The sequence below is a fragment of the Kitasatospora sp. NPDC002522 genome, from assembly GCF_053595195.1.
In genome coordinates, this window is sequence record NZ_JBSFXE010000009.1 from 112,272 (window position 1) to 222,989 (window position 110,718).

Genomic DNA, 110,718 nt, shown 5'->3' on the forward strand with positions numbered 1-110,718 from the left:
GACGGCGTTTCGGGTCGGAAAACCCGTCGCCGCAGGTGGGAGTCGGTGGCTACGCTCCCGCGCATGGACCTGGACGAAGCGCTGAAGCCGGTGCGCCGCCTGCTGATCGAGGACGGCGCGGACGGCGTGCGGGATGCCGCGGTGGCGGTGTCGGCGGCCCGGGCCGCGCTGGTCGGCGGGGCGGACGCGCCGACCCTGTGGGAGCTCGCGGTGCTGCCCGAGTGGGACCACCTGGAGGCGCGGCGCCTGCTCGCCGCGGTGGCCGAGGAGTTGGGCCCGGCCCTGCGACTGCCCGTCAGTTCGCAGGAGTGCGAGTGGGCGCAGGCCCGGTACGCGTTGGAGGACCTGCTGGCGGGTCGGCTGAGCCCCGAGGGCGCGGCGTGGCGGATCCACTGCCTGCTGATCGCCTACGACCCGGGCTCCCCGCTGTGGCCGATCGGCGCGTTCGTGCACCACGCGGAGGAGCGGCAGTACGTCTCGGACGCGCGGTACGCGGAGCTGGTGGCCGAGCTGCACGAGCTGGCGCGCGGGGTGCTGGCGGAGCCGGCCGATCCGGCCGATCTGGCTGACCGCGGCTGACGGGCCGGACGTCCGGTGTCCCGGGAGGTCCGGCCCGCCGTGCTGATCGAGGGTCAGTGGAAGTGGTGCAGGTTCTCGCCGAGGAAGGCCTCCAAGGTGCGAGGGGCGCGCCCGGTGAGGCGGAGGAAGGCGTCGTCCGGCGTCTCCGGGCGGGCCACCGCCAACTGCTGGATCTCCACCACGTGGCCCGCCAGCCAGTCCGGCATCCCGGCCTGGCCCACCAGGTGGGCGTGCAGCTCGGCCGGTCCGAGGTCCAGGTAGCGGATCGGTCGGCCGATCAACTCGCCCAGCAGCGCGGTGAGTTCCGGGTAGCTGAAGGCCCGTCCGCCGGTGAGCGCGTACGTACCGCCGGCCAGCTCCGGCAGGGTGAGGACCGCGGCCCCCGCATCCCCGATGTCGCGGACGTCCACGTAGTTGCACCGCGCCCCGCCCATCGCGCCGTGCACCAGCCCGGCGGCCGCGATGCCGGGTGCCAGGAGCAGCAGCTTCTGCATGAACGCGTACGGTCGCAGCACGGTGGCGGTGATGCCGGTCGAGCGCAGCCGTTCCTCGATCAGGTGGTGCCCGCGGGAGACCGCGACGGGCGAGTCCGGCTCGGCGGCGGGCGCCGAGACCTTGACGATGTGCTGCACGCCGCAGTCGACCGCCGCCTCGATCGCGTTCAGCTCGTACCGGACCTGGTGCGGCCCGTTGGCCATGGTGAGGAACACCTGCTGCGCCCCGTGGAAGGCCGCCCGCAGGGACTCCGGATCGGCGGCATCGGCCGGGACGGTCGCGGTCTGACGGAGCGTCTGCGAGTCGAGCGCGGCCGCCAGCCGGGCCGGCTCGCGGCTCAGGGCGCGGGTCGGCACGCCCAGGGCGGCGAGGCTGCGCAGGGTGGCACCGCCGGTGGCGCCGCCGGCGCCCATGATGACGATCACGATGTATGCCTTTCGGAACGGGGTTCGGGAACGAGTTGGGGGCGCGATGTGGGGAGGGGTTCGGGGCGGGGGCGGGATGGGATCGGCGACGGGGTTCGACGTGGGATCAGGGGCGGGAGTCGGGGCTGAACTCGCGGCGGAACTCGGGCCGGAACTCGGGTGCGGGCTCGGGTCGGAACCCGGGGTGGGATGCGGGGTGGGATGCGGGTGCGGTGGGGTGCCGGTGGTCCGGCTTGCGGCTGCCGCGCCAGCGCCAGGTGGTGATGGTGGCTGCGAGGGTCGAGGAGATCGGCAGGTCGATCGGGAGTCGGCGTGGCCACGGGCTGTGGGCGAGGTGCGGGAGGTGCGGTAGCCAGCGGGCGGCGGCGAGTCCGACGGCGAGGGCGAGTGCTGCGGCGAGCAGGCCGAGCACGGCGGCGGCGAGCGCGCGCGGAGTGCGGGGGGCCCGGGCGCGGACGGGGCGGCGCTGCAGCGTGGCGCCGAGTGCGGCGGCCACCAGGGCGGAGGTGCCGCCGATGGTGGTGAACGCCGCGATCACCAACTCCGGCTGCCGGGTGATGAATCCGCCGACACCAGCCGACACGGCGGGCATGGCGTAGGCGACCAGTACCTCGCGCCACAGGACGAAGGGCGGGGGAGCGCCGGGGGCTTTCTTGGCCATGGGTCTTCCTCTCTGGCAATGTGAATATGCTTAGGTAGCTAACTATGTGGGCGTAAGGAAGGCGGGCCGTGCAGCGGCCCGCCTGGCTGGGTCAGTCCCGGGTGAGTGCGTCGATGCCCGCCACCACGCGGGCCAGGAGGTCGAGGAAGGTGGCGCGTTCCTCCTGGGTGAGTCCGCTGACCAGGCCCTGCATCCGGTCGAAGTGCTCCGGCGCCAGGTCGCGCAGCTTGTCGGCGCCGCGTGCGGTGAGGATCACCACGTTGCCGCGCCCGTCCTCGGTGGACGGCCGCCGGGCCACCAGGCCCTCGCGTTCCAAGCCGTCGACCAGGCCGGTCACGGTCGCGCGGGAGACGCCGAGGCTCTGCGCGAGCTGCGAGGGTGACTTCTCGCCGCCGTGGTCCTCCAGGTCGGACAGCAGTCGGTAACGGCCGGTCGAGAGGCCGAAGCGACCGAAGTGCACCTCGCCGGCCTGACCGATCCGGGCGCCGGCCGCCATCAGCCGCGCCGCGACCAGCACCGCCTGCGGATCGGCCGTGAGGCCGTAGCGGGCGATCTGGCGGCGGGCCTGGTCGAGCGTGGGCGCGCCGGATCCGATCTCGGGAGGCTGGGTCACGAGAACTAATATGGCACCTAATCAGATTCCCGGTCAAGCCGGGCCGGTGGACCCGGACGCACCGGACGGTGCAGTCGGCCAGCCGCCGGAATGTCCTCAACTGGCGTTCGGGATAAGATAGTTCGTGCCCAGCGCGGCCTCGTCGGAGCTCTGCCTGCCCGCTTTCCTCGCCACCCTGAGCGGCCAGGCCGAGTTGCTGTGCCGCCCGGGGCCGAGCCATGGAGGCCGCGCAGGTCGAAGCGGAGGTCGCCCGGTGGGGCTCGCGCTGAGCCGGGTCACGGCTGCGGGGAGGTGCTCCCCGAGGCGGTGAACACCCGGACTGCGGCCGAGGCGACCGACTCGACCAGGGCGACGCCCTCGTCCTGGGTGGTCGAGCCGTCGCTGAGCACCGACACCAGCAGGTCCCGGCCGTCGTACTGGACGCGGCCGATGCTGTTGACCACCCAGAGGCCGGTGCTGGTCCGGGGCAGCCAGCCGTTCTTCAGTTCGACCGCGCCGCCCTGGTCCGCCGCCGAGACGCCCCAGCCCTGGCCGTCCACGACCCGGCCCATCAACTGCCCGAGGTAACCGCGGGAGGCCGCGTCCAGCGGCGAGTCGTCGGTGAACACCGCCCGCAGCAGCCGCACCTGGTCGGCGGCGGTGGTCGACGTCAGGCCCCAGTAGCCGTCCGTGCCGGCGACCGTCGCGGTCAGACCGAACGTGGCGTTCGCCTGGTCCAGCCCGGTCGCGCCGCCCGCCGCCTGGAACAGGGCCGTCGCGGCGTCGTTGTCGCTCTGCTCGATCATCAGCGCGGCGGCGGACCTCTGATCGTCCGTCAGCTCGCCGCCGGTCTGCAGGAGCAGCGCGGCCAGGATGTCGACCTTGACGATCGACGCGGTGACGAAGCTGTCCGTCCCGTAGGTCGCCTCCGCGCCGGACGCGGGGTCGGCGACGGTGACGGCGAAGTGGCCGCCGGGGGCGTCGACCGCGTCCGCGAGCGCCTCGGCGGTGCCAGCGGCCGTGGTGGTGGGCGGGGCTGTTTCGGCCGCGGCCGTGGCTGCACTGCTCGGTGAGGGTGAGGGTGGGGACACGGCCGCGGCGGCGGTGCTGACCGGGGTGCCGGTCGCGGGGTGGTTGAAGACCAGCCACGACCCGAGTGCCGAGAACGCCACCACCACTGCCACCGCCCGCCAGAGTCGCCTCGTCCGCCGCCGCCTGCGCGCGGCTGCCCGTGACCTCGATGGTGCCATCATGGCGACGATGCTCGGACGCGCACCTTGGTCGGCGATGAGCCGCGGCTGAGCAGGCGCTGAGAACGTCCGCCGCTGCCGGATCGCGTGGGCGAGGGTGGGTGCAAGGGCCAGGCGGGCGAATGGCGGGGTGTGGCCGTCGGGGGAGTGGGCATGTATGGCAGGTCCTCGCCAAACCGTTTGGGAAGGTTGCCATATGAAGCGCAAGTCCTGGGCACTGCTCACCGCTGCCGCGACCCTCGTGCCGCTCGCTCTGTCCGTCCCGGCCGCCGGAGCCGCGGAGCCCGCCGCCCCTCTCGCGGCCGGCTGCACCTACACGCCGGCCGTCCCGGCGGACAACTTCAAGGGCATCCCGGTGTTCGACGCGAAGAAGGCCGCTCAGCCCTACAACGCGACGCTGAAGACCAGTCAGGGCGCCATCACCTTCAAGGCGTTGACGGACAAGGCACCGTGCACCACCTTCTCCTTCCGGTTCCTGGCCGAACGCGACTTCTTCGACCGCAGCCACTGCCACCGGCTCACCACCCAGCGGATCTTCGTCCTGCAGTGCGGCGACCCGACCGGCACCGGCAGTGGCGGTCCGGGCTACTCGTTCCCGGACGAGAACCTGGACGGCGCCACCTACCCCGCCGGCACCGTCGCCATGGCCAACGCCGGCCCGAACACCAACGGCAGCCAGTTCTTCTTCGTCTGGAAGGACACCAAGCTCTCGCCCGCCTACACCCCCTTCGGCCAGGTCACCTCCGGGCTCGACGTCCTGCAGAAGATCGCAGCCGGCGGCGAGGACGACCAGAACAACCCCGGCGACGGCTTCCCCACGCTCCCCGTGAACATCCGCAACGTCCAGATCAGCAAGCACTGACCCGCCCGCCGTCCGGCCGCACCCCCTCCTCGTGCGGCCGGGCGCCGTCCTCACCCCCCAGTGCACACCCGGGCACACTCGTCATCGGCCCGCGACCTTGTCAACTGCGGAACTGACGTGGACTCAGCTCGATTACCGCCTTCGGCGCTTCAGGGTGACGATTTGGTCGACACTACTGACGATCAGTCACTTATCCTTGCTCGCCTGCGTAGCCGCGTGAATATCCGGCTGGGCGCGGTGCCCGGCTCGCGGTACGGTCGAGGTCACGGTTGTCGACAGGGGGATTGTGCATGCTGTCCGAGACGCTGACCGCACTGGCCATGTCCGGCGGGACGGCGGTGATGACCGCGGCCGGTACCCAGGCCTGGGAGGGGTTCCGAGGCCGGGTGGCCGCCTGGTTCGGGCGGGGGAACGCCCAGCGTGAGAGTGCCGAGCTGGAGCGGCTGGGCCGGACCGCCGCCGAGCTCGCGGCGGCTGAGGGCGGGCAGCTGGAGCGGCTCCGGATCCGCCAGGAGGCCTCCTGGCAGGCCCGGTTCGAGGCGTTCCTGGAGGACCTGCCGGAGGACGAGCGCGTGCGCGCCGGCGAGGCGCTGCGCGAGCTGCTGGCCGAGAGCGCGACCCAGGCCCAGGTGTCGGCCGGGGACGGCGGGATGGCGGTCGGCGGAGACGTGCACATCAGTGCCCAGGAGGGTTCGGTCGCCGCCGGTGTGATCCACGGGGGCGTGCAGATCGGCCACCCTCAGATGCCGGATCCGTCCCAGGGCTGAACGGACCGGCCACGCCAAGCCCGTCACCGACCTCGCCACCGCCGCCGCTCGCAGGGGTGCAGGCGAGCAACCACAGCTTCGCCGTCGGCCACGCCGACCAGGTGGCCTACTACGCCGGCCGGCATGCCCCGGCCGTCTGGCCGCACCGGGTCGGGGCGGTCCCGAACACCGCGCACTGCTTCCAGCGCCGGGCCGTTGTCGATACTCCCGACATCCCTGCGCGCTGCCGGATACTGGTCGGCGCCGCCGGGGCCGGCAAGACTCAGCTGGCCGCGAACGAGGCCCGCACCGCTTGGCAGGCCGGGCAACTCGACCTGCTGGTCTGGGTCACCGCCGGCAGCCGCGCGGCGATCCTGGCCGCCTACGCCCAGGCCATCGCCGAGATCACCGGTCGTGCCCCGGCCGATCCGGAGCAGGGCGCGCGGGAATTCCTGGCCTGGCTCCGGCCGGGCGGGGACGGGGAGACGGTTCGCCGGCTGATCGTCCTGGACGGTGTGGTCGACCCCGACGACCTGCGCGGACTCTGGCCGCCGGACCAGCCCGTGGGGCGGACCCTGGTCACCACCTGGCGCCGGGACGTGGCCCGCGAGGGGCCCAGCCGACAGGTGGTCACCGTGCCGTCGTTCAGCTCCGCCGAGGCTTTCGGCTACCTCACAGCGGCGCTCGCCGCCTCCGGCCGAGTCGAGCCGCCCGAGCAACTGGAGGCGCTCGCCCGCGAGCTGGGACACCTGCCGCTCGCGCTCGCGCAGGCGGCCGCCTACCTGGGCAGCACCGGTCTGAGCTGCGCCGACTACCTCCGCCTGCTCGGCGACGACGGTCGGCGGCTGGCCGACCTCGTGCCGGACCCGGGCGGGTTGCCGGACGAGCAGAGCGTGCCGCTGCCCGAGGCCTGGGACCTCGCGCTGGAGCGCGCCGACGCCATGGAGCCGGTCGGAACGGCGCGGATGCTGCTGGAACTGGCGGCGCCGCTGGCTTCCGACGGCATCCCGGCTGCGGTGCTGACCGAGGCGGTCAGGTACCTCGACCGGCAGCGGACCGACCGCCCGGCAGAGGACGCGGAGCCGGACGAGCGCACCGACAAGACGCTCGCGCTGCTGCACCGGTGGAGCCTGCTCGACTACGACCCGGCGAACCAGGACCGGTCGGTGCGGGTCCACCCGATGGTCCAGCGAGCCGTCCGCGAGGGCGTGCCCGCGAGCCGGGCCGCAGAGCTGGCCGACGTGGCCGCCAACCTGCTGTTCGTCGCGTCCCGGAAGTCGGCGGACGAGGCGAACTCGATGACGTTCTTCCTGGTTCCCCCGAGGGATCAGGCGCCGCACCTGCGTTCACGCGCCCTCGACTTCCCCCCGGACGTGCTGCGCTCCAACGTCGAGGCGCTGACCCGCAATGCCCCGGCCGTGATGCTGGGCTCCGGCGAGCCCGGACTCCGGTACGGGTGGAGTACCGGTCAGGAGCTGCACGACCTCGTGCTCCGGGTGGGCGACACGCTGGCGGACGACGGCCGGCCACAGGCCGCACTGGACTATTTCGAAGCGCTCCTGGCGACGACGGCCGACCGGCTGGGAGCCCGGCACCAGTCCGTGACGAAGCTGCGCGGCCGGATCGCGCGGCTGCGGGCGGAATCCGGCGACCTCACCGCCGCGATCACCGAGTACCGTCGGGTGATCGACGACCAACTCGCCCTGCTGGCACCGGAGTACGAGCTGTACCCCGCCCAGCGGATCCGCCTGGTCAAGGAGGTCACCGAGCTGCGCTACCGCCTGGCCTACTGGCTCGAACAGGCCGGTGACCTGCCGGGCGTCGCACGCGTCTATCGCGACCTGCTCGCCGATGACGGCTACATCGCGGCCGTCGACGGATGGACGGGCCCGCCCGACTTCACCCTGCGCCGCGACGCCGCCGAGTGGCAGGGCAAGGCGGGAGACGCGGCCGGGGCGGTAGTCATGTACCGCCAGGTCGTCAACGAGCAGTCCCGCACGTTCGGGCCGGCGAGCTGGGGCACCTTCGACGCCCGTTTCCGCTTCGGCCACTGGCTGGGCGAATCGGGGGACGCGCGGGGGGCCGTGACCGTCCTGACCGACCTGCTCAACGACCAACTCCGCATGGAGCAGCGCGAGATCGCCCAGGGTGCTCGGGGCACGTGGTCCAACCCGTACGCGGTGGCAACCGACCGGTCCGCGATCTTCCGCACCCGGGCCGCCCTCGCCCGCTGGCGCGGCCAGTCCGGCGACCCTCGCGGCGCAGTGGCCCTCCTCTCCGACCTGCTGAACGAGCAACTGCGTGTCCTCCGCCCAGACCATCCCGACCTCGCGACCACCCAGCAGGCACTCACGTACTGGCAGGAGCAGTCCCGGGGCAGGGGGTGGCTACGAGGGAGGTAGCCCTCGTCCAGCCGCTCACCCCCACCGGCGTACGGACAACGGGAAGCCGTGGACCACGCCGCCGGTCGAGCTGGCCGGCAGCTCGAAGGCGGACGCGCAGTCCTACTCCTGCCTCGTCCACAGCGACTCGGCGGACGGGTGCGAGCGCTGGTACGGCGAACTGCGTTACGGCCAGTACGTGGTGGACATCGCCGTGATCGGTCGGGAACAGGCGCCCCATGCCCTCGAGCTCCTCCAGCAGGCGGTGTGCGCCAGCGACGACCTCATGCCGGAATGACCGAGGTGTGGACCGCGTGGCGCCGACCGGCCCGCGACCACCCCATTGCGGCTCTCGTTCGATCGAAGGCTCCTAGGCAGCATCGCCGGGGTTTCGTCGGCCGTACGCGAAGCCGGCGGCGACAGCCTGTTGCGGCACACTGGCCGCCATGGCCGTCGCGCGGATTTCCAGGCGACGCGGGGAGAGGGGGCGGCAGCGTGGAGATCGGTGACGTGGTCGGTGGGCGGTACCGGATCGAGGGGCGGCTGGTGGGGGAGGTCTGGTGCGCGAGGGATGTCGTGGCGGGGCGGGCGGTCGTGGTGAAGGTGTTGGGCGGGGTGCCGGGGGCGGGGGTGTGGTTGCGGCATGTGGGGATCGTCGGGGCGCTGGAGGTGGGGGAGTGTGAGGGGCGGCCGGTGCTGGTGAGGGAGTGGGTCGACGGGTACACGTTCGAGGACCATCTGCTGGACGGGTGGTACCGGGCGGACCAGGTGGCCGAGTTCGGGGCCCAGGTGGCGGAGGCGCTGGTGGTCGCGCATCGGGCCGGGGTGACGCACGGTGGGATCGGGCTTGAGCGGCTGGTGCTCACGTCGGACGGGGTCGTGAAGATCCTCGGGTTCGGGACGGTCGCGCCGCCGCTGAGGTCCGACCTGGTGGCGCTCGGCGAGACGATGCACGAACTGCTCGGAGGCCCGGCGGCGCCCGATGGGGCGGGCGAACTGGGCGTGCTGATAGCGGAGTTGGGGGAGGAGTCGGGGGCGCAGGATCCGCAGCGGACCGAGGGGGTCGCCGTCCGGCTGCGCCGGCTGGCGGGGGAGTCGGCCCGACGGCCGGCCGTGCCGGGGCGGTTCTGGATCGACAAGGGGGAGGAGCGGCGACCGCTGGGACGGGTGCTGGTCGCGGTGATCCTGGCCGGAATGGTCGCGGTGACGGCGTACGCGATCGTGGCGGTTGTCTGACGGGGTGACAGACCGGACTCGGGGGAGACCCGCCGGTGCGGTGATGGATCACGCGGGCGGGCGTGGGCGGCACAGCAGCGGGCGTGGGCGGCGCAGCGGCCGGGCCCGGGACACGGGGGTGGTCCCTGGGGCCCGGCCGTGGGAGGCCAGCCGCGAGGTGGGGTCATGGGCGCGGCTGCTCTGCGCGACGGCCCGGAGGGGGCTGTGGTGAGGCCGCCGTGGCGGGAATGCTAGACCCGGTGACGGGGCGGTGAACAGGGGTGTGACCTGCGGATTTTCCGGCCGCGGACATGCCACGACCTGCCCCGGCCCAGGCCGCCCCCGCCGAGCGGGACCTGACAGTGCGTCATGGCATCAGACCCGTCAGCGCGAGGAGCGCGCGGGAGCGAGTTGGTCGAAGCAGTAGTAGAGGGCCATGAGCGCATGGGTGGCGAGCATGGCGACGGGGCTGACGTAGGCGATGCCTAGGGCGGCGAGGTAGCAGATGCCGCCGATGCCGAAGCGGCGGCGCGCGGCGCGCAGGGCTTCCGGGGGGACGGGGGTGTGCAGGGTGCGGGCGTCGCGGGTGAAGGAGAGGAAGAGGAGGGAGAAGGCGGCGCTCATGGCGACCATGGTGGCGGCGTAGATCGCGGCGGCGGTGTGGGCGTCGGCGTCGCGGGCGGTGAGGTAGGTGGCGAGCAGGCGGGTGGGGAAGGGGATCACGGAGACGGTCAGCAGCAGGACCAGGTTGGCGAACAGGGTTCGGCGGTCCACCCGGCGCGCGAGGGCGCACATGGCGTGGTGGTTGATCCAGATGATGCCGATGACCAGGAAGCTGGTCAGATACGCGAAGTAGGCGGGCCACTGGTGCGCCAGCGCCGAGGCGAGGGACTGACCGTCGAGCCCGTCGGGCTCGGGGACGTTGAGGTCGAGGACGAGCAGCGTGATCGCGATGGCGAAGACGCCGTCGCTGAAGGCTTCGAGGCGGCTGGTGCTGAAGTCCGCCGCTCGTGCGCTCGCGTCGATCGGGGAGGTGTCGTCGTTCACGCGGAGTCCAGGGGGGTGGTCGGGTCGACGGTGGTCTCGAACGGTTCGTCGGCGCGCAGCAGCCGCAGTGGGACGGGGCGGTCGTCGGGCGCGGCGAGGTCCGCGGTGGTGCGGACCTGCGCGGCGCCGCGGTGGGTGATCAGGTCGCCCGCCCGGATGTCGGCCCGGTCCGCGGGGCTGTCGGGGTCGACGCGGGTGACGAGGAGGCCGGTGCGGTCGGTCAGGCCGACCAGGGCGCGGGTCTGGCGGGCGATGCGGGCGGGTTCGAGGGTGGCGCCCCAGATCCGGGCGGCGTGCGGCCCGACGCGCTCGAACGAGACGAGGAGTTTGCGCAGCAGCGCGGCGAGTTGGGCCTGCTCGTCCGGGCCGAGGGCGGACAGCAGGCGGTCCTCGCTGGCCAGGTGTTCCGGTGCGATCCGGTCGAACAGCTGCAGGCCGCTGTCGGTCAGCCGGACGGTGTAGCTGCGCTTGTCGTCCGGGTCGGGCTCGCGCACCACGACACCGCGCTGTTCGAGGCGGGTCAGGCGCACGCTGACCGTTCCGGAGGTCAGGCCGAGCGAGTCCATGAGGCGGGCCTGGCCGAGCTGGTACGGGGAGCCGGCGCGGCGCAGGTGGACCAGGACCTGGAAGTCCGCCGGGGTGAGGTCGAATCCGGCGAAGACCTCGGCGAGTGCCAGGTCGAGGTGGCCGCGGACGCGCGCGAGACGGGTGACCACCCCGACCGGCGCCACCGCGAGGTCGGGGCGCTCGTGGTGCCACTGCTCAAGGATCGCGTCCACGCTGTCGCGGACGCCGCTGTTGTCCTCCATGGCTCAAGGATAGAGGAATACATCCGTTGGATCGAATGCTTGGACTCAAGCAAAGTGATTCGACCCAGTCGTCGCCAACCCGACCGTGAGCAGCAACAACCACTGGCCCGTCGGCTTCTGGGGGGCCGAACTCACCCACCCCTACTACGAGCTGACCGAGGCCGGCTTCCGGGTCACCATCGCGTCGCCGGCCGGCGGCACGGTGGAGATGGACGCGCTGTCCGATCCCCGGGACGCCTCGAGGTGGTCCGCCGAGGACCTGATCACGATGGGATTCGTGAACACCCCCGACCTCGCGGGCCTGTTGGAGGCCACGCCCGCCCTCGACGACCTGGACCTGGACCGGTACGAGGCGCTGCTGATCGCGGGCGGCCAGTCGCCGATGTTCACCTTCCGCGACAACGAGGCCCTGCACCGGGCCATCCGGACGTTCTGGGAGGCGGAGAAGATCGTCGCCGCGTACTGCCACGGCGTCGCCGCGCTGGTCGACTGCGAGCTCGCCGACGGCACCGCGCTGGTCGCCGGACGCACCGTCACCGGTTTCTCCAACACCGAGGAGGAGTACAGCGACCGGGCCGCGGGCGTGCGGATCATGCCGTGGCGCGCGGAGGACGCCCTGCGCGCGCGGGGTGCCCACTACATCAGCGCCGGGCTGTTCAAGCCCTTCGCCGTCCGCGACGGCCGCCTGATCACCGGTCAGCAGCAGTACTCCAGCCGCAAGGTCGCCCAGGCCGTCATCGCCGCCATCGGCGCCTGACCAAGGGCGCACAACAGCGTGTGGCGGCTGCCGGGGGGCAGCCGCCACACGGAGCACGCCGCGGGGTCAGTCCATGGCGTTGGCGGTGACGGTGGTCGGGTTGGTGAGGTTGGCGGTCAGCGGCAGGTTGCGGGAGCTGTCACCGACCAGGATCTGGTAACTCCCCGCCGTCGCGACCCAGTTGCCGGACGCGGTGTCCCAGTGCGCGAGGTCGTGCGCGGTCACCGTGAAGGTGACCGGGGCGGAGGCACCGGGGTTCAGGGTGATCCGCTGGAAGCCCTTCAACTGGTGCGGCGGCTCGCCGGCCGAGGCAGGGTCGCCGACGTACAGCTGGGCCACCTCGGTCCCGGCCCGGCTGCCGGTGTTGGTGACGGTGGCGGTCACCGTCGCCTGACCGTTGGTCAGCGGCCCGACCTGCAGGTTGCCGAACGCGAAGCCGGTGTACGACAGGCCGAACCCGAACGGGAACAGCGGGGTGAGGTTGTCGGCGTCGTAGTGCCGGTACCCGATGCGCAGGCCCTCGGAGTACTGCACGGTCCCGTTGACGCCCGGCCACTGCGCGGTGGTGCTCGCCGGCAGCTGGGACAGCGAGGCGGGGAAGGTGATCGGCAGGTGCCCGGACGGGTTCACGTCGCCGAACAGCAGCGCCGCGATGGCCTGGCCGAACTCCTGTCCCTGGTAGAAGCCCTCGAACACGCCCGCGACCTGGTTCAGCCACGGCATCAGGATCGCCGAGTTGTCGCTGAGCACGACGATGGTGTTCGGGTTGGCCGCGGCCACCGCCGCGATCAGCGCGTCCCGGTCGCCGGGCAGGTTGAGCGTGGGATTGTCGGCCTCCTCGTGGCCGTAGTTGTCGGACGCGAAGACGACCGCCACGTTCGAGGACCGCGCCAGCGCCACCGCGCTCGCCTGGTTCGTGCCGTCGTCGTAGGCGACCGTGGTGTTCGTCCCGGCGGTGCGCTGCTGGATGCCGTACAGCGGGGTGTACGTGCCGGTGCTGGTGGCGGTGCCGCTGCCGCCGCCGGCGGTGATCACGCCCGGGCCGGCCTGGGTGCCGATCACCGCGACGGACCGGCCGCCGTTCGGGTCGAGCGGCAGGACGCCGTTGTTCTTCAGCAGCACCGTGCCCTCCTCGGCACCCCGGAGGGCGACCTCGCGGTGCGCGGGGGTGGCGACGATGGCGGTGGTGGAGCCGCTCGGCGCCTTGTCGAACATGCCGAAGCGGAACATCTGGGTCAGCACCCGGGACACCATGGTGTCGAAGGTGGCCTGGGTGACCTGGCCCGCCGCGACGGCCTGCACCAGCGACGCGGCGAAGAAGCCGCCGAAGGGCATCTCGACCGTCTCGCCGGCGTTCGCCGACGGCACGGTGGAGTGGATGCCGCCCCAGTCGGAGGTGATGAACCCCTGGAACCCGGCCTGCTGGTACATCGGGATGTTCTCCACCGTCGGGTTCTGGCAGGAGTACTCGCCGTTCACCATGCTGTAGCCGCACATCAGCGCCGCCGCGCCGCCCTTCTCGATGGCGGTCTGGAAGGCCGGCAGGTAGATCTCCTGCAGGGTGCGGCTGTCGACGATCTCGTTGCCGGGCGCGGCGGGCTGCTCGATGTTGTACGCGGCGGCGTGCTTGACCTCCGCCATGACGCACTGGCTCTGCATGCCCTGGACGTCCGCGCTGACGATCTCGCCGGTCAGGTACGGGTCCTCGCCGAAGGTCTCGTAGGCGCGGCCCCAACGCGGGTCGCGCACCATGTTGATGGTCGGGCCGAGCGAGACGTTCACGCCCTTGCCGGCGAACTCCTGACCGATCGCCACGCCGAAGTCGTGCACGTAGCCCGGGTCGAAGGTGGCCGCGGACACCTCGCCGTCGGGGAACTGGGTGACGCCGCCGAGTCCGTCGCCGACACCGGTCGGCCCGTCCTCGAAGTTGACGTCCGGGATGCACAGCGCGGGCTGGCCGGCGATCTGACCGATGTAGACCTTGGAATCGGTGCCGTAGAGCATCCGGTCCTTCTGATCCTGCGTCATCGCGCCCATCAGCTGGGCGACCCGGGTCGCGACGGCCACGTTCGGCTCGTTGATCCAGGGGCAGTTGCCCGGCGCGGGCTGCGGCGGGGGCGGCGGGATGGTGACGGTCTGGTTGCCGATCGTGTGGACGACGATCTCCCAGAGCGAGTCCCCGTACCCCGTGCCGCGCGCGGTGCCGTACATCCGGACGTACCGGCCGGTGCCGGTGACGTTCAGGGTCTGGGTGCCGCCAGTCCCGGTGGTGGTGGAGTAGACGGTGGTCCAGTTGGTGCGGTCCGTGGAGGTCTGGATCTGGAACGCGGAGGCGTAGGCGTTCTCCCACTGGAGCACCACCTGGCAGATCGGCAGGCTCCCGCCCAGGTCGACGTCGATCCACTGCGGGTCGCCGATCGCACTCGACCAGCGGGTCAGGGTGCTGCCGTCGGTCGCGTAGAACGGGTCGTACGCGGGGTTGGCGTCCTGGGTCGACGAGCCGGTGGCCGGGTGGCCGAGCGCCGCGTTGACGGTGCCGCAGCTGCCGCCGCCGGTGGGCGACGGGGACGGCGAGGGCGTGCTGCCGCTGCCGCCGGTGAAGACCTGGACCTCCCAGAGGGAGTACCCGAACTGGGTGGCCCGGGCGGTCCCGTACATCCGGACGTAGCGGCCGGTGCCGGTGACGTTCAGGGTCTGGGTGCCGCCCGTCCCGGTGGTGGTGGAGTAGATCGACGTCCAGTTCGCGCCGTCGGTCGAGGTCTGGAGCTGGAACGCCGTGGCGTACGCGGCCTCCCAGCTGAGGGCGACCTGACAGATCGTCACAATGGAGCCCAGGTCGACCTGCAGCCACTGCGGGTCGGCGGCCGCGCTGGACCAGCGGGTGCCACCGTCACCGTCGACGGCGGCGGCCGCCGGGAAGGCGGCGTTCTCCTGCGACGACACGGTCACCGGCCGGTTCAGCGCCGCGTTCTGCGTGCCGCAGGTCGCGCCGCCCCCGCCGGTCCCCGTGGTGCCGAAGACCTGGAACTCCCACAGCGAGTAGCCGTAGCCGGTGTTCCGGGCGGTGCCGTACATCCGGACGTAGCGGCCGGTGCCGGTGACGTTGAGCGTCTCGGTGCCGCCCGGGCCGGTGGTCGTCGAGTAGATCGACGTCCAGTTCGCGCCGTCGGCCGAGACCTGGATCTGGTACGCCTTCGCGGAGGCCGTCTCCCACTGGAGCACGACCTGAGTGATCGTCGCGGTCGAGCCGAGGTCGACCTGCAGCCACTGCGGGTCGGCGGCCGCGCTGGACCAGCGGGTGTTCGCGTTGCCGTCCACCGCGCTCGTGGCGGGGGTGCCGGCGTTCTCGACAGACGATGCGGTGGCGGGCCTGCCCTGCGACAACAGGGTCGCGGCCGCGTGCGCGCTGGGCGCGCCGGAGACCAGGAGCGCGGCGAGCAGGCCCAGGACGGCGAACGCCGCCGTCCACAGCGTGCTGACGGTGTGTCGGGACCGGGAGGTCGGGGTCGAGCCCGGAGCGTGGGCCGGGCGAAGTGCACGTAGGTTCACGATGTCGCCTCGCAGACGAGTGGGTGGGGGATGCGGCAGGGGCTCAGTAGCCGACGGCGACCTCGAGCCACTGCGGGTTCGCGTGCGAGATGTACGAGGACTGGCCCGCGTAGTCGTCGTACGGGAAGCCGTAGGCCAGCCCGTCGATCGCGTGGTCGTGCCAGAACTTGGCGTAGTAGTTGGCCGGACCGGCCGAGTAGTACTTGCTCGGGTCGGACCACTGCGACTGCGGCAGCGTGGCGACGTGCCGGTTGAGCGCCGCGCACCCGCCCGCGTCGTTCGCCAGCGTCCCCGCGCAGCCGAAGATGTTCGAGGTGGTCTCGTTGATGCCGACCGAATTCGCGTACGCGGTGAAGTAGTTCGCGTTGACCCCGCCGGTCCGGAAGCTCGGGTCGCTGCCCGGCGCGATGATCCGGTACGGCGCCTCGGTCTGCGCCAGCACCTTGAACTCCTGCGGGACGGCGTTCGCGAAGTCCTGGAACAGCTGGGTGCGGCTCTCGGTGAAGACCTGCTGCGCGTCGCCGACCTGGACGTCGTACCCGTCGGCGGAGTGCAGCCGCATCGCCAGCGGCAGCGCCCAGGCGTCGACGCGGGTCGTGTTGCCGTTGAACACGGTCGGGCCGACGGTGAACTCGATGAAGTCGGCGTACCTGCTGGTCGGCGAGCCGAGGTAGAAGTACATCCGGCCGGAGGAGTTGGCGGGCATGTCCAGGTAGGGCTGCTCCGCGATGGAGTGCGTCTGCCCGTTGAAGCTCCAGTACACCTGGCTGTCCGGGTAGGCGCCGTTGGTGCGGTTCAGCACCTTGACCATCAGCACGTTCTTCGCGGCCGGGATGCTGCCGGTGTCGCCCCAGAACGGGTCGGCGGTGCCGGTGGGCGTCGGGGTCGGGCTCGGGGTGGGGGTCGGCGAGCCGGTGGAGGTGGTGAAGACCCGGAACTCCCACAGCGAGTAGCCGTAGGCGGTGGTGCGCGCGGTGCCGTACATCCGGACGTAGCGGCCGGTGCCGGTGACGTTCAGGCTCTCGGTGCCGCCCGCGCCGGTGGTCGTCGAGTAGATCGCCGTCCAGGTGGCGCCGTCGTTCGAGACCTGGATCTGGTACGCCTTCGCGGCCGCGGTCTCCCACTGGAGCTGGACCTGGCAGACGCTCTGGACGGTGCCGAGGTCGACCTGCAGCCACTGCGGGTCGCCGAACGCGCTCGACCAGCGGGTGCCGGCGTCGCCGTCCACGGCGGCGGACGCGGGCGTCCCGGCGTTCTCCGCGGACGAGGCGGTGGCGGGACGGTTCTGCGCGGCGTTCGCGGTGCCGCAGGCGGTCGGCGCGGACCCGCCGTAGACCTGGAACTCCCAGAGCGAGTAACCGAACTGGGTGGCCCGGGCGGTGCCGTACATCCGGACGTACCGGCCGGTGCCTGCGACGTTGAGCGTCTCCGTGCCGCCCGCGCCGGTGGTGGTGGAGTAGACGGTGGTCCAGGTGGCCGCGTCGTTCGAGACCTGGATCCGGTACCCGGTCGCGTACGCGGTCTCCCACTGCAGGACGACCTGGCTGACGCTCTGGCTGGAGCCGAGGTCGACCTGCAGCCACTGCGGGTCGCCGAACGCACTGGACCAGCGGGTGCCGGTGTTGCCGTCGACGGCGGCGGACGCCGGCGTCCCCGCGTTCTCGACGGAGGAAGCGGTGGTGGGCCTGCCCTGCGACAGCAGGCTCGCCGCGGCGTGGGCGCGCGGCGCCGGACTCAGCGCGAGCACCAGGCCGGCCAGCAGGGCGGCGACGGTGACGAAGGCACACAGGGGTGCCCTCCAGCGGAAGTGGATCCGGGAAACGGGCATGCGGCGGCTCCTCGGGCGCGCGTGCAATGCGGGTGGGGGAAGGTGCGGACGCGCAACGAGAGAGAGGGTGAGCGCTGAGAGCGCTCTCTCGCACCAGCAGTGTGATGACCTGGCAGAATGCATGTCAAGCGGGAGAGCGCTCTCCCATTTTTTGGGTGCGCGGGGCCGGGACCGCGCCGAAACGGGCCGTGTATTCAGGCCGTGGAGTCAGTCCGCGGCGCGGAACGCGAAGGTGCTCAGGCGCGGAACGCGAAGGTGCTCATCGGGGTGCCCCGCCCAGCAGGGCGGTGAGGCGGGCGAGGGCGTCCCGGAGGCGCTGCTCGGCCTCCGCGGGATCGCCCAGGGCGGGCTCGGGCGGCGACTCGGCGAGCAGGCGGGCCACCCCGTCGAGGAGCACCAGGGGCCGGTGCGCGCCGCGTCCCGGCTCGGCCACGGCCTGCGCGGGGAGCCCGGTGAGGCCGGCCAGGTGGAGGTCCGCGCCCGGCGGGTGCGGACCGGTCAGCAGCAGTCCGCCGACCGCGGCCTGTCGCACCACCTCCGGCGGCGCGTCGCGCAGCACCCGCGTCACGAGCTCCGCCACCCGCAGGTAAGCGGGCGTCAGGACGGCGCGGGTCTCGGCCGGTTGCAGCGTGGCCCGGCCCGGCTCCCGGGGGCCGCTGCCGTCCCAGGGCACCACACTGCCGTACACCGGCCCGGGCTCGGACACCCACGGCGAGGGCGCGAACGCGCCGCCGTGGACGACGGACGCCCACGCCATCTGCGGGCCGACGTCCAGGCGGTGCGCGGCCCGCAGATGCCCGATCAGCGCCGTGGCCAGACCCCGAGCCCCACCGACCGCCAGGCCGCCGGCGACCACCTCGCGCCCGGCGACCACGGCGACCGAGGTGCGCTCGGCGTCCTGGTGCACCACCACGCACGCGGCGGGCTCCGCCGCCAGACCCGCCCCGAGCACGGCGGCCAGCGCCTCGTCCACCACCCGCACCACGGCCGCCGGCCACAACTCCCGTACCGTGCCCACGGCCGGGCCCACCCCCGGATGCGCCTCGCCGCCGGCGGCCACCAGCACCACCGACCCGATCGGCGCCCCCAACCACGGCGCGTTCGCCATGCCGCGCGCGACCTCCTCCACCGCACCCGCCGCCGCCGGGCCCGCGCCCGGATTCCACGCCAGCTCCACCACCACCTGCGAGAACCGCGCGCTGCGCCCCGTCACCTGCAGCCGGATGTCGTCCAGCGCCCACCAGAGCATGCCGCCACTCCCACCCCGTCCGCACCGTCCGGCGGTCCAACGACCGCCGCGGCCGGGCCGTTCCGCCCTGCCGTTCCGCTCCGGCCGAACGGATTCCGTCGGCGGTGTCGATTTCGTCGGGTCCCGTTCGTGTAGGGGGTGAGAGCGAGCGGCACGGGCCGTTCGCCGGTGGAGAGGAGCGTGCGCGATGGCGGCGATCGTGGTCACCGAGAGCGTGACGCTGGACGGCGTGATGCAGGGGCTGGGCCGTCCCGACGAGGACACCCGGGGCGGGTTCGAGCACGGCGGGTGGGGAGCGCCGTACGCGGACCCGGTGATGATGGAGGTGATGGGACGGGGCATGGCCGCCACCGGGGCGATGCTCTTCGGGCGGCGGACCTAGCTGGAGTTCCACGCGCGTGGGCCGAGCGCACCGACGGCAACCCGTACACGGAGAAGCTGAACGGGACGCCGAAGTACGTCGTGTCCGGGACCCTCGAGGAACCGCTGCCCTGGCAGAATTCCGTCCTGCTGACCGGCGACGCCGCGGCCGCCGTCGCGGACCTGAAGAAGGAACTGGAACAGGACCTCGTGGTGCTCGGCAGCGGCGAACTGGTCCGCTCGCTGGCCGCGGCCGGACTGGTGGACCGGTTCGTGCTCTCCGTCCACCCGCTGGTCCTCGGGTCGGGCCGGCGGCTCTTCCCCGACCGCGGTCCGCTCAGCCGGATGCGGCTGGTGGACAGCGTGCCGACCGGAACCGGCGTGATCATCGCCACCTACGAGACGTGCTGAGCGAACGCACCGATCGAGACCTACCGCACGACACGCACGGAGAGAAGGCGCATCAGGATGAAGCTCTACCTGCTCGCGATGTACCAGCCGCAGGGCACCGTCCCGCCACCGGAGTTCCTCCGCCAGGTGATGGCCGAACTGGCGGTGCTGCGAGAGGAGTTGGAGTCCACCGGGTCGTGGGTGTTCGGGCAGGGCCTGCACGATCCGGACACCGCGACCGTGCTGCGCCCCAGCGGCGGCGAGGTGCTGGTCACCGACGGCCCGTTCGTCGAGGGGAAGGAGCACCTCGGCGGGTTCACCGTCATCAAGGCCCCCGACCTGGACGCCGCACTGGAATGGGGCCGGCGGTACGCGCTGGCCACCACGCTGCCCATCGAGGTCAGGCCGTTCCGGGGCGAGGCCGAGAACTGACGTGGCGTCGGCAGCCGAGGTCGAACGGGTCTTCCGCGCGGAGTACGGACGCGCGGTGGCCGTCCTGATCCGCCTCACCGGCGACATCGACCTCGCCGAGGAGGCGGTCCAGGAGGCGTTCGCCGTGGCCGCCGAGCGCTGGCCGGCCGCCGGGCTGCCGCCGAGCCCCGCCGGCTGGATCATCACCACGGCCCGCCGCAAGGCGATCGACCGGCAGCGCCGGGAGGCGGCGCGCGGCGCCCACCACGCCGAGGCGGTGCTGCTGCACACCCCGGGCGGGACGACGGAGGAGGGACCCGTGCAGGACGACCGGCTGCGCCTGATCTTCACCTGCTGCCACCCCGCCCTGGCCGACACCGCGCAGGTCGCCCTGACCCTGCGCCTGCTCGGCGGCCTGACCACGGCGGAGATCGCCCGGGCCTTCCTGGTCGGCGAGTCGACCACGGCCCAGCGGATCGTCCGGGCCAAGGCGAAGATCCGCGACGCGCGGATCCCGTACCGCGTCCCCGGCGACGCCGAGCTGCCGGGCCGGCTGCGCCCGGTGCTCGCCGTGGTGTACCTGGTCTTCAACGAGGGCTACCTGACCACCGGTTCGGGCCCCGAGCCGCTGCGCGAGGAGCTCTGCGCCGAGGCGATCCGGCTGGGCCGCCTGCTCGCCGAGCTGATGCCCGACGAACCGGAGGTGCTGGGCCTGCTCGCGCTGATGCTCCTCACCCACGCCCGTCGGCGCGCCCGCACCACCGCCGACGGCGCCCTGGTGCTGCTCGCCGACCAGGACCGCACGCGGTGGGACCGCGCGCTCATCGCCGAGGGCCACGCGCTGGTCCGCCGCTGCCTGCGCCTCGACCGCCCCGGCCCGTACCAACTGCAGGCCGCGATCAACGCCGTGCACTGCGACGCCGCCACCGCCGATGCCACCGACTGGCGCCAGATCGTCCGGCTCTACGACCAGCAGATGGCCCTGGCCCCGACCCCGGTCGTGGCGCTGCACCGCGCCGTCGCCGTGGCCGAGGTCGACGGACCGGGCGCGGCGCTGGCCCTGGTCGACGCCCTCGACCTCGCCGACCACCACCTGTTCCACGCCGTCCGCGCCGACCTGCTGCGCCGCCTCGGCCGCCCCGGCGAGGCGGCGCCGGCCTACCGGGCGGCGCTCGCCCGCACCGGGAACGACGCCGAACGCGAGTTCCTGGAACGGCGGTTGAGGGAGCTGTCCTGACCTGGTGTCAGAGGTGGTGCAGCGCCAACATCCGGCCGTACGTGTACAGCAGGGCCTGGATGTTGCCCTCCCAGCGGTGCGCGGCGACGGCGTTGTGGAGGGCGAGGAGCCACGCGGCGGTCCGGCCGGGGTCGCCGTTCTGGGCGGCGGCGAGCCGGACGTTGGCGTAGCGCAGGCCCTTGAGGACGTTGAGGATCTCGGTGTGGGCGTCCGGGGCCGGGCCGACGAGGTTGTGGTCGTCCTTGATGGTGTTGAGCGCAACGGCCGCGTAGAGGGTGTCGGCGATGGCGTCCCAGCGGGCCTCGGGACGGGCGACGCGCAGCGTGATCGGGTTGGCGAAGCTGCGGACGCCCGGCGTCACCGGCTGGTGGGTGGGCGCGGGGTGCGGCGGGGCGACGACCGGGACGGGCGGCGGGATGGCAGCCATCGGAACGGTCGTCCAGGCGGCGTGCCAGGTCGTACCGGCCGCGGCCGGGTCGGTCTGGTACAGCTGGAAGTAGTACCGGGAGTCGTGGCCGCCCACGCCGTCCTCGGCGTTGCGGGCGTAGTTCTCCAGCGTGACGACGTCGCTGCCGTCGGCGGCGACCACACCCGCCCAGTGGTCGCCCCAGCTCCGGCTCGCCAGCAGGACGGGGTTGGCGCCGCCGACCGGCCGGTAGTGGTCGGTGTGGGTCGGGTAGCCGCCCTGGACCAGGGCGACACCCGGGGCGACGTCGGTCAGGCCGCTGGTCAGGAAGCCCTCTCCGACGCCGGGCGCCGCGAACTGGTTCAGCCCGAAGGTCTGCAGCAGGCCGGTGAACGCGGCGGTGGGGGCGTGGGCCGCCGCGCCGTAGGCCGCCGCGATGGTGCGGCCGGTGTTGGCCGCGTTCAGCGGCGTGCTCACGTCGATCGGCGGCGGCAGCGGCGCGGTGAGCAGCGCGCGGGCGACGTTGTACTCGATCAGGTGGGCCGGGGGAACGTGCGGGTCGTTCTCGAACCGGGGGACCGGCGCGGTCTGGCCGATCACGTGCTCGATCATCAGGTTGCACTGCTGCGGCCCGGTGACGGCGAGCCCGACGGCCGGCACGGCGACGTTCTGCGGCAGGACCCGGAGCAGGGTGTTGCCGCCGATGGTGATCCGGCGCTGGTTCGGCCCGACCGGGTCGGCGACGAGCCGGTAGTCGGACCCGATCAGGGCCAGCCGGTCGTTGCTCGCGGTGACCACGGCCTGGGTGGCGTAGAAGCACTTCGGCTGACGGAGGCCCAGATCGCAGTCCTCGATGGCGATCTGACTGTTCGCCGACACTCGGAGCGTCACCGCCGCCGGGTTGGTCGAGGCCAGCCGGACCACGGGAGCCGGCCCCGCGGTCATGAACGAGCTGCCACCGCCGGCCTTGACCTGGCCGATGAACGAGTCCTGCGGCTGCACGGGCGCGTGGTGCGCCCCGCCGCCGACCACGACGAACGGCGCGGCGCCGCCGGCCGGGTGCACGGTGTAGTGCTGCGTGACGGCCGTCGCGTGCACCCGCCCACCCGCGCGGCGCGGCACGCCCGGGATGCGCACCGGCAGCCCCCGCGCGATCCGCCGACCGGCGGCCGTCGCCTCCGCCTCCAGCGCGGCGTCGGCCGCCGGGTCCTGCCCGGCCGGCCGGACCCGGCCGTAGCGCTGCTGCAGCACGTGCGCGAGCTCGTGCCCGATGACCTCCCGCCCGAGCGCTGTGCCCGGGTCGTACCAGCCGGGCGCGAAGGCCAGGTCGGTGCCGTGCGCGCAGGCGACCGGCCCGTCCGCCCCCAAGTACCCCTCGTGCAGCCGGACTTCGGCGAACCCCGCGCCGAACAACTCCTCGAACCCGCGGCGTGTCCCCGCCGCCATGGCCCTGTGCGTCCCCATCACTGCCCCCCAGCTGGTTCCGGCCCCCGTCCTGCCGGTGACGGTACGCGGATCGCCCCGCAGCCGGACGCCGCTGCGCGCCGATATCCGCCCATCGTCGTAGACCGCCCGCCCACCGCGCCCGACCCCGCCGACGGGCGCGCCGCACGCGGGGAAACGATCTCCGGCGGTGAGGATGTGGTGTCGCCTACCTGCCGGGAGGACCGGTCGTGGACGTTTCCGTGGGCCTGTGGGCCGGCACCATCGCGGTGCTGGTCGTGCTGATCGTGGCCGACTTCTTCATCGGCGGTCGCAAGCCGCACGAGGTCTCCATCAAGGAGGCCGGGGTCTGGACCGCGGTCTGGGTCGCGCTGGCCGTGCTGTTCGGCGGGTTCCTGTGGTGGTACGGCGGGTCGAAGCCGGCCGGCGAGTTCTTCGCCGGGTACGTCACGGAGAAGTCGCTCAGCGTCGACAACCTGTTCGTGTTCATCCTGATCATGGGCAAGTTCGCGGTGCCGAAGATCTACCAGCAGTGGGTGCTGATGTTCGGCGTGATCATCGCCCTGGTGCTGCGGGCGATCTTCATCGCTGGCGGCGCCGCGCTGGTCTCCACCTTCTCCTGGGTGTTCTACATCTTCGGCGCGTTCCTGGTCTGGACGGCCGTCAAGCTGCTGAAGGAGGCCGGCGCCGACAAGGAGGACAAGGAGGCCGAGGAGTTCGAGGAGGGGCGGCTGCTCAGGGCCATCAAGAAGCGCGTCCCGTCCACCGACACCTACCACGGCACCAAACTGGTCGTCCGGGAGAACGGCCGCCGGGTGATCACCCCGATGCTGACCGTGATGGTGGCCATCGGCACCACCGACATGCTGTTCGCCCTGGACTCGATCCCCGCGATCTTCGGCCTCACCCAGGACCCGTACATCGTCTTCACCGCCAACGCCTTCGCGCTGATGGGCCTGCGCCAGCTGTACTTCCTGCTCGGCGGCCTGCTGACCAGGCTCGTCTACCTCTCCTACGGGCTGTCGGTGATCCTCGCCTTCATCGGCGTGAAACTGATCCTGCACGCCCTGCACGAGAGCGGCGTGCACGTCCCCGAGATCAGCATCGCCTTCTCGCTGGCCTTCATCGTCGTGGTGCTCGCCGTCACCACCGTGGCCAGCCTGGTGGCCACCCGGACGTCGGACGACCGGGGCGGCGCGGCCACCTGAGGCCGGTGCCGGTGGACGGCGGTCGCTCCGCGAGGTGCGGTACTGCGCGGCGCGCGGGGTCCGGCACCGCGCGTTAGCGTGGCAGCGGGCCGTGGCCGGGAAACCGCCGGCCCCCGGTCGGCATCGGCGGCCGGACGGCGTCCTTTCAGGAGCTGACGTGAGCGACCACATCCGAGCAACGGACGAACTCGGCCCGATCGACTACCTGGTGATCTCCTTCCCGGGCAGCCGGATGACCGGCGAAGGCCTGCCGCTGCTCATCGACCTGGTCGACCGCGGAATCATCCGCGTGCTCGACCTGACCTTCGTCCGCAAGGGCACGGACGGCGACATCGGCGTCGTCAAGATCGCCGACCTCGACGGCGACGGCAAGCTCGACCTCGCGGTGTTCCACGGCGCCTCGTCCGGGCTGCTCGGCGAGTCCGACCTCGCCGAGGCCGGCGCGCTCCTGGAGCCCGGCGACACCGCCGTCGTCCTGCTGTACGAGAACCGGTGGGCGGCGCCGCTGGCCGCGGCCCTGCGCCGGGCCGACGCCCACATGATCGCCAGCGGCCGGGTGCCGCTGCAGGACCTCGTGGAGGTCCTCGACTCGATCGAGACGCTCGGGTCCGGAGCCTGACCGCCGGAGCCGCCCCGCCACCACCGATTGGAGAAACCCCATGCCCGGACTGCTCCGCGGGGTAGCCCGCACCGCCGTCGTCGCCGGGACCGCCACCGCGGTCTCCAACCGCGTCTCCCGCCGGCAGGCGGGTCGCTGGGCCGACCAGAACGCCCAGTACGCGGCCCCTCAGCAACCCGCCGCGCCGCCGCCGGCGCCCGCCGCCGCAGCGCCGGCCGTCGACCAGCAACTGCAGCAGCTCCAGCAGTTGGCGGCGCTCAAGGAACAGGGCGTCCTCACCGACGAGGAGTTCGCCGCGCAGAAGGCCCGGATCCTGGGCGGCTGAGCCGTCCCCCGAACAGCCCACACGGCAGGCGGAACCCGCGACCGAGGACGGTCGGGGTCGGCGCCGGCCGTCGTGGGCTGTTTCGATGCCGGGCTCGGAGCAGCGTCCCGGACCATCATGTGATCATGGTGAGATGACGTCTGGTCGGATCATCTTCCTCAACGGCACGTCCAGCTCCGGGAAGTCGAGCATCGCCCGGGAGCTGCTGGACATCCTGGACGACGGCGTGTTCTTCCACATGGCGGTCGACGGCTTCAACGCGATGCGCACCAAGCGGGAGTTCGGGGCCGAGGAGCTCGACGTCGCGCTGCGGCGGACCAGGATGGGCTTCCACCGTTCCGTCGCGGCGATGGCCGAGGTGGGCAACGACATCGTGGTCGACCACGTGCTGAGCGAACCGTGGCGGCTGCTCGACTGCCTGACGGTGCTCCGGCCCGAGGACGTCGTGTTCGTCGGCGTCCACTGCCCGCTGGACGAGCTGGTCCGCCGCGAGCTGGCCCGCGGGGATCGCCCGCCGGGACTCGCGGCGCACCAGTACGGCCTCGTGCACGCGCACGGCGACTACGACCTGGAGTGCGACACCGGTGTGGCGAGTCCGCTGGAATGTGCGCAGCGGATCAAGGAGTTCCTCCCGCACCGGGCCGGCCCGACCGCCTTCACCCGGTTGCGCGGACGCTTCCTGGCGGGCGGGGAGCGGCTGACCGCGTGAGGCGTGGTCAGCCGGCCGGGCAGGTGGTGCCGGCGCGGAGGGGGAAGCGTTCGACGGTGAGGTGCCAGTTCTGCAGGCCGAAGGTGGCGTTGGTGCTGACCTGGACCTGGACCTGGGTGGTGGCGTCGCGGTCGTCGAAGAGCGGGGCGAAGCAGGCGGTGCGGGTGTAGCCGTGGGCGCTCCACTCGGGGTTGCCGCGGGCGGTGACGAAGCGGGCGTTGGTGTCGCCGGGGGCGGCGACCTTGCCGCCGACCAGGACGCGGACGGAGCAGACCGCGTTGTTGACCGGGGACTCGCAGATCGCGTCGGCGTCGAAGTGGACGACGAAGACGCCGTCGAAGCCGGGGCCGCGGCCGGTGGAGTCGGGGACGGTCGCGCCGGGGAGGTCGATCCAGGCCTGCGAGCCGGTCTGGAAGCGGTCGGCGTTCCAGGTGGTCCGGACGGCCGGCGTGCCGACGCCGGAGACCGGGGCGGCCGGGACGGCGCGGGGTTCGGACCAGGCGGCCGGGGCGACCAGGGCCACCGCGCCGAGCGCGCCGGCGGCCAGGATCGTGATGAGGGTGCGGGGACGGGGCATCGCGGCGGACTCCTCGGAGGGGGAGCCGCCCGGGAGCGCGTACTCCCGGGCGGTGGGGGACATCAGGGAATCTGGCCGCCGGAGGGCTTGGCCTCCAGCTTGATCCACTTGGCGGCGCTGGGGACGCCCGCGGCGTCGAGCAGGAAGAGCATGTAGTACCCGGGCGGCGCGGCCGCGGCCAACGGCGGGGCCTGGAGGGTGAGTTGGCCGCCGCTGCGGGCGTTGATCCGGAGCTCCAGGTGGCGCTGGCTGGTGTCGACCGCGTGGGTGGAGGTGATCGGCGCCAGCAGCACGGCCCGGCTGACCTTCTCCGGGGTTGAGGTGGTGACCGGGAACTCGGCGTTGAAGCGGACCGGCGTGCCGGGCGCGGAGTCGAGCGCCGGGCGGCTGCCGCTCTGCAGGTACGGCGGCTCGTAGATCTCGATGGTGCCGTTCATCCCGGACTTGATGTCGGGGTTGTTGGCGATCTGCTGCAGCTCGTCGCCGGTGATCATGACGCGGCCGTCCGGCAGGATCACCGCGTTGGAGTGGTAGCCGCGCGGCAGCCGCTGGACCGGTCCGAGCTTCCAGTTGCCCTCGTTGTCGCGGAACTCGGTCTGACGGTACTTCAGGTCGGCGTTGGGGTTGTACGGCCCGTTGCCGTAGTCGCGGATGTCGAAGGCGCCGTTGACGGTGAACAGCTTGCCGTCCGGGAAGATCAGCGTGTCGTCCTGGGTGCGGCCGAAGGCGCGCGGCTTGGCCAGGCTCCACTGGCCGCCGGAGAGCTGGTAGGTGTTCGGGTCCTTGCGGTCGCCGCCGAGCACCAGCACCGAGTCCGGTCCGTTGACGCCGCCGGGCAGGGCGACCGCGGAGCCGTAGTTGCGCCAGGCCGGGTCGCCGGGCTGCATGTCGGGCTTCAGGTCGGGCCGGGCCGGGAGGTCGGCGCGGGTCTCCGCCTTGGGGTCGAACACCCACTGCTCGCTCGGGACGCGGCCGAGCCCGTAGACCTTGCCGTCGTTCAGCGAGAACAGCTGCGGGTAGTCCTGGGTGAACGGCGCGTCGGCGCCGAAGCGGTCCACCGGGGCCATCGGCACCTTGCCGGGGTCCTTCTCCGGGGTGACCGACTTGGCCGGGAAGCGCTCGACGATCGGCGTCGGGGTGCCCCAACCCAGCTCGGACTGGCCGGACATGATCAGCTGTCGGCCGTCCGCGCCGGTCACCACTGACGGGTACCAGCGGCCGACCTGCATGTCCGGGTTCTGGGTCCACTGCTCCTTCCACGGGTCGAAGACCAGCGACAGCTTGGCGCCCGCACCGCCGTTGCCGCCCAGGTTGCCGCCGAACACGCCGACCATGCCGTTGGGCAGGTACGCGTGGCCCGCGCAGAAGAACGGCGCCGGGCGCTTGGCGCCGGTGCCGTCGTCCAGCTCCACGGTCGGCGGCGCGACGTTCTTGAACGCGGCGGCGCCGGTGCCCTTCGCCGGGTCCCACAGGAAGGCCCGGCCGGCGTTGGCCATGCCGATGACGTTGGTGGGCGCGGGCTCCTTGGTCGGGTCGGTCTCGACCGCCTCGAAGGAGAAGATCAGCACCTTGCCGGTGGGCAGCAGCGCGATGTGGTCGCCGTAGTCGGGTGAGGGGAAGTAGTCGGTGAACTTCCCGAAGACCATTGGGTCGAAGGCGCTGTTGGTGGCCTTCTGGCTGTCCGTCAGCGCCTTCAGCCGGTTGATCCGCATCGGGTTCGGATACCCGTTGTCCGGGCCGCCCTCGGCGCGTCGGGCGCCCTGGGCGGCGCGGCTCTCCAGCCGGATCCAGGCGCGGTAGGCGGCCTCGTCGTGGCCGAGTTCGGCGAGTTCCGTCGGGTCGACGGCGGCGTCCACCTGCTCGGCGGTGAACGCGGCGGCGCCGTTCGGGTCCGGGGCGCCGGCGGCCGCGGGGGAGACGGCGAGCAGCGAGGCGGTCAGCGCGGAGGCGAGGACGCAGGCCGCCGCCGCGGCGGCCAGCCGGGAGCGGGAGGGTGGTGCGGTACGGGACATGGACTTCCTTCTGGAACGGAGAGTGACCGACGTCGGCGGGCGACGGCCCCCGGGAGGCGGTGCCGGGAGCCCGAAGGCAGCGCGAGGCCGACGTGACGTCGAACGTTCGTCAGCGGACGACCGCTAGTCTGACGGCAGGTCAGAGCCGTTGTCACGTCCGGCGCGCGAGAGTTGGCGACTCGGGCGCGCCTGGAGGGATCATGAAGTTCGAATACGTAGCATTCGGTTGACCGTCGCCGTCAGTTACCACCGTGGGAGGGTGCATGCCGACTGATCTGCCGCTGCGCGACAACGAGGACATCCAGGGCGACATCCTGGCCGGATTCAAGAAGGACCACACGGTCCTGCTCCTCCTGACCTTCGAGGACCCGCTCAAGGCGCGCGGCTGGCTGCGCCGGCTGACCCCGCGCATCGCCACCACCAAGCAGGTCGCCGTCTTCAACAAGGCCTACAGCGACGCCCGCAAGCGCTCGGGCGGCGAACCGACCGGACTCAAGGCGACCTGGCTGGGCGTCAGCTTCACCTACCACGGGCTGGAGAAGCTGACCGGCAAGGAGCCCTACCCGCCGATCCCCAAGGAGGACGACAACACGCTGCGCGCCTTCCAGCAGGGCCCGGTGGACCGGTACAAGATCCTCAAGGACGAGGGCGACAGCCACCCCAGCAAGTGGATCTTCGGCAACAACCGCACCGAGGAGTCCGTCCACGCGGTGCTCACCATCGCCGCCGACACCGTCGCCGACCTCCAGGCCGAGGTGACCGCGCAGCGCGAGGCCGCCGCGCAGGCCAAGGTGGCGATCGTCTTCCAGCAGAACGGCGCGACCCTGCCGGGCACCCGCCGCGGCAAGGAGCACTTCGGCTTCAAGGACGGCGTCAGCGAGCCGGGCGTGGTGGGCTTCGACGAGCCCGACCCGCTGCGTCCGGAGTGGGTCAAGGACCACCCGGGCACCCGGCTGATCCCGCCCGGCGAGTTCGTCGTCGGCCTGCCGCGGGTCGAACCCGGGGTGCTGCCCGTCACCGACGCGCCGTGGGCGTTCAACGGCTCCTTCCAGGTGGTCCGGCGCCTCGCCCAGGACGTGCCCGGCTGGTGGGCCCAACTGGCCCGGCTGCTGCCGGTCCTGATCGAGAAGAAGGCCGTCCCGCAGGAGGCCACCGTCGAGTGGCTGGCCGCCCGGGTGGTCGGCCGCTGGCGCTCCGGCACGCCCGTCGCGAAGTGCCCGCACGCCGACACGCCGTTCAACACCGTCGCCGCGAACGACAACGACATCAGCTACCTGGACGACCTGGAGGGCCACACCACCCCGCTCTTCTCGCACCTGCGCAAGACCAACCCGCGCGACGCCCTCCAGGAGATGCCCGGCGAGCAGCCGCTGCCCGAGAACCCGGTGATCGACCGCCGCCGGATCATGCGGCGCGGCACCCCGTACGGGCACCCCTTCGACCCGGCCGCCGAGGGCCCGGGCGGGCCGGACGACCCGCGCGGCCTGCTGTTCGTCTCCTACCAGGCCGACCTGGTCAGCCAGTTCGAGTTCATCCAGAACATGTGGATGGACGCCCCCGGCTTCCCGCCCAACCGGACGGTCCCGAAGGGCGAGCCCCCGAAGCCCGGCCCCGACGCCATGGTCGGCGTCGACGGCACCGTCTACTGGGAACACGACGACGGCGAGCCGGTCAAGCTGGGCTTCCAGCGCTTCGTGAAGACCGAGGGCACGGTGTACGCCTTCGCCCCGTCGATCACCGTCCTCAAGGCGCTCGGCGACGGGCGGCTCCCCGGCAGGGACCAGCCCGAACTCGGCCAGCCCGTCGACGCGTTCTGGCCCGTCCCGGACATGCAGCGCGAGAAGGGCAAGAGCTGGTACTGGGCCTTCCGCACCGTCGGCGGCAAGCAGGTCTACCGGCTGGTCTCGATCGCCGACGGCAGCGCGCACACCGACGTCAAGGAAGCCCCCGACCGGCCGGTCGCCGAATGGGACTCCTTCGACGGCGTCCGCCGCGCCGACTTCCTGCTGCCGTTCCCCGACCGGCAGCGCGTCGGCGGCAAGACCTGGTACTGGCTGTTCCACACGCCGGCCCTCACGGCGCAGGTGTACCGGGTGATCTCGATGGAGGACGGCCGCGAGCACACCGACGTGCAGGAGCGGCCCGACGCCCCGCTCACCGCCTGGAAGTCCCTGGACGGCGTGGTCAGGGTCGACTTCCTGCTGCCCGTGCCGGACCGTCAGCAGGTCGGCGGCAAGAGCCTCTACTGGCTCTTCCACACCCGCGACGGCCGGCAGCTCTTCCGGGTGATCTCGATCGCCGACGGGGACCACCACGAGGACGCGCTCGTCGTCCCCGACCGCCTGATCTCCGACTGGGACTGCTTCGCCAACATCACCCGCATCACCACGATCCTCCCCGTCCCCGACATGCAACGCCTCAACGGCGTCTCCACCTACTGGGTCTTCCACCGCGACCAGTGCCGGACCGTCAGCATCGCGGACGGCGGCGACCACGAGGACCGGATCGTGGAGGAGGACCGCAGCGTCGGCGGGTGGAAGTCGCTGACCTGACGCGTCCGTCGCCGGCTCCGGTGGCTGCGCTGGTGAGCGCGGCTGCCGGAGCCGGCACGTGACGCGGCGGACCGACGGCCCGTCATGTGGAGAGACCGCGGCGCAGTAGGCTCGGGGCATGCTCCTGTGGATCAACGGGCCCTTCGGCGGCGGGAAGACGCAGACCGCGCACGAGATCCGGCGGCGGCTGGCCGGCAGCGTCGTCTGCGACCCGGAGCACGTCGGGTTCGGTCTGCACCGGATGACGCCCCCGGCGTTGCAGGGGGACTTCCAGGACCTGCCCGCCTGGCGGCAGGGGGTCTACGAGGTGTTGGACCGGGTTCTCACCGGGCACGACGGTGTGGTGATCGTGCCGATGACGGTCGTGGAGCCGGAGTACTTCCGCGAGACCGTCGGGCGGCTGCGGGAGCGCGGCCACGATGTGCGGCACTTCGCGTTGCTGGCCGAGCGTGAGACGGTGCTGCGACGGCTGCGCGAGCGCGGCTTCGGGCACGCCCTGCGGTTCGTCGCCGGGAAGGACGCCCCGCTGCGCCGGGAGAGCTTCGCCCTCTCGAAGCTCGACCTGTGCCTGGAGCGCCTGCGCGAGCCGGACTTCGCCGAGCACCTGTGGACCGACCGCCTGACGATCCCGCAGGTCGCCGACCACATCGCCGCCTCCTCCGGGTTGACGATCGCCCCGAACACCGACGGCGCGCTGCGCGGGCGACTTCGCCGCGCCTGGACCGGGGCCAGGCACATCCGGTTCGACTGAGCCACGAGGATCGTCCGACCGCAGTCCACGCGTCGGCCTCGGGTGTCGTCCACGGGGTACGAGCCGGTAGCGTCGGGAGGTGTCCTCCACTCCGGTGCCCGTGGTTCTGGCGGGTCGTCATGTGCGGCTCGAGCCGCTGGCCCTTCGTCACGTCCCGAAGCTGTTCCGGGCCGGTGGGGGTGACCGTGAGGTGTGGAGGTGGCTGAGCACGGCGGCTCCGGGGACGGAGGCCGAGATGCGGGCGTTCGTGGGTGGGCGGGTCAGGGACGTGGCGGAGGGGCGGCGGGTGGCCTTCGCGGTGGTGGAGGCGGTGTCGGGTGGGGCGATCGGGATGACGGGCCTGCACAGCTGGGGATCGCCGGACGGGCGGATCGAGCTCGGCGGGACGTGGTTCGGGCGGAGCTGGTGGCGGACCGCGGCGAACACCGAGACCAAGCTGCTGGTCCTGGGCCATGCCTTCGACGCGCTCGGCTTCGGCACCGTGGTGTGGCGCATCGATGTGGGCAACGTCCGTTCGCAGCAGGCGATCGGCCGGATCGGCGCCCGGCTGGAGGGGTGTACCCCGGGTGGCCTGCTGCGCGCCGACGGGACCCGGCGGGACGTTCTCGTCTACACCATGGACCGGGCCGACTGGCCGGCGGCGAGGACGCGCCTCGTGGAGCGGCTGTCGGCCGGCCGACGCGGCCCGGCGGGCGGCTGAGCGTCCGTCATGCGGCGGGTCGCGGCCGGCCGACCGCAATCCCGGGTGATTCGGTCGGTGCCGAATAGGTGGCCCCGACGTGGGCGTGCTGCCTAGCTTTGCCTCCGGCACCACCCTGTCCGCAGGGCCTGCACAGGAGGAACTGACCTTGAAACTACCCGACTTCGCCGAGTGTCTGCCGGAGTTGCGCCGACGCGGCCTGCTGCCGGAGCGCTTCCGGGCGGCCTACATCGCGGGCTCGATCGCCCGCGGCTGGGGCCACGCCGCGAGCGACCTGGACGTCTACATCATCTGCGACGAGCCGTGGACCGGCGAGGTCACGACCCGGGTCCCGGTCGCGCTGACACCGGACACCGTGCCCTTCGCGGTGGCGCACGTGGACAAGATGCGCTGGACCGTGGAGTACTGGCAGGACGCGCAGATCGACCAGCTGCTGGACAAGGTGTCCTGGGCGGTCTTCGAGCACGACCCCAAGAGCGCGGAGCTGGTCACCTCGCCGATCCAGAAGGAACTCAACATCCTGGAGCGGATGAACCACGCCATCGTGCTCGCCGGCGAGGAGTGGATCGAGGAGCGCCGTCGGCAGATCGGGGAGTCGGCGATCAGGTCGCTGGCGGCCTCCGCCCAGCTGGACGTGGTCGACACCTACACCGAGGACGTCGCCGGGCTGATCGAGTCCGGGGACTTCGAGGCGGCGGTCCTCTCGGCGCACCTGGCCTTCCAGTTCGCCGTCGACGCGCTGATGGCCTTCCACGGCGAAGTGGCGCGGGACGGCAAGTGGCGGTCCCGCCGGGTCCGGATCGTCGACTCCAAGATCCTCCCCTTCGACGCCTACTGGCGGCTGGAGACCATGCAGGACCTCGACCCCGAGGATCCGCTGCCCTGGCTGCAGAGCGTGCTGGCGCTGTGCCGGGAGATCTCCTTCGAGGTCGTGCTCTGACCGCGGCCGGCCGGTCGGCCGGCCGCGGCGGAGCAGCGAGTCGGGACGGATCAGCGGGCCGGGGCGCTCGGCGTGCCGGTCTCGGCGAGCAGCGCGGCGCAGGCGTCCACCACCTCGTGCACCCAGGCCGCCGGGCGGTCGGGGTCGAGGCGGGCGGCGGTCTCCAGCGCCCAGTACCGGTCGAAGGGCAGGCACGCGGGGGGCGTCTCGGCCACCCGGCGGGCGCGCCACTTGGGGGTGAAGGTGCCGTGGTTGCCGCGGCTGTCGAGGTAGGCGTCCACCGCGTGCCCGAAAGCCTGACGGGCCGTCAGGACCGCGCCGTGCGGGTCGTCGGCCCGGAGCCGGTCGAGGGCGTCGCGGGAGCTGCGCTCCGCGGCCCGGGTCGAGCCGAGCGAGCTGAAGGCGCGGAAGGCGCTCGCCGCGGCCTGGTCGCGGCGGGCCGCCAGCCAGTCCCCGCCGACCACCGGGACCGCGCTCTCCAGGCGCTCGAGGAACAGCTCCTCGATCTCCGTGAGCGGGGAGGCGTCGCCCGTCCGTGCGGTGAACCGCTCCCAGGTCACCTTCGCCAGCATCTGCGCCACCTGGCCCTCGGACCAGTGCTTCAGCTTCCAGCGCGTCCCGTCCACCCGGGCCGTGGTGACCGGCACCGCGGAGGGCACCAGCGGTGCGGACTTGGCGGGCACGCCCGCCCGCGTCCACGGCTCGGCCGAGATCACGTAGAAATTGAGGTCGCTCGACTCGTTTCCCCAGCCGCGGGCCGTCGACCCGACGCCGAGCACGGCCACCAGGCCGTCCGGAAGCAGGTCGAGGTCTTTCAGGTGCGCCATACAGGCGTCCGCTTCGATCACCGCTGCGATTCCTCCACATATTCATTCCGGCGTCCGTCAGGGCATTCGCATCTCATCACCGGATCGGCTTTCGGTCAAGTAGGGGCGGGTATTTTCCAGTGGCCGCGAGAATTGCACCGATTGACCTCACCGGTCCCATTCATGAATGGGGCCATGGAATGCGGGAGGAATGGCGTGAGTGCCTTTCCCGGGCGATCGACGCGCCGCGCGCACGGGACACCGCGCCGCGGACCGGCGTACCCGAACTACGAGAGGCGCTGGCCGATCACCTCGACCTTCCGGTGGCCGACCTGGCCGTCACCTCGGGAATTCGCGGGCAGGTCGCCCCGCTGGTGGCGGGCGCCGCGGCGCTGGTGGTGGAGCGGCCCACGTTCCTGAGCGTGCCGCGGCTCGCCGCCCGGCACGTCCCGGTGCTCGCGCTGACCTGGGAGGAGATCCTCGCCGACGACGGGAGGTACCCGGACGGCAGCGTCGTGTGGATCACCAGCCCGGCGCGCAACCCCGACGGGCGGACGCTGACCGCAGCCGAGGCCGCCCGCCTCGACGAGCTCGCGGACCGTCATCGCGTCGTGGTGAACCAGGCCTACCACTGGTGCGCGCCCGACGCCCCGCGGCCGGTCCGGGCGCATCTGGTCGGCAGCCTGCACAAGGTCGCGGGCGGCGGCTGCGCCGTCGGCTGGCAGGTCACCCCCGGCGGACGGGGGCTCGACCGGCCCGGCGGCGGCGGCCCGCCGACCGCCTGGCAGTACGCGTGGGCCGACCTGATCACCGCGACCGGGCTGGCCGAGCCGGTGCGCACCTGCCTGCTCGAGCCGGCCGAGCGCTGCCGCCGGGTCGCCGAGCGGGTGCGCCCGCCCGCCGGTGTGGAGCTCCGCCACGGGAGCGGGCCGTCCCTGTCCCTGCTGCTCGCCGCCGGGACCAGCGAGGAGCGGGCGCACGCCGCCCTCGCCGCCGAGGGGCTGCTGACCGGCCCGGGCGAGGCGTTCGGCTGGGACCGCCCGGCCCTGCGGCTGTCCTTCACCGGGGCGTCCGACGCCGACGCCCGGCGCTGCCTGCCGGCGCTGGACCGCTCCCTCGCCGGGCTCGCCCGGTCCTGAACCCATCCGAGAAAGAGGAGACCATGAGCACCACGAGCGCCGACCCGTACGAGGCCCTGCTCGCGTTCGGCCTGCTGCAGCCCGCCCGACAGCGGACGGAGATGCTCGCCGCGCTCGCCGAGGTCGGCCCGGCCGCGGCCGCCGACCTGCTGTTCCGGCACAAGATCAGCACGATGGCCAGGGCCACCGCGCTGCGGCTGGCGGACCAGGGCGGGGAGCACCGGGAGCTGCTGGTCGAGCTGGCCGACCGGATCACCGCCCGCGCCGCCGTGATGGCCGACCGCTGGGCCAGCTCCGCCGCGGTCGGCGCGGCGGTCACCCGGTTCGCCGAGGAGGAGGGCATCACCTGGTGGACCATGAAGGGCTTCTCCTTCCGCCCGCTCTACCCGGCGGGCACGGTCCGCGACGTCGGCGACCTCGACGTCCTGGTCGGCACCGTGGACGACGCCTGGCGGCTGGCCCGCCGCCTGCGCGCGGACGGCTACATCTACCTGGACATCGAGCTCCCGTGGTTCAAGCGGGACCTGCGCACCGGCGAGCTCTACGGGCAGATCCGGCTGACCACCGCAGAGCGCAACCGGCTCTCCATCGACATCCACGCGGGCCCGTACTCGGTCCGGCACTGCGGGCTGATGCCGCTCGGCCGCACGGCCGGGGGAGGGGGCACCCCGGGCGGGCCGGTGGCCTTCGAGGACGACATCGCGGCGGTGGTCGCCAACGCCGCGGGCGACCGCTTCATCACCGCCAAGGCGGTCAACGACCTGCTGCTCAGCCTGGACCGCGCCCCCGACGCCCGGTACCTGCACGAGACGCTGGACGCGGCCGGCCTGCTGCCGTTCCTCGCCACCTGCCTGGGGCGGGTGACGGCCTGGTGCGAACTGACCGCGGACCAGGCGCAGGCGCTCGCGGCGCTGCTGCCGGACGTCGCCGCCGAGCCCGTCCCGCCGGTGGACCGGGCCGACCCGGCCGAGCGCTGCGAGATCACGGTCGCCCATGCGCGCGAGACCGCCCTGCGGGTCCTCGGCCTCCCGCCCGAGCGGGCCGACGCCGTCGCGGCGTCGGCCCGCGAGGCGTACGGCAAGGACCACCCGCTGCAGGTCGTCCCGGACGCCGAGGCGCAGCCGGTCGACTGGGCCGGGCTGAACAACTGGACCTGCGTGCGGCTCGTCCCCGTGGAACTGGCGGCCGCGCTGGTCGAGCCGGGCGCCGCGGCGGCGTCCGCGGGCCGGGGCGAGGCGTCGGCGCTGTCGGAGGAGATGGTGCGCGAGGAGACCGGGGGCGGCACGCTGATCCGGGCGATCGGCGACAGCTTCGTCCCGACCGTCGACTTCGCGCTCCCGGCCGGCCTGGTCGCCGCCGCGGCGCGGGGCTGAGCCCGTTCGGTGCAGGACCGGAGCCGCCGGCCGGGCCCGGCCGACCCGGCCGGCCGGGTCAGCCGCGGGCGGTCTCGGCCAGCAGCCGGGCGGTCTCCTCGGCCGCGGAGAGCATCAGGTCGTGACCGGCGTCCACCTCGCGGTAGTGCCAGCCCTGGTGGGTCCGCGCCCGCTCGGCCGCGGTGTCGTAGGACGCGGAGGCGCCGCGGCGGGCGGCGCGGACGTACCAACGGCCGAACGGCCGCTCCTCCGGCGGTTCGGCGAGGGAGACCGGCTGCCGGAAGGTCCGGGCCGGCTGCAGCGAGAGCCGGGCGGCGGGCAGCATCCGGGCGAGCCGCTGTGCGGGGACGTGCGGCAGGTGCGGCGGCGCGACCCAGTCCTCGGACTCCGGGATCGCCCGGCGGCGCAGGTCCTGGACGGAGCGGCCGTCGCGGACGAGCAGCGCATCGAGCAGGACGAGCTGCGCGATCCGCTCCGGCACCCGGTCCGCCGCCACCGTGGCGACCGCCCCGCCGTAGCTGTGGCCGACCAGGACGACCTCCCGGAGGTCCTCGTAGCGCAGCAGGTTGACGACGTCCAGGACGTGGGTGTCCAGGTCGAGGCCGGGATGAGCGAGGTGGACCCGCTCGCCCAGGCCGGTCAGGGTGGGGGTGAACACCTCGTGGCCGGCCCGGCGCAGCAGGGTCCGGACCGGGCGCCAGACGTAGGAGCCGGTCCACGCTCCGTGCACCAGGACGAAGACGGCGCTCACGGGAGTCCGCCGGTCAGGGCGGTCAGGTCCAGGCGGGCCAGGAAACGGTCCAGGTGGGCGAGGTCGGGCGCGGCGTCCCGGTAGGGGCGGGCCCACCAGCGCAGCTCCAGGGCCCGCCGGGCCGCGGGATCGGTGAGGTGGCGGGCCCAGAAGAGCTGGGTGGCCCCCCACCGCGCGCAGACGGCCAGGTCGAAGCAGTGCGGCACCCGGTCGCACAGGTCCGGCGGCACCCCGGCGCCGCGCAGCCCCGCCAGGTAGCCGTCGAGGACGGCGGCGCGGTACTCGTCGAGCGCGCCGCCCGGGATCAGCGTCCGGGCCGCGCTCGACGCGAAGAGCTGCGCGGCGTCCGCCCCCAGCGCCTCGAACCCGACGTAGGACCAGTCGATGGCCACGACCTGGCCGGACGGCGCGGTGAGCAGGTTCCGCCGGTGGGCGTCCAGGTGGCTGAGGGTCAGGGGAGCCCGGTCGAGCGCGTCCAGGAGCGCCGCGCGGGCCCGCCAGACGGCGGTCGCCCGCGCGACGGCGCGGTCGGGGTCGACCACCCGGGCCAGTTCGGCGCGGGCGTCCGCCGGGAGCCGGCGCAGGCCCGCCACCGTCGCGGGCACGGTCGCGCCGAACCACCAGCGCAGCCAGCCGCGGCTCAGCCAGGCCTGCGGGTCCGCGGCGGGCCGCCGCAGCGCGGCGCCGTTGAAGGCGCCGAGGTGGAGTGCCAGCCGACGGTAGTGGTCCGGTCCGTCGCCGCCGGCATCGGGGACGTACTCGAGCGCCAGCACGGCACTGCCGTCGGGCCGGTCCCGCAGGTCGAGGACCCGCGGCGGCCGGAGCGCCGTCCCGGCCGCGCCCAGCGGGTCGCCGCCCGCGGCCACGGCCCGGTAGAAGTCCCGCTCGCGGGCCCAGTAGTGGCAGTCGCCCTGGTCGAGGCCGATGCCGGGGCCGATCCCGAGCACGTTCCCGGCGGCGGGCGAGAGCACCTTGCGGACGTGTCGGGGCAGCCCGGCGGCGGCCTCGACCACGTGCAGCCCGGCGGTCGCCGCGCCGAATCCGGCCGGCGCGCTCACCGGGACGGGCCCGGTGCCGCGAGGCGCGCACGCACGGTCGGCCACTCCCGGTCGAGGATCGAGTAGACGGCGTTGTCCCGCACCGTGCCGTCGTAGCCGGCCTGGGCGCTGCGGAGCACGCCGTCCAGGTGGGCGCCGAGCGACTCGAGGGCCCGGCGGGAGTACGCGTTGCGGGCGTCCGTGCGGAACGTGATCCGGCTCAGCGCCCACCGCTCGAAGGCGACCTCCAGCAGGAGTCGCTTCGACTCCCGGTTGACACCCGTGCCCTGGGCCCGGTGGGCGAGCCAGGTGTAGCCGATCTCGGCGGCGTCGGGCCGGCCCGCCGGTCGGTGGGGCCGGTCGGCCGGGCGGCGCCAGTACTCGAAGTAGCAGAACCGGGTGGTGCCGAGCACCTGCCCGTCGTGCCGGGCGGTGACGGCGAACGGCACCGCCGCCTGCGCGCTCCGCTGGGCCAGGGCCCGCTCGACGTAGGCGCGCATCGCCTCCGGGCTCCCCGGGACGTCGGTGAACCGGTAGCGCTCGCGGTGCTCCCGGGCGGCCTCCAGCAGTGCCGGGGCGTGCTCGGCGGTGAGGGGGAGCAGGCGGACCAGCTCCCCCTCCAGCGGGCCCACCGCGGTCAGGTCGGCCGCCGTCATCGCCCCGGCCCGGCGGCGTGGCGGAACGGCGCGCCGGCCGGCGGCGTCGCCGGGTCCGCGGCCAGACCGGCCAACCGGACCTGCCGGTCGAGCAGGGCGAGCTGCCCGTTGGCGACGAGCAGCCGGTCGTTGGAGTACATCAGCGCGGCGGCCCGCAGGTCGCGGAAGGCGCGCTCCAGCGGGGTGGCCGGCGAGCGGGTGTAGCCGTACCGCAGGCCGGCGATGGTGACCAGCTCGTCCACCGCGGCGAACGCCGACTCCGAGACGTGCACCTTCAGCCCGTTGATGTGCAGCTGGAACGCGACGTCGGAGTACCGTCCGGGGCCGTCCTGGGTACGGGCGTCCAGCTCCTGGTACTCGCTCAGGCACGCCTGGAGCAGCGCCGCGGCCGTGTCCAGCCGCAGCCGCACCCGGGCCAGGTCGTGCGCGGCCAGGTCCGACCGCTGCCGGCCCGCGCGCACCTTCGGGTCGCGCAGCAGGCCGACGACGTGCGCCAGCGCCCCCTGGGCCACCCCCAGCCAGACCGAGCACCAGGCGAGGTGCCCGACCGGCACCAGCGTGGCCACGGCCAGCTCGGGGAACCCGCCGGGCCCGCCGACCAGCTGGTCCGCGGTCAGCCGGGTCCGCAGGTGCAGGCCGACGCTGGCGGTGCCGCGCATGCCCAGCGTGTCCCAGCCGGAACGGAAGTCCAGTTCGGCGCCGGAACGCGGCACGAACGCCAGGGACACGTCGTTCGCCTGGCGGTCGGCACCCGTCCGCATCGTGACGAGGTACCCGTCCGCCTCCATGCCGGCGGTCACCACCGGCGCGTCCCGTTCCAGCAGCAGGCCGTCCCGGTCGGTGCCGAGGGCCGCCTCGGCGGAGAACAGGTGGCCGCCCTTGCCCGCTTCGGTGGTGATGGACGCCAGCAGGAAGGAACCCGCCGCGACCTGCGGCAGCACCTCCTGGCGGAGCGCCGCGCTCCCGTGCCGGACCACGGTCGCCACCTGCTGGCAGTGCATCGCCCAGATCATCGCGGTCGACGTGCAGCCGTGGCCGAGCAACCGGCCGACGCCGACCAGCTCCGGCAGCCCCAGTCCCATGCCGCCGAACTCCGCCGGGACCAGCAGACCGAGCAGTCCGGTCTCGCGCAGGCGGCCGACCTGCGCCGACGGGAACTCGGCGGACTCGTCGGTCTTCGCGGCGTCCGCGGCGAACTCCTCGCCGAGGCGCCGGGCCAGCGCGAGCGCGTCCTCGGCCGAGGTGCCCGGCGCAGCGGGGCCGGTGCCGGTCATCCGGCCGGCCGCAGCAGGCAGACCGACGCCCACAGGGTGCCGGCGGTGCGGAAGGTGTCGGCGCTCAGCTGCTCCTCGGGGAAGGTCACGTCGAGGGTCTCCTCGAGTTCGAGCATCAGGGAGATCGAGCCCATCGAGTCCAGGCCGTACGCGGCCAGCTCGGTGTCCGGCGCGGGCTCCTGCTGCGGCGCCAGCCCCGGCAGGTAACGCCGGAGCACGTCGAGGAAGTCCGCCGAGGGCCGGGTCTGCGCTGCCGCCGTCGTCGCTTCGGTCACTGGTGTGCCTCTCCCGTGTGGTTGTCGATCAGCCGCCGAGCGGCCCGTACTACGTCGGCGGCGGTGAGGACCGCCTGCCGTTCCAGCTCCCGGGCGACCGGCTGCACGTCCGCGCAGGCGAGCGTGGCCAGGACCGGCCCGGGCGAGCGGGCACCGAGCTCCGCGACCAGCCGCGGGCCGATCGCCTGACCCCGCGCGGCGGGGTCGACGAACAGGCCGCGGCCGGTCCGGCGCAGCGACGCCTCCAAGGTGCTCCAGTCGATCGCGGCGAAGTCCAGCGCCCGCAGGTCGACGACCTCGGCGTCGACGCCCTCGGCGGCGAGCACCTCGGCGGCCTCCAGCGCCCAGTGCAGGGCCAGGCCGTACCCGACGAGGGTCACGTCACTGCCGGCGCGGACGGTCCGGGCGCCCTCCAGCGGCAGCCGGGCCGTGAAGTCCGCCTCGGTGAGCGCGGCGCGCTCGCCGTAGAGCGGCGAGAACTCCACGATCAGCACCGGGTCGTCGCACTCCAACGCGGAGTTCAGGACGCCCAGGTACTCGCGGGCGTCCGCCGGGGCGTGGACCCGCCAGCCGGGGAAGGCCCCGAACAGGCCGACCGGGTTGAGCCCGTGCTGGGGCCCGTAGCCCAGGCCGGTGGGAACCTTGGTGCGGACCACCACGGGTGCCTTGGCGGTGTTGCCGTACAGGGCGCGGACCACCCCGATGTGGTTGAACAGCTGGTCGGCCGCGACCAGCGCGAAACTGCCGTACATCAGCTCGACGACCGGGCGCAGCCCCGCCAGGGCCGCGCCGCCGGCCAGCCCGACGAAGCCGGCCTCCGAGATCGGGGTGTCGATGATCCGGGTCCCGACCAGCGTGCGGTCGAGCCGGCCGCACTGCGCCAGCAGCCCGCCCGGCTTCCCGACCTCCTCGCCCAGGAAGAGCACGTCCGGGTCGCGGTGCAGCGCCCGCCCGAGTCCTTCGGCGATCGCCTCCTGGAAGGTGAGCGGGACGGTCGGGCCGGAAGGGGCGGGTGCCGCGGCCGCCGCGGTCGCCGCGGGCGGGGCGCCGCGCAGCAGGCGGTACGGGTCGAGCCGCTCGACGCCGGGGGGCGCCGCCGCGGCCACGCGCTCCCACACGGCGCCGACCGCCCGCTCCGCGGCGGCCGCGACCAGCAGGTCGGCGCCGTCCGGGAGCAGTCCCTCGCGCCGCAGGGTGCGGGGCAGCGAGACGAGCGGGTCGCGCTCCAGCCAGCGCTGCTCCTCCGCCTCGTCCCGGTAGCCCGCGGCGCTGCCGCGCCGGGGGCCGACGTGGTCGAGGTGCCGGTAGGTCTCCACCTCCAGCAGGGCGGGCCGGCCGGCCCGTACGGTTTCCAGGAGCTGCCCGGCGGCCTCGGTGAGTGCGGCCGGCTCGTCGCCGGCGACCTGGACGGCGCGCAGGCCGTGCGCGGCGCCCTGGCCGGCCAGCGGCAGGACGGACGAGGCCTCGTCGGGCCGGGTGGACTCGGCGTAGCCGTTGTTCTCCACCACGATCAGCAGCGGGAGCGCGAGCAGCCGCGCCAGGTTCGCGCTCTCGTGGAAGACGCCCTGGTTGACCGCGCCGTCGCCGATGAAGCAGACCGCGACGCCCCCGCTCGCGCGCCGGCGGTGGGCCAGGGCGAGACCGGCGGCCAGCGGGATCCCGCCGCCGACGATGGCGCTGCTCCCGGCGAAGCCCACCTCGGCGTCGCGCAGGTGCATCGAGCCGCCCGCTCCGTGGTTGACCCCGCTGGTCTGCGCCGTGACTTCGGCGAACGAGGCGGCGAGGTGCTTGGCCACCGGGTCGGGGAAGGCGTCGGCCAGCGGATCCCAGTCGGCCGGCAGGAGTCGGGTCAGGCTCTGGACCAGCAGGTGATGGTGGGAGCGGTGGTTGCCGACCACGAGGTCATCGGGCCGCAGGTGGCGCAGCACGGCGGCGGCCACCACCTCCTGGCCGATCGCCGTGTGCACGGGCCCGGTCACCTCGCCGCGGGCGGCCCGCTCGAGCATCGCGGTCTCGAAGAACCGCACGAAATGCATGTCGAAGAGCGCGCGGATGAATACCGAATGCCCGATTCGCCGGTAGTCGGCACGTTCCTCCCGACATCGCAGCACCTGCTCGAAAGGCTGAATCGAATCGCTGAGCAAATCTGGTCGCCCCGTCCCCCGTGCGGCCGCCGAAATCGGCGCTCCGACCCCCGTCGGAGGTCGCACTATAACGGCGCTTTCGCGACGGAGGCGAGATGCTGTCCAAGATACGAACACGTACGACGGGGCTCGCGATTGTGCGGCGGGGCGGGGCCGGAGAAATGGTCTCGACCGCCACGGCCGCCGGTGGTACGGTCTGGTATCCGTGCACCGACGGCATGCTGCCGTCACGCGTTCTCGCCGCATCGGCTTCGCATTCGACCGCGCTCTTTTCGCGCTCCGGTCCCGCGCTCCGGTCCCGCACCTTCCGCTCGTCGCCGATACGGGCTTCCGTCTGCCAGGAGTGAAAGACGTGACTCAACCATCCGCTCTCCTCCAGCGCCTGGAGGCCCAGGACCTGCTGCCGACCGACGCCGTGGCCGTGCTGTACGGCGGCGCGGAAGCCCGCGGCTGGGCCGACCCGGTGGCCGTCGGGCGGATCCGGATCGTCACGGCGTCGCCCCACGAGGGTCCCGCCGGCGTGCCGGAGCCGGAGCCCGCGTCGGCGGCGGGCCACCGGGTCGTGATCGACGACCGGGAGGCCCGGGTGAGCTGGTGGACCGGCGCCCAACTCCGGTCCGTGATCGGGCGGGTGAGCTGGGAGCGGTTGAGGGGGGCCACCGTCGCGCCGCTGCTCGGCGAGGCCGAGGAACTCGTGGTGGAGGACCTGCTGACCGGGTCGGCGGAGCTCGGCGGGGAGCTGCTCGGCGAGCTGCGCCGGGAGGCGGAGCGCAGCGCCTTCCAGAGTTTCGTGCGCACCCGCTCGTTGGGCGACGCCGAGGGCGCGCTGGAGGACGCGGCCGGCCAGTTGCGCTCCGGCGACGTGCACAGCGCGGTGCTCTCGGCCCGCAAGGCCTTCGGGCACCTGGTCGACAACATGCTGGAAGAGCAGGGGTGTTACGGAACGTACGCACCGGAGCTGCGGGCCCGGCGCTTCGTCGAGGCCGCTCCGCCGCGCCTCGGCTTCGCCGAGTACTGGGCCGTCGAGACGATGCGGGACCTGGATCCCGCGCACGGCGGCGCCTGGGTGGAGCAGGTGCTCGCGTGGTGCGCACAGGAGTTCGCCGCCCAGCCCGCGGACCTGGTCCGCCGGGCGATGCGAGGGCCGCGCCGCGGCTGGTGACCGCCACCCGCGGCCGGACGACTACCGACAGACAAGGGGAGTGACTTCAGCGATGACATTCGATGTCCGCGTGCACGAGCAGGAACTCGTCGACCAGGGGTACACGCTGATCGACGGCATCACCTCCGATGCCGAGGCGGAGGTCGCGCTCAAGGAGTTCGGCCTGCTGATCCCGCAGTACAACGGCCAGATCCGCTACGACGTCAAGGCCTCCGACGAGTTCGAGAAGCGGGCGTTCTCCAAGAGCGTGAACGGGATCCCGTGGCACATCGACGCGCCGAGCTGGAGCCCGCCGCCGATCCGGATGGCGCTGCACTGCCGGGTGCAGGCGAAGTGCGGGGCCGGCCACACCGAGCTGGTCGACATGCTGCCCTTCGTCGCGTCCCTGGACGACGCCGACCGGCAGCGGCTGCACGAACTCCCCGTCCCGTGGATCGACCGCAACACCCGGGAGGGCGTGACCACGCCCATCATCGTCACCGAGGGCGGCCTGCAGATCATCCGCTGGCGGCAGAGCCTGCTCGCCGGGAACTCGGACGCGCGCCTGCTGGGCGAGGACGCGGAGCGGCGACCGCTGGGCGAGTTCGGCGGCCGCCTCAACGAGCTCTCGCTGGCCTGGTTCGCCGCGCACATGCTCCCGATCCTGGTCCCGGAGGACAGCATCCTGCTCTGGGACAACGTGCGGATGGTGCACCGCCGCGGCGAGTTCCGCGACCCCACCCGGCACATGTCCCGCTACTGGCTCGCGGCCCACTGACCATGACCGGTCCGGCAAGCACCCCCAGCGCCGAGCGCGGCCCGGGGAGCATCACCAAGCACGCCCTGCTGATCGCCGTCGAGGGCACCGACGGCGCCGGCAAGACCACCGCGGCGCTCAGCCTGGTCGAGGAACTGCGCGCCCGGGGCCGTTCGGTCACCTGGTTCCCGAACCGCACCCTGCGCCCGGTCCGCGAGGCGCTCAACCGGCTCGCCCGCGAGGAGGGCCTCGACGACCGGTTCGCCCTCTTCGGCCGGGACTTCGCGCAACTGCTGTCCGGCGTCAGCAAGTGGCGCGAACTGCTGGACCTGGAGCCGGCCCTCGCCCGCCCGGACCACGTCGTGGTCGTCGACCGCTACCTGCACGCGCAGTTCGCGCTCGCCCGGGCCTTCGACACCGGCAACGAACCGCTGCTGCGCCGGCTGTTCGCGGCCTTCCCGGCCCCGGACGCGGTGGTCTACCTCGACCTCGATCCGGCGGTCGCCGCCGAGCGGGTGCTGCGCCGCGGCCGGGACCGCAACGCGGTGGAGTTCCTGCGGGAATTCCGGACCGCCTTCCACGCGCTGCCGGAGTTCCCGTCCTTCCACGTGATCGACGCGGCCCGGCCCCCGGACCAGGTCGCCCGGCAGGCCCTGGACGCGGTGGCGCCGCTGCTCGCCGGCCACGACGCGAACGCCGCCGCATGACCGGCACGGCGGACGCGGTCGTCATCGGCGGGGGAGTCAACGGCGCCAGCGCCGCCTACCACCTCGCGGTGCGCGGAGCGGGGCGGGTGCTGCTGCTGGACGTGCCGTCCCCGCGCGCCGCGACGGCCAAGTCCGGAGCGATGCTGACACTCCATCACCCCTCGCTCGAACAGTCCGTGTTGGCGTACAAGGGCCTGACGAGCCTCCACGCGTTCGCCGAACTGACCGGCTCGGACGTCGGGTTCGTCCGGACCGGGATCGTCCAGCTGCTGCCCGCGCGCCACGCCGAGCAGATGCGGCGCAACCTCGCCGAGCAGCAGGCGGCGGGCCTACCGGTGGCGGAACTCCCGCTCGCGGACCTCGCCGCGATGCTCGCCGACGGAGACTTCTCCGACGTCGGCGCGGCGGTGCTGGAACCGGAGAGCGGCTACGCGGACCCGCTGCGCACCGTCTGGGCCTACCGGGACGCGGCGGTGCGGGCCGGCGCGCGGATCGAGGCGTGCCGGGCCCTGCGGATCCGGCACCGCGGCGGGCGGGTGCTCGGGGTCGAGACCGAGCAGGGCACGGTCGCCGCGCCGACCGTGGTGCTGGCCGCCGGCGCGTGGTCGGCGGGGCTGCTGGCCGGCCTGGGGATCGACCTGGGCCTGTCCACCCGCAGGGTCCAGGTGGTCGGCTTCCGCACCCGGCAGGCCGGCCGCGCCCGGCGGCCCGTCGTGCTGGACCAGGTCACCGGGGCCTGGGTCCGGCCGGACGCCGAGACATCGGTGCTGGCGGGACTGGAACTGGGACTGCCGGTGGCCGGTCCGGACGAGGGCGACGAGGGGGTCGACCAGTCCTACGTGGAGCTCTGCCGGGCCCGGCTGGCCGGACGGTTCCCCGCCCTCGCCGACGCCCCGATGCGCGGGGGCTGGGCCGGACTGATCGCCATGGGGCCGGGAGGCCGCCCGGTGGTGGACCGACTGGCGGAGGCGGCGGGCCTGTACTGCGCGGTCGGCGACTCCGGCGGGGCGTTCAAGACCGCGCCGGTCGTCGGCGAGCATCTCGCCGAGTGGATCGTGCACGGCGGCCCGCAGAGCACCGACCTCCTCCCACTCGCCCGGACCCGGGTGCACGACACCGCCCGCGCCGACGGCTACGGGCGATTCGGTTCGGCCGCCGGGCTCACCCGCGAGCTCCGGCGACTGCGCCAGACCACGAAGAGCGAATAGACGAGCAGGTACGAGGTCGATCCAGGTGACAGCAGAACCCACCGCCACCCTCGAGGTGGCCGCAACCGTAACCGACGCGCCCTGGCTGAACTGCGACAACGCCCATCTCGCGGCGCTCCAGCAGTTCTACGGGGTAGCCGACCCGTCCGCCGCCGTCGGCCTCCAGTGGGCCTTCGAACTGCGGAGCGTCGACGAGGTCCCGGTGACCCTGCGGGTCCCCGTCCTCGAGTCGATCGCCCGCGAGAGCGGCCTGGTCTTCGAACGCCGGCGGATCCCGCTGCCCGGGTACTACGACCAGCTGGCCGACACGCTGGCCGGCGGCACCCCGGTGATCGTCTACGGCGACGCCTTCCACATGCCCTGGCTGCCCTACTTCGGCAACGACAGCTCGGCGCACCCCACCATCCTGGTCGGCCTCGACGACACGCAGTGCCGCATCGTCGAGGCGTACCAGAACTCCACCCCGTGGGGCCGGGTGGTGCCCGGACCGGCCACCGTCACCCGCGCCGAGTACGAGAAGCTCGTCGAGGCGCTCGGCCCCGAGCAGCGCGGCGAGACCATCGCCCTGGCCGCCCGGCGGGAGGCCGAGCCCACCGACCCGGCAGCCGCGCTGCGCGCCAACGCCGAAGGGATCCTGGCCACCGTCGGCGACCGCGGCGACCTGGCCGCCTACACCGCGTGGGCCCGCGCCGAGGCCGGCGATCCGGTGGCGACGGCCCGCTACGACCTCGGCTGCTGGGAGGTCACCCGGGCCCGCTCCTGCCACGCGGTGTGGCTGCGCCGGCTGTCCGACCGGCGGCCCGACCTGGTGCCCGACGACATCGCCCGCCGCTTCCACGAGGAGATCGACCTCGGCTGGCGGCGCGCCTCCCAGTTCGCGTTCGTCAACGCGCAGCGCGTCGCCAAGGGCGCCCGCCCGTCCACCGCCAGCGTCGACCTGCTGGACGGCCACCTGGCCGCCGCGGAGACCGACTTCGCCGAGACCCTGCTCGCCCACCTCGACCGCACCGGGGGCCGTCCGTGCAGCGACTGACCGACCTGTTCCTGGCCGCGGCGCTCCGCGACCCCGCGGCCACCGCCCTCATCCACGCCTCCGGGACGCTCAGCTACGGCGAACTGCGCGACCGGGCCCGGGAGACCGCCGCCGCGGTGGCCGCCTCCGGCTCCGCGGCGCCCGTCGCACTGACCGCGACCAAGACGCCCGAGACCGTCATCGCGATGCTCGGCTGCCTGCTCGCCGGGGTGCCCTACATCCCGATCGACCCGGCCGCACCGCCCGCCCGCCGGGAGCTCATCCTGCGCGACAGCGGCGCCCGGCCGCTGCCCGCCCCCGGCGGGCACGGCCGGACCACGCCGTCGCACCTCGCCAACGTGCTCTACACCTCGGGCTCGACCGGCACGCCCAAGGGCGTCCTGACGACCCATCACAACGCCGTCACCTTCCTGCGCTGGGCGCAGGAGCTGATCGGCGTCACCGAGCGGGACGTGGTGGCCTGCTACGCGCCGCTCCACTTCGACATGCACGTCTTCGACCTGTTCGGCACGCTCTCCGCCGGCGCCGCGATCCTGCTCCTCGACGACCGGACGATCCTGTTCCCGCAGGCCGTCGGCACCGCCCTGCGCACGCACCGGGCCACCGTCATGTACGCGGTGCCGTCCGCCTGGACCGGCCTGCTGCGCAGCACCGTGCTCACCGACGGCGGCCTGCCGGACCTGCACACCGTCATGTACTCGGGGGAGGAGTTCCCGGTCCGGCCGCTGCGCGAACTGTCCCGGGCGCTGCCCGGGGCGCGCATCGTCAACATCTACGGACCGGTGGAGACCAACGCGGTCACCGCACTCGACGTCACGGCGGAGCACCTGCGACTCGACCGGATCCCGATCGGCCTGCCGTTCGGGCGGTCCCGGGTGTTCGTCGTCGACGACCGGGGAGCGCCGATCACCGAGCCGGGCGTGGAGGGCGAGATCACCGTCCACACCGCGACCATGTGCGAGGGCTACCTCGGCGACCCCGACCGCACCGCCGCCTCCCGGCTGACCGTCCACTCGGACGGGCAGGCCCTGGAGACCTACCGCACCGGCGACTTCGGCTGCTGGGACGCCGAGGGCCTGCTGCACTTCCGCGGCCGGCGCGACGGCCGGATCAAGACCCGCGGCTTCCGGGTCGAACTCGGCGAGGTGGAGGCCCGGCTGCGCGCCCACCCCGACACCGCGGATGCGGTGGTGACCGCCCGGCCCCACCCGGAGCGCACCAACGAGCTGGTGGCCTTCGTCGTGCCGCGCCGCGGCGCGACCCTGACCGCCCCCGAACTGACCGCGTGGTGCCGGGAGTTCCTGGCACCGTACATGGTGCCCCGGGAGCTGCGCCTGCTGGCGGACCTGCCCCGGACGGGCACCGGGAAGGCCGACCGGATGGCCCTGCGGGAGCTGGCCGCGACACCCGAGGAGGCGGCCCGATGACCCGCCCGCCCGAGCAGCTCGACGCCGTCCTCGCCGTCCTGCGCGCGACCGTCCCCGGCGCACCGGACCTCGCACCCGACACGGAGCTGCTCTCCTCCGGCCTGCTGGACTCGCTCGGCATCGTCGCCGCGGTCGGCGCACTGGAGGAGGCGTACCGGATCGAGTTCCCCCCGGAACTGCTCGTGCCGGACCACTTCGTGGACGCCTGCGCGCTGTCGGCGGCACTGTCGTACGCCCTCGCCGCGGCCGCGCGCCCCGCCGGACCCGAGGCGGCCCGGTGAGCGCCCCCGAACGGACGGCGCGCCAAGGCGCGGGACCCGTCCGGAAGTTCGGCCGCCCGCTCGCCCCCGGGGTGGTCCTGCACGACCTGCTGCTGCCGCCCGCCGTCGGCCGGGCCATGCCGTGCACGCTCAACACCGCGGTGGTCGCGGCCGGGGCGGAACTGCCCCGGCACTCGCACCCGCAGACCGAGATCTGGGTGGTCGCCGCCGGGCGCGGACGGCTGGAGCGCGGACCGGAGGTCTTCGACATCGCCGAGGGCGACGTGGTGGTCTTCGAACCGGAGGTGGAGCACCGCCTGCGCAACACCGGCGGGACCGACCTGCGGCTGGTCTCCGTGTACTGGGGGGCCGTGGCATGAGCGCCCCCACGACGCTGGACGGCCTGCTCGACGCCGCCGCCGAGCAGCATCCGGACGCCCTCGCGGTGACCGGACCGGACGGCTCCCACAGCTACGCCGAACTGCGGGCCGCGGCGCTGCGCGCGGCCGGGGCGCTGGCCGCCCGCGGGGTGGCGCCCGGCGACCGAGTGGTCGTGCTGGGACACAACCGCGCGGCGACCGTGGCCGTCCTGTTCGCGGCGGCACGGCTCGGAGCCGCCTTCGTGGTGCTCTCCCCGACGGTCCGCTCGTACCACCTGCGGCACATCCTCGCGGACTGCGAGCCCGCGCTCGTCGTGGCCGGCGACGAGTGCCGCCAGGTACTGGCCGAGACCGGGAACGCGGTGCCGGTGCTGCACCCGGACGAGGCCACCGCCGGGCCGGCCGACGGCGCGGGCGCGCCGCCCCGGGTCCCGGCCCAGGGCGACCGCACCGCCGCGCTGATCTACACCTCCGGCAGTACCGCCATGCCCAAGGCAGTGGTGTCGACGCACCGTCAGATGCTGTTCGCCGCCGGGGCGATCCAGGACCGGCTGGAGCTGCGGCGCTCCGACGTGATCGGCTGCTTCCTGCCGCTCGCGTTCGACTACGGGCTGTACCAGGTGCTGCTGGCCTGCTCGGCCGGGGCCGCGCTCGCGTTGGGCGCGATGTCCGAGGTCGGACCCGCCCTGCTGCGGCTGCTGCGCGAGCGGCGGGTGACGGTGCTTCCGGCCGTCCCCTCACTCGCCGCGGCGCTGGTCCGGCTCGCGGAGCGCACCCCCGACCGGCTGCCCCCGCTGCGCGTGGTGACCAACACCGGGGCGCACCTGACGGCGGATCACGTCGACGCGGTCCGCCGGCTCTTCCCCGGCGTGCGGCTGCACCCGATGTTCGGACTGACCGAGTGCAAGCGCGTCTCGATCCTGCTGCCGGAGGAGATCGACCGGCGCCCCGGATCGGTCGGCCGTCCGCTGGACGGCACCCGGTGCACGGTGGTGGACGAGGACGGGCGGCCCGTACCGCCCGGCACGGTCGGCGAACTGGTGGTGCAGGGCCCGAACGTGATGACCGGGTACTGGCGTGCGCCGGAGCTGTCCGCACGCCGCTTCCGCAGCTTCGACGGCGAGCGGGCGCTGTTCACCGGCGACCGTTGCTCGCTCGACGAGGACGGCTACCTCTACTTCCACGGACGGGCCGACGACATCTACAAGAGCCGGGGATTCCGGGTGAGTTCGCTGGAAGTGGAGGCAGCGGCGACCGACCTCCCCGGGGTGCCCGCGGCCGCGCTCACGGTGACCGAGCAGGCCGGCCCGGTGCTGTTCGCCACCGGGGCGCTGGAACCCGGCGAGATCGCGGCGCACCTGCGCGAGCGGCTCGACGCGTACAAGCTGCCGGCGCGGGTCGTGGTGGTGCCCGCACTGCCGCTGACCGCGAACGGCAAGATCGACAAGCGCGCGTTGCAGGAGAGCCTGGAGGGCACCCGGTGAGCAGTCCCCTACCCGCCGACCGGTGGGAGTCGCTGGTCGCCGAGTACGGCAGCCCGCTCTACGTCTACGAGTTGGAGGAGGTGCGCGCGGCCCACGCCGAGCTGGCGGCGAGCCTGCCGGACGGGGCCGGGCTGCTGTACTCGCTCAAAGCGAACCCGCACCCGGCCCTGGTCGCGGAGCTGGGCCGGCTGGGCTGCGGCGCGGAGGTGTCCTCGCACTCCGAACTGGTCACGGCCCTCGCGGCGGGCATCGACCCCGGCCTGGTCTCCTACACCGGGCCGGGCCGGTCGGAGGCCGAGACCGTCGCCGCGGTCGAGGCCGGGGCCCGTCTGTTCTCGGTGGACTCGGCCGACCAGTACGCCACCCTGGCCCGGGCCGCCGCGCGGTGCGGTGCGGCCGTCGAAGCGGTCCTGCGGGTCAACCCCGACCGGGCGCCGCAGGCCCCCGGCCTCGCCATGACCGGCGTGGCCAGCCAGTTCGGCATCGACGAACACCTGCTGACGTCCCGTCCGGAGCGGTACCGGTCGGCGCCGGGCTGCGAGATCGTCGGGCTGCACTTCTACCTGGGCAGCAACGTCCCCGACCCGGACGGACTGGCCCGGCAGTTCACCGACTCGCTGGCGTCGGCCGCGCGGATCTGCGCCGCGCTCGGCATCCGGCCGCGGATCCTCAACCTGGGCGGCGGCTTCCCCAGCGGCTACGCCCGGGCCGAGCCGGCGGTCGGCCTCGCGGCCGTCGGGCCGGCCGTGGAACGGGCGCTGCACGCCTGCTTCCCGGCCCGGGACGCCCGGCCCCGGCTGCTGTTCGAGTCCGGGCGGCGGCTGGTGGGGCGGTCGGGCGTCCTGGTCGCCCGGGTCGTCGACGTCAAGGAGTCGAAGGGACGGCGGTTCGCCGTACTGGACTCCGGGATCAACCACCTGGGCGGGATGACGGCACTGGGCCGGCTCCCGCGGATGCAGGCTGCCGTCGCCGGCGACGCGGCCGCCCGCCCGCTCGAGGGCGCGGTGCCGGTCGACGTGGTGGGGCCGCTCTGCACGCCGCTGGACTCCTGGGCGCGCGGGCAGCGGCTGGCCGTCGAGGCGGGCGACCTGGTGACCGTCCCGCAGGTCGGGGCCTACGGTCTCACCGCCAGCCTGCTGGCCTTCCTCGGCCGGGCCTGCCCGACCGAACTGGTGACGGACCGGGGCGCGGTCGTCGACGCCTCCGCGCTGGTCTACACGAGGGTCGCGGTGGGCCCGGCGGCCGGGCCGAGCAGCCCCGACGCCTCGAACGCCTCGCGGGTGGCGGGGTCGTCCAGCGCGCCGGCCTCGGCGAAGTAGCGGATCGCGGAGCGCGCGGCCTCGGCCGCGTCCGCCACCACCCGGTCGTGCGGCACCGCCTCGACCAGTACCTGCGCGATCTCCTCGCCGGTCAGCCCGACGTCGCGCAGCGCGAGGCCGATCGCCCGGAGGTCGGGCGCCAGGAAGGCCAGCACCGCACCCGGCAGCAGCGGACCGACGGCGCGCCGCTCGCGCGGGGTGAGCGCCGGCCACAACGCCCGCAGCACCTGGTGGAAGTACGAGTGGTGGCGGCCCTCGTCCTCGGCGTGGTCCCGGACCAGCTCCCGCACCGCGGGTGGCAGCCGGACGTCGTGCGGGAGCCCGCCGAGGACGGAGGAGATCAGGGTCTCGCTGACGATGCTGAACAGCAGCGCCTCGACCCCCCGCAGTTCCGGCTGCAGCCGCTCGCGGAGCTCGTCCAACCCGGCCACGAACCCCGGTACTCCGGGCAGCCGGCGCGGTACCCCGGAGGTTTGCTCCAGGCGTTCGAGCATGTTCTCGGAGAACTGGGCGTGCCACGCCTCGTCGGTGAGGATCTTGAACGCGTCCGATCGCATCGCGGCCGGCAGCGCCAGCCCCGAACGGTTGCGGCTGATCTGGGCGACCACCGGGATGACCGCCAGCAGCTCCAACTCGGTGGTGAAGTGCAGGTACTGGTAGAGCGAGTGCTGCAGGACCCGGCGGACGGCCTCCGGGCCGCGCGAGCGCACCAGCGGGTGGTCCGCGGCCGGCGCGAGTTCCGGGGGGAAGGGCAGGAACGCCTCGGCGTCCTCCAGCCCGTCGGCACGGTTGGGCTTGCGCCGGACCGCCGCCCGCAGGTCCCAGTTGCGGAACCGGCTGTCGTACTCGGCCGCGGCGCGGTGCCCGGCGCGCTCGCGCAGGAACTCGGCCTGTGCCCGGCCGCGGTGCGAGCCCTCCTCGCGGCGGCTCCTCACGCCCGGACCAGCATCTCGTACGGCAGCAGCGCGCCCACCAGCTCGACGACGTCACCCAGCGCCTCGGCCGGCTCCAGGCCGTACTCGGCCGCCAGCCGGGCCGCGATCTGCTCCAGGGTCGCCCGGCCGTCGACCGACCGGACGACCAGGGCCGCCGACTCCGACAGCTCCACCAGCGAGTCCCGGAGCATCAGCAGCAGGACGTCGTCCCGCCGGCGGATCTGGAGTTCCCACGGGAGACGGAAGACGTCGTCCTTCGTGAACAAACTGTTGCCGTGCGCGCTCATGCTAGAAGACCACCTCGAAGAAGATTTTCCGACAGGTCCGGACGACTTCCTCGACCCATCGCGACGGATTGTCCGGATCGTAGGAGCGCATCGTCTCCAGACCCCAGTACTCGTCGAACGCCAGCACGTCCTGGCGGACCTCCTGGAATCGGCGCGCGCGCCACTTCCAACTGCGACCGACCTCGCCGTGCGAGGCGAGGAGGGCGTCGACGGAGTGGCCGAACGCCATCTTGGCCGACAGCACCGAGCTGTGGAGGTCGGCGGCGTTCAGCTGGCCGATGGCGTCCTCCAGGAACGCCTCGGCCTGCTGGAGTTGGTGCGAGGCGGCGAACGAGGCCAGCGCCGAGGAGGCGACGTCCGCGCGGCGGGCCGCGAGCCAGTCCTCGCCGGTGAGCGGCACCGCGTACGGCAACCGCTCCAGGAAGTTCAGCTCGCACGGCAGCAGGGCCGCCGCCGGCTCCGCCGCCCCGAGCTGCCGGTCGAAGGAGGCCCAGGACACCTTCCGGACCAGCTGGTCGGCCTGACTCTCCGTCCAGTACTCGATCTCCCAGCGCATCCGGCCGACCCGGGTGGCAGCGACGGGCACCGCGTTCGGCTCCAGGACCACCGGTGCCGTCGACTCGGCGCCGCCGGTCCACGGATCCGCGGTGACCACGTAGATGTCCAGGTCGCTGTCCTCGTTGCCCCACCCGCGGGCGACCGAGCCGGAGACGTAGACGGCCACGCAGCACTCCGGGAGCAGCCCCCGGCTGCGCAGTTCGGGAAGGCAGGTCCGCAGGTCCGACGCCATGGGTCCACCACCTTCGTCCGGATACCCGCCGAGGCTAACCAGCCCGGTCCCGTGCTCGCCATGAATTCGGCTGCCGCCGAATCGCTCGATTCCTCCGCACCGCGGCTCCGGCAGCGGATCGGCGGAAAGCGGGGGCATTCGGAACAGCCCGAAAGGCTTGGCCGCCGCGGGCAGGTGGCGTCTATGGTCACCGACGTGACCTGGCGTCAGAGCCGGTCCATTCCAAGGCCCGAGAAATATCCGGGTCGAAAAGGAAGGTGGTGATCACCCATGAAGAAGTACACCAAGCCGGCCGTGAAGCCGGTCGACTCCAGCTCGGTTCTGGTGAACCGCGTCTGAGACGACGTGCGCTAGTGCGGCGGGTGACCGTCCGTCAGGACGGTCACCCGCTCGCCGCGCGCACACCCGAAGTGCACGAATGCTCGCCCGAAGGACACGAAACGAGGTTGCGGATGTGTGGTCTGGCCGGACTGGCCCGGATCGACGGCGCGGAGCTGACCGCCGCGGCGGATGCCCTGCTCGCCGGGATGGCGGACACCATCGCCCACCGCGGACCCGACGACCGCGAACTCCTGCGGCGCGGACCGGTGGGACTCGCCTTCACCCGCCTCTCGCTGGTCGGCCCGGCCGACGGGGCCCAGCCCCTGAGCGACCCCGACGGCACGCTGGTGCTCATCGCCAACGGCGAGGTGTACAACCACCGGCAGCTCGCCGCGGGGTTCCCGGCCGGCAGCATCCGCACCAGCTCGGACTGCGAGGTCCTCCTGCCGCTCTACCGCCGCCACGGCCTGGACTTCCTCGACCAGGTCCGCGGCATGTTCGCCGTGGTGCTCTGGGACCGCGCGGCGGGCCAGCTGATCCTGGCCAGGGACCGGTTCGGCATCAAACCCCTCTACTACCACCGCAACGCCGAACGGATCGTCTTCGGATCCGAGATCAAGGCGCTGTTCAACGACCCGGCGACACCGCGCCGGATCGACTGGGACGCCGCGCTGAGCCACCCCTCGATGCCGGCCGCGCCGCACCTGCTCGACGAGGGGACGACCAGCTGGTTCGAGGGCATCGAGGTGGTGCCCGCCGGGACGGTGCTGCGCATCGACCTCCGGGACGGCCGCACCACCGCCCACCGCTACTGGGAGTTCCCGGGCACCGGGGCGGACGTGTCCGGCAGCGACCGGGAGATCGCCGCCCGGTACGGCGAGCTCTTCGCCGAGTCGGTCGCCGAGTGCGCCACCGCGGACACCGAACTCGGCCTCTTCCTCTCCGGCGGAATCGACTCCTCCTCGGTGGCGGCGCTGGCCGCCCGGCACACCGGGACCCTGCACACCTTCACGGTGCTCAGCGGCGCGACCTACCGCAACGGCGACGCCGAACACGGCGCCCAGGTCGCCGCCCACCTCGGGCTGCCCAACCACCAGGTGCTGTTCGACGCCGACCGGGTCCCCGACCCGGAGGAGTGGCAGCGCCTGGTGTGGCTCACCGAGACGCCCGAGTGCGGGCCCGAGCAGTTCTACAAGCACGAACTGCACCGCTACGCGAAGCTGGCCAGGCCCGAACTGCGCGGCATGCTGCTCGGCGCGGCCAGCGACGAGTTCAACGGCGGCTACTCCGACGCGATGGCCGGCGGCGCGGGCTGGGCGGTCTACGAGGAACGCCTGCGCGAGATGGCGCGCCGCGGCGCCCTGCTCAAGACACCCGGCCGGGCCGGCTGGTGGGACCGCATCCCCCAGCAGCTGCTCAGCGACGCGGCGCTGCACTCCTCGCTGACCACCGACCTCTCCGACGTCTACGCCCGCTACCTGCAGCACGAGCACCGCAAGGTCCAGCAGTACAACTGCTGGCACGAGGACCGGACCGCGGCGGGCAGCGGCATCGAGGCCCGGGTGCCGTTCCTCGACCACCGGCTGGTCGAACTGTCGGCGGCCATCCCGCCCGAGCGCCGGGCGGCGCTGCTGTGGGACAAGCAGATCCTGCGCACCGCCATGGACGGGATCCTGCCCCCCGAGGTGGTCAAGCGCGAGAAGGGCCCGTTCTTCTACGGAACCGGCGCCGTGCACACCTTCCGGATGTTCGGCCGGATGCTGGCCCAGGACGGCGGGGCGCTCGTGGAACGGGCGCTCTCCACCGACGAGGCCAGGCACCACCTGCACGCCGACGGCCTGCGCTCCGCGGTCGCCGCCCTGGCCGCCCGGCCCGGCGTCGACGTCCAACTGGTCCTCCCGCTGGTCAACCTGGGCCTGCTCGCCGCCATGGTGGCCGACCTGCCCAAGCCGCTGGTCGCCACCCCGGCCGGCCCCGCGCCGCGCTCCCTCCCGGTCGCCGACTGGGACGCCGAGCGGACCGGGATCGAGGAGCGCCTCGGCGTCGCCGTCCCGCTCGACCCCGGGCTGGTGCTCGAACTCGCCCCCGAGGCCGTACTGCTCTGCCGGCCGGGCGCCACCGAGACGTGGTACCTCGCCGTCGACGGCAGCCTCGAGTACGTGGTCGACGAGGAGCCCTGGCTGTCCTTCCTGCGCGCCGTCGACGGCAGCCGGCCACTCGGGGAACTGCTCGCCGCGATCGGGACGGAACTCCCGGCCGTCCGCGAGGAGCTGGTGTCGGCCATGGAACTCGGCCTGCTGCGGACCGCCGGATGACCGGCCCCGGAACCGGGAGGCGCGCCGTCGTCGTGGTCGTCGAGGGCATCGACGGCTCGGGCAAGAGCACGCTGGGCGCCAGGATGGTCGAAGCCCTGCGGGCGGAAGGCCGGTCGGCCCGCTGGTACCCCAACCAGAACCTCGCGCCGGTCCGCGACACCCTCGACGCCATCGCACGCGAGTGGGGCCACCGCGACCGGTTCGAGCTGATCGGCCGCGACGAGGCGCAGTTCCTCGCCTCCGTGCTGAAGTGGCGCGACATGGCCGACCTCGCGGAGGACATGGCCAGGCCCGACCACGTCATGGTGCTCGACCGGTACTACTACACCCACCTGGCACTGGCGGCCGTGTCCGGGACCCGCAACGCCGACCGGCTGCGCCGGCTCTACGCGAGCCTGCCCGCCCCCGACCTGGTGCTGCTCCTCGAACTCCCCCCGGCCGCCGCCCTGGAACGGGTGCTCGCGCGCAACACCGACGCCAACTCGCCGGAGTTCCTCGAACGGTTCGCCGCCGCCTACCGGGGCCTGCCCGAGTACCGGGACTCCACGTTCACCCTGCTCGACGCGACCGGGAGCGCGGACCAGGTGTTCGACGCGGCCATGGACCACCTGCGCCGCGGGCCGCTCGCCGGGTCCTCGCCCCTCGTCCGCGAGGCGGCCCGGTGACCGCGGCCACCGCAGCCCCGGCGCCGCTGACCGCGGTCATCGGCGCCGGCCACCTGGGCGAGGCGGTGCTCGCCCGGCTGCTCGCGCAGGGCCACCCCGCCGACCGGCTGCGCGCGACCACCGGCACGCCCGCCGGGGCCAGGCTGCTGACCGAGCGTCACGCCGTCCAGGTCGACAGCGACAACGGCGCCGCGGCGGACGGCGCCGAGGTGCTGATCCTGACGGTCCGACCGGACCGGGCCGCCGAGGCCCTGGCCGCGACCGTCCCGCGGCTCGCGCCCGGTGCCGCGGTGCTCTCCTTCGTCGCCGGACTCGGCTGCGCCGAGATCGCCCGGCACGATCCGGCCCTGCCGGACGGCCGCCGGATGCACTGCGTCCGCGCCGCCACCAACACGGCCTCCGTCGAACGCGGCGGCCTGCTCGCGGTGACCGTCGAGCCCGGCACGCCCGCGGACACCGCGGCCCGGGCGGCGGCCGTCCTCGCCACCCTCGGCGCCACGGTCACCGTCGCCGAAGCCCACCAGGACACCGCCGCCGCCGCCCTGGGCAGTGGCGCCGCCTTCCTCGCGCTCGCCGCCGAGGGCATCGCCGGCGCGGCCCGCGGCCACGGCGTCGGTGGACCCGAAGCGCACGCCTTCGCGGCCGACGCCCTGGAGAGCGCCGCCGCGCTGCTGCGCGCGGCCGACCCCGGCGGACCCGCCCCGTGGACCCGGTTGGCCACCCCCGGCGGGATCACCGAGGCCGGCCTGGCCCGGCTCGTCGCGGCCGGAACCGGCGAGGCGATGGCGCAGGCCGTCCGGGACGCCGCCCGCCGCTGCATCGAACTCCGAACACCACTGACACCTCACGGAACTGACGAGACGTCAGGTTCGTGAGCCGCACCGGCCAAAGTCACCCAAACCTCACTGGACCACACGCGTCACACCGTCTCAGGACGTGAACAGTGGTTGCGGATGAGTGGTTGGCATGCCCACCATGCCGCGAGCGGGTAGCACACCCGCGGAGTCCTTTTGGGGGAATGGACTTGATTGAGATTCCGATGGCGGAAGCCGTCCACGGCTCCGTCCGAATCGCGAGCAGCTGGCTCTGGGAGACCTACGGGAGCATCGGGGTCCTGGCCGGCGCCCGGGCCGGCGCACCATGGCCCTACACCGGCTGGGGCCGGACGGTCGCCCGCGCGATCGGCGGCTCGGACATCGAGATCCCCGGCTGGCTCACCGAGCTCTACCGGACCTGCGCCGGCACCCTGCCGTCCTTCCTCGCCAACGTCCCCGGCTCCTCGAAGGAAGACCTGGAGGAAGGACTCGCCGCCCTGCGCACCACGCCCGGCACCCGGGTCCGCGGCGAGCTCGACCGCTGGTGCCCGAACGGCATCCCGGAACGCCTGAAACCGCTCTACGACGAACCCGAGGCGCGGATCGAGGAGTTCAGCCGCCTCGTGCCCCGCTACTGGCAGCTGGCACTCGCGCCCTACGCGGTCCCGCTGCGCGCCGCGATCGAGGAGGAGATCCTCCTGCGCTCCCGGGTCCTGGCCACCGAAGGCCCCGCGCGGCTCTTCGACGCACTCCACGGACGGGTCACCTGGACGAACGAGGCCCTCCGCATCGACGTCGGCTCCCGCCGGGTCGCCATGCCGTCCGCCGTGCACGTCGTCATCGTCCCCATGGTCTTCGGCCGCGGCGCCTCGCTCGTGGCGACCGGCGCCGACGGCGAGGTCGGCTTCTCCTACCAGGCCAAGGGAGCGACCGTCCTGATCGGCGACGGCGCCCCCGCCCGACGCACCGGCGAACCCGCCTACGGCGACCGGCTGGAGATCCTGCTCGGCCGCAGCCGCGCCGGAGTCGTCCGCGGACTGGTCGCCCCCACCACCACCTCCACGCTCGCCGCCGTGCTCGGACTGGCCACCAGCACCGTCTCAGAGCACCTCACCTCCCTGGTGGCCGCCGGCCTCGTCCAGCGGCGCCGGGCCGGCGTGCGGGTGCTCTACGAACTCGGCGGCTCCGGCATGGCGCTGCTCGAACACCTCGACAGCTACCAGGGCACCGTGGCAGGACGGCGATGAGGCCGCCCGGCAGGATCGGCGGCGACCGCGAACAGCGACGCCGCCCGGCAGCACCGGCGCGAACCCGAACGGGGAGCACGTGATCGACTACGACGACGAGGCCCGGACCTACGACGAGTCCCGCGGCGGAGAACAGCGGGCCAGGGCGGCCGCCGAGGCGGTGCAGCGGCTGCTGCCCGACACCCCGGGCACCGTGCTCGACCTCGGCTGCGGCACCGGGATCGTCACCCGCCACCTCCAGCACCCCGGCCGCCGACTGCTCGGCGTGGACCGCTCCGGCGGCATGCTCGCCCTCGCAGCACAGCGCCTGCCGGGAGCGGTCGTCCTCGGCGACGGAGCCCGACTGCCGTTCCGCACCGGCAGCATCGACGCCGTCGTCTCGGTCTGGCTGCTCCACCTGCTCGCCGAACCGCTCGCGGTCCTCGCCGAGGCCCGGCGCTGCCTGGCGCCGGGCGGCCGCCTGGTGACCACGGTCGACAAGGACGACGCATACTTCGTCCCCGACAGCGACCTGGCCGCCCTCACGGCACCGCTGCGCCGCGAACACGCGGACCGGGCGTCGGACAGCACCGACCGGATCACCACCTGGGCCGCCGGACACGGCCTGCAGCAGGTCGCCGAGACCTCCTTCCCCGGTCGCGGGCAGGGCCGGAGCCCCCGGGCCTGGCTCAAGACGATCAGGGCCGGCCGGATTCCCTGGTGCAACCAGGCGGAGCCCGGCCGGGTCGCCGAACTCTGCCGCCGCCTCGAGGACCTGCCCGGCCAGGACCAGGCCCGGCCGGACCCGCTCTACCGGCTGATCGCCCTGCAGGCCTGACCGGGCCCACCGCAGCGCATCGGGCCACCCTGCACGGCACGACGACGCACGGCACGACGACGCATGACACGACGACGCATGACACGACGACGCATGACACGACGACGCATGACACGACGACACACACGGGGGAACGCGCGTGGACGCGACCATGACGGGCACCGACGAGGCGACCGACGACGCCGCCGCACGACACCGCGCCGCGGTGTTCTGGCGGTACTGGACCGCCTCCACGATCAGTGGCGCGGGCGACGCCGTCACCGCCGTCGCACTGCCCCTGGTGGCGGTCGAGATGCTGCACGCGACCGCCACCGACGTCGGCTGGATCACCGCCGCCGGGTTCGCCGCGTGGCTGCTGATCGGCCTACCGGCCGGCGTCCTGGTGCACCGCATGCCGCTGCGCCGGGTACAGGTCGCCATGGACGTGGTCCGCGCACTGGCGATCGCCTCCATCCCCGTGGCCGCCTGGCTCGGCGCACTGCACCTGGTGCACCTGATCGCCGTCGCCCTGGTGGTCGGCCTGGCGACCGTGGTCTTCGACGTGGGCAACTCCTCGTTCCTGACGTCCGTCGTCGACAAGCGTGAGCTGACGGCCCGCAACAGCCTGATGTCCGGCACCTACTCGGCCAACCAGACGGGCGGACCGGCGCTCGGCGGTGTCCTGGTCCAACTGCTGGGAGCCGCCGCCACGTTGGTGGTCGACGCGGTCAGCTACCTGGCGTCCGCCGTCCTGCTCCGCACCCTGCCGCGCGGCGAGCACGAAGCCGGCGGCGGCGCCGACGGCCCGATGCTGGCCCGGATCCGCGAAGGCTGGCGGTACGTCACACGCCACCCGGTGATGGGGCCGTCGCTGGCCGCGGTCACCGCCATCAACTTCGTCTGCGGCGGCCTCCTCACCCTGATGCCGGTCTTCCTGGTCACCACGCTCGGAGCCCCGCCCGGACTGGTCGGCGTGCTGTACGCCGCCGAGGGCGCGGGCAGCCTCGTCGGCGCCGCGCTCGCCACCAAGCTGGTGAACCGGCTCGGCAACGGGCCGGCCCTGCGACTCGCGGCGACCGTCACCGCGGTCGCCGGGCTGCTCATGCCGATGGCGTGGCACGGCTGGGGCCTGATCCTGTTCGCCCTCGGCAACGCCGGCTTCTCCGCGGGCACCATCGTCACCAGCGTCATCACCCGCACCCACCGCCAGGCCGTCACCCCGCCCGAGCTGCTTCCCCGGGTCATGGCCACCGTCCGCTTCGTCTCCTGGGGCGCGATCCCGTTCGGCTCCGTCGCCGCCGGCTTCGCGGCATCGGCCTGGGGCACCCGCGGCGCGTTCTGGCTGGTCGCCGCCCTCGCATTCGCCTGCCCCGCCGTCCTGCTGGCCGGTCCGATCCGCCGCCTGCGGGACCTCGACACCGCCCCCGCAGCACCCTGACCCGACCGGGCCGCAACCCGGACCGGCAGCAGAGCACGAACCGGGCGCGCCGCTCGCCACGTGCAAGCCGCCGCGCCCGGTAGGCCGTTGACGACCTCCGGACCGATCGCCGCACGATCCCGCACGTCGCCGAGCGCCTGGGGCTCGACCGAGCCGCCAGGTCCCCACACGTGGCCAATCCGGTGCGGGAGTGGCTCCGAATGGGGTGTGTCAGGCGTGGTCGGCCGCTCGCGGTCGTGGTGGGAGAGGGTTGCTCGTGGGTGTGTCCAGTTCCGTTGGGGTTCCGGTCGTCGTGGGGTCGGTGGCGGGGCGGAGGGACGGGCCGCCACGGCGGCGGGTGGCGGTGGTGGGGGCCGGGGTGGCCGGGTTGACGGCCGCGTTCGAGTTGCAGCGGGCCGGGGTGGAGGTGGTGCTGTTCGAGGCGCAGGGGCGGTTGGGCGGGCACGCGCACACGCAGGCGGTGCCGGGGGAGGACGGGCGGGAGCTCGCGCTCGACACCGGGTTCCTGGTGCACAACGAGCGGACGTACCCCCATCTGGTGGGCCTGTTCCGGGAGTTGGGGGTGCGGACGCAGGACAGCGAGATGAGCATGTCGGTGCACTGCGAGGGCTGCGGGCTCGAGTACGCCGGGGCACGGGGGCCGGCCGGACTGCTGGCGCGGCCGTCGGCGCTGCTGCGCCGCCGGTACCTGGCGATGCTGGCCGAGGTGCCGCGGTTCCACCGGCGGGCCAGGGCGCTGCTCGCCGACCCCGAGGTGGGCGACCCGAGCCTGCGGGAGTTCCTGGCGGCGGAGGGGTTCACGCGGTACTTCGTCGGCCACTTCATGACGCCGGTGGTCTCCGCGGTGTGGTCGTGCGCGCCCGACCTGGCGGGCGACTACCCCGCCCGCTACCTGTTCACGTTCCTGGACAACCACGGCATGCTCTCCGTCACCGGTTCGCCGACCTGGAAGACGGTCGTCGGCGGGTCGCGCAGCTACGTGGAGCGGATCGCCGAACGCCTGGCCACCGTCCACCGCGGCGCCCCCGTGCGAGCCGTCCGGCGGCACGCCGACGGGGTCACCGTCGCCACCGCCGACGGACGGGACACCCGGGCCGACGCGGTGGTGATCGCCACCCACGCCGACCAGGCGCTGCGGCTGCTGGCCGACGCCACGACGGCGGAGCGCCAGGTGCTCGGGGCCTTCCGGTACTCGCGGAACCCGACCGTCCTGCACCGCGACGCCACCGTCCTGCCGGCCGCACCGTGGGCGCGCGCGTCGTGGAACTACCGGATGCCCGCCTGCGACGGCCCCGCCGACCGGGTCCGGGTCAGCTACCACCTCAACCGGCTGCTGCGGCTGGATACCGCGACGGACTACCTGGTCAGCCTCAACGAGGACCGGCGCGACCCGGTGCCCGCCGACGCGGTGATCTCCCGCACCGTCTACGAGCACCCCGTCTACACCGCCGAGACGGTGGCCGCGCAACGGCGGCTGCCCGAACTCGCCACCGGCCGCACCGCGTTCGCCGGCGCCTACCACGGCTGGGGGTTCCACGAGGACGGCTGCCGCTCCGGCGTCCAGGCCGCGCACTCGCTGCTCGCGGTGGGCGCGCCGTGAGCACCGAACCCGCCGTGAGCACCGGACCCGCCGGTGCCCGCGCCCTGCCGGGCGCGTGGGGCGCGGTGCTGTACGACACCCGCACCACGCACGTCCGCACCCGCCCGCTGCGGCACGCCTTCCACCACCGCGGCTACCTGTGGCTGGTCGATCTCGACCGGATGCCCCCGGTGCCCCGGCCGCTGCGCCCGCTGGCCGCGTTCCGCGCCCGCGACCACGCCACCGACGCCGTCGACGCGCAGCTGACGATCCGTCAGGGGCTGGCCCGGTGGCTGGCCGGGCACGGCGTGCGGCTCGGCGAGGGCCGGGTGCTGATGCTCACTCAGGCCCGCTCGCTCGGCTACGTGTTCAACCCGCTCACCGTCTACTGGTGCCACGACGAGGACGGCCGGCCGCTGTGCACCGTCGCCGAGGTGCACAACACCTACGGCGGCCGGCACCGCTACCTGCTCCCCGCGACACCCACGGGCCGGGCCGAGACCGCCAAGACGTTCCACGTCTCGCCGTTCTTCCCCGTCGACGGCCGCTACCGGATGGCGCTGCCCGAACCGGGCCACCGGCTCGACCTGACCATCCACCTGGAACGCCCCGGCGGGCGGGCCTTCACCGCCACCGTCCACGGCGAGGGAACACCCGCGAACGCCACCGCGCTGCTCGCCGCGGCCGTCCGCCACCCGTTCTCCACCGCGGCCGTCGCCCTGCACATCCGCTACCAGGGGATCCGCCTGTGGCTGCGCGGCCTCCCCGTCCACCCCCGTCCCGACCGGCCCGCCCGCACGGAAGAGGTGCCCTCCGCATGACCACCGAGGCCGCCCGGACCACCCGGTCCGCCCAGCCGACACCCGTCGTCGACCCCGAGCGCTGGCCGGACGTCGCCCGGGTGCCGAACGTCCCCCTGCGGGCCGCCGTCGCCGAACGGCTGCTGCGCCGCGTCGCCGCCCGACGGGGCGTGCGCGTCGAGCTCCCCGGCGGCCGCGTCCTGCGCGCCGCCCCGCCCGGCGCGCCCGTGCTGCGGCTGCACCACCCGCGGGCGTTCCTGCACCGCGTCGGCGAGAGCGGCCTGATCGGCTTCGGCGAGGCCTACCAGGCCGGCGACTGGGACAGCCCCGACCCGGTCGCCCTGCTCACCGCCCTCGCCACCGCCCCCGACACCCTGGTGCCCACCGGCACGCAGTGGCTGCGGCGGCTCTACGTGCAGCGCCCGCCGGAGGCGGAGCTGTCCACCGCCGCCAACGCCCGCAGCAACATCCGCCGGCACTACGACCTGTCGAACGAGCTGTTCGCGCTGTTCCTCGACCCGACCATGACGTACTCCTCGGCCGTCTTCCCGACCGATGGCGCCGGACAGCCCGTGGTGAGCCGGGACGGGCTCGCCGCGGCGCAGCACCGCAAGATCGACCTGCTGCTGGACCTCGCCCGGGTCGGCCCCGGCACCCGGCTGCTGGAGATCGGCACCGGCTGGGGCGAACTCGCCCTGCGCGCCGCCGCGCGCGGCGCCCGGGTGGTCAGCCTCACCCTCTCCGCGGAGCAACTCGCCCTCGCCCGCCGCCGGATCGCCGCCGCCGGCCTCGCCGACCGCGCCGAGGTCCGGCTGTGCGACTACCGCGCGGCCGAGGGCAGCTACGACGCCGTGGTCAGCGTCGAGATGATCGAGGCGGTCGGCCGACCGTTCTGGGCGGCGTACTTCCAGACCCTCGACCGGGTGCTGGCCCCCGGCGGACGGGCCGCGCTGCAGGCGATCACCATGCCGCACGACCGGATGCTCGCCAGCAGCCACACCTACACCTGGATCCTCAAGTACGTCTTCCCCGGCGGCCAGATCCCCTCCGTCCGGGCGATCGAGCAGACCGCCCACCGCCACACCCGCCTGCGGCTCGCCGCCACCCAGGCCTACGGCCCGCACTACGCCGAGACCCTGCGACTGTGGCGCGAGCGCTTCACCGCGCAGCACGAGCAGGTCGCCGCACTCGGCTTCGACGAGGTCTTCCGGCGGATGTGGGAGCTGTACCTCGCCTACTCGGAGGCGGGTTTCCGCACCGGCTACCTCGACGTCCAGCAGCTGCTCCTGACCCGGGAGGGGAGCGTGCGATGAGCGCGGCCGTGGACACCGGGGCGTTCGCCGTCAACCTCGCCGCCACCGCCGGCGCCACCCTGGCCGTGTTCCTCGCCGCCTTCGCGGCGGGCGTCCGCAGCGGCCGGCACCGCGGCGTCGACGTCGCCTGGGGAATCGCCTTCACCGCCGTCGCCGGCACCGGGTACGCGCTGTCCGCAGGCGACGGCGACCCGGGACGCCGACTGCTCGTCACCGTCCTGGTCGCCGTCTGGGGCCTGCGCCTGTCCGCGCACATCGGGTGGCGCGCCCGCGGCGCCGGCGAGGACCCCCGCTACGCCCGGATGCTCGCCCGCGCCCCCGAAGGGCCCGCCCGCACCCGCTACGCCCTGCGGAAGGTCTACCTGCTGCAGGCCGCCATCGTCTGGTTCGTCTCGCTGCCCGTCCAACTCGCCGCGTACCTCCCGGACGGCCTCGGACCGCTCGACCTGACCGGGACGGCGCTGTGGTGCGTCGGCCTGTTCTTCGAGAGCGTCGGCGACCGCCAGTTGGCCCGGTTCAAGGCCGACCCGGCCCACCGCGGCCGGATCATGGACCGCGGCCTGTGGCGCTACACCCGACACCCCAACTACTTCGGCGACGCCTGCGTCTGGTGGGGCCTGTACCTGATCGGCGCCCACCACCCGGCCGCGCTGCTGCTCCTGCCCTGCCCGCTGCTGATGACCTGGCTGCTGGCGTTCGGCAGCGGAAAGGCGCTGCTGGAGAAGCAGATGACGGCACAGCAGCGACCCGGCTGGGCCGAGTACGCCGCGCGCACCAGCGGCTTCCTGCCGCTGCCGCCCCGCCGGACGCCACCGCGCTGACGGCTCATGACGCGCTTCTCACGAGCCGTCAGCGGGGCGTCAGGCGAAGGACAGTGCGCTACTCACGAGCCGTCAGCGGGCCGTCAGGCGAAGGACAGCAGGACGACCGGGGCGCCCGTCGGATGCGGCGAGCCGCCGGCCGGCTCCACGGTCACCCCGACGCCGGACGCCCCGTCCAACGGGCCGCTCAGCAGCAGCGCCCCGCTCGCGGTGGGCATCAGCCCCGCGGGTCGCATGGTTCCGCGGTCGTCGAACCACAGCTGGTAGGTGGTGCCCGGTGCCAGCGGCGGCATGCCGGAGGCCAGGAACCCGGCGACGCCCTCGCTCGGCGACCACACGACGGTCGCCACGCCGGTTCCGCCGGCGACCGCGCCCGAGGTGGTGCGGGCGTCCGGGGCGGTGAGCAGATCGGCGATCCGGTCCTGCTGCCGCTGCATCGCCGTCGCCCGGGCCCGCGCCCGGTCCGCCTCCCGGTGCTGCTGCACCGCCAGGCCGCCCGCGCCCACGGCCAGCGCCAGGCAGGCCGCCAGGGCGAACCTCGGCCACGTCCGACGCAGCCGGCCCCGGCGCGTCCCGGCGGGCAACTGCGCAGTGCGGGGGGCCTCCTGACGCACCGTGTCCAGCGCGGACATCACCCGCTGCTTGAACTCGGCCGGCACCGGCACGGCCGACGCCGACCCGAGCCGCGCCAGCGTCGCCGTGAACTCGGCGACCTCCTGGGCGCAGGCCGGGCAGTGCTCCAGATGATGCTCGAACTCCGCGCACTCGGCGGGATCGAGGGCGTGTGCGGCGTACGCGCCGGTCAGCGTGTGCACGTCGGCGGCGCTCATACCCCCACCCCCAGGCAGTCGCGCAGCCGGATCAGCCCGTCGCGCATCCGAGTCTTCACGGTCCCCAGCGGGATCCCGAGCAGCTGCGCCACCTCCGGGTAGGTGAAGCCCCGGAAGTACGCCAGCGTCAGCGACTCGCGCTGCACCTCGGTGAGCCCCGTCAGACAGCGCCGCACCTGCTCGCGCTCCAGCCGCCCCTCCACCTGCTCGGCGACCTCGTCGTAGGCCGGCGCGTGGGAGGCGGCGGCGATGCGCTGCTCCCGGTCGGCGGCCGCCTGCGCGGCGCGCACCCGGTCGACCGCGCGGCGATGGGCGATGGTCAGCACCCACGCCATCACCTCGCCCCGCTCCGGGCGGTAGTGCGCCGCCTTGCGCCACACCTCCAACAGCACCTCCTGCGCCACCTCCTCCGACTGCGCCGGATCACGGAGCACGCGCCGCACCAGCCCGAGCACCGGCCCCGCCACCGCGTCGTACAGCTTGCCGAAGGCGTTCTGGTCGCCCAGCGCGACCCGCCCCAGCAGTTCCTTCAGATCGGGCCCCGGCCGGCCCGGGCCCGACAGGTGCACCACGGCGCTCACCGCGGCACCCCCTCGGTCCACGGACCGGCGAACCGGACCGACGGTGGCACGGACAGCATCAGGGGGCCTCCCGGGATCGGCGGGGACGGACCCGGCCGCGACGGACGAACGTGACGCCCCCTGTTCGGAGCCGCGGCGGATGCGGATTGGGTGCTCTCGGCGGAGCGGGGGCGGTGGCCTCGTGGAAACGATGCAGGAACGAGGCAAGTCGCGGACGAGGGTGGCCCGGCGGGACGGTGTGGAGCATGGCAGCCACACTCCAGTCGCCTCCGGCGCCGGTGCCGGTCGACGAGCTCCGCGCTGTCGACGAGCTCCGCGCTGTGATGGCGCGCGTCGCGCGCGGGGACCGGAGTGCCTTCGCCGAGCTCTACGAAGCGGTCGCGCCGCTGGTCCACGGCATCGCGTTGCGGGTGGTGCGGGATCCCGCGCAGGCCGAGGAAGTGGCGCAGGAGGTGCTGCTCGAGGTGTGGCGGTCGGCGCCGTCGTACCGGTGCGGGCGCGGGTCGGTGACCGGGTGGGTGGGCACGATCGCGCACCGGCGGGCCGTCGACCGGGTCAGGTCCGTGCGGGCCGCGGCGGAGCGCGAGCGACGGGTCGTCAGGGCGGAGCGCCCGGTGGCGGAGTCGGCGGCCGAGTGCGTGCTGCGGACGCTCGACGCGGCGCGGGTGCGGCGGGCGCTGGCCGGGCTGAGCGCGGTGCAGCGCGAATCGCTGGTGCTCGCCTACTACGGCGGGTACTCCCAGCGCGAGATCGCGGCGGCCCTCGGGGTTCCGCTGGGAACCGTCAAGACCCGGACCAGGGACGGGCTCCGGCGCCTGCGGGCGGCGATCGGTGACGGATGACGCGGGGCGGCCACCGCCCCGGGTGGGGGCGGTGGCCGCCGGGCCTGCGAGGGGCGTTACGGGTAGGAGATGACGTTCGAGGGGGTGGTGCCGGTGCCGGAGGTGGGGGCGCCGGTGTTGTTGACGACGTGCAGGAACTGGCCGTTGCCGCCGAGGGAGACCACCAGGGCGTCGTGGAGCTTGACGCCCGGGGTGTTCGGGACCTCGAAGCCGTGGTCCATCACGATGGTCGGGTCGACGTTGTAGTAGCAGTACGAGCCGAGGCCCCAGCCCTCGTGGGTGGTGACGTTGTCGTCGACCTTGTAGGCGGCGAAGCCCTTGGTGTTGCCGTTCTGGACGGCGGCCTGGTTCGGGGCGTCGTACGACTTCTCGTTCTGGAAGAAGATCGTCTTGCCGCCGTTGCCGGACCACTCGACGTCGTACTTCTTGAAGTGCTCGACGAACAGGCCGGTGGCCAGCACGTTGTTGCCCTTGACCAGCAGGCCGTAGTCGGACGGGTTGACGTTCCAGCCGACGCCCGCGCCGTGGTCGGCGCGCCAGATCCAGGTGTGGTCGATGATCGCGTTGTTGCTGTTCACGACGACCGCGGCGGTGGCGGAGCCGGGGCCCGCGCCGCCGATCCGGACGAAGACGTCCTGCATGCTGGTCGGGTCGGCGGAGTGGTCGGCCGAGGAGCCGGCGGTGCCGATCTCCAGCAGGCTGGGCGAGTTGACCGCGCCGGCGTCGATCAGGAAGCCGGCCAGCTTGACGCCGTCGACGTCGGCGACCTTCATCGCGGTGACGCCGTTGTCCGGGACGATGGTGGCCAGGCCCAGGCCGAGCACCACGGTGTCGGGGCGGGTGACGTTGATGGTCTGGTCGACGTGGTAGACGCCCGGGGTGAAGAGCAGGTTGAGGCCCTGGGCGAGCGCCTGGTTGATGGTGGCGGCGGTCGCGCCGGGCTTGACCACGTAGAACTGGTTCAGCGGCAGCGAGGAGCCCTGCGGCGCGCCGTTGCCCCAGGAGGCGCCGGTGGCGTTGGTGCGCTTGGCGGGCACGAACACCTTGTAGTCGTTGCCGTCGAGGTACAGGAACGGCTTCTCGCGGGAGACCGGGGTGCTGTCGAGCGTGGTGTACGGCGGGTTCGGGAAGCCCTGGGCGGGGGCGCCCTGCACGCCGGAGAAGACCTGGTTCCACACGCCGTTGGAGAACCCGCCGATGGAGCTGTCGCGGGTGTACCACTGCTGCTGCGAGTAGTTGCCGATCTGGCCGTCGATCTTCGAGTCGGCGATGTAGCCGCCGGACGCCCAACCGTAGCCGGACGGGGCGAGGTTGAGGCCGCCCTCGACGTGCATCCGGCGGAACGGCGCGGCCTGCGCGACGGCCCAGCGGTCGGTGCCGTTGACCGGCTTCAGGTGCAGGTTCTCGGTCGAGCGCCAGAAGTTCTGCGTGGCGTTGCCGTTGAACCAGCCCGCGTCGACGGTCACGTCGCCGTTGAAGGTGGTGTCGTCCGGGCTCAGGCCCAGGCCCGCGATCGAGGTGTAGAAGCCGATCTGGGCGTTGATGTTGCTGTACGTGCCGGGCTTGAACAGCAGCGCGTAGCGGCCGTCGCCGAACTGCGCGGACTCCTGCTTCTTGAAGACGTCGTCGACCGTGGCCTGGATGTTCGGCGTGGACGGGTCGAAGACCAGCACGTTCGGGCCGAGGTCGCCGCCGCCCTGCACCGGCGGGACGGTCGAGCCGCCGCCGGTGTGCACGCCCAGCTCCCACAGCGAGTAGCCGTACCCGGTGCCGCGCTGGGTGCCGTACATCCGGACGTAGCGGCCGGAGCCGGAGACGGTCAGCGACTCGTTGCCGCCGGCGCCCGTGGTGGTGGAGTAGACCGTGGTCCAGGTGGTGCCGTCGTTGGACGTCTGGATCTGGTACGCCTTGCCGTACGCGGCCTCCCAGCGCAGGTCCACCTGGCACACCTGCTGGACCGAGCCGAGGTCGACCTGCAGCCACTGCGGGTCCGCGGCGGCCGAGGACCAGCGGGTGCCGTTGTTGCCGTCGACCGCGGACGAGGCCGGGGTGCCCGCGTTCTCCGTCGAGGAGGCGGTGGCGGGCTTGCCCTGCGCGGCGTTGGTGGTGGCGCAGGTGGTGGGCGTGCCGCCCATGGTGCCGTAGACCTGGAACTCCCAGAGGGAGTAGCCGTATCCGGTGCCGCGGGTGACGCCGTTCATCCGGACGTAGCGGCCGGAGCCGGAGACGGTCAGCGACTCGTTGCCGCCGGCGCCGGTGGTGGTGGAGTAGATCGTGGTCCAGGTGGTGCCGTCGTTGGACGTCTGGATCTGGTACGCCTTGCCGTACGCGGTCTCCCAGTTGAGCTGCACCTTGCTGATGGTGGCCACGGCGCCCAGGTCGACCTGCAGCCACTGCTGGTCCGAGGCGGCCGAGGACCAGCGGGTGCCGAGGTTGCCGTCGACGGCGTCGGCCGCCGGGGTGCCGGCGTTCTCGGTCGAGGACGCGGTGACCGTCTTGCCCTGGGAGAGCAGCGTGTCCGCGGCGTGCGCGGTGTTCGGGAGGGTCAGGGCGGCGCCGGCGACCAGAGCCGCGGCGGCGAGGACGGCGGACGTCCGGCGGATGGGGACACCGGAAGGGGGAGCGGCGAGCCGCATGGCTCCTCCTGCTGTGAGCGGTGGGGTGGGTGGGGGTGGAACGCAGTGGAGAGCGCTCTCTGCGTGAGTCTTCCGGGAGGCGGAATCCGGCGTCAAGGCTTGTGCGCACACGGCTGCGAATGACCTTGCGTCAGGACAGGGCAAAGCCGGTCAAATCGTCCTAGATTCAGGGGAGTTTGCGTTTATGAAGTGATGCGAGGTTGGCTCGTCCGGCGGGGCATTCATCCTGATCTTGTAGGGAGAGCGCTCTCCCACTTGGGGAGCGCGGAGGTCAGGGGAGCTTCAGCTCGGCCCAGATGACCTTCCCGGTCTCCGTGTACCGCGTGCCCCAGCGCGTGGCGAGCTGCCCGACCAGGAAGAGGCCGCGGCCGCCCTCGTCGGTGGCGGAGGCCAGCCGGATCCGCGGCGAGGTGCTGCTGGCGTCGGAGACCTGGCAGATCAGCGTCCGCCCGTACAGCAGGCGCACCTCGATCGGGGCGGCGCCGTACCGGATGGCGTTGGTGACCAGCTCACTGAGGATCAGTTCGGTGCCCAGTTCCAGGTCTTCCAGGCCCCACCGGCGCAGCTGGGCCATGGCGGCGGCCCGGGCGTCGGCGACCGCCGCGGGGTCGGGCGGGACGCTCCAGGCGGCGATCCGGTCGGCGGGCAGGGCCCGGGTGCGCGCGATCAGCAGGGCGATGTCGTCGGCCGGGTTGGGCGGGACCATGGCGTCCAGGACCGCCTGGCAGGCCTGTTCCGGAGTGCGTTCGGGGTGGTGGGCGAGCGCGGCGCACAGCCGGTCCAGGCCGACATCGATGTCGCTGGTCCGCGACTCCACCAACCCGTCGGTGTAGAAGACCAGTTGACTGCCCTCGGGGATGTCGAGCCCGACCGTGGTGAACGGCAGGCCGCGCAGTCCGAGCGGCGGGCCGGCGGGCGTGTCCGGGATGTCGACGGTGCCGTCGGGGTGGACCAGGACGGCGGGCAGGTGCCCGGCGCGTGCGAGTTGGCAGCGGCGCGAGACGGGGTCGTAGACGGCGTAGAGACAGGTGGCACCGATGACGGCGCCCTCGCGGCCGCCCCTCGTCTCCTCCTCGTCGATCCGGCTGACCACCTCGTCGAGGTGGGTGAGGAGCTCGTCCGGCGGCAGGTCGAGCATGGCGAGGTTGTGCACGGCGGTGCGCAGCCGTCCCATGGTGGCCGCGGCGTGGACGCCGTGGCCGACCACGTCGCCGACCACCAGCGCGACCCGGGCGCTGGAGAGCGGGATCACGTCGAACCAGTCCCCGCCCACGCCGCCGTGCGCGGGGAGGTAGCGGTGCGCGGCCTCGACGGCGTCCTGGTCCGGCAGACCCCGGGGCAGCAGGCTCTGCTGGAGGGTCGCCGCGAGCCGCTGGCCGCCGCTGATGGCCGCCGTGATCTGCTCCTGGCTGGCGTACCTGGTCTCGAACACGCCGTTGTTGCGGCCCAGTCGGAGCACCGCGATGCGATCGGCGACGGCCTGGATGTCGTCCAGGTTGTGGCTGATCATGACCACGGCGTGGCCGCGCTCCCGCAGCCGGCCGATCAGGTCGAGCACGAGCGCGGTCTGCTCCAGGGGGAGCGAGGAGGTCGGCTCGTCCAGGACCACGAGCCGCGGCCGGCCGATCAGCGCCCGCGCGATGGCGACGGACTGGCGCTGCTCGGCGGTCAGGGCCCGCACGGGGATCCGGACGCTGGGAAGGCGGATGGACAGCTGCTCGAGCAGGGCGATGGAACGTTTCTCCATCTCGATCTCCCGCAGCACCCCGAACCGCCGTAATTCACGGCCGATGTACAGGTTGGCGACCACGTCCAACCGGTCGACCAGCGCCAGGTCCTGGTACACCGTGGCGATGCCGAGGCGCCGGGCGTCGACGGGCCGCCGCAGCTCGACCGGCAGGCCGTCCCACTCCGCCGTCCCCGCATCCGCCGGACCCGCCCCCGAGACGACGTTGACCAGCGTGCTCTTGCCCGACCCGCTGTCACCGACCAGGCCCAGCACCTCGCCGTGCTCCACCCGCAGATCCACCGAGTCGAGGACCTGCACGGTCCCGAAGCTCTTGGTGATCCCGCGCAGGGACAACAGCGGGACGCCAGGCACTCGGCACCTCCACACTGGAACGGGTTTCCCACCCTGACACCGGCCGCGCCGATGCCGGGACCGACACACGGGCACCCGCCCCGTTCGGCGGCATCCCGGAATGCCGGGTGACCCGGCCTGACGGACCGTCACCCGATGGGGTGATGGCGCGGGCACGTGAGCCCAGATCAGCGCCCCGTGCCCGGTCGGCGGGCGCTCCGGGTGATCGTCCGGTCCCTAGGCTTCCCGCCCATGTCACTCTGGCTGCTCAACCACTTCGGCACCTTCACCCTGGCCGTCCTCACCGTCGGCGGGACCGTCGTCCTCGCCGTCGTCGGGAGCGTGCTGCTGCGCCGCAGATACCCGCAACTGGCCCACGGGGAGCACAACGACATGGTCGGCGTGACGCTGGGGATGTTCGGCGCGATCTACGGGATCATCCTCGCGTTCGTCATCGTCACGCTCTGGACGCAGCTGGACACCACGAACACCATCGTCGCGACCGAGGCCACCGACGTGTCGCTGATCTCCCGCGACGCCGCCGCCTTCCCGCCCGCGGCCGGCGCCCGGGTCGACGCCGCGCTGAGCGCCTACGTCCACGCGGTGGTGGAGGACCAGTGGCCCCGGATGCGCGTCGGACAGCCCAGCTACGGGGCCACCGCCGACCGCCTGCAGGGCGCCTTCGACGCGCTCCAGGCGTACGAGCCCGCGACCGCGCGCGAGCAGGTCTTCTACCAGGAGGCCGCGGACCGGCTCAACGACGTCGCCGCCCAGCGGCGCGCCCGGCTGACCATGGCCGAGCAGGAACTCCCGCCGCTGCTGCAGATCCTGGTCTTCGGCGGGGCGTTCGTCCTGATCCCGTTCACCGCGCTCTACGGCATGCGCCGCCTGCGGATCCAGCTGGTCTTCGTCTCCTCCGTCGCCGCGCTCATCGGCTTCAGCCTGCTGCTGGTGCTCGTCCTGGACCGGCCCTTCTCCGGTGACCTCGACGTCAGGCCGACCGCGTACCAGCAGGGCGCGCTGGCCCGGTACTGGGCTCCGTGACGGCCCTGGCGGCGACGCCGGTCGGCGCGCGTGGCTGAGTCCACTTGATGTATGCCGATATCGGCATATGATGGCTGGCATGGCACGAGCAGCGACGACCTCGGACGCGTTCAACGCGATAGCCGAGCCGCAGCGCCGGGACATCCTGGCGCTGCTGCGGGCGGGTGAGTGGCCGGTGACCGAGCTGGCCGAGGAGTTGGGGATGAGCCAGCCGCGAGCCTCCAAGCACCTGCGGGTGCTGCGCGAGGTGGGGCTGGTGCGGGTCCGGGAGGCGGGCAAGCAGCGGCTCTACGGCCTGGACGCGGCCGGGCTGCGGCCGGTCCACGAGTGGGTCGGCGGGTTCGAGCGGTTCTGGAACGAGAGTTTCGACCGGCTCGACACGTACGTGCAGGACCTCAAGCAGGCACGGCGGGAGGACTGAGCGATGGCAGGGGCAGTGCAGGGAACGCGCGCGGGGGCAGAGATGGGGTCGGAGCCGGGGTCTGGGTCGGAGTCGGCGATGGTGGCGGCGGCGGATCGGGAGATCGTGGTGTCCCGGGTGATCGACGCCCCGCGGGAGCTGGTGTTCGAGGCGTTCACCGAGGTCCGGCACCTGTCGGGGTGGTGGGGTCCGAACGGGTTCACCACCACCACGCGGTCCTTCGAGTTCCGCGAGGGCGGCGAGTGGCACTTCGTCATGCACGGGCCGGACGGGACCGACTACGCCGAGTGGATCCGGTGGATGCGGATCGCACCGCCGGAGCGGATCGAGCTGCTGCACGGCGAGTTCCGCGACGACCCGAACGCCTTCGAGTCGGTGCTGACCTTCGCGCCGGAGGGCGCGGCGACCCGGCTGGAGATGCGCACGGTGTTCCCGACGAAGGAACTGCGCGCCGAGGCGGTCGAGAAGTACCACGCGATCGAGGGTGGCCGGCAGACCCTGGGCAACCTGGCCGCCTACGTCACCGAGACCATGCGGAATGGAGACGAGGACTGATGGCCGGCAAGGTGTTCTTCAGCGTGTCGATGTCGCTGGACGGGTTCATCGCGCCCGAACCCGTACCCGTGGAGGACTTCTTCACGCCCGAGAAGCAGGACGACCCGCACGTCCGGCGCTGGATGGCGCAGTGGACCGAGCTGCAGCAGTGGATCTTCCCGCTGCGGTTCTTCCGGGAGAACGTGAAGCTGGGCGAGGGCGGGGAGGAGGGCCGCGACAACGACATCGCGCGGGAGACGTTCGAGCGCACCGGAGCGAGCGTCATGGGCAAGCGGATGTTCGACTTCGGCGAACTCGCGTGGCCGGAGGAAGCGCCGTTCCACACCCCGGTCTTCGTCGTCACCCACACCCCACGCGACCCGTGGGAGCGGCCCGGCGGCACCACGTTCCATTTCGTCAACGACGGTATCGAGCGCGCCCTCGACCAGGCCCGCGACGCAGCCGGCGACCGGGACGTCCGCATCGCCGGCGGCGGCGAGACGATCCTGCAGTACCTGAACGCCGGTCTGGTCGACGAGTTCTCGATCACGCTGTCACCCGTACTCTTCGGCGGCGGCACCCGCCTGTTCGACGGCGTGGACGCGTCCAGCATCGCCCTGGAACCGGTCCGTTCGGACCCGACGACGCGGGTGACGCACCTGACCTACGCGGTGCGGAAGCGGTAGCCGCGAGTTGCTGAACGTCCTGACGCATCAGCAGTCGTGCTCGGCAGCGTCGAACCAGGGCTGATGTTCCAGACGTGTCCGCGGTGCGGGTCGGTGACGATGAGGTGCCAGTACATGCCGCAGCCGTCGGTTCCCAACACGATCGAACGCGTGCACCGCGTCCCATCCGAGCGTCGACTCGCCGCCGTCGTCGACACCGAAGGCCGCGCGCAGCGCGGCGACGTCGCCGGGTCCGGTGGTATCCATGGGGCCATGGATACCACCGGACCCGGACAGCGAGACCAGCCACCCACGACGCCAGGGGGAGAGCTGACTCCGACCGTTCGGGTCGTCCACCGGATCGCGGCCGGGTGATGCTCGGTCAGCAGACCGGCGCCGCCCCACCGGTGGTCGTGTCAGGTGCTGGAGGGTGAGGCTGTCGGTGCGGAGGCGTTCCAGCTGGCGAGGAGGTCGAGGGTTTCGGCGTCGCGGCTGCCGGGTGGGACGGCGCAGAGGATGAGGTAGAGGCCGTCGTCGGCGGTGAGCCGAGTGGTCTCGTAGGTGAAGGTGAGGTCGCCGACGAGGGGGTGGTGGATGCGTTTCGCGCCGGCGCGGTGATGGCGGACGTCGTGCCGGGCCCAGCGCCCGCGGAAGGGGTCGCCGCCGCGGGTGGAGAGTTCGCCGATCAGGTCGGACAGTGCCTTGTCGTAGGGGTTGCGGCCGGCTTCGGCGCGCAGGGTGGCGACGTTCTGGTCGGCGACGGCGTCCCAGTCGGGGTAGAACGCGGGGGCGGCGGGGTCGAGGAAGGTGAAGCGGGCGGCGTTCGCGGGTCGGGCGGGGCTGTCGAAGACGGGGGCGAACAGCGCGCGGGCGAGGGTGTTGCCCGCGAGGAGGTCGAGGCGGGCGTTGCGGACGTAGGCGGGGACGCCGCTGATCGCCTCGACGAGGTGGCGCAGGCCGGGACGGACGGGCTGCCGGGCTGGCCGGGACGGCGTTGCGGTGCCCGAGGCGTTGGCGGCGTTGGCGGCCCGGACGAGGTCGAAGAGATGGGTTCGTTCGGCGTCGTCGAGGCGGAGCGTACGGGCGATGGCGTCCAGGACGGCGTCGGTGGCGCCGCGGGCGTCACCGCGTTCCAGGCGGGTGTAGTACGGGACGCTGACGCCGGCGAGCTGGGCGACCTCCTCGCGGCGCAGGCCTGGGACGCGGCGCGCTCCGGAGAGCGGGGAGAGGACGAGGCCGGCCTGCTCAGGGGTGACGCGGGCCCGGCGGGTGGTGAGGAAGTCGCGGATCTCGCTGCGTCGGTCCATAACCCGACCCTACGACCGGTCGCCGCGTACGGGCGCGGGCGTGGGGGACCCCGTCAGGGTCTGCTTGACCGCCCCACCGGGGGCCGGAACGCGGTTGGCTGGTCAGGTGACCGGGGGGTGCCTGCCCCGGCACCCGCAACGCACCTGAGAAGCAAGGAACACCACCAATGCAGCACGTCACCCTCAACAACGGCCTCCGGATGCCGGTCCTCGGCTTCGGCGTCTACCAGATCCCCGCCGACCGGACCGAGCAGGCCGTCACCGACGCCTTGGCCGCCGGGTACCGGCTGCTGGACACCGCCGCCGCCTACGGCAACGAGGAGGCCGTCGGCCGCGCCGTCAAGAACAGCGGAATCCCGCGCGAGGAGCTGTTCGTCACCACCAAGCTGTGGGTCCAGGACGCCCCCGCCCAGGACAACGCCCGCCGCGCCCTGGAGACGTCCCTCGCCAAGCTCGGCCTGGACCACGTCGACCTGTACCTGATGCACCAGCCCTACGGCGACGTGTACGGCCAGTGGCGCGCCATGGAGGCCGCGAACCGCGAGGGCCTGGCGCAGGCGATCGGCGTCGCCAACTTCCACCCCGACCGGCTGCTGGACCTGATCCTCAACAACGAGATCACCCCGCAGGTCGACCAGATCGAGACCCACCCCTTCCACCAGCGCGACGCCGACCACGCGTTGATGCGCGCGCACGGCGTCCAGCACCAGGCGTGGGGCGGCTTCGCCGAAGGCCGGAACGACCTGTTCACCCACCCCGTGCTCGCCGGCATCGGCGACGCGCACGGCAAGTCCGTGGCCCAGGTCGTGCTCCGGTGGCTGATCCAGCGCGACATCGTCACCATCCCCAAGTCCGTCAACCCCGACCGGATGGCGCAGAACATCGACGTCTTCGACTTCCGCCTCACCGACGACCAGCTGGCCGCCATCGCCGCCCTCGACACCGGCAGCACCCTGTTCTTCGACCACCACGACCCCGAGATGGTCGCCTGGCTGAGCAAGCGCCGCTTGGACAGCTGAACCGCGTCCGTGCTGCGTTCCGGGGCTGCTGCGCCGCGTCAGCCACGTGCGGTGGTCGGGGTCCTGACGGAATGTCGGCTCGGTTCGGGCGAATCCGGCCCGGCCCTGCGTGCCCTACCGGCCGGTATGGCAGGGTCGGGTGGACACCCGTTGCCGTGCCCGCCGAACCCTGCCGAGATGCGGGGGCCGGCCGAGAAGACCAGGAGCCGCCGCATGCCGGACGAGATCACCCTGCGCCCCGTCACCGCCGACGACCTCGACCTGTTCGAGCGTGAGTTCAGCCGACCCGAAGGCGTCGGCCCGTACCAGTGGTTCGGCTACCGCGCACCGAGCGGCCTGCGTCGCGGATTCGCGGAGAACGGGCTGCTCGGCCCGGACGGCGGCGTGCTGTCCGTCGCGGACGCGGGCCGGACGGTGGGCCGGGTGAAGTGGTTCCCCGGCAGCTGGGGGCGGCCCGACACCTCCGCGTGCTGGACGCTGGCGATCGGACTGGTGCCCGCCGCGCAGGGGCGCGGCATAGGCACGCGGGCGCAGCGGCTGCTGGCCGAGTACCTCTTCGACCACACCAGGGCCGAACGGCTCCAGGCCTGGACGGACTGCGCCAACCTCGCCGAGCAACGCGCCCTGGAGAAGGCGGGGTTCGTGCAGGAGGGGGTGCTGCGCTCCGCCCAGTGGCGCGGTGGCCGCTGGCACGACCAGGTGATCTTCTCGATGCTCCGCACGGAGCGGTCCGACCCGGCGAGATGAGGAGGCCCGGCCGACAGGGCGGCTGATTTCATAACTGTCTTGTCTCGCACGGGAGATGGACTATCCGAAGTCGGTGCGCAGGCGGGCGGGGCAGCGGTACCGTCGTCGAGACGACACGCTGGCTTGAGGGGGTACGGCGATGTTGCCCGAGGCGTTGGCGGCGCTGGCCGCGGCAGGGGGCACCGCGGTGGTGCAGGCGGCCGGGACGGATGCCTGGACGGGGTTGCGGAGCCGGATCGGCGGATGGTTCGGCGGCGACGACGCCGAGCGCCGGCGGACCACCTTGGCGCGGCTGGACGACACCGCGCGCGTCCTGACCGCTCCCGGAGCCGCGGACGACGAGCGCCTGATCGCGGACCAGCGGGCGCGGTGGCAGGTGCGTTTCGAGGACGAGCTGGAGAGTCTGGCCGCGGAGCGGATCGAGCAGGCCGCGGCGCAACTGCGCCACCTGCTAAAGGACTTCACTGCCGCCCCGACCACCACCACCGTCACGGTCCGCGACAACGAGGTCGGTGGATCGCTGACGGTCGTGACCGGCAACCACAACCGGATCGGCCCCGGCGACAGCAGATGAGCACATCCGATCCGGGCGGGCAGTGGACCGGGGTCAACGTCTCCGGGAACCGGGTCGAGCGGAACCTGACGGTCGTGGGGGGCCACCACAACAACGTCACCACGATCGTCCAGGAGAGCGCGGCCGCGTACCGGATCGAGGAGTTCGACCCGCGCGCGGAACGCTGGGAGGCACCCGGCCAGGCCCCGGACCCGGAGCACACTGCCCTCACCGCCAGGCGGCCCTTGGCCAACCCGTCCACGCTGCTGGAGGCCCGGCACGCCGTCGTCCCGTTCACCGGCCGGCGCAAGCAGTTCGACCGGCTGAAGAAGTGGCTCACCGGCGAGCCGAAGCCGCACAGCGACGGGCTGGACGGCCGGACCCGGGTGTTGCTGCTGCACGGGCCGGGCGGGCGAGGAAAGTCGCGGTTGGCGGCCGAGTTCGCCGAGGCGAGCAGCGAGCTCGGCTGGACGGTGTGGCGGGCCGTCGAGGACGTGCTGCCCACCGCCGCGCCCGACCTGCCACCGGCCGGCCCGATCGGCGTCCTGCTGGTGGTGGACAACGCGGAGCGGCTGCCCGCGAAGGACCTCCAGCGACTGCTGGCCGACCGGGCGCTGCACGGCTCGCCCCGGCTCCGGGTGCTGCTGGTGTCCCGTCCGGCGGGGCCGTGGTGGACGGAGGTCGCCTCCTGGGTCGGAAGGTACCTGCACGCGTCCGCCGCGCGGTTCGAGCTGCCGCCCCTGGCCGCCGACCCCGCCGACCGCGCCGCCCTGTTCCGGCAGGCGTGCGAGAGCTTCGCCACCGTGCTCGGCCTGCCGGTCGAGCAGGCCGGGCGGATCGACCCGCCCGCCACCCTGACCAGCGATCCCGACTACGCGCAGGTGCTGACCGTGCACCTGGCCGCGCTGGTGGCCGTCGACGCCGCCCGGCGCGGAGCGGACGCACCCGCCGGCCCCAGGGCTGCCTCCGCCTACCTGCTCGACCGCGAATTCGACTACTGGGCAACCCTGTTCAAGCGCCTGGGCCCGACGGCGACGCCCGCGAGCACGATGGCCCGAGTCGCCTTCACGGCCGCCCTGACCGGCCCGCTCGCCCGACCGGACGCCGTCCTGGCCCTGCAACGGGTCGGACTCGCCGACACCCTGGCGGCCGCGACCGTCCTGCTCGACCACTACGAGCTGTGCTACCCGTCACGCCGCAACCTCGTCCTGGAACCGCTGAGCCCCGACCACCTGCGCGAGGACCTGATCGGCCGCACCGTCGCGCCCGTCGGCACCGCGGTCGGGCTGTTCGCGGAGCGGTACGGGGAGGACGGGTTCGTCGAGGAGGGGTTCGTCGAGGACGGGTTCGTCGAGGAGGACGGGAGCGGCGGCCTGGTGGGACCCGCGGGATCCCACTTGTCGGAACTGGCGGGATCGTGGGCCTCGCACGCGGTCCGGTTGCTGCTCGTGGCCGACGACGACCAGCCGGCGCCCTGGAGCCGCAGTGCGCTGACCGTGCTGGTCGAATCGGCCGGCCGCTGGCCGCACCTCGCGACTGACGTGCTGTCACCGTTGCTGACTGCCGAACCCCAGCTGTTGCTCCGAGGCAGCAGCGCCGCCCTGATCGGCCTGACCGAACTCCACGTGCTCCGCCTGCTCGACCGCGACCTGCTCGACGCCGTCGACCGCGTGCTGCCCGACACCCGCCACACCGACCTCGACGCCGGAGCCGCCGCGCTCGCCGCCCACCTGGCACCGGGACGGGTCGCCGCTACCACCGACCTCGCCATCCACGCCGAGGTGTACGCCCGACTCAGCCGACGCCTCTCGGACGCCGGCCGCCACGAGGAGGCCGTGGAGGCGGCCGAGAAGGCGCTCGCCGCCCGTCGCACCCGCGCGGCCCTGGACCCGGCGGCCGAGGCGCCCGCGCTGGCGGCTGCACTCAGCAGCCTCGGCCACCGGTACGCGCAGGTGGGGAACTGGCCCGAGGCGGTGGCGCACACCGAGGAGGCGGTGGCGATGAGGCGCGAGCTGGTCGCCACCGATCCGGCCCGCTACGAGGGCGGGTTGGCGGTGTCGCTGACCAACCTGGGCGACGAGTACGAGCGTGCCGGCCGCTGGCCCGAGGCGCTGGCCGCCACCGAGGAGGCGGTCGCCGTCCGGCGGCGCCTGCTCGCCCGGGCCACGGCGGCCGGTACGCCCGACCGCGAATCACCCGCCGAGGCCGGCACCGAGGTCCGCACCAGGGCCGCGTCCGAGACCCTCGCCGGGGCCGGGAACGAGATTGCCGCCGAGACCGTCACCGAGATTTCCGCCGACCTCGCACTCGCGCTCGGCAACCTCGCCGCGCTGCTCGGCCGTACCGCGGACCGGGGGGAACCGGAGCGGTGGGCCGAGGCGGAGGCCGCGGCAGAGGAGGCGGTGCGCATCGGACGGGCCCCGGCCGCGGCGCAGCCCTTCCGCTACGAGCCCGACCTGGCGCGGGCCCTGGGCAACTGTGGCGCGATCATCGCGATGGCCGCCCGGCACGCCGGAACCGACCGCGACGCGCAGGCGATCCGGCACACGCGGGAAGCCGTGGACGTGCAGCAACGCCTGAGCGAGCAGGACCTCCGGACGAACGGGCCGCTGCTGCTCACCCTGCTCGGCCATCTCCGCTTCCACCACGTCACCTTGGGCCAGGACGACAAGGCGGCGGCGGTGGCCGAGGACGAAGCCTTCCTGCGGCGCCGGCTGGCCCACCTCGTACCGGCCGGCCTGCTCCCCGAGCTGCCCGCCGACCCTGATCGCCCGGCACTGCCCTTCGCCCTGCACCTGGGTACCCGGGCGGAACTCGTGGCGGTACCGGCGCTGTTGCTGGGCGCCTGGTGGTTCTCCGAGGAGTTCGACCGACACCCCGGCACCACCCGCGGCCGCGACGACCGGCCGGACACCGACCGCCCGGCTCCGCGCAGCTCTCGTCCGGTCCCTGACGGATCGACAACTTCAGCTGAGAGCCCAGGATCTGACGGTCCATCAGCGACGGTCGGGCACGTGCCGGGCGGCGGGTCGTGGTGGGGTGCTCCGGTGCGGCTGGTCCGCGGGGCGCCGGCTGTGGCCCGCCAGTTGGCGGTGTCACCGGGACCGACGTCGGAGCAGTTCGCGCCGATGGTCAAAGGGGCGGCGGCCGCGCTGACGGCGCTGGTGGTGGCGCTGGGGGCGTCGCTCGGCGGGGACGCCCCGCACAACGGGCATCCGGGCACCGCTCCGCCGCCCCGGGCCACCCGGACGCTGAGTCCCACGCCCGGCGGCACCGCAGGCAGCGACCCGTCCTCGACCGCGAGTCCGTCGGGTGCGCCGCCGACCGGCTCACCGACCGGCGACCCCGTGCCGAGCGGTCCGCCCACCAGCCTGCCGCCCGGCGACGGACCCCCCGACGGCGGTGGGCCGGGCGGTGGCGGTTCCTCCGGCGGCGGCGTTCCGTCCCAGCCGTCCGGCGGGAACGGCGGCACGAGCGGCGGCGGTACGACGGGCGGCGGCGGTACGGGCGGGCCGTCGGACGGGCGGGCGCACTGGGGCTACGCGTACGTCAACCTCGCCTCGGCCAGTGAGGCGCCACTGGGTGTGCCCACCGAGTTGGCGCCCAGCTGGCAGTGGTCCACCGACGCGGCCGGGGCCGAGGCCACCGTCACCCGTACCGCCACCGGCGACTACCAGGTCCGGTTGCCCGGGCTGGCCTCCACGACCGGGATCGCCCACGCCACCGCCTACCGGATCAACACCCGCGGCCGGACCTGCACGGTCGCCGAGTACGGCCCGTCCGGGCGCGACGAACTGGTCCGGGTCCGCTGCTTCGACGAGAACGGCGCGCCGATCGACTGGTGGCACACGGTGTTCTTCACCGCCTCCACCGGCGGCGGGCGGCCGTACGCGACGGTGCGCTACGACGCCCCGGGTGGCGCCACTGCTCTCAACCCGGTGGCCAACAGCGGCACCGTCAACTCGGCGGGCGGGACGGTCCGCGTCCTGCACGACGGCACCGGCCGCTACCGGGTGCTCCTCGCCGGCGCGGCGTTCGCCCCGAACACCGGCCACGTGCAGATCACCCCGTACGGCACCGGCACTCCCGTGCACTGCCAGCCGGATCAGACCGCGACGCAGGGCGGCGCGCTGGTCGTCCCCGTCACCTGCTGGGCCATCGGCTCGTCCCCGGTGGCGCAGCCGGCCGACTCCCAGTGGCTGCTGTCGTACGTCGACGGGGAGGGACTGCACGGCGACCCGTCCGTCCCGGCCGCGAACGCCGCCAGCACGTCCGCGGACCCGTCCAACCAGACGCTCGACACCGCCCACTCCTACAGCGCGGACGGCACCCGACCCACCATCACCCGCCTCGGCCCCGGCAACTACCGGCTGACCTGGACGACCGGCGGTACGTACGGCGGCAACGTCCAAGTCAGCGCGAACGGCGGCAGCGGCTACTGCATGCTCGGCTGGATCGGCGACTACCAGACCCTGCCGGTAGTACGCATCGACGTCGACTGCCTCAACCCGGCCGGCGTCCCCACCGACGGCGCCTTCACCCTCTCCTACGTCCGCCGCCCGTGAGACCCGGCGCGGAGCGGCGGCCGCGTCGTCGAACCCGACGGGGTGCAGGTCGGCGCGCTACATCATGTCGCTCGGGGTGAGCCCCGGCAGCAGCCAGCTCTGGAACGGTGCCAGTACTGCCAGGACCAGGAACGCCACCCCCGCGACCCGGGCCAGTTGTGGCCCGCGGCGCCACAGCTTCTCCAGGAAGATCACCACCGCGATGGCCGCCATCGCGGCCACGTTCATCACTCCGAGCGGGACCAGCGCCAGCATCAGCGCCCAGCAGCAGCCCAGGCAGTACCCGCCGTGGTGCAGCCCGACGCGTAGGTCCCGCCCCGGCGGGCGGAAGGACGCGTAGCGCATCAGCTGGGTGATCGGGCTGCGGCAGTGCCGCAGGCACACGTACTTCAGCGGACCCAGCTGGTACAGCCCGGCGAGGGCGAAGGCGGCAGCGCCGATCCACTTCCCGGCGTCCGGTTCACGGTCCACCAGGTCACCGGTGAGCGCGAGGCCGCCGTACGCCAGCAGCCCGAAAGCCGTCCACGCCAACAGGTAGCCGCCCAGGAACTCGGTGGTCCGCGCTGCCCGCTCCGCGCCGCTCGACTGCCGGCCGATGGCGCGGGCCCAGGTCACCGCCACCGGCGCGACGGACGGCAGCATCATCGCCGCCATCATCGCCAGCCACAGCACCAGGAACAGCGGCAGCGCCATCCCCATCGTGCCGGGCTCGATGCCCATGTCCCGGGCCTGCCCGACCGTGAACACCCAGGCCAGCCCCGCGATCACCACGATCAGGCCCCACGCCACGGCCAACTCCCGGGCGGGCATCAGCACCCCGGTCCGCAGCGGCTGCTTCTCCACGGTCACGGTACGCATGCTGCTCTCCTGCCTGGTCCCTCCAGGACAGCACACACCCGCCGACGACAACACCCGGTCGGGTCCCGGTCGCGGCGGCGCACCTGGGCGGCGACTACTCGGAGGGACGACTACTCCGAGATCGGCGGCGTCCGGCATCGCCGGTGTCCCGGCCGCGGGCGGCGGGCCGCCTTCTTCATCGACGAGCGCGCCGACGAGCAGCAGCGCGCCGCACTCGGCACGATCTTCAGCGGCCAGGTGGGAGGCTGGCCGAAACAGTTCGGCGAACTCGCCACGACCGAGGTGCGCGGCATGGACGTCGCCCCCATCACCGTCGAGATCGACGACGACCTCCGGACCTGGAGCGTCGAGATCCCCGGCCGGGTCACCGCCCGCGTCGAAGCCCTCACCGGCCCCACCTCCCCCGAGGGCGGACGCGTACAGCTCCACAACGCCCCCGGCGCCGAAGTCGGACCAGGCCAGATCGCCACCTGGGGCCGCGCCACCACCGACCACGCCGACGCCTTCGGCTTCAGCTGGAACCGCAGCGGGAAGTCCAGCAAGCACTTCGCGTTCGACTGGAGCGGCCCCGACTCCTAGGGAGCTGCCCGGCCGAGGCGCTGGCCAGCCCGACATGGCAGCGAGAGGTCTGGCTCGATCCGGATCAGTTCGAGGACCACGGCTACACCGTGCACGTGCTCGTCGGTGACTTCTGCGATGCGAACAATCCCTCGCCCTGGTTGGGCCAGTGCCTTCGCACCGAGGAGGAGGTCGAGCTGATGTCACGTCTCGGTGCCGCCTACAACGCGGTGCAGGCCTCGGTCGGCGCCGCTGCCCGAGACCTGGTTCGTCGAGCCGCTGGAGAACGGGTGTGAAGTCGCCGTCACCATCGCCGGCACCGTCGCCTCAATCCTGCGCCGGATCTGATCCTTGACGACCGACCCTGGGGCGCTGCGCGCGGACGTGGCGCACGTACGCCACTGTCACCACCACCGGGAGACCGGCCACGAGGAGGGAGAGCCCCACCGGGAACACCCCTGTCCACACCGCCGGTGACACGTACGCCGTGCCGGACGTGCCGTCCACCAGCCACGCACGGACCGGTTGCGAGTCGACGTTGCCGGCGATGGGGACGTTGAACGACGAGCCGCCGTCATCCGGGGTGAAGGTGCCCACGCAGGACGTCGACGTTCCCGCGTTGGCCACGGTGTTGTCGTACGTGTGGCATTCGGTGACGGTCACGGTCCCGGGCGTGCCCCACAGGGCCGCCCGTAGTTCCTCGGTGAAGTTCGTCAGCAGGACGTAGGCCAGAATCAGCCCGACCAGGCACGCCACCGCCAGCCACGGCGCGGGTCCGACCTCCTCCGGCTGCGGTTCTCGAACGTCGTCTCCACCCGCGCCCATCCCCACCCCCGGATCGCTGACGGACCTCCATGGTGACCGATCCGAAGCACCCTCGGAAGCCCCTCTGCGCATCACGGCCGGCTCAGGACTGCAGCCGCAGTTCCTGTGACTGGTTCGCGAGCCACTCGTAGAGCCGGGCGGCTACGCGTCGTCGAGGACAGCGGCTTGACGGACAACCTCGAAGGTGCCTGACGCATCGTCAAGGACCGCGAGCACAAGGTGACCCGTGCCCGAAACACGGAACGACCACGGGAAGTACGTCGGGCCGTCCCCTTCGGCCTAATCCCGGCGTGACGGCGGGGCGCCGAGCCCACCGTGTGTCACGGTGAGGATCGAGCTGGCCCACTTCTCGTTGTCCACTGGAGGTTGTGAATGACCGCTCTCCGCAGGAGCGCATTCGGCCGCAGAGTCGCCCTGGCCGCCCTGACCCTGTCACTGGCCACCTTTGGAACAGGGGTGCAGCCGAGCTACGCCGCCCAGGCGCGCGCCGGCCTGCCGCAGGAAGGCACATCGTGGCTGCCCGACCAGATCCTTCAGCCCCTGGCCCACATCCCTCTCATCGACCTCATCACCGGGCCCGGCCTGTCGGACACACCGACCAAAACCTTCTACGTCGTCAATGACACGTACAAGTACACGGCCAAGGTTGCCACCTGGACCAACCCGGACAACATCGACCCGCTCTGGGTTCCGCCCTCGACCGCGGTGGGCACCACGCTCGCCATGGGCGCGTTCCACACCTGGAACCTGAACTTCGACTTCGGCGCCGCCGAGTCCGTGGTGACGTATGAACTGGACGACGCGAGCGGACACTTCGTCAACATTCTCGACATCGACATGAAGACGAGCGCCGTCAACCGCGGCAGCGCGAGCTGCGCCACCAGCGCTGACGTCAAATGCAACGTCTCATGGACCGAGAACAATTCGGTGATCATCGACCTCCGCACCAACACCATCCCGCCGGCCTGATACTGCGGCCGCACTGACGGGGGCCGGTGGCTGCGGCGGCGGCAGTGCCTGCCGAGCAGACGGCGGATCTCGTTCAACCTCAGTCGGATCAGGTCGCGGTCGGTTCCCTCCTTTCGGGGGCGGTGGGCAGGGGCGTGGCGGACTTGGTAGTGGTCCTGCCCTGCCTCGTTCTTCGCAGTCTGCAAGACCTCCTCTCTTGCCCAGCGGGCTCCGGCCGCTGGGACGATGTCGGCCACTCGCGCTGGCCCTGGGCACCGCTGCCGGCGGAACGGATGTCCCAGGCGTGTTCCGGCAGGATCACCGCGAGCGTGTGGGCGTTCTGTCCTGGCGGCCCCAGCCGGTGCTTGCAGGCGATGGTCAGCACGTAGCTGATCTCGTGCTCGGTCAGCCAGGCACGCAGGACCGGGATCCTGCCCGTATACCTCGTCACCGGTCACCCAACGGAACGGCACCCCGGCGGCCACTGGCCGACAGGGACGACGTGGCCGAGCCTCGGCCGTGGGACCAGGCCGCAAGCCGACTGGCCGCCGGCGCGCAGCGAAGCGCCAACGCTTCGTCCCGTTGGCGCAGACGCCGCCATCCCGGCCATGCTCGCGGCTCCGTTCGGAGCGTCGGCATCGGGAGGGCGACCAATGTACTGGCTACGCGGTGACATGTGTGAGCTTTCCGCGCTGGCCACACAGAGCCCGTCAACCTCGCCGAGCCAGCCTTCACGCTCGGCTTCGGCGATGCGGGCGATGAGGTTCTCGAGGATCTCCTCGAGGCGGTCGCGTTGGGCCGGGTCCCGCCCGAGGAGTGCATGAGCGGCCGGACAGCGCCTGCCTGATCGCACGGCTCGGGACGATGCACTGGGGGGAATGGTCAGAGGGCCATGGCGGTGATCCACACGACGGGGTGCGCCGGATCGCTCGAGCTGTCCACCGCCAGGGCTCGTGGGTTCTTCTCCATGCCACTGCCGGGACCGTCCTGGCTGTATTCCATGGCGGGGTTGACCGGCGGGGTCAAGCCGCACGGGCCCTGAGCAGCCTGGACGGTCGCTACGGGGCCGCGGACGGCCCAGTCGCCCACGGACACCTCGGCGGTGGCGCTCGGTGGGTTGAAATGGCTGGCCTCGAGGAACGCGGCGAGGTCTGCCGGCGTAGTGGTGAAGCGCATCGACAGGTCCGTCTCGCCCCGCAAACCACCTGTATCAGCGGTGAAGACGAGGTTCGTGGCGGCGAGGGGAACAACGAGGTTGAAGTGGCCGGTCGCATCGGCGAGGGAGATGTTGTTGCCGCTGGTCTGGGAACAGACTCGCGAATCGGTTGCCGCGACATGGTTGTCCGGTGGTCCGAATGCCGAGTCGAGCACCGACTTCGCCCCCCAGCCGAGCAAGCCCAGCAGTATGGCGGCGCTCACCAAGATCGTCAGGCGTCCAGGTCTCTTCAAGGCCCCGTGCACCCCTCACGAGAAGATCAGAGCGCGATCATATTCGGCTGGCGTCCGAAGGAATCGGACTGGGCCCTGCCTCAACCGCCAAGTCGGTGAACGTTCCTGGTCACAGCACCAGCTCAGGAGGCCCGGGGGCCGCCCGTGCTGTGACGGACGATCAGTTCGGGGGTGATCGTGACGTGTCGCGTCGGCGCCGCCGGGTCCTCGATGCGTTGGAGGAGCAGGTCGATGCCGGCCTGGCCGATGGCGGTGAAGTCCTGGCGGACGGTGCTCAGTGGGGGACTGAAGTACTCCGCCTCCGGGAGGTCGTCGAAGCCGGCGACCGCGATGTCCTCGGGTACCCGGAGGTCGGCCTCGCCCAGTGCGCGGAGTACGCCGAGGGCCATGTGGTCGTTGGCGACGAACACGGCGGTCGGGCGGGACCCCTGTTCCAGGCCCCGGTGGGCCGCGGCCAGGAGCTTGCCCGCGCGGTAGCCCGAGGCGGCGCTCCAGTCCCCGTTCAGGTGCTCAGGGGCGTGGACGCCCGCGTCCTCCAATGCGGACCGCCAGCCCTGGAAGCGTCCCTCCGCCTCGATCCACTGGCGGGGACCGGCGACGTGCCACACCGAGGCGTGCCCGAGCGACAGCAGATGCTCCGTCACCATCCGCGCGCCCGTGTACTGGTCCAGCGCGACCCCCGGCAGGTCGAGGTCGTGGCCCCCCTCCACCGTCACCACGGGGAAGGGGTGCGTCATCCGGGCGAGCGCGGCCACCGCGCCCTGGTGCGGGGTCATCACCACGACCCCCTCCACGCCCCAGGCCGCGAGGTGGTCCAGCGCCTGCTTCAGCGCCGTCTCGCTGAGCTGGTCCAGACTGACCGCGGCGACCAGGTACCCCGACCGCCGCGCCGCGTGCTCCAGCCCGGCCAGCGTGCTCGCCGGGCCGTACAGCGTGGTGTTGGCCGCGACGACGCCCAGGGTGCGGGAGCGCCGGGTCACCAGGGCCCGGGCCGCGGAGTTCGGGCGGTACCCGAGCAGGGCGATCGCCTCGCGCACCCGCTCCCGGGTGGACTCGCGCACGTTGGGGTGACCGCTGAGCACGCGGGAGACGGTCTGGTGCGACACACCCGCCTCCCGGGCCACGTCCTCCATCGTTGGCGCGTGCCTGTCGCCGACCTCGCCCACGTGCCCTCCAGGCTCCGAATCCGGTGCGGCCCCGATGACGCGCCGGTATCCCCGCAGCGTACTCAAGCCCGCAGCGTGTTCGAGCGGCCGCATGACGATGGCGGACGACGTTGGCGGGCGACGACGACGGACAACGATGGCGGACGACGTTGACGGACGCATGGAGCACCTCGGTGACGAACGCGTGGCGACCCAGCCGGGCTGGTGGCGGGGAGCACGGCTTTGACGGTGTACAGCGGACCGCGCCATCAGCTGATTGTTAGCGATAACAAAGCGCCAAGGCAAGGGTGCTGCAGCGGGCGGTTCGGGCGAAATCGAATCCCGGCGGGAGCCTTGACGGCGTCTCCGGCGGCTCCCATAGTGATGCCCGGCCGTCCATCAGCCGAACTCCCTTCCACTCCAGCTGTCCTGAGCCGACGTCAGGGACGATTGTTAGCGCTAACAGTTCGGCTGATCGCGGCACCCCTCGATCCCCACCCGAGCGAACCCCCAGCAAGGAGCCCACCCTTGGCTGTTCAGACGTGGCTGCGCCGCGCCCGGCGCGCCCTCCTCGCCACCGGGACCACCGCGGTCCTGACCGCCGCCCTGGTCACCGGAACGTCCTCGACCTCGCAGGCCGCGACGCAGGGGCCGTGCGACCTCTACGCCTCCGGCGGCGCCCCCTGCGTCGCGGCGCACTCCACCACCCGCGCCCTGTACGGCGGGTACGGCGGCGCGCTGTACCAGGTCCGCCGGGCCTCGGACGGCGCGACCAAGGACATCGGTGTGCTGAGCGTCGGCGGCTACGCCAACGCCGCCGCGCAGGACGCCTTCTGCGCCGGTACCACCTGTGTGATCACCGTCATCTACGACCAGTCCGGGCGGGGCAACAGCCTCACCCAGGCCCCCGCCGGCGGCGCCGCGGGCGGTCCCGACAACCTGGCCCCGGCCACCGCCGCGCCGGTCACCGTCGCCGGACACCGGGCGTACGGCGTCTACGTGGCGGCGGGAACCGGGTACCGCAACAACCACACCAACGGGATCGCCACCGGCGACCAGCCCGAGGGCATGTACGCCGTCCTGGACGGCACGCACTTCGGTGGCGGCTGCTGCTTCGACTACGGCAACGCCGAGACCAACAGCCTCGACACCGGTAACGGCCACATGGAGGCCATCTACTTCGGCGACAGCACCATCTGGGGATCGGGCACCGGCAGCGGCCCCTGGGTGATGGCCGACCTCGAGAACGGCCTGTTCTCCGGCGTCAACGCCGGCTACAACGCCAACGACCCGAGCGTCAGCCACCGCTTCCTGACCGCCGTCGTCAAGGGCGCCCCGAACCTGTGGGCGATCCGGGCCGGCAACGCCCAGTCCGGCGCCCTGTCGACGTACTACAGCGGCGCCCGCCCCAACGTCTCGGGCTACAACCCGATGCACAAGGAAGGAGCGATCATCCTCGGCATCGGCGGCGACAACAGCAAGTCCTCCAGCGGCACCTTCTATGAGGGCGTGATGACCTCCGGCTACCCCTCGGACGCCACCGAGAACGCCGTCCAGGCCAACATCGCCGCCGCGAACTACCAGGTGGGCGCGGTCACTTCGAGCGCCCTCACCCCCGGTGCGCGGGTCTCCCTGAAGGCGACCACCGCCTGCTGCACCGGCGACTACCTGCGCCACAACTCCGACGCCACGGTGGCCATCTCCCCGATCACCTCCGGCAGTTCCGCCGCCGACCGGAGCGACGCGACCTGGATCGTGCACGCCGGGCTGGCGGACAGCTCCTGCCTGTCGTTCGAGTCCGCCGCTGCCCCGGGCCAGTACCTGCGGCACTACGGCTTCCAGCTGCACACCGCCGCGAGCAACGGCACCGCCCTGTTCAACCAGGACGCGACGTTCTGCCTCCAGGCCGGACACAGCGGCCAGGGCTTCTCGTTCCAGTCCGCCAACTACCCGAACCGGTTCCTTCGCCACTACAGCTACACCGGCTACGTGGCCGGCGACGGCGTCGGCGGCAACACCTGGGACAACGCCAACGCGTGGGCCGAGGACACCTCCTGGCTGACCGCGCAGCCCTGGGCCTGACCGCCCGTCCGCACCACCTCCCCCGGGGCCTCGTCAGAGGCCCCGGGGCACACCTGTCGGTCCGTCGGCCCGCCCGGCCGGCACCGCGGTTGCCCCTGCGCGTGGCCCGCCCGACCCACCGGACGCGGTGGTCAGGACTTCCTGAGGCCGTTGAGGAGGAAGTCGACGCGGATGTCGATGTTCTCCGGGTCGAGCCGGTCGGTGTTGAGCAGGAGGCGGTAGTAGATCGGGCCGAAGAGGAGTTCGACCATGGTGCGGGTCGGCGCGTCGGGGCGGAGTTCGCCGGCCGCGACGGCCCGCTCGAGGCGCTCCTGCCAGCGGGCGATGCGGGGTTCGAAGAAGGTGGTGCGGAGGTCCTCGGCCAGGCGCTCGTCGCACTGCGCGTCGGCGATCAGGCCGCGCCAGACCGTCCCGAGGCCGGTCTCGAGCATCCGCATGACGGCCTGCGCCGCGGTCGCGATGTCGGCGGCGACGTCGCCCGTGTCGGGCACCCGGCCGGCCGGTCCGGTGCAGTCGTTCAGGGCCTCCAGGACGACCGACGCCTTGCTCGGCCACCAGCGGTAGATGGTCTGCTTTCCGACGCCGGCGGCCGCGGCGATGGCTTCCACGGTCACCTTGGCGTAGCCGTCGCGGATGGACAGTTCGAGGGCGGCGTCCAGGATCGCGCGGTGTGAGCGCTGGTTCCGCAGATCGGGATTGGGGGCGGGGGTCATCATTGCAGATTCCTTCAGGAGACGATCCGTCTCGTCTTGACGGCCCAGTCGGAGTGGACCAGGATGATCAAGTCAAGACGAGACGTAGCGTATCGCGCCTTGACGGCGGCCCGGTCCATGGGTCGTCCGCATCTCCGTCACCCTCGGGAGAACACCCATGCGTGCAGCACGCACCGCCAGGACCGCCTCGCACCGGAGCGGCCCGCAGGCTTCCGGGCTCGGGCCGGCGGGCGATGCGAAGGTGACGACGCATCAGCAGTGTTGCCTGGAGCGCGACTCGGTGTGGGACATCGGTGCCTGACCGGCCGCGCGACGCCAGTCTGCTAGCCTGCCGAAAGCCGGGCGAGCACCTGCGATCCACCGCCGAACAGCGCCTCGACGACAGCGTCCTCGGATGCGAGTCAACCCTCGGAGAGATCCCCTGCATCCCGTGGATGCCTGGATCCGGAGCGGCCCCGATGATCCCCACCGGCAGGCACGAGCGGCTTTCCCGACGGGTCGCCAGGGCGCGGCACCGCGCGGCCGAGTACGGCTTCGCGGTGGCGGCCATCGACGCTCCCAGGTGTGGTGACCGGCCCCGGCCGGTCGCTGACGAGCGGACCCGCGCGTAGCTCCGCGGGCCGGTTACGAGGACGGAACGGCGTCGGCATGCGGTCGGAGGCGACCGAACCGCGTATCTCGGCGGGCCCGTCCGCTTCGCCGGGACGTTCGTGCAGCAGGGAGAGGACCCGGCGCGCAGATCCGGGCGCGCGTGGGTCGAGGTCGACGGCGTGCGGGCGGGTACTTCTCGCGGCACCTGAAAGTGACGACGGGCCGTCAGAGCGGCGGCGCGCGGGAGGAGTCGGAGTCGGCGGTCAGGACGGAGAGTGGAACGGCGGCGGGGGCTGATGCGTCGTCAGGGCACAGACTTCAGTAGGCGTCTCGGAGACACGGCGGGGGAGCGGGGGAGTTGTGGACGACTGGTCGGCAGGCTTCTTGGACGAGGGAGCGGGGGACGAGCAGGACGGGGTGGTGGCGGAGGGCACGGCGATGACCGGACCGCTGCTGGAAGCGCTGGACGCCGTGGTGTGGGACGGCTTGGAGACCGGGCACCCGACGGACCCGGTCGAGACCGTGCCGCAGACGCTCCGCCAGCTCGCCCGGGCGGGTGCGCAGGCCACCGAGGAGGACTGCTACCCGCTGTACTCCCTGGTCACGGCGGAAGGGACGGAGACGCCGTCCGCGGCCGCCGCCGCCCTGCCGTTCGTCATCGCGCTCGCCGCGGACCCCGCGATGGGCGCACGGGTCCCGCTGGTCGACCTGCTCGCGGACCTCCAGGCACCGGCCCTGGCGGGCGCGGACTGGTCGGGAGCCCGGGCGCTGCTGCGGGACCCCGAGCCGGCGGTGCGGCGGGCGGCGATCCGGCTGGCCGAGGTACCGGGGCAGGTGCTGGAGCGATGGCGGGTGGAGACCGACCCGACGGTGCGGGTCGCGCTGCTGCTCGCGCTCGGCGAGGCCGTGGCGGGAGCGACGGCGGCCGGGGGGACGGCGGCTGGGGGCACGGCGGCCGGGGGGACGGTGGCCGGAGCGGTGGCGGCCGGGGGGAGTGGCGGCGTCGTGGACGAGGCGCGGGCGGTGCTGGCGGACGTGCTGGCGGGGGACGATCCGGTGCTGTGGGTCGCGGCCGTGCACGCCTCGGCGGAGTTCGACCGGGACGTTCCGGTCCGTCAGCTGGACCGGCTGGTCGAGGTGTTGGGGGACCGCACGCTGCGGGCGGGGTTCGAGGAGGTCTGGTACACGCCGGGCGTCGAGGAGCCCTGGGCCCGCGAGGACCTGGTCCGGTCGACCTCGTGGTCGCTCACGCACGACCAGGACGCCGAACTCGCCTTCGCCGTCCGGCTGATCGAGACGGCGCACCGCACCGGGGACGCGCCCCTCGCCCGGGAGGCCCTCGACGTGGCGTGGCGGCTGCTGACCGAGCGACGCTCGGCGGAAGCGGCCCTGCTGCCCTGGGCGGGCAGGCTGCTGGCCGATCCGGACGCCGCCGTCCGGCTGCGGGCGGCGAACCTCCTCGCGGCGCTGGGCCGGGTGGCGGCGCCGTACGCCGACCGGCTCGCCGAGCTGCTCGACGACGAGGCGGGCGACCCGGTCCTCGACGGGACGGTCGGCGCGTACGCCCGCTGGGCGCTCGCCCGGATCGGTGACCCGCGGGCACTGCCCGGCCTGGTCGGGCAGCTGCGCGCGCAGGAGGAGGAACAGGGCCGCAGCTACGTGGCCGGCGATCCGCGACGCCCCGAGGTCAAGGAGGTGCTGGTCCCGCTGCGCGCGCACGCGCCGGTCCTGCTGCCGGAGATCCGCGAGGCGATCCGGCAGGGTGGGCCGCGCGGGTCGGCGACGCACACGCTGCTCGCGGTCCTGGGGGCCTGGGGTGCGGACGCGGCACCCGCCCTGCCCGACCTGTTGCCGCTGCTGGCCGACACCTGGACCACGATCCGGGTGATCGACGTGCTGCGCGCGATGGGACCGGCCGCCGCCGGACCCGCGCTGCACGCCTGCGGGGAGCTGGACACCGCCGGCATCCGGGCCGCGATCGACGCGAGCGGGGCGTACCTCGACGCCGACCGGGCGGCGACGCTCAGGTCCTTCGGCTTCTTCGACGTCTTCGACTTCGCCGGCGGCGCGGTCACGGCGGCCGAGCAGCCCGGGTACGGTCCGGTCGGCGACCTCGCCGAGGTCGGGCTCGACGCGGTGCCCGCCGCGGACCGGGGGCGACCCCTGGCGATCGGCGGGTACGGCCGGGTGGCGGCGGACGTCACGCGCTGGTCGATCGCCGGTCCCGCCGAGTCGAGCCTGGAGGTCCTGGAGGAGTTCGTGCTGCCGATCGCCGACGGGGACGACAGCTTCGGCCTGTTCCGGGAGGCGCTCCATGCCCTGATCCGCAGGGGTGAGACCAGTCCGGCGATCCGCGGCGCGCTCACGGCTGTCCGCGCGTCCGACCGCCGCCTGTCCGCGCGGAGCAGCTACGAGCGGGTCCTCGACGACCAGGAGCTGCGGGCCCTGGTCGACCGGGCCCTCGCCGGATCGGCCTGCGCTCCCGACGGTCGGTGACGGGGGGACGGTGACTGAGGGGTGGTCAGAGTTCGGCAGTCTCCCGGACGGTGGGGGACCGGTAGGGAGAGGGGATGAAGACCGGGGAGTCGACCGGTTCGGGTGGGACGCCGGTTGGCGCTGTGTCAGGCCCGGTCGATAGCGTGCGCGAAAGCCTCGGCGACAGGACGTGAAGGAGCGCTCATCGTGATGCCCGAGACGGACCCGGCGAGCGAACTCGGCGGGTGGGACGTCGCGTTGGCCGACGCCTTCGCGATCCTGCTCGGCGCGGACCCGGCCGCGGTGCCCGCCGCGCGGTACGGGGTGTACTACGCCTCGGACACGCTCGACGAGTTCCTGTTCCCGAACTCCTGGGCCACGCCTGACGCCCTGTCGGACCGGACGCCGCGGCACCTGCCGGACCCGGACGGCGCGTACCCGTTCTCGCCCTGGACCTGGCGGTTCGACCTGAGCGAGTCCGTGTTCCGCTTCGAGCCCGACCTGCTGGCGCGAACGGGGCCGTGGGGCGACGACGGGCACAAGGGACCCCGGCCGTTCGACGAGGCCTTCGTCGCCGACCTGCGGACCGTCTCCGCCGAGGACGAAGCCGGGGGAGTGCTGGTGCACGGCGCGGAGTTGGGGGCGCTCCTGGCACGCCACGGCGTCGACCTGACCGGTCCGGGGTCCGAGCAGCTGAACTACTGGCTGACGGCGCTGCTGCGCGTCGCCACCGACGGCACCCTCACCGATGCGATGCGCGCCGCCACCTTCACCGAGCGCGGCCCCGAGCACCTGGTGGCGCCCGAGGACCTGGGCCGCGCCCGCTCCGCCGCCGAGCCCTGGGAGGAGCGCCTGAGCGCGGTCGCCCATCCCGCGCTCCGCGACCACCTGCGCGTGCTCTGCCTCACCGAGGCCGACGCGCGCAGCGAGGGCGGCTGCTACTACGGCGCCGACCACTGGCCGTGGACCGACGTCCTGGAAGCGGTCGACTGCTCCCTGGTCGCCGGCTGGGGGTTCGGCGAGTCCCAGGCCGGTGTCGCCGTCGCGCGGCTGTCGGACAAGCCGGGAGCGCGCCGGCGGTAGGCGGGGAACGGGGGACCGTGCCGAGCGGAGCCTGACGGTGGGTCAGCTCGCTCCGGGCTTCGAGGCCGCGGGCGGGCGGAGCACGCGCAGGCCGGCGCAGCGCCAGGAGAGGCGGGTGGCGTCCGGTCGGGGGCGGGGGTGGCCCAGGCGGCCGGCCGAGACGGACAGGTTGACGATGATCCAGGCGCGCCAGGTGGCGGCGACGCCGACCCGGTCGGCGAACACCTCCCGTCCGTCGACCGACCAGCGGACCGCGTCGGTGCCGAACCGGCAGGCGACGGTGAACCACTGGCCGGGGGTGATCAGGTCGTCGAGGTACGCCGCGGCGCCGGGGGCCGCGTGGTTGCTGAACTCCAGCATGCGGAGATGATCGCCGTGGTACTCCAGGACGTCCACCTCGCCGTGCCCGGGCTGCGGCCGGCCGCCGGCCCGGTCGCGGCCCCAGGTCCAGATCGCCGGCCACGCCCCCTGACTCGCCGTCAGCAGGCAGCGGGCCTCCAGCCGGTCGCCCGGGAGCAGTTCGAAGCCGCCCGCGGTGTTCTCGGTGGTCACCAGCGGGGAGCGCCAACTGGTGCCGCTCTCCCGGACGGCGGTGAACGTGTCGCCCGCCGGCCCGAAACCGGGCACCAGGTGGTCGAGCTTGTTGTCCGCGGGGTTGCGCCCGCTGGGCGGATACGCGGAGGTGGTGCCGGCCGCCCACTGCGAGCGGTCGGAGAACGGAGCGTCGAACACCACCACGGGTTCGTTCGACGCGTGCGCGCTTTCGTGCGAAGGAATGGTCCCGGTCATGGAATCGCTCCCCGGGGTCGCAGGGACTGTCACCCTGATATGCCCGGAAGAACGGCGCTCCGACTGCCGGCTGCCCGGCGCACGGGAGTGGAACGGTCCGGTCCGGTGCTTCCGTGCGTGTTGCAGGGCGCTGCCTGTCGGCCGTCCTTTCAACCTGCTCCCGCCGCCGACTCCGGTGTCAGGCCAGGTGGCTGCGCATCAGGGTGCACATCGTCTCGTGGCGTTGCAGCGAGCCGTCCTCGGCCTCCAAGTCCCAGGAGTCGCGTTCGCGGCCGAAGGCGCGGTAGCCCAGGCGTTCGTAGAGGGCGCGGGTGCGCGGGTTGGCTTCCTCGACGCCGAGTTCGGTGTAGTCGACGCCACCGACCGCCACCGGGACCAAGCTCGGCAACTACTACCGGGACGGCCGGCGCTGGGACGTCAACGGGACCACCACCCAAGGCGGTCAGGGCCTGCACTTCTGGATCGCCGACACCACCGCTAAGGTTCAGCCCGGGGCCCAGGAGGGCCAGGAGTTCCAGGCGTACGTGTTCTCCTGGGACCGGACCGACGCGGCGGGCTCGACCACCTGGAACGGCATGCCCTTCGGGGTCAGCCTGTCCCGCTCGCCCCTTCCCGGCACACCGACGCAGGGCTTCGTCGCCGACGACTGGATCGGCCGCTGGGCGATGAACCACGACGGCTGGAACGGCACCCTGGAGATCACCTCGGCCGCGCCCTTCGCCGCCGCCTACACCGCCTTCGACGGCCGGACGCTCCCCGTCGCCGGCGGCCCGGACGGCGCCCTGCCGCACGTCCTGAACATCACCGTCCCGTTCGCGGCCGACAACATCCAGCCGTTCCAACTCCTCGCCCACACCTGGGAGAAGGACGTGTTCTCCGGCCTCACCCAGTGGGGAGGACTCAACTTCGGCGTGCAGGGCCGCCGGACCTGAGCGGCCGACGTTCGAGCCCTCCCTCAGGTCCGGCGAGCTGACTGTGCGCCAGGTCTCAGCGGGTGCCCGTCGCGGCGGATATCACCGCGGCGGCGAGGCGGGCGTTCTCGGGGGCCGCTCCGCCGCCGGCCCAGAAGCGGCGCCGGACGTAGCCGTACGCCACCCCGGTCACCGGGTCGGCGAAGGCCTGGGAGCCCGCCGCGCCGCTGTGGCCGAAGGCCGTGTCGCCGAGGAACGGGTAGGAGGTCCGCATCCGCTCGAAGCCCAGCCCGAACATGTCCGACTGGCCGAAGAGCAGGTCGACCCCGGGGGTGTGCAGCCGGGAGAACTCGGCCACGGTCGCCGCGGTCAGCAGCGGTTCCCGGCCGTCGAGGCCGGTGGCCGCGGCCGCGTACAGGCCCGCCACGGCGCGCGCGTTGGCCACGCCGCCGGCGGAGGCCGGGCCGAGCGCCCGCAGCGGGCGGTGGTTGGCGTACGCGACCAGGTCGGTCGGCTCGTCGGCGTGCGTGTTGAACGCCACCGCCAGCAGGCTGTCCTTCGGCACCGGGGGCTCCGGGTCCGCCCCGGTCTCCGGGCCCGCCGCGGCCGGCTGCACCGGCCAGAAGCGCTCCTCCAGCTCGTCCGGCAGACCCAGGTACAGGTCGAGCCCGTACGGCGCGCGGACCAGCTCCTCGTACTCCTGCTGCAGCGAGCGTCCGGTGACGCGGCGCACCACCTCCCCGGTCAGCGCCCCGATCACCAGACCGTGGTACCCGTAGGCGGTGCCGGGCTCCCAGTACGGGCGGTGCGGGGCGAGCCGCGCGGCCACCACGCGGTCGTCGGCCAGCTCCGCCAGGGTGAACCCGCCGTCGACGCCGATGGCACCGGCCTGGTGCGACAGCAGCTGCCGGAGCGTCACCGAGCCCTTGCCCTCGGCAGCGAACTCCGGCCAGTAGGACGCGACTTCACGGTCGAGGTCGAGCACGCCCCGCTGCACCAGCAGCGCCACCACCAGGTGCGCGGCGCCCTTGGTCACCGAGAACACACCGGTCAGCGCATCGCCGCCGGACCGCTCGTCGGACCACAGGTCGACCACCCGCCTGCCGTCCAGATACGCCGCGAGCTGCGCCCCCGGCTCGGCGGGCTCCGCCGCGACGACCGCCTCGAACTCGTCCCGGACGCCCTCGAACCCCTCGGCGACCCAACCGTGGACAGTCATGGAGATCCCCCTTGATCGATTAGCTTGATGCTCGATCAACCGGGGGCGAGGACCGGCTATTCCGCGCGCCGGCACGAGTTCGCCGCGTGCTTCCCGGCGCGGTGGACGGGGCCGAGCACCTGGTCAGCGGGGGAGACGGAGCAGCTCGGCGGTCTCGGCGCGCCGGTGCCAGGCGATGACGGCCAGCGGCACCATGAACAGGAACGGGGTGCCGGCGTTCTCGCCGTGCATCGCGGTGAGCTGGGTGACGAACGCGAACACCAGGAAGACGATGAGCGCCGTCGCCGCCGGCCCGGCCAGGCGGGGGAGCAACAGGCCGACGGCTCCGGCGAGTTCCACCAGTCCCGTGAGGTACATGAACCAATGGCCCACGCCGATGGCGTCGAAGACGGTGGTGGCGGCGGGGAGGGCGAGGAGCTTGGGCAGCGCGCTGGCCAGGGCGAAGAAGAGTGCGAGCACGATCCGCAGCGTCCAGACCGTCCGGACGGCGGCCTTGCCGGACTTCGTGGTGGTGGTGGGGGTGGTGGCGGTGGTGGACATTCAGGTCTCCCCGGTCGGCTGTCGTTGCTTTCTCAGGTCTGACGGCCGTGACCGCGCAAACTCATCGGTCCGGGGAGAGGAAATGTGGGTGAGCCCCCGAGGTGGGGCCTCGGGGGCTTCGGTTGACGGTGGTTCAGGAGCAGAAGGCGGCCTTGACGCTGGCGACGATGACGGCGCCCTGTTCCGGGGTGAGGGTGACGGTGCCCGCGCTGAACCGCTGGGCGGCGAAGGTGGCGAGGGCCGCGTCGTCCTTGCCCGCCTTGATCTCCTGGCAGACGCTGCGGGCCAGGGTGATCGCCTTGGTCTGGTCGGTGGCGATGTTGGGGTCGGCCGCCCGCAGGGCGGCCATCAGGCCGGCGGCCTGCGCGGCGTTCGGCGTCGGGACGCCGGCGGTCGGCGCGCCGCTTGAGGCGGCGGTGGTGGAGGCTCCGGTGCTGGGCGTCGCGATGGGGGCGGGCGTGCTGGAGGTCGCTGCGGGCGTGCTGGAGGCGGGTGCGGCCTTCGTGCTCGGCGCGCTGTCGGCGCTTCCGTCGTTGTTGCAGGCGGTGAGGGTCAGGAGGGCGGCCGCGGCGAGGCAGGCGGCAAGGGCTCGTGTGCGCATGCGGCCACGTTGGCATGGCGGTGAGGTCGGAACGGTCGTTGTGACGGTGCTGTGACAGGTCTGCGGCGATGGGGAGTTGGAAGCTGACGCGCCGCCGGGTGGCGGCCTCGGCGCGGGCGCCCGTTCGGACGTCCGCGCCCTCGGTCGGGCCTCGGTTTGCGGTCAGCTGGTGGTGCAGGTGGCGGTGGGCCAGGTGGTGCTGCCGTTCTTCATGATGGTCATGCCCCAGTTGTTGCCCGCGCCGTTGGGGGTCGCGACGAGGGTCTGGGTGTCGGGGTAGGTGGCGTTGACGTTCCAGGTGGTGCTGACCTTCTCAGGGGTTGGGACCTTCACGGTGACCTTCCAGGTGCTGGAGCCGGTCACCGTGACGTTGAGGTTGTAGCGGTCGCTCCAGGAGGCGCCGGCCGAGAGGGTGGCGGCGCAACTCCCACCGCCGGTCGAGCCGCCGTCGGTGGGGGCCACGGCGCGGCCGGTCTGCGGAGAGATCATGCCGGCGCACAGGCCGCGGGCGGCCAGGCTCTGGGCGATCTGCGGAATCGCCGCGAGCGTGTTCGCGGGCCACTCGTGCATCAGGATGACCTGGCCGTTGCCGAGCCGGCCGACCGCCTGCACGATCGCGGCGGTGCTCGCGCCGTTCCAGTCCTGCGAGTCGACGTCCCAAATGACCTCGGTCAGGCCGTACTTGGCCTCGACCGCCTTCAGCGTCGCGTTGGTCTCGCCGTACGGCGGGCGGAACAGCTTCGGCGTGCCGCCGCCTGCGGCGGCGATGGCCGACTGGGTGGTGCCGACCTCCGAGTCGATCTGCGCCTGGCTCTCCTGGATCAGGTGCGGGTGGGTGTAGCTGTGGTTGCCGATCCACATTCCGGCGGCGACCTCGGCCTTGACCTGCGCCGGGTAGGCGGCGGCGAACTGGCCCTCGTTGAACATCGTGGCGCGCAGGCCGTTCTGCTTGAGCGCGTTGAGCAACGCCGGGGTGTGGTCGTTGGACGGCCCGTCGTCGAAGGTGAGCCCGACGTAGCCGCTGCAGGTGGCGGCCTGTGCCGGTACGGCATCGACGGTGGCGGTGGCCGTGCCCGCCGCGGCCATCGCGGCGACGGCCAGTCCTGCGGTGAGCGTGCGGAGCGACGGATTCGTGATGCGCATGAGGGTGCGGCTCCTCGTCGTGTGCGGGTGCGGGTGGTCCGGAGGCGGCGACGGCGACAGTGTTGGCCTGGGCTCGACAAGCTGTCAACAGTTTCGATGTGCCAGGCGATAGATTCGCGGGCTCTCGGGTTTGCCTGATGGATGTGAAGTAGCTGGTGGAAGGCGCATTTGTCAGCGTGCCTCGAGAATGTGCGCCCAGGGCTGCCGTGAATCGCGCGTTGGTTTCGGCCGAGAATGCTCGCAACGTACAGCGATGAGTAGGTGAAAGTTTCGGGCGGGCGGGCCACCGTGCCCGCGAGGTGGTGGGGGTGTGGAAGCCTGTCGGGGTGGATGAGGATTCGAGTGGGGCGGTACTGGCCGCGGCTCTGCGGCGTGCGGCGGATCATCAGCGCGGGTTCGAGGCGCGCTTCGCGGCGTACTTCGACGCGGTGACCGACCCGGCGAGTGGGGGAGTGGAGTTGCCGGGGCACGGCGCGTTCCCGGCCCGTGCGCTCGGTCTGGTGCGGGAGTTGTCGCTGCGCGGGGGCAAACGGCTGCGGGTGGCGCTGCTGCACGAGGCGGCGGGGCTGGCCGCGGAGGAGCCGGTCGCGGGACTGGACGACGCGGCGGTCTGCCTCGAGTTGCTTCACACGCACGGGCTGATCCACGACGACCTCATCGACGACGCGCCGCTGCGCCGGGGCGGACCGTCGACGTACTACGCGTACCGGAGCGAGTTCCCGGAGCGGCCCGACACCGCGCTCGCCCTCGCGGTGCTGGCCGGCGACCTGGCGGCGTTCCTGTCCACGCGGGTGCTGCTGTCGGGCGGTCTGCCGCCGGACCGCGCGGTGGCGATGGCGGCGGTGGCGGTCGATGCGGGCGCTGCCGCGGTGCTCGGCCAATTCATCGATCTGGAACGGGACTTCGAGCCCGATGTGGGCCTGGACTTCCTGCACGCGGTCACCGAGTTCAAGTCGACGCGGTACTCGGTGCTCGCCCCGCTGCGCCTCGGCCTGCTGGCCGCGGGAGCCGATCCGGCCCCGTACGACGCCGAGTTGCGCGGCTACGCCACGGCGCTCGGCATCGCGAACCAGATCCACGACGACTGGCTGGACCTGTTCGGCGATCCGGCCGTGCTCGGCAAGCCCCTCGGGTCGGACATCCGCTCCGGCCGCCGCAGCTACGTCGTCCGGGCACTGCGGGCGGTCGCCGACGAGTCCGAACGGGATTTCCTGGAGGCGCTGCTGGGGGACCGGGACGGCGACGACGCCGCGCTCGACCGGCTCCGCCGGATCACCCGGTCCCGGGGCGTCGAGCGTGAACTGCGCGACGCGGCCGCCGGTTTCGCCCGCGAGGCGGGTGCCCGGGCCGCGGCATGGCACGGGCGGTGGCGCCCGGAAGCGGTGGCGTTCTTCGAACACCTACCGGCCTGGTCGGTCACCCGCGACCGCTAGGCCGGCCACTCGCCACGACCTGACCGCCGCCGGCCACCTGCCCAGCGGCGATGGGCGGTCGCGGTGGCCCGCTCAGTCGTCGAACCACACGACGAGGCGCACGTTGGCGTCCCCGTGCCGGGCTGCGAGTTCCTCCATGGCCTTCCAGACGGGCTGCCACTCGCCGGTTGCGGTGACGGCGTCCCTGCGGCGGATGGTGACCGATCGGTAGAGCGTGCCCCCGACGAGCCACTCACTGCCTTCGGGCCACTCCCGCACCTCGCCCATTGTCGTGCAAGCCGTCCTCGCTGTATCTCTCGGTCAGTTGGGCGAACCGTGCGGTCTCGGTGGCCGAGGCGTCGGCGGGCAGACCCCGGTGTGCGGCGACGGGGCGGGAAAGTCCGCGTAGTTGCGGACGCCGAAGAGGCAACCGGACGCGTCGTAGTCACGGCCCAGGTAGAGGGAGCCGAGGTCGTGTGCGGTGTGCCAGGTCGGCTCCTGGTGGTCTTGCGGCGCCCGGTATTCGAGGAAGCCGCTGATGTCTGTCCCCATGCCAGGCATTCTGCCGACTCCGTCAACCGACTTCGTCTGCACCGGACGTGACCGGCGCCGACGGTTTGTGGCCGTCCGTCAGGGGGAGTGCGGGGCAGGGCCGGTGGTCGCCGGGGAGGGCGGTTGGTGGTGGGCCGAGAGGCGGGCGAGGGTTTCCAGGGGGCGGGTGAGGACCTCGGAGAAGGCCAGTTCGGCGGCGCCGATCAGGACGGTGTCGCCGCCGAGTTCGCTGACCCGCAGGCGCAGGTGCTCGCGCACCGCGGCGAGGGCGTTGGTGTTGATCCGGCTGCGCACCTGTGCGGCGGACCCGAGGAAGACGTCCCGCAGGGTGCCACCGAGGATGACCAGGTCCGGATCGAACAGGTTGACGAGGTTGGCGATGCCGATGCCGAGCCAGTCCCCGACGCGGTGCAGCGCCGCCCGCGCGGTGACGTCCCCGTGGTCGGCGGCGATGACCACCGACCGTACGGCGTCGGCCCCGGTGACGCGGCCGTCCCGACCGGCGGCCTCCAGCAGGGCGCGCTCACCCGCCTCGGCCTCCAGGCAGCCGTGGGCTCCGCAGCCGCACGGCCGTCCCCGGTACGGGTTGACGGTCATGTGGCCGATCTCGCCGGCGTATCCGCGCTCCCCGCGCAGGAGTTCACCGTCGTTGATCACTCCGGCGCCGATCCCGATCTCGCCGTGGAGGTAGACGAGGTTCTGGCTTCCGCGGCCGATGCCGCGCCGGTGCTCGGCGAGCGCACCGAGGTTGGCCTCGTTCGCGACCAGGACCGGAACGTCGAGGCGGAGCCGGTCGGCGAACGCACCGGCGAAGTCGATGCCCTTCCAGCCCATGTTGGGGGTCAGGCTGACCAGCCCGTCGGGGTGGCGGACGATGCCGCGCACCGCCACGGCGACACCGACGCACGAACTGTCGGCCGGCGCGCGGGCCAGCATCTCGTGGGCGAACCCCGCGAGGACGTCGGCCACGCGGGCGGGGTCCTGCGGGGGACCGTCGGGCCACGGGCCGTCGCGCCGGTCCAGGAACACGCCGCCGAGTCCGATGCGGGCCACCGACAGGCGCTCCACGCCCAGGTCCACCGCCAGGACGTGCACCCGGGCGGACTCCGGTTTGACGACCAGTGAGGGCCGCCCGGCCCGGCCGGTCTCCTGCGGCAACTCCTCGCGGACCAGGCCCGCGGCCGTCAGATCGCCCACCAGGCCCAGGATGGTGCTGCGGTTGAGGCCGAGCCGGGTCGCCAGGACGGCCCGCGAGGTGGGCCCGTCGAAGTGGACGTGGCGCAGCAGCGCACTCAGGTTGTGCTGGCGGACCTCTTCCTGGGAAGGACCGGCTTTCATGGGAGGCGACCCTCATCGTCGGGCTGAGCGGCGGCGGGACATGGCGTCCACACCTGCGGCCACCAGCAGAACCGATCCCGTGACAGCGTACTTGACGCCCGAGGTGTACCCCATGAGTCCCATGCCGTTCTGGATCACCGCGACGACCAGGCCGCCCAGCACGGCGTCCACGACGCGGCCGCGGCCGCCGAACAGGCTGGTGCCGCCGATGACGGCGCTGCCGACCGCGAGCAACAGGACGTTGCTGCCACCGGTGTTGGGGTCCACCGAGTTGCCCCGGGAGGCGGCGATGATGCCGCCGACGGCGGCCAGGCAGGAGCAGATGACGAAGGCGGCGGTGCGGATGAAGGCGACGTTGATCCCGGCCCGCCGGGCGGCCTCGGCGCTGCCGCCCACCGCGTAGACGTGCAGACCGAAGCCGGTCCGCTGCAGGGTGAACGTGCCGAGCAGCAGCAGGGCCCCGATCACCGGCACGACGATGGGCACGCCCTTGAGCGAGCCGATGATGACGTTGCGGCTGCGTTCCTGGTTGAGCAGGTACACGGCCGCGCCGCCGAGCACGACGACGGCGCCGGTCCGGATGGCGAGGAGCGTCACCGGGGTGCCGGCCAGGCCCCGACCGCGCCGGTCGCGGCTGCGGCGCAGCTGCAGCACGGCGTACCCGGCGACGCAGCCGGCCAGCAGGAGCCAGCCGAGGACGGGGCTGAGGTTGTCGTTCGCGACGGCCAGGATGGTCGGGTCCTTGACCGAGACGTTCGTGCCCTCCTTCAGCAGCATCAGGACGACGCCCTGGAAACCGAGGAACGCGGCCAGCGTCACCACGAAGGAGGGGATGCCGACCTTGGCGACGAGCGTGCCGATGAGCAGGCCGATCGCCGCGCCGGTCAGCATCGCGGCGGCCACGGCGGCGTACCAGGGCCAGCCGTGGTCGGTCAGCAGGATGGCCAGCACCGCGGCGCATACGCCGCTGGCGTACCCGGCCGACAGGTCGATCTCGCCGAGGAGCAGGACGAAGACCAGCCCCATGGCGATGGCTATGCTGCCCGCGCTCTGGGTGAGCAGGTTGGCGAAGTTCAGGTTGGACAGGAAGACCGGGCGCAGCAGGGAGAAGAACACGCACAGGACGATCAGGCCGGCGACGGCGGGAAGGGCGCCGAGCTCGCCCGCGCGCACCTGGTCGAGGTAGCCGCGGCCGAGGTCCGCCAGGCCGGCGGCCGGGGGCCGGCCGTCCTCGGAGCCGGTGGGGCGGTGTGGCCGCTCGGGCTTCTGCGGGGCGAGGGCGGCGGTCATGCGGCGGCTCCGTTGGGGGTGGTCTGCGGGCCCAGGTCGCCGCTGCGGCCCGAGGTGATCAGTTCGACGACCTGAGCGTGGGTCACGTCGGAGGCCTTGACCTGCGCGGCCATCCGGCCGAGGTAGAGCGCGGCGATCCGGTCGGAGACCGCGAAGACGTCGTTCATGTTGTGCGAGATGAGCACGACGGCGAGGCCGTTGTCGGCCAGCCGGCGGACGAGTTCCAGGACCTGCGCGGTCTGGGCGACGCCCAGCGCCGCGGTGGGCTCGTCGAGGACCACGAGCTTGCTGTTCCAGAGCACCGCCTTGGCGATGGCCACGGTCTGGCGCTGGCCGCCGGAGAGGCTGGAGACCTTCTGGCGAAGGGACTTGACCGTGCGCACCGAGAGCCCGCGGAGCGTCGCGGCGGCCATCTCCTCCATGGTCGAGTCGTCCAGCACCAGGCCGCGGCGCTTCTCCCGGCCCAGGAACATGTTCTGGACGATGTCGAGGTTGTCGCACAGCGCGAGGTCCTGGTAAACGATCTCCACACCGAGCGCGGCGGCCTCGCGCGGGCTGTGCACCTGGACCGGCCGGCCTTCGAAGAGGTAGTCCCCCGCATCGATGGGGTGGATCCCGCCGATGCACTTGACGAGCGTCGACTTGCCCGCGCCGTTGTCGCCGACGAGTGCCGTGACCTCTCCCGCGTAGGCGCTGAGTGCGACGTCGTGCAGGACCTGGACGGGGCCGAAGCTCTTGTCGATCCCGCGCAGTTCGAGAGTCGGAGTTTCTGTCATGGGTGAGGCTCCTGGGAATGGGCGGGGTGGGCCCCGGGCCGGCGGCGGCCGGGGCCCACGGGTACGGCCGAGTGCTCGCGGGCTACTTGATGCCGGCCTTCGTGCACAGCGCGTCGTAGTCGCCGGTGCACAGCTGCGCCTTGGTGACGTAGCCGTCGGTGATGACGTCCTGGATGTTGTTCTTGAAGACGGCCTCGGGGGTCAGCAGCGCCGACGGGACGTCACGGTTGCCCGTCGGGTCGTGCACGGTGGCGTTGGTCTCGCCCTTCTTGCCGTTGGCCAGGGAGACCGCGAGCGCCGACGCCGCGTCGGCCTCCTTCTTCACGGCCTTGTAGACGGTCATGCACTGGTCGCCCGCCAGGATGCTCTGCAGGCCCTGCACCGTGGCGTCCTGACCGGTGATCGGCACCTGCCCGTTGCGGTGGTTCTTGCGCAGCACGGCGATCGCCGAGTTGGCCAGACCGTCGTTGGCCGCGAGCACCCCGCCGATGGCCGGCTGGCTGGTGTACATCTGCTCGAAGATGGTCTGCGCCTGGGCGTTGTCCCAGTCGGGCACCGACTGGTTGGGGCCCTTGGTGTACTCGCCGGACGCGTACAGCGGGTCCAGCACGCTGTTGTAGCCGTTGGCGAACAGGGTGGCGTTGTTGTCGGTCGGGGAGCCGTTGAGCTCGGCGACCACGGGGTTCTTGGCGCCCATGTCGGTCAGACACTTCGTCAGGCCCTGCCCCTGCAGCTTGCCGACCTGGGTGTTGTCGAAGCTGACGTAGTACTGGGCGGAGCCGCCGAGGGTGAGCCGGTCGTAGTCGATGGTGGCCACGCCCTGGCTCTTGGCCTTGTCGAGGACGGCCTTGCCGGTGCCGCTGTCGAGGTTGACGATGATCAGCACGTTCACGCCGCTGGTGATCATCTGGTCGGCGATCGTCTGGAACGCCTGCTTGTCGCCCTCGGCGTTCTGGATGTCGTAGTCCACGCCGGCGGCCTTGAAGGCCGCGGCGAGGTACGGCCGGTCCGCGGTCTCCCAGCGGACGGACGACTTGCTGTCCGGCAGGATCACGCCGATCTTCGGCTTCTTGGCGCCCGCCGAGTCGGCACCGGAGCCCGAGGAACCGCAGGCGGTGACCGTGGAGAGCAGAGCCGCTGACACGGCAGCGGTGGCGAACAGGAGCCCCTTGCGCATGGGCAGGGTCCTTTCGAGGCGTGTCCGACCAGCGCCGGACGTGCGGTGGCTGATGAAGGCGGGGGATGGGCACGAGCACGAAGCGGAAAGCAGCCGGCCCCTGTTTGTTGCCCGCGACAACATACGGCCTGCGATGGGGCCCGCCAAGCCCCCGCGTCGACCGGCGTGGGTAACGATCGAGTTACCGGAACGCGCGACAGGTGACGGTCGGTCGACAACGGAGCGGAGCCCCGGCCGCTGTGCGGCCGGGGCTCCCGGGGGGTGACGAGTGGTCAGTGCTGGAGCGTCAGGACGCCCGGCCGGTACGGAAGTTGGTCGTAGGGTCCGCCCGCGGTGGGGGACTTGCCCTGGTAGAGGAACTGCAGGTTGCAGGGGTCGATGGTCATGGTCTGGTCGGGGTTGTTGCGGACGAGGTCGCCGTGGCTGATGTCGTTGGTCCAGGTCGCGCCGCTGTTGGCCTTGCCCGCGAAGGGGTTGTTCTCGCTGGCGGCCTGCGGGGTCCAGGTGCCGCTCAGGCTGGTGGCGGTGAAGGAGCGGAAGTAGCGGCCGTTGGCGCCCATCGCCTCGACGATCATGAGGTACTGGTTCTGGTCCTTGACCTTGTAGACCTGCGGAGCCTCGAAGAGGTTCGCGGTCGTGTCGGTCATGACGGTGGTGTAGCTGGAGCCGAAGCTGCTGGGGAAGTTGCCGATGGGCATGCTGGCGCGGTAAATGCTGCCGTTGTCGCCGGCGAAGAACAGGTACATGTTCTGGTCGTCAGCGATCAGGGTCTGGTCGATCGGCCCGGTGCTGGACTTGGGGATGCTGCCGGTGAACAGCGGCTGCGGCGCCGACCAGCCGTTGGGGTTGGTGGGGTCGCTGGAGGTGCGGTAGATGAACGGCCACTGGCCCCACTGGTACGCCAGCACCCAGATCTTCTTCGGCGCGAAGTAGAACAGGGTGGGTGCGACCGCGGCCTGGCTCATGCCGCTCTGCCCGGCCGAGGCCATGTCGGACCAGTTGGTGAACGGGCTGAACATCATCGACCCGTACGACGACCCGGACACGTTCGACCCGTACACCAGGTGCTTGCCGTTGTAGACCACGTCGGTGAAGTCCTTCACCGACGCCCAGCCGTTCGCCGGCTGCGCGAGCGCGTCGGTGGACGACCAGCGGTACGTCGAGGGCAGCGCGCACGTGCCGCCCGGGGCGGGCGTCGTCGGGGTCGGCGCCGGAGTGGTCGATCCGGTCGGCCGGAGCGTCCAGTGCTGGTTGGCGGCTCCCCAGGAGTCCCAGATCTGGACGGGGGTGCCGTTGGCGGTCTGGTTGCCGGGGGTCTCCAGGGCCTTGCCGCTGGCGACGTTGGTCAGGGTGTACGAGCCGTCGCTGTTCCTGGCGGCCTTCCAGTGCTGGTTGGCACCGCCGTTGGCGTCCCAGACCAGGAGCTTCGTGCCGTTGGCGGTCTGGCCGCCCGGCTCGTCCAGGACCCGGCCGCTGGCGACGTTGGTCAGGGTGTAGGAGCCGTCGCCGTTCTTGGCGGCCTTCCACTGCTGGTTGGCAGCGCCGCTGGCGTCCCAGACCTGGAGCGGAGTGCCGTTGCCGTTCTGCCCGGCGGGCTCGTCCAGGACGCGTCCGGAGGCGCCCATCGCGGAGAGCGTGTAGACGGTGCCGGAGTCGATGCCGCCGCCCGGCGTGCCGCCGCCGGCGCCTCCGAGGGTGGTGAGGACGGCGTTGTAGGCGGCCTTCTTGTTGCCGCTGTTGTCGAACAGCAGCGGGTTCTCGCCGGTGCGCCAGGAGTCGCTGTCGCGGATGCCCCACACCGTGAGGCCGGTGCAGCGGGCGACGTTGAGGCAGGCCTGGACGGCGCTGGTGTAGGCGGTGGGGGACGCCTGGGCGATGTCGAGTTCGGTGATCTGGACGTCGACGCCGAGCGCGGCGAAGTTGGACAGGGTGGTCTGGAAGCTGGTCGGGGGTCCGCCGGCGCCGAAGTGGCTCTGGAAGCCGACGCAGTCGATCGGCACGCCACGGGACTTGAAGTCCTTGACCATGGCGTAGACGCCCT

The 110,718-nt window shown here is 73.0% G+C and carries 99 protein-coding genes and 6 pseudogenes; 57 read left to right on the forward strand and 48 right to left on the reverse strand.

Going from position 1 to position 110,718, the window contains the following annotated elements; genetic code table 11:
- Positions 1-63: 63 nt before the first annotated feature.
- The gene (locus tag ACWD4U_RS10140; protein WP_363450482.1) at positions 64-579 is read left to right on the forward strand and encodes a hypothetical protein; all 516 of its coding nucleotides are present in this window, start codon (positions 64-66) and stop codon (positions 577-579) included.
- 53 nt (positions 580-632) lie between these two features.
- On the opposite strand, the gene ACWD4U_RS10145 is transcribed toward ACWD4U_RS10140, so the two are convergent.
- From ACWD4U_RS10145 to ACWD4U_RS10160, 4 genes are all read right to left on the reverse strand, one after another.
- Positions 633-1,499, reverse strand: coding sequence for an NmrA family NAD(P)-binding protein (locus ACWD4U_RS10145; RefSeq protein WP_363450480.1), 867 nt, complete (start codon positions 1,497-1,499; stop codon positions 633-635).
- Positions 1,500-1,605: 106 nt separating this feature from the next.
- On the reverse strand, positions 1,606-2,160 hold the full coding sequence (locus tag ACWD4U_RS10150) for a hypothetical protein (protein WP_363450478.1): 555 nt from the start codon (positions 2,158-2,160) through the stop codon (positions 1,606-1,608).
- Between the two features lie 91 nt (positions 2,161-2,251).
- Positions 2,252-2,773: a MarR family winged helix-turn-helix transcriptional regulator gene (locus tag ACWD4U_RS10155; protein ID WP_363450476.1), complete on the reverse strand. Its 522-nt coding sequence runs from the start codon at positions 2,771-2,773 to the stop codon at positions 2,252-2,254.
- Positions 2,774-3,048: 275 nt separating this feature from the next.
- Entirely contained in the window at positions 3,049-3,936 is an 888-nt protein-coding gene (locus ACWD4U_RS10160; protein WP_363450474.1) for a serine hydrolase, read from the reverse strand.
- 262 nt (positions 3,937-4,198) lie between these two features.
- On the opposite strand from ACWD4U_RS10160, the gene ACWD4U_RS10165 reads away from it, so the two are divergent.
- The 4 genes from ACWD4U_RS10165 to ACWD4U_RS10180 all read left to right on the forward strand — a co-directional run bounded on the left by ACWD4U_RS10165 (position 4,199) and on the right by ACWD4U_RS10180 (position 9,227).
- Positions 4,199-4,864 carry a peptidylprolyl isomerase gene (locus ACWD4U_RS10165; RefSeq protein ID WP_363450472.1) on the forward strand — a complete coding sequence of 222 codons (666 nt, stop codon included), beginning with the start codon at positions 4,199-4,201 and terminating at the stop codon, positions 4,862-4,864.
- A gap of 290 nt (positions 4,865-5,154) precedes the next feature.
- Complete coding sequence (locus ACWD4U_RS10170) at positions 5,155-5,631, forward strand: hypothetical protein (protein ID WP_363450470.1); 477 nt, start codon at positions 5,155-5,157, stop codon at positions 5,629-5,631.
- 56 nt (positions 5,632-5,687) lie between these two features.
- On the forward strand, positions 5,688-8,012 hold the full coding sequence (locus ACWD4U_RS10175; protein ID WP_363450468.1) for an NB-ARC domain-containing protein: 2,325 nt from the start codon (positions 5,688-5,690) through the stop codon (positions 8,010-8,012).
- A 474-nt stretch (positions 8,013-8,486) separates the two neighbouring features.
- Positions 8,487-9,227: a protein kinase family protein gene (locus ACWD4U_RS10180; RefSeq protein WP_363450466.1), complete on the forward strand. Its 741-nt coding sequence runs from the start codon at positions 8,487-8,489 to the stop codon at positions 9,225-9,227.
- A gap of 363 nt (positions 9,228-9,590) precedes the next feature.
- Here ACWD4U_RS10180 and ACWD4U_RS10185 read toward each other — a convergent pair whose 3' ends face one another.
- Positions 9,591-10,253: a TMEM175 family protein gene (locus ACWD4U_RS10185; protein WP_363450464.1), complete on the reverse strand. Its 663-nt coding sequence runs from the start codon at positions 10,251-10,253 to the stop codon at positions 9,591-9,593.
- Positions 10,250-11,062, reverse strand: a complete 813-nt coding sequence (locus ACWD4U_RS10190; RefSeq protein ID WP_363450462.1) for a MarR family transcriptional regulator — start codon at positions 11,060-11,062, stop codon at positions 10,250-10,252. The genes ACWD4U_RS10185 and ACWD4U_RS10190 overlap by 4 nt, the downstream gene beginning before the upstream one ends.
- Positions 11,063-11,147: 85 nt before the next feature.
- On the opposite strand from ACWD4U_RS10190, the gene ACWD4U_RS10195 reads away from it, so the two are divergent.
- Complete coding sequence (locus ACWD4U_RS10195; protein WP_363450460.1) at positions 11,148-11,819, forward strand: type 1 glutamine amidotransferase domain-containing protein; 672 nt, start codon at positions 11,148-11,150, stop codon at positions 11,817-11,819.
- 66 nt (positions 11,820-11,885) lie between these two features.
- On the opposite strand, the gene ACWD4U_RS10200 is transcribed toward ACWD4U_RS10195, so the two are convergent.
- From ACWD4U_RS10200 to ACWD4U_RS10210, 3 genes are all read right to left on the reverse strand, one after another.
- Entirely contained in the window at positions 11,886-15,290 is a 3,405-nt protein-coding gene (locus tag ACWD4U_RS10200; protein ID WP_449787159.1) for a discoidin domain-containing protein, read from the reverse strand.
- A 121-nt stretch (positions 15,291-15,411) separates the two neighbouring features.
- Positions 15,412-17,196: a discoidin domain-containing protein gene (locus ACWD4U_RS10205; protein WP_363450458.1), complete on the reverse strand. Its 1,785-nt coding sequence runs from the start codon at positions 17,194-17,196 to the stop codon at positions 15,412-15,414.
- A gap of 259 nt (positions 17,197-17,455) precedes the next feature.
- Entirely contained in the window at positions 17,456-18,445 is a 990-nt protein-coding gene (locus ACWD4U_RS10210) for a rod shape-determining protein (protein ID WP_363450456.1), read from the reverse strand.
- A 187-nt stretch (positions 18,446-18,632) separates the two neighbouring features.
- Here ACWD4U_RS10210 and ACWD4U_RS10215 point away from each other — a divergent pair, with 187 nt between their 5' ends.
- Genes ACWD4U_RS10215 through ACWD4U_RS10230 form a run of 4 tightly spaced genes read left to right on the forward strand, consistent with a single transcriptional unit; the run spans position 18,633 to position 20,843 of the window.
- Positions 18,633-18,827 carry a hypothetical protein gene (locus ACWD4U_RS10215; RefSeq protein ID WP_363450454.1) on the forward strand — a complete coding sequence of 65 codons (195 nt, stop codon included), beginning with the start codon at positions 18,633-18,635 and terminating at the stop codon, positions 18,825-18,827.
- Positions 18,734-19,216, forward strand: a complete 483-nt coding sequence (locus tag ACWD4U_RS10220) for a dihydrofolate reductase family protein (protein ID WP_363450452.1) — start codon at positions 18,734-18,736, stop codon at positions 19,214-19,216. Before ACWD4U_RS10215 ends, ACWD4U_RS10220 begins: the two co-directional genes overlap by 94 nt.
- 57 nt (positions 19,217-19,273) lie before the next feature.
- Complete coding sequence (locus ACWD4U_RS10225; RefSeq protein ID WP_363450450.1) at positions 19,274-19,627, forward strand: YciI family protein; 354 nt, start codon at positions 19,274-19,276, stop codon at positions 19,625-19,627.
- Between the two features lies 1 nt (position 19,628).
- Complete coding sequence (locus tag ACWD4U_RS10230; protein ID WP_363450448.1) at positions 19,629-20,843, forward strand: RNA polymerase sigma factor; 1,215 nt, start codon at positions 19,629-19,631, stop codon at positions 20,841-20,843.
- A 7-nt stretch (positions 20,844-20,850) separates the two neighbouring features.
- Here ACWD4U_RS10230 and ACWD4U_RS10235 read toward each other — a convergent pair whose 3' ends face one another.
- A complete protein-coding gene (locus ACWD4U_RS10235) occupies positions 20,851-22,695 on the reverse strand; it encodes an eCIS core domain-containing protein (protein WP_363450446.1) in 1,845 nt (614 codons plus the stop codon).
- A 227-nt stretch (positions 22,696-22,922) separates the two neighbouring features.
- Here ACWD4U_RS10235 and ACWD4U_RS10240 point away from each other — a divergent pair, with 227 nt between their 5' ends.
- The 4 genes from ACWD4U_RS10240 (at position 22,923) to ACWD4U_RS10255 (ending at position 25,553) form a co-directional block, all read left to right on the forward strand.
- Entirely contained in the window at positions 22,923-23,900 is a 978-nt protein-coding gene (locus tag ACWD4U_RS10240; protein WP_363450444.1) for a TerC family protein, read from the forward strand.
- 157 nt (positions 23,901-24,057) lie between these two features.
- Positions 24,058-24,519, forward strand: coding sequence for a DUF6325 family protein (locus ACWD4U_RS10245; protein WP_363450442.1), 462 nt, complete (start codon positions 24,058-24,060; stop codon positions 24,517-24,519).
- Between the two features lie 40 nt (positions 24,520-24,559).
- Entirely contained in the window at positions 24,560-24,844 is a 285-nt protein-coding gene (locus ACWD4U_RS10250) for an SHOCT domain-containing protein (protein WP_363450440.1), read from the forward strand.
- A 133-nt stretch (positions 24,845-24,977) separates the two neighbouring features.
- The gene (locus tag ACWD4U_RS10255) at positions 24,978-25,553 is read left to right on the forward strand and encodes a chloramphenicol phosphotransferase CPT family protein (protein WP_363450438.1); all 576 of its coding nucleotides are present in this window, start codon (positions 24,978-24,980) and stop codon (positions 25,551-25,553) included.
- Positions 25,554-25,560: 7 nt separating this feature from the next.
- On the opposite strand, the gene ACWD4U_RS10260 is transcribed toward ACWD4U_RS10255, so the two are convergent.
- The gene (locus tag ACWD4U_RS10260) at positions 25,561-26,193 is read right to left on the reverse strand and encodes a hypothetical protein (RefSeq protein WP_363450436.1); all 633 of its coding nucleotides are present in this window, start codon (positions 26,191-26,193) and stop codon (positions 25,561-25,563) included.
- Positions 26,193-28,142: a galactose oxidase early set domain-containing protein gene (locus ACWD4U_RS10265; protein ID WP_363450434.1), complete on the reverse strand. Its 1,950-nt coding sequence runs from the start codon at positions 28,140-28,142 to the stop codon at positions 26,193-26,195. The genes ACWD4U_RS10260 and ACWD4U_RS10265 overlap by 1 nt, the downstream gene beginning before the upstream one ends.
- A gap of 263 nt (positions 28,143-28,405) precedes the next feature.
- On the opposite strand from ACWD4U_RS10265, the gene ACWD4U_RS10270 reads away from it, so the two are divergent.
- From ACWD4U_RS10270 to ACWD4U_RS10285, 4 genes are all read left to right on the forward strand, one after another.
- The gene (locus ACWD4U_RS10270; RefSeq protein WP_363450432.1) at positions 28,406-30,694 is read left to right on the forward strand and encodes a Dyp-type peroxidase; all 2,289 of its coding nucleotides are present in this window, start codon (positions 28,406-28,408) and stop codon (positions 30,692-30,694) included.
- A 118-nt stretch (positions 30,695-30,812) separates the two neighbouring features.
- On the forward strand, positions 30,813-31,445 hold the full coding sequence (locus ACWD4U_RS10275; protein WP_363450429.1) for an AAA family ATPase: 633 nt from the start codon (positions 30,813-30,815) through the stop codon (positions 31,443-31,445).
- 121 nt (positions 31,446-31,566) lie between these two features.
- Entirely contained in the window at positions 31,567-32,145 is a 579-nt protein-coding gene (locus tag ACWD4U_RS10280) for a GNAT family N-acetyltransferase (protein ID WP_449787160.1), read from the forward strand.
- A gap of 148 nt (positions 32,146-32,293) precedes the next feature.
- Entirely contained in the window at positions 32,294-33,085 is a 792-nt protein-coding gene (locus ACWD4U_RS10285) for a hypothetical protein (RefSeq protein ID WP_363450425.1), read from the forward strand.
- Positions 33,086-33,135: 50 nt separating this feature from the next.
- On the opposite strand, the gene ACWD4U_RS10290 is transcribed toward ACWD4U_RS10285, so the two are convergent.
- Entirely contained in the window at positions 33,136-33,912 is a 777-nt protein-coding gene (locus tag ACWD4U_RS10290) for a hypothetical protein (RefSeq protein WP_363450423.1), read from the reverse strand.
- Between the two features lie 179 nt (positions 33,913-34,091).
- Here ACWD4U_RS10290 and ACWD4U_RS10295 point away from each other — a divergent pair, with 179 nt between their 5' ends.
- Positions 34,092-35,030 (forward strand): aminotransferase-like domain-containing protein, encoded by a 939-nt coding sequence (locus ACWD4U_RS10295; protein WP_363450421.1) that lies wholly within the window; start codon positions 34,092-34,094, stop codon positions 35,028-35,030.
- A gap of 23 nt (positions 35,031-35,053) precedes the next feature.
- Positions 35,054-36,403 carry a nucleotidyltransferase family protein gene (locus tag ACWD4U_RS10300; protein ID WP_363450419.1) on the forward strand — a complete coding sequence of 450 codons (1,350 nt, stop codon included), beginning with the start codon at positions 35,054-35,056 and terminating at the stop codon, positions 36,401-36,403.
- Between the two features lie 58 nt (positions 36,404-36,461).
- Here the strand turns inward: ACWD4U_RS10300 and ACWD4U_RS10305 are convergent, their stop codons facing one another.
- Genes ACWD4U_RS10305 through ACWD4U_RS10330 form a run of 6 tightly spaced genes read right to left on the reverse strand, consistent with a single transcriptional unit; the run spans position 36,462 to position 42,432 of the window.
- On the reverse strand, positions 36,462-37,154 hold the full coding sequence (locus ACWD4U_RS10305; RefSeq protein ID WP_363450417.1) for an alpha/beta fold hydrolase: 693 nt from the start codon (positions 37,152-37,154) through the stop codon (positions 36,462-36,464).
- Positions 37,151-38,212 (reverse strand): hypothetical protein, encoded by a 1,062-nt coding sequence (locus ACWD4U_RS10310; protein WP_363450415.1) that lies wholly within the window; start codon positions 38,210-38,212, stop codon positions 37,151-37,153. Before ACWD4U_RS10310 ends, ACWD4U_RS10305 begins: the two co-directional genes overlap by 4 nt.
- Positions 38,209-38,847 (reverse strand): GNAT family N-acetyltransferase, encoded by a 639-nt coding sequence (locus tag ACWD4U_RS10315; RefSeq protein ID WP_363450414.1) that lies wholly within the window; start codon positions 38,845-38,847, stop codon positions 38,209-38,211. Before ACWD4U_RS10315 ends, ACWD4U_RS10310 begins: the two co-directional genes overlap by 4 nt.
- A complete protein-coding gene (locus ACWD4U_RS10320) occupies positions 38,844-40,121 on the reverse strand; it encodes an acyl-CoA dehydrogenase family protein (protein ID WP_363450412.1) in 1,278 nt (425 codons plus the stop codon). Before ACWD4U_RS10320 ends, ACWD4U_RS10315 begins: the two co-directional genes overlap by 4 nt.
- On the reverse strand, positions 40,118-40,396 hold the full coding sequence (locus tag ACWD4U_RS10325) for a phosphopantetheine-binding protein (protein WP_363450410.1): 279 nt from the start codon (positions 40,394-40,396) through the stop codon (positions 40,118-40,120). The genes ACWD4U_RS10320 and ACWD4U_RS10325 overlap by 4 nt, the downstream gene beginning before the upstream one ends.
- Positions 40,393-42,432: a dehydrogenase E1 component subunit alpha/beta gene (locus ACWD4U_RS10330; RefSeq protein ID WP_363450408.1), complete on the reverse strand. Its 2,040-nt coding sequence runs from the start codon at positions 42,430-42,432 to the stop codon at positions 40,393-40,395. The genes ACWD4U_RS10325 and ACWD4U_RS10330 overlap by 4 nt, the downstream gene beginning before the upstream one ends.
- Positions 42,433-42,892: 460 nt before the next feature.
- On the opposite strand from ACWD4U_RS10330, the gene ACWD4U_RS10335 reads away from it, so the two are divergent.
- Genes ACWD4U_RS10335 through ACWD4U_RS10380 form a run of 10 tightly spaced genes read left to right on the forward strand, consistent with a single transcriptional unit; the run spans position 42,893 to position 52,256 of the window.
- Positions 42,893-43,702 carry a hypothetical protein gene (locus ACWD4U_RS10335; protein WP_363450406.1) on the forward strand — a complete coding sequence of 270 codons (810 nt, stop codon included), beginning with the start codon at positions 42,893-42,895 and terminating at the stop codon, positions 43,700-43,702.
- A 52-nt stretch (positions 43,703-43,754) separates the two neighbouring features.
- A complete protein-coding gene (locus ACWD4U_RS10340) occupies positions 43,755-44,459 on the forward strand; it encodes a TauD/TfdA family dioxygenase (protein ID WP_363450404.1) in 705 nt (234 codons plus the stop codon).
- A gap of 2 nt (positions 44,460-44,461) precedes the next feature.
- Positions 44,462-45,145, forward strand: a complete 684-nt coding sequence (locus ACWD4U_RS10345) for a dTMP kinase (protein WP_363450402.1) — start codon at positions 44,462-44,464, stop codon at positions 45,143-45,145.
- On the forward strand, positions 45,142-46,353 hold the full coding sequence (locus ACWD4U_RS10350) for an NAD(P)/FAD-dependent oxidoreductase (protein ID WP_363450400.1): 1,212 nt from the start codon (positions 45,142-45,144) through the stop codon (positions 46,351-46,353). Before ACWD4U_RS10345 ends, ACWD4U_RS10350 begins: the two co-directional genes overlap by 4 nt.
- A gap of 55 nt (positions 46,354-46,408) precedes the next feature.
- Positions 46,409-47,386, forward strand: a complete 978-nt coding sequence (locus tag ACWD4U_RS10355) for a cysteine peptidase family C39 domain-containing protein (RefSeq protein WP_363450398.1) — start codon at positions 46,409-46,411, stop codon at positions 47,384-47,386.
- Positions 47,374-48,813, forward strand: coding sequence for an amino acid adenylation domain-containing protein (locus ACWD4U_RS10360; RefSeq protein ID WP_363450396.1), 1,440 nt, complete (start codon positions 47,374-47,376; stop codon positions 48,811-48,813). Before ACWD4U_RS10355 ends, ACWD4U_RS10360 begins: the two co-directional genes overlap by 13 nt.
- Positions 48,810-49,094: a phosphopantetheine-binding protein gene (locus ACWD4U_RS10365; RefSeq protein ID WP_363450394.1), complete on the forward strand. Its 285-nt coding sequence runs from the start codon at positions 48,810-48,812 to the stop codon at positions 49,092-49,094. Before ACWD4U_RS10360 ends, ACWD4U_RS10365 begins: the two co-directional genes overlap by 4 nt.
- Positions 49,091-49,453: a cupin domain-containing protein gene (locus tag ACWD4U_RS10370; RefSeq protein ID WP_363450392.1), complete on the forward strand. Its 363-nt coding sequence runs from the start codon at positions 49,091-49,093 to the stop codon at positions 49,451-49,453. Before ACWD4U_RS10365 ends, ACWD4U_RS10370 begins: the two co-directional genes overlap by 4 nt.
- Entirely contained in the window at positions 49,450-50,937 is a 1,488-nt protein-coding gene (locus ACWD4U_RS10375) for a class I adenylate-forming enzyme family protein (protein ID WP_363450390.1), read from the forward strand. The genes ACWD4U_RS10370 and ACWD4U_RS10375 overlap by 4 nt, the downstream gene beginning before the upstream one ends.
- A complete protein-coding gene (locus tag ACWD4U_RS10380; RefSeq protein WP_363450388.1) occupies positions 50,934-52,256 on the forward strand; it encodes a type III PLP-dependent enzyme domain-containing protein in 1,323 nt (440 codons plus the stop codon). Before ACWD4U_RS10375 ends, ACWD4U_RS10380 begins: the two co-directional genes overlap by 4 nt.
- On the opposite strand, the gene ACWD4U_RS10385 is transcribed toward ACWD4U_RS10380, so the two are convergent.
- Genes ACWD4U_RS10385 through ACWD4U_RS10395 form a run of 3 tightly spaced genes read right to left on the reverse strand, consistent with a single transcriptional unit; the run spans position 52,151 to position 54,268 of the window.
- Entirely contained in the window at positions 52,151-53,191 is a 1,041-nt protein-coding gene (locus ACWD4U_RS10385; RefSeq protein ID WP_363450386.1) for a diiron oxygenase, read from the reverse strand. The two genes, ACWD4U_RS10380 and ACWD4U_RS10385, sit on opposite strands and share 106 nt — an antisense overlap.
- Positions 53,188-53,457, reverse strand: coding sequence for a PqqD family protein (locus ACWD4U_RS10390; RefSeq protein ID WP_449787157.1), 270 nt, complete (start codon positions 53,455-53,457; stop codon positions 53,188-53,190). The genes ACWD4U_RS10385 and ACWD4U_RS10390 overlap by 4 nt, the downstream gene beginning before the upstream one ends.
- Before the next feature lie 22 nt (positions 53,458-53,479).
- Positions 53,480-54,268, reverse strand: a complete 789-nt coding sequence (locus ACWD4U_RS10395; RefSeq protein WP_363450382.1) for a nucleotidyltransferase domain-containing protein — start codon at positions 54,266-54,268, stop codon at positions 53,480-53,482.
- Positions 54,269-54,720: 452 nt separating this feature from the next.
- Between ACWD4U_RS10395 and asnB the strand changes: the two genes are divergently transcribed.
- The 10 genes from asnB to ACWD4U_RS10445 all read left to right on the forward strand — a co-directional run bounded on the left by asnB (position 54,721) and on the right by ACWD4U_RS10445 (position 66,378).
- Complete coding sequence (gene asnB / locus ACWD4U_RS10400; protein WP_363450380.1) at positions 54,721-56,904, forward strand: asparagine synthase (glutamine-hydrolyzing); 2,184 nt, start codon at positions 54,721-54,723, stop codon at positions 56,902-56,904.
- Complete coding sequence (locus ACWD4U_RS10405; RefSeq protein WP_363450378.1) at positions 56,901-57,569, forward strand: dTMP kinase; 669 nt, start codon at positions 56,901-56,903, stop codon at positions 57,567-57,569. Before asnB ends, ACWD4U_RS10405 begins: the two co-directional genes overlap by 4 nt.
- A complete protein-coding gene (locus ACWD4U_RS10410; RefSeq protein WP_363450376.1) occupies positions 57,566-58,444 on the forward strand; it encodes a pyrroline-5-carboxylate reductase family protein in 879 nt (292 codons plus the stop codon). The genes ACWD4U_RS10405 and ACWD4U_RS10410 overlap by 4 nt, the downstream gene beginning before the upstream one ends.
- 164 nt (positions 58,445-58,608) lie before the next feature.
- A complete protein-coding gene (locus ACWD4U_RS10415) occupies positions 58,609-59,631 on the forward strand; it encodes an ArsR/SmtB family transcription factor (protein ID WP_363450374.1) in 1,023 nt (340 codons plus the stop codon).
- Positions 59,632-59,710: 79 nt separating this feature from the next.
- The gene (locus ACWD4U_RS10420; RefSeq protein ID WP_363450372.1) at positions 59,711-60,448 is read left to right on the forward strand and encodes a class I SAM-dependent methyltransferase; all 738 of its coding nucleotides are present in this window, start codon (positions 59,711-59,713) and stop codon (positions 60,446-60,448) included.
- A 151-nt stretch (positions 60,449-60,599) separates the two neighbouring features.
- Positions 60,600-61,865 (forward strand): MFS transporter, encoded by a 1,266-nt coding sequence (locus ACWD4U_RS10425; RefSeq protein ID WP_363450370.1) that lies wholly within the window; start codon positions 60,600-60,602, stop codon positions 61,863-61,865.
- Positions 61,866-62,202: 337 nt separating this feature from the next.
- On the forward strand, positions 62,203-63,465 hold the full coding sequence (locus ACWD4U_RS10430) for an NAD(P)/FAD-dependent oxidoreductase (protein WP_363450368.1): 1,263 nt from the start codon (positions 62,203-62,205) through the stop codon (positions 63,463-63,465).
- Positions 63,466-63,530: 65 nt separating this feature from the next.
- Entirely contained in the window at positions 63,531-64,265 is a 735-nt protein-coding gene (locus tag ACWD4U_RS10435) for a DUF1365 domain-containing protein (RefSeq protein WP_363450698.1), read from the forward strand.
- Complete coding sequence (locus tag ACWD4U_RS10440; RefSeq protein WP_363450366.1) at positions 64,262-65,557, forward strand: class I SAM-dependent methyltransferase; 1,296 nt, start codon at positions 64,262-64,264, stop codon at positions 65,555-65,557. The genes ACWD4U_RS10435 and ACWD4U_RS10440 overlap by 4 nt, the downstream gene beginning before the upstream one ends.
- Positions 65,554-66,378: a DUF1295 domain-containing protein gene (locus ACWD4U_RS10445; RefSeq protein WP_363450363.1), complete on the forward strand. Its 825-nt coding sequence runs from the start codon at positions 65,554-65,556 to the stop codon at positions 66,376-66,378. Before ACWD4U_RS10440 ends, ACWD4U_RS10445 begins: the two co-directional genes overlap by 4 nt.
- Positions 66,379-66,461: 83 nt before the next feature.
- Here ACWD4U_RS10445 and ACWD4U_RS10450 read toward each other — a convergent pair whose 3' ends face one another.
- Positions 66,462-67,208, reverse strand: coding sequence for an anti-sigma factor (locus tag ACWD4U_RS10450; protein WP_363450361.1), 747 nt, complete (start codon positions 67,206-67,208; stop codon positions 66,462-66,464).
- Positions 67,205-67,789 carry a sigma-70 family RNA polymerase sigma factor gene (locus ACWD4U_RS10455; RefSeq protein ID WP_363450359.1) on the reverse strand — a complete coding sequence of 195 codons (585 nt, stop codon included), beginning with the start codon at positions 67,787-67,789 and terminating at the stop codon, positions 67,205-67,207. Before ACWD4U_RS10455 ends, ACWD4U_RS10450 begins: the two co-directional genes overlap by 4 nt.
- 245 nt (positions 67,790-68,034) lie before the next feature.
- On the opposite strand from ACWD4U_RS10455, the gene ACWD4U_RS10460 reads away from it, so the two are divergent.
- On the forward strand, positions 68,035-68,631 hold the full coding sequence (locus ACWD4U_RS10460; RefSeq protein WP_449787158.1) for a sigma-70 family RNA polymerase sigma factor: 597 nt from the start codon (positions 68,035-68,037) through the stop codon (positions 68,629-68,631).
- Positions 68,632-68,687: 56 nt separating this feature from the next.
- On the opposite strand, the gene ACWD4U_RS10465 is transcribed toward ACWD4U_RS10460, so the two are convergent.
- From ACWD4U_RS10465 to ACWD4U_RS10475, 3 genes and pseudogenes are all read right to left on the reverse strand, one after another.
- Positions 68,688-71,267, reverse strand: coding sequence for a discoidin domain-containing protein (locus ACWD4U_RS10465; RefSeq protein ID WP_363450357.1), 2,580 nt, complete (start codon positions 71,265-71,267; stop codon positions 68,688-68,690).
- Between the two features lie 271 nt (positions 71,268-71,538).
- A pseudogene (locus ACWD4U_RS10470) lies at positions 71,539-72,636 on the reverse strand (SpoIIE family protein phosphatase); the annotation flags it as partial.
- Positions 72,637-72,864: 228 nt separating this feature from the next.
- Positions 72,865-73,524: pseudogene (locus tag ACWD4U_RS10475) on the reverse strand (ATP-binding cassette domain-containing protein); the annotation flags it as partial.
- A gap of 75 nt (positions 73,525-73,599) precedes the next feature.
- Here ACWD4U_RS10475 and ACWD4U_RS10480 point away from each other — a divergent pair.
- The 4 genes from ACWD4U_RS10480 (at position 73,600) to ACWD4U_RS10495 (ending at position 76,032) form a co-directional block, all read left to right on the forward strand.
- Positions 73,600-74,391, forward strand: coding sequence for a bestrophin-like domain (locus ACWD4U_RS10480; RefSeq protein WP_363450355.1), 792 nt, complete (start codon positions 73,600-73,602; stop codon positions 74,389-74,391).
- 79 nt (positions 74,392-74,470) lie between these two features.
- Complete coding sequence (locus ACWD4U_RS10485) at positions 74,471-74,812, forward strand: ArsR/SmtB family transcription factor (protein ID WP_363450353.1); 342 nt, start codon at positions 74,471-74,473, stop codon at positions 74,810-74,812.
- 78 nt (positions 74,813-74,890) lie between these two features.
- Positions 74,891-75,367, forward strand: a complete 477-nt coding sequence (locus ACWD4U_RS10490) for an SRPBCC family protein (protein ID WP_363450351.1) — start codon at positions 74,891-74,893, stop codon at positions 75,365-75,367.
- On the forward strand, positions 75,367-76,032 hold the full coding sequence (locus tag ACWD4U_RS10495; protein WP_363450349.1) for a dihydrofolate reductase family protein: 666 nt from the start codon (positions 75,367-75,369) through the stop codon (positions 76,030-76,032). The genes ACWD4U_RS10490 and ACWD4U_RS10495 overlap by 1 nt, the downstream gene beginning before the upstream one ends.
- A gap of 41 nt (positions 76,033-76,073) precedes the next feature.
- On the opposite strand, the pseudogene ACWD4U_RS10500 reads toward ACWD4U_RS10495, so the two are convergent.
- Both ACWD4U_RS10500 and ACWD4U_RS10505 read right to left on the reverse strand, forming a co-directional pair.
- Positions 76,074-76,178: pseudogene (locus ACWD4U_RS10500) on the reverse strand (SMI1/KNR4 family protein); the annotation flags it as partial.
- A gap of 249 nt (positions 76,179-76,427) precedes the next feature.
- Positions 76,428-77,318 (reverse strand): helix-turn-helix domain-containing protein, encoded by an 891-nt coding sequence (locus tag ACWD4U_RS10505; protein WP_363450345.1) that lies wholly within the window; start codon positions 77,316-77,318, stop codon positions 76,428-76,430.
- Between the two features lie 167 nt (positions 77,319-77,485).
- On the opposite strand from ACWD4U_RS10505, the gene ACWD4U_RS10510 reads away from it, so the two are divergent.
- The 4 genes from ACWD4U_RS10510 (at position 77,486) to ACWD4U_RS10525 (ending at position 84,202) form a co-directional block, all read left to right on the forward strand.
- A complete protein-coding gene (locus tag ACWD4U_RS10510; protein WP_363450343.1) occupies positions 77,486-78,337 on the forward strand; it encodes an aldo/keto reductase in 852 nt (283 codons plus the stop codon).
- Positions 78,338-78,550: 213 nt separating this feature from the next.
- Positions 78,551-79,084 (forward strand): GNAT family N-acetyltransferase, encoded by a 534-nt coding sequence (locus ACWD4U_RS10515; protein ID WP_363450341.1) that lies wholly within the window; start codon positions 78,551-78,553, stop codon positions 79,082-79,084.
- Positions 79,085-79,223: 139 nt separating this feature from the next.
- Entirely contained in the window at positions 79,224-79,658 is a 435-nt protein-coding gene (locus ACWD4U_RS10520; RefSeq protein ID WP_363450339.1) for a hypothetical protein, read from the forward strand.
- Positions 79,655-84,202 (forward strand): tetratricopeptide repeat protein, encoded by a 4,548-nt coding sequence (locus tag ACWD4U_RS10525; protein WP_363450337.1) that lies wholly within the window; start codon positions 79,655-79,657, stop codon positions 84,200-84,202. Before ACWD4U_RS10520 ends, ACWD4U_RS10525 begins: the two co-directional genes overlap by 4 nt.
- Positions 84,203-84,259: 57 nt before the next feature.
- On the opposite strand, the gene ACWD4U_RS10530 is transcribed toward ACWD4U_RS10525, so the two are convergent.
- Complete coding sequence (locus ACWD4U_RS10530; RefSeq protein WP_363450335.1) at positions 84,260-85,060, reverse strand: DUF2182 domain-containing protein; 801 nt, start codon at positions 85,058-85,060, stop codon at positions 84,260-84,262.
- A gap of 165 nt (positions 85,061-85,225) precedes the next feature.
- Here ACWD4U_RS10530 and ACWD4U_RS10535 point away from each other — a divergent pair.
- Both ACWD4U_RS10535 and ACWD4U_RS10540 read left to right on the forward strand, forming a co-directional pair.
- A pseudogene (locus tag ACWD4U_RS10535) lies at positions 85,226-85,639 on the forward strand (DUF1326 domain-containing protein); the annotation flags it as partial.
- 20 nt (positions 85,640-85,659) lie between these two features.
- On the forward strand, positions 85,660-85,914 hold the full coding sequence (locus ACWD4U_RS10540) for an SCO4402 family protein (protein WP_449787161.1): 255 nt from the start codon (positions 85,660-85,662) through the stop codon (positions 85,912-85,914).
- A gap of 31 nt (positions 85,915-85,945) precedes the next feature.
- Here the strand turns inward: ACWD4U_RS10540 and ACWD4U_RS10545 are convergent, their stop codons facing one another.
- Complete coding sequence (locus ACWD4U_RS10545; RefSeq protein WP_363450331.1) at positions 85,946-86,449, reverse strand: hypothetical protein; 504 nt, start codon at positions 86,447-86,449, stop codon at positions 85,946-85,948.
- A 366-nt stretch (positions 86,450-86,815) separates the two neighbouring features.
- On the opposite strand from ACWD4U_RS10545, the gene ACWD4U_RS10550 reads away from it, so the two are divergent.
- Complete coding sequence (locus ACWD4U_RS10550; protein WP_363450329.1) at positions 86,816-87,412, forward strand: hypothetical protein; 597 nt, start codon at positions 86,816-86,818, stop codon at positions 87,410-87,412.
- A 134-nt stretch (positions 87,413-87,546) separates the two neighbouring features.
- Here ACWD4U_RS10550 and ACWD4U_RS10555 read toward each other — a convergent pair.
- The 3 genes and pseudogenes from ACWD4U_RS10555 to ACWD4U_RS10565 all read right to left on the reverse strand — a co-directional run.
- Positions 87,547-87,882 (reverse strand): annotated as a pseudogene (locus tag ACWD4U_RS10555) (IS701 family transposase); the annotation flags it as partial.
- Between the two features lie 391 nt (positions 87,883-88,273).
- On the reverse strand, positions 88,274-88,810 hold the full coding sequence (locus tag ACWD4U_RS10560) for a hypothetical protein (RefSeq protein ID WP_363450327.1): 537 nt from the start codon (positions 88,808-88,810) through the stop codon (positions 88,274-88,276).
- A gap of 152 nt (positions 88,811-88,962) precedes the next feature.
- Positions 88,963-89,973, reverse strand: a complete 1,011-nt coding sequence (locus ACWD4U_RS10565; RefSeq protein ID WP_363450325.1) for a LacI family DNA-binding transcriptional regulator — start codon at positions 89,971-89,973, stop codon at positions 88,963-88,965.
- A gap of 540 nt (positions 89,974-90,513) precedes the next feature.
- Here ACWD4U_RS10565 and ACWD4U_RS10570 point away from each other — a divergent pair.
- The gene (locus tag ACWD4U_RS10570; RefSeq protein WP_363450323.1) at positions 90,514-92,067 is read left to right on the forward strand and encodes an alpha-L-arabinofuranosidase B; all 1,554 of its coding nucleotides are present in this window, start codon (positions 90,514-90,516) and stop codon (positions 92,065-92,067) included.
- A gap of 131 nt (positions 92,068-92,198) precedes the next feature.
- Here ACWD4U_RS10570 and ACWD4U_RS10575 read toward each other — a convergent pair whose 3' ends face one another.
- Positions 92,199-92,783 (reverse strand): TetR/AcrR family transcriptional regulator, encoded by a 585-nt coding sequence (locus ACWD4U_RS10575; RefSeq protein WP_363450321.1) that lies wholly within the window; start codon positions 92,781-92,783, stop codon positions 92,199-92,201.
- Positions 92,784-93,731: 948 nt separating this feature from the next.
- Here ACWD4U_RS10575 and ACWD4U_RS10580 point away from each other — a divergent pair.
- Both ACWD4U_RS10580 and ACWD4U_RS10585 read left to right on the forward strand, forming a co-directional pair.
- Positions 93,732-95,867 (forward strand): hypothetical protein, encoded by a 2,136-nt coding sequence (locus ACWD4U_RS10580; RefSeq protein ID WP_363450319.1) that lies wholly within the window; start codon positions 93,732-93,734, stop codon positions 95,865-95,867.
- A gap of 189 nt (positions 95,868-96,056) precedes the next feature.
- Complete coding sequence (locus tag ACWD4U_RS10585) at positions 96,057-96,929, forward strand: hypothetical protein (RefSeq protein WP_363450317.1); 873 nt, start codon at positions 96,057-96,059, stop codon at positions 96,927-96,929.
- A 42-nt stretch (positions 96,930-96,971) separates the two neighbouring features.
- Here ACWD4U_RS10585 and ACWD4U_RS10590 read toward each other — a convergent pair whose 3' ends face one another.
- Positions 96,972-97,718, reverse strand: a complete 747-nt coding sequence (locus ACWD4U_RS10590; RefSeq protein ID WP_363450315.1) for a LamG domain-containing protein — start codon at positions 97,716-97,718, stop codon at positions 96,972-96,974.
- A gap of 178 nt (positions 97,719-97,896) precedes the next feature.
- Positions 97,897-98,076, reverse strand: a pseudogene (locus tag ACWD4U_RS10595) (GNAT family N-acetyltransferase); the annotation flags it as partial.
- A 166-nt stretch (positions 98,077-98,242) separates the two neighbouring features.
- Here ACWD4U_RS10595 and ACWD4U_RS10600 point away from each other — a divergent pair.
- The gene (locus ACWD4U_RS10600) at positions 98,243-98,650 is read left to right on the forward strand and encodes a hypothetical protein (protein ID WP_363450313.1); all 408 of its coding nucleotides are present in this window, start codon (positions 98,243-98,245) and stop codon (positions 98,648-98,650) included.
- 55 nt (positions 98,651-98,705) lie between these two features.
- Here the strand turns inward: ACWD4U_RS10600 and ACWD4U_RS10605 are convergent, their stop codons facing one another.
- The 4 genes from ACWD4U_RS10605 to ACWD4U_RS10620 all read right to left on the reverse strand — a co-directional run bounded on the left by ACWD4U_RS10605 (position 98,706) and on the right by ACWD4U_RS10620 (position 102,132).
- Positions 98,706-99,848 (reverse strand): serine hydrolase domain-containing protein, encoded by a 1,143-nt coding sequence (locus ACWD4U_RS10605; RefSeq protein ID WP_363450311.1) that lies wholly within the window; start codon positions 99,846-99,848, stop codon positions 98,706-98,708.
- 123 nt (positions 99,849-99,971) lie between these two features.
- Positions 99,972-100,388: a DoxX family protein gene (locus ACWD4U_RS10610; RefSeq protein WP_363450309.1), complete on the reverse strand. Its 417-nt coding sequence runs from the start codon at positions 100,386-100,388 to the stop codon at positions 99,972-99,974.
- Between the two features lie 133 nt (positions 100,389-100,521).
- Complete coding sequence (locus ACWD4U_RS10615) at positions 100,522-100,989, reverse strand: DUF732 domain-containing protein (protein WP_363450307.1); 468 nt, start codon at positions 100,987-100,989, stop codon at positions 100,522-100,524.
- Between the two features lie 162 nt (positions 100,990-101,151).
- Positions 101,152-102,132, reverse strand: coding sequence for a polysaccharide deacetylase family protein (locus ACWD4U_RS10620; RefSeq protein ID WP_363450305.1), 981 nt, complete (start codon positions 102,130-102,132; stop codon positions 101,152-101,154).
- 326 nt (positions 102,133-102,458) lie between these two features.
- Between ACWD4U_RS10620 and ACWD4U_RS10625 the strand changes: the two genes are divergently transcribed.
- Entirely contained in the window at positions 102,459-103,565 is a 1,107-nt protein-coding gene (locus ACWD4U_RS10625) for a polyprenyl synthetase family protein (RefSeq protein ID WP_363450303.1), read from the forward strand.
- Between the two features lie 72 nt (positions 103,566-103,637).
- On the opposite strand, the gene ACWD4U_RS10630 is transcribed toward ACWD4U_RS10625, so the two are convergent.
- The 7 genes from ACWD4U_RS10630 to ACWD4U_RS10660 all read right to left on the reverse strand — a co-directional run.
- Positions 103,638-103,823 (reverse strand): hypothetical protein, encoded by a 186-nt coding sequence (locus tag ACWD4U_RS10630; RefSeq protein WP_363450301.1) that lies wholly within the window; start codon positions 103,821-103,823, stop codon positions 103,638-103,640.
- Between the two features lie 42 nt (positions 103,824-103,865).
- Positions 103,866-104,096 (reverse strand): hypothetical protein, encoded by a 231-nt coding sequence (locus ACWD4U_RS10635; protein WP_363450299.1) that lies wholly within the window; start codon positions 104,094-104,096, stop codon positions 103,866-103,868.
- A gap of 78 nt (positions 104,097-104,174) precedes the next feature.
- Positions 104,175-105,434 (reverse strand): ROK family transcriptional regulator, encoded by a 1,260-nt coding sequence (locus ACWD4U_RS10640; RefSeq protein WP_363450297.1) that lies wholly within the window; start codon positions 105,432-105,434, stop codon positions 104,175-104,177.
- Between the two features lie 12 nt (positions 105,435-105,446).
- Positions 105,447-106,724 (reverse strand): sugar ABC transporter permease, encoded by a 1,278-nt coding sequence (locus ACWD4U_RS10645; protein ID WP_363450295.1) that lies wholly within the window; start codon positions 106,722-106,724, stop codon positions 105,447-105,449.
- On the reverse strand, positions 106,721-107,500 hold the full coding sequence (locus tag ACWD4U_RS10650; RefSeq protein ID WP_363450293.1) for an ATP-binding cassette domain-containing protein: 780 nt from the start codon (positions 107,498-107,500) through the stop codon (positions 106,721-106,723). Before ACWD4U_RS10650 ends, ACWD4U_RS10645 begins: the two co-directional genes overlap by 4 nt.
- A gap of 82 nt (positions 107,501-107,582) precedes the next feature.
- Positions 107,583-108,677 carry a sugar ABC transporter substrate-binding protein gene (locus ACWD4U_RS10655; protein ID WP_363450291.1) on the reverse strand — a complete coding sequence of 365 codons (1,095 nt, stop codon included), beginning with the start codon at positions 108,675-108,677 and terminating at the stop codon, positions 107,583-107,585.
- A 272-nt stretch (positions 108,678-108,949) separates the two neighbouring features.
- A partial coding sequence (locus tag ACWD4U_RS10660; RefSeq protein ID WP_363450289.1) for a non-reducing end alpha-L-arabinofuranosidase family hydrolase occupies positions 108,950-110,718 on the reverse strand: 1,769 nt, incomplete at its 5' end.

What these genes read in the sequence shown, in the direction of transcription:
- ACWD4U_RS10140 (WP_363450482.1), top strand. Translation starts at nt 64, where the DNA reads ATGGACCTGGACGAAGCGCTGAAGCCGGTGCGCCGCCTGCTGATCGAG.
- ACWD4U_RS10150 (WP_363450478.1), bottom strand. Translation starts at nt 2,160, where the DNA reads ATGGCCAAGAAAGCCCCCGGCGCTCCCCCGCCCTTCGTCCTGTGGCGC.
- ACWD4U_RS10165 (WP_363450472.1), top strand. Translation starts at nt 4,199, where the DNA reads ATGAAGCGCAAGTCCTGGGCACTGCTCACCGCTGCCGCGACCCTCGTG.
- ACWD4U_RS10170 (WP_363450470.1), top strand. Translation starts at nt 5,155, where the DNA reads ATGCTGTCCGAGACGCTGACCGCACTGGCCATGTCCGGCGGGACGGCG.
- ACWD4U_RS10190 (WP_363450462.1), bottom strand. Translation starts at nt 11,062, where the DNA reads ATGGAGGACAACAGCGGCGTCCGCGACAGCGTGGACGCGATCCTTGAG.
- ACWD4U_RS10205 (WP_363450458.1), bottom strand. Translation starts at nt 17,196, where the DNA reads ATGCCCGTTTCCCGGATCCACTTCCGCTGGAGGGCACCCCTGTGTGCC.
- ACWD4U_RS10210 (WP_363450456.1), bottom strand. Translation starts at nt 18,445, where the DNA reads ATGCTCTGGTGGGCGCTGGACGACATCCGGCTGCAGGTGACGGGGCGC.
- ACWD4U_RS10215 (WP_363450454.1), top strand. Translation starts at nt 18,633, where the DNA reads ATGGCGGCGATCGTGGTCACCGAGAGCGTGACGCTGGACGGCGTGATG.
- ACWD4U_RS10225 (WP_363450450.1), top strand. Translation starts at nt 19,274, where the DNA reads ATGAAGCTCTACCTGCTCGCGATGTACCAGCCGCAGGGCACCGTCCCG.
- ACWD4U_RS10235 (WP_363450446.1), bottom strand. Translation starts at nt 22,695, where the DNA reads ATGGCGGCGGGGACACGCCGCGGGTTCGAGGAGTTGTTCGGCGCGGGG.
- ACWD4U_RS10250 (WP_363450440.1), top strand. Translation starts at nt 24,560, where the DNA reads ATGCCCGGACTGCTCCGCGGGGTAGCCCGCACCGCCGTCGTCGCCGGG.
- ACWD4U_RS10255 (WP_363450438.1), top strand. Translation starts at nt 24,978, where the DNA reads ATGACGTCTGGTCGGATCATCTTCCTCAACGGCACGTCCAGCTCCGGG.
- ACWD4U_RS10260 (WP_363450436.1), bottom strand. Translation starts at nt 26,193, where the DNA reads ATGTCCCCCACCGCCCGGGAGTACGCGCTCCCGGGCGGCTCCCCCTCC.
- ACWD4U_RS10265 (WP_363450434.1), bottom strand. Translation starts at nt 28,142, where the DNA reads ATGTCCCGTACCGCACCACCCTCCCGCTCCCGGCTGGCCGCCGCGGCG.
- ACWD4U_RS10270 (WP_363450432.1), top strand. Translation starts at nt 28,406, where the DNA reads ATGCCGACTGATCTGCCGCTGCGCGACAACGAGGACATCCAGGGCGAC.
- ACWD4U_RS10275 (WP_363450429.1), top strand. Translation starts at nt 30,813, where the DNA reads ATGCTCCTGTGGATCAACGGGCCCTTCGGCGGCGGGAAGACGCAGACC.
- ACWD4U_RS10290 (WP_363450423.1), bottom strand. Translation starts at nt 33,912, where the DNA reads ATGGCGCACCTGAAAGACCTCGACCTGCTTCCGGACGGCCTGGTGGCC.
- ACWD4U_RS10295 (WP_363450421.1), top strand. Translation starts at nt 34,092, where the DNA reads ATGCGGGAGGAATGGCGTGAGTGCCTTTCCCGGGCGATCGACGCGCCG.
- ACWD4U_RS10300 (WP_363450419.1), top strand. Translation starts at nt 35,054, where the DNA reads ATGAGCACCACGAGCGCCGACCCGTACGAGGCCCTGCTCGCGTTCGGC.
- ACWD4U_RS10315 (WP_363450414.1), bottom strand. Translation starts at nt 38,847, where the DNA reads ATGACGGCGGCCGACCTGACCGCGGTGGGCCCGCTGGAGGGGGAGCTG.
- ACWD4U_RS10320 (WP_363450412.1), bottom strand. Translation starts at nt 40,121, where the DNA reads ATGACCGGCACCGGCCCCGCTGCGCCGGGCACCTCGGCCGAGGACGCG.
- ACWD4U_RS10330 (WP_363450408.1), bottom strand. Translation starts at nt 42,432, where the DNA reads ATGCATTTCGTGCGGTTCTTCGAGACCGCGATGCTCGAGCGGGCCGCC.
- ACWD4U_RS10340 (WP_363450404.1), top strand. Translation starts at nt 43,755, where the DNA reads ATGACATTCGATGTCCGCGTGCACGAGCAGGAACTCGTCGACCAGGGG.
- ACWD4U_RS10345 (WP_363450402.1), top strand. Translation starts at nt 44,462, where the DNA reads ATGACCGGTCCGGCAAGCACCCCCAGCGCCGAGCGCGGCCCGGGGAGC.
- ACWD4U_RS10350 (WP_363450400.1), top strand. Translation starts at nt 45,142, where the DNA reads ATGACCGGCACGGCGGACGCGGTCGTCATCGGCGGGGGAGTCAACGGC.
- ACWD4U_RS10365 (WP_363450394.1), top strand. Translation starts at nt 48,810, where the DNA reads ATGACCCGCCCGCCCGAGCAGCTCGACGCCGTCCTCGCCGTCCTGCGC.
- ACWD4U_RS10375 (WP_363450390.1), top strand. Translation starts at nt 49,450, where the DNA reads ATGAGCGCCCCCACGACGCTGGACGGCCTGCTCGACGCCGCCGCCGAG.
- ACWD4U_RS10395 (WP_363450382.1), bottom strand. Translation starts at nt 54,268, where the DNA reads ATGGCGTCGGACCTGCGGACCTGCCTTCCCGAACTGCGCAGCCGGGGG.
- asnB (WP_363450380.1), top strand. Translation starts at nt 54,721, where the DNA reads ATGTGTGGTCTGGCCGGACTGGCCCGGATCGACGGCGCGGAGCTGACC.
- ACWD4U_RS10405 (WP_363450378.1), top strand. Translation starts at nt 56,901, where the DNA reads ATGACCGGCCCCGGAACCGGGAGGCGCGCCGTCGTCGTGGTCGTCGAG.
- ACWD4U_RS10415 (WP_363450374.1), top strand. Translation starts at nt 58,609, where the DNA reads ATGGCGGAAGCCGTCCACGGCTCCGTCCGAATCGCGAGCAGCTGGCTC.
- ACWD4U_RS10425 (WP_363450370.1), top strand. Translation starts at nt 60,600, where the DNA reads ATGACGGGCACCGACGAGGCGACCGACGACGCCGCCGCACGACACCGC.
- ACWD4U_RS10440 (WP_363450366.1), top strand. Translation starts at nt 64,262, where the DNA reads ATGACCACCGAGGCCGCCCGGACCACCCGGTCCGCCCAGCCGACACCC.
- ACWD4U_RS10445 (WP_363450363.1), top strand. Translation starts at nt 65,554, where the DNA reads ATGAGCGCGGCCGTGGACACCGGGGCGTTCGCCGTCAACCTCGCCGCC.
- ACWD4U_RS10450 (WP_363450361.1), bottom strand. Translation starts at nt 67,208, where the DNA reads ATGAGCGCCGCCGACGTGCACACGCTGACCGGCGCGTACGCCGCACAC.
- ACWD4U_RS10460 (WP_449787158.1), top strand. Translation starts at nt 68,035, where the DNA reads ATGGCAGCCACACTCCAGTCGCCTCCGGCGCCGGTGCCGGTCGACGAG.
- ACWD4U_RS10465 (WP_363450357.1), bottom strand. Translation starts at nt 71,267, where the DNA reads ATGCGGCTCGCCGCTCCCCCTTCCGGTGTCCCCATCCGCCGGACGTCC.
- ACWD4U_RS10480 (WP_363450355.1), top strand. Translation starts at nt 73,600, where the DNA reads ATGTCACTCTGGCTGCTCAACCACTTCGGCACCTTCACCCTGGCCGTC.
- ACWD4U_RS10485 (WP_363450353.1), top strand. Translation starts at nt 74,471, where the DNA reads ATGGCACGAGCAGCGACGACCTCGGACGCGTTCAACGCGATAGCCGAG.
- ACWD4U_RS10490 (WP_363450351.1), top strand. Translation starts at nt 74,891, where the DNA reads ATGGTGGCGGCGGCGGATCGGGAGATCGTGGTGTCCCGGGTGATCGAC.
- ACWD4U_RS10495 (WP_363450349.1), top strand. Translation starts at nt 75,367, where the DNA reads ATGGCCGGCAAGGTGTTCTTCAGCGTGTCGATGTCGCTGGACGGGTTC.
- ACWD4U_RS10505 (WP_363450345.1), bottom strand. Translation starts at nt 77,318, where the DNA reads ATGGACCGACGCAGCGAGATCCGCGACTTCCTCACCACCCGCCGGGCC.
- ACWD4U_RS10510 (WP_363450343.1), top strand. Translation starts at nt 77,486, where the DNA reads ATGCAGCACGTCACCCTCAACAACGGCCTCCGGATGCCGGTCCTCGGC.
- ACWD4U_RS10515 (WP_363450341.1), top strand. Translation starts at nt 78,551, where the DNA reads ATGCCGGACGAGATCACCCTGCGCCCCGTCACCGCCGACGACCTCGAC.
- ACWD4U_RS10520 (WP_363450339.1), top strand. Translation starts at nt 79,224, where the DNA reads ATGTTGCCCGAGGCGTTGGCGGCGCTGGCCGCGGCAGGGGGCACCGCG.
- ACWD4U_RS10525 (WP_363450337.1), top strand. Translation starts at nt 79,655, where the DNA reads ATGAGCACATCCGATCCGGGCGGGCAGTGGACCGGGGTCAACGTCTCC.
- ACWD4U_RS10530 (WP_363450335.1), bottom strand. Translation starts at nt 85,060, where the DNA reads ATGCGTACCGTGACCGTGGAGAAGCAGCCGCTGCGGACCGGGGTGCTG.
- ACWD4U_RS10550 (WP_363450329.1), top strand. Translation starts at nt 86,816, where the DNA reads ATGACCGCTCTCCGCAGGAGCGCATTCGGCCGCAGAGTCGCCCTGGCC.
- ACWD4U_RS10565 (WP_363450325.1), bottom strand. Translation starts at nt 89,973, where the DNA reads ATGGAGGACGTGGCCCGGGAGGCGGGTGTGTCGCACCAGACCGTCTCC.
- ACWD4U_RS10575 (WP_363450321.1), bottom strand. Translation starts at nt 92,783, where the DNA reads ATGATGACCCCCGCCCCCAATCCCGATCTGCGGAACCAGCGCTCACAC.
- ACWD4U_RS10585 (WP_363450317.1), top strand. Translation starts at nt 96,057, where the DNA reads ATGCCCGAGACGGACCCGGCGAGCGAACTCGGCGGGTGGGACGTCGCG.
- ACWD4U_RS10590 (WP_363450315.1), bottom strand. Translation starts at nt 97,718, where the DNA reads ATGACCGGGACCATTCCTTCGCACGAAAGCGCGCACGCGTCGAACGAA.
- ACWD4U_RS10605 (WP_363450311.1), bottom strand. Translation starts at nt 99,848, where the DNA reads ATGACTGTCCACGGTTGGGTCGCCGAGGGGTTCGAGGGCGTCCGGGAC.
- ACWD4U_RS10610 (WP_363450309.1), bottom strand. Translation starts at nt 100,388, where the DNA reads ATGTCCACCACCGCCACCACCCCCACCACCACCACGAAGTCCGGCAAG.
- ACWD4U_RS10615 (WP_363450307.1), bottom strand. Translation starts at nt 100,989, where the DNA reads ATGCGCACACGAGCCCTTGCCGCCTGCCTCGCCGCGGCCGCCCTCCTG.
- ACWD4U_RS10620 (WP_363450305.1), bottom strand. Translation starts at nt 102,132, where the DNA reads ATGCGCATCACGAATCCGTCGCTCCGCACGCTCACCGCAGGACTGGCC.
- ACWD4U_RS10635 (WP_363450299.1), bottom strand. Translation starts at nt 104,096, where the DNA reads ATGGGGACAGACATCAGCGGCTTCCTCGAATACCGGGCGCCGCAAGAC.
- ACWD4U_RS10640 (WP_363450297.1), bottom strand. Translation starts at nt 105,434, where the DNA reads ATGAAAGCCGGTCCTTCCCAGGAAGAGGTCCGCCAGCACAACCTGAGT.
- ACWD4U_RS10645 (WP_363450295.1), bottom strand. Translation starts at nt 106,724, where the DNA reads ATGACCGCCGCCCTCGCCCCGCAGAAGCCCGAGCGGCCACACCGCCCC.
- ACWD4U_RS10650 (WP_363450293.1), bottom strand. Translation starts at nt 107,500, where the DNA reads ATGACAGAAACTCCGACTCTCGAACTGCGCGGGATCGACAAGAGCTTC.
- ACWD4U_RS10655 (WP_363450291.1), bottom strand. Translation starts at nt 108,677, where the DNA reads ATGCGCAAGGGGCTCCTGTTCGCCACCGCTGCCGTGTCAGCGGCTCTG.